75 protein-coding genes, 1 pseudogene and 1 riboswitch (1 of these 77 cut by a window edge) are annotated in these 85,900 nt (G+C 67.6%); of the genes and pseudogenes, 37 read left to right on the top strand and 39 right to left on the bottom strand.

Going from position 1 to position 85,900, the window contains the following annotated elements; all coding sequences use genetic code 11:
• Positions 1-312: 312 nt before the first annotated feature.
• Together WS96_RS25945 and WS96_RS25940 are read right to left on the bottom strand one after the other, a co-directional pair.
• Positions 313-1,122 (bottom strand): SDR family oxidoreductase, encoded by an 810-nt coding sequence (locus tag WS96_RS25945; RefSeq protein ID WP_059836460.1) that lies wholly within the window; start codon positions 1,120-1,122, stop codon positions 313-315.
• 147 nt (positions 1,123-1,269) lie between these two features.
• Positions 1,270-2,460 carry a phytanoyl-CoA dioxygenase family protein gene (locus WS96_RS25940; RefSeq protein WP_059836458.1) on the bottom strand — a complete coding sequence of 397 codons (1,191 nt, stop codon included), beginning with the start codon at positions 2,458-2,460 and terminating at the stop codon, positions 1,270-1,272.
• Positions 2,461-2,564: 104 nt separating this feature from the next.
• On the opposite strand from WS96_RS25940, the gene WS96_RS25935 reads away from it, so the two are divergent.
• A complete protein-coding gene (locus tag WS96_RS25935) occupies positions 2,565-3,605 on the top strand; it encodes a LacI family DNA-binding transcriptional regulator (RefSeq protein ID WP_059836456.1) in 1,041 nt (346 codons plus the stop codon).
• A 116-nt stretch (positions 3,606-3,721) separates the two neighbouring features.
• On the opposite strand, the gene WS96_RS25930 is transcribed toward WS96_RS25935, so the two are convergent.
• Positions 3,722-4,564, bottom strand: a complete 843-nt coding sequence (locus WS96_RS25930; protein WP_034204814.1) for a formate/nitrite transporter family protein — start codon at positions 4,562-4,564, stop codon at positions 3,722-3,724.
• A gap of 326 nt (positions 4,565-4,890) precedes the next feature.
• Positions 4,891-6,246, bottom strand: coding sequence for a nitrate regulatory protein (locus tag WS96_RS25925; RefSeq protein ID WP_059836454.1), 1,356 nt, complete (start codon positions 6,244-6,246; stop codon positions 4,891-4,893).
• Positions 6,247-6,623: 377 nt separating this feature from the next.
• Between WS96_RS25925 and WS96_RS25920 the strand changes: the two genes are divergently transcribed.
• The 5 genes from WS96_RS25920 to WS96_RS34155 all read left to right on the top strand — a co-directional run bounded on the left by WS96_RS25920 (position 6,624) and on the right by WS96_RS34155 (position 10,326).
• Positions 6,624-7,070, top strand: coding sequence for a VOC family protein (locus tag WS96_RS25920; RefSeq protein WP_034206188.1), 447 nt, complete (start codon positions 6,624-6,626; stop codon positions 7,068-7,070).
• A 169-nt stretch (positions 7,071-7,239) separates the two neighbouring features.
• Positions 7,240-7,692 (top strand): hypothetical protein, encoded by a 453-nt coding sequence (locus WS96_RS25915; protein WP_257128064.1) that lies wholly within the window; start codon positions 7,240-7,242, stop codon positions 7,690-7,692.
• Between the two features lie 219 nt (positions 7,693-7,911).
• On the top strand, positions 7,912-9,123 hold the full coding sequence (locus tag WS96_RS25910; RefSeq protein ID WP_059836450.1) for a porin: 1,212 nt from the start codon (positions 7,912-7,914) through the stop codon (positions 9,121-9,123).
• Between the two features lie 416 nt (positions 9,124-9,539).
• Positions 9,540-10,031 (top strand): peptidoglycan-associated lipoprotein Pal, encoded by a 492-nt coding sequence (pal, locus tag WS96_RS25905; RefSeq protein WP_059836517.1) that lies wholly within the window; start codon positions 9,540-9,542, stop codon positions 10,029-10,031.
• Positions 10,032-10,164: 133 nt separating this feature from the next.
• Positions 10,165-10,326 (top strand): hypothetical protein, encoded by a 162-nt coding sequence (locus WS96_RS34155; protein ID WP_179949986.1) that lies wholly within the window; start codon positions 10,165-10,167, stop codon positions 10,324-10,326.
• Between the two features lie 90 nt (positions 10,327-10,416).
• On the opposite strand, the gene WS96_RS25900 is transcribed toward WS96_RS34155, so the two are convergent.
• The 3 genes from WS96_RS25900 to WS96_RS25890 are packed head-to-tail and all read right to left on the bottom strand — an operon-like array spanning position 10,417 to position 15,244.
• Positions 10,417-11,676: a cytochrome c gene (locus WS96_RS25900; protein ID WP_059836448.1), complete on the bottom strand. Its 1,260-nt coding sequence runs from the start codon at positions 11,674-11,676 to the stop codon at positions 10,417-10,419.
• A complete protein-coding gene (locus WS96_RS25895) occupies positions 11,673-12,368 on the bottom strand; it encodes a (2Fe-2S)-binding protein (protein WP_059836446.1) in 696 nt (231 codons plus the stop codon). Before WS96_RS25895 ends, WS96_RS25900 begins: the two co-directional genes overlap by 4 nt.
• Complete coding sequence (locus WS96_RS25890; protein ID WP_059836444.1) at positions 12,365-15,244, bottom strand: xanthine dehydrogenase family protein molybdopterin-binding subunit; 2,880 nt, start codon at positions 15,242-15,244, stop codon at positions 12,365-12,367. Before WS96_RS25890 ends, WS96_RS25895 begins: the two co-directional genes overlap by 4 nt.
• 460 nt (positions 15,245-15,704) lie before the next feature.
• On the opposite strand from WS96_RS25890, the gene WS96_RS25885 reads away from it, so the two are divergent.
• The 3 genes from WS96_RS25885 (at position 15,705) to WS96_RS25870 (ending at position 19,233) form a co-directional block, all read left to right on the top strand.
• Complete coding sequence (locus WS96_RS25885) at positions 15,705-17,255, top strand: sensor domain-containing diguanylate cyclase (RefSeq protein WP_059836443.1); 1,551 nt, start codon at positions 15,705-15,707, stop codon at positions 17,253-17,255.
• 256 nt (positions 17,256-17,511) lie between these two features.
• Positions 17,512-17,787 carry a hypothetical protein gene (locus WS96_RS25880; protein WP_034204795.1) on the top strand — a complete coding sequence of 92 codons (276 nt, stop codon included), beginning with the start codon at positions 17,512-17,514 and terminating at the stop codon, positions 17,785-17,787.
• Between the two features lie 411 nt (positions 17,788-18,198).
• Positions 18,199-19,233, top strand: coding sequence for a succinylglutamate desuccinylase/aspartoacylase family protein (locus WS96_RS25870; RefSeq protein ID WP_059836439.1), 1,035 nt, complete (start codon positions 18,199-18,201; stop codon positions 19,231-19,233).
• 61 nt (positions 19,234-19,294) lie between these two features.
• Here the strand turns inward: WS96_RS25870 and WS96_RS25865 are convergent, their stop codons facing one another.
• Positions 19,295-20,368 (bottom strand): hypothetical protein, encoded by a 1,074-nt coding sequence (locus WS96_RS25865; protein ID WP_059836437.1) that lies wholly within the window; start codon positions 20,366-20,368, stop codon positions 19,295-19,297.
• Between the two features lie 571 nt (positions 20,369-20,939).
• On the opposite strand from WS96_RS25865, the gene WS96_RS25860 reads away from it, so the two are divergent.
• The 7 genes from WS96_RS25860 (at position 20,940) to WS96_RS25825 (ending at position 29,227) form a co-directional block, all read left to right on the top strand.
• On the top strand, positions 20,940-21,860 hold the full coding sequence (locus WS96_RS25860) for a recombination-associated protein RdgC (RefSeq protein WP_034204792.1): 921 nt from the start codon (positions 20,940-20,942) through the stop codon (positions 21,858-21,860).
• Between the two features lie 491 nt (positions 21,861-22,351).
• Positions 22,352-22,912, top strand: a complete 561-nt coding sequence (locus WS96_RS25855; RefSeq protein WP_059505503.1) for a GNAT family N-acetyltransferase — start codon at positions 22,352-22,354, stop codon at positions 22,910-22,912.
• A gap of 66 nt (positions 22,913-22,978) precedes the next feature.
• A complete protein-coding gene (locus WS96_RS25850; protein ID WP_059836435.1) occupies positions 22,979-23,932 on the top strand; it encodes an ABC transporter substrate-binding protein in 954 nt (317 codons plus the stop codon).
• A gap of 53 nt (positions 23,933-23,985) precedes the next feature.
• Complete coding sequence (locus WS96_RS25845) at positions 23,986-25,035, top strand: LLM class flavin-dependent oxidoreductase (RefSeq protein ID WP_059836433.1); 1,050 nt, start codon at positions 23,986-23,988, stop codon at positions 25,033-25,035.
• A gap of 10 nt (positions 25,036-25,045) precedes the next feature.
• A complete protein-coding gene (locus WS96_RS25840; RefSeq protein WP_059836432.1) occupies positions 25,046-26,398 on the top strand; it encodes an LLM class flavin-dependent oxidoreductase in 1,353 nt (450 codons plus the stop codon).
• Positions 26,399-26,460: 62 nt separating this feature from the next.
• Complete coding sequence (locus WS96_RS34825; RefSeq protein WP_082720361.1) at positions 26,461-28,260, top strand: amino acid ABC transporter permease/ATP-binding protein; 1,800 nt, start codon at positions 26,461-26,463, stop codon at positions 28,258-28,260.
• Between the two features lie 34 nt (positions 28,261-28,294).
• Positions 28,295-29,227: an ABC transporter substrate-binding protein gene (locus tag WS96_RS25825; protein WP_059836430.1), complete on the top strand. Its 933-nt coding sequence runs from the start codon at positions 28,295-28,297 to the stop codon at positions 29,225-29,227.
• Positions 29,228-29,293: 66 nt separating this feature from the next.
• Here WS96_RS25825 and WS96_RS25820 read toward each other — a convergent pair whose 3' ends face one another.
• On the bottom strand, positions 29,294-30,388 hold the full coding sequence (locus tag WS96_RS25820) for an LLM class flavin-dependent oxidoreductase (protein WP_059836428.1): 1,095 nt from the start codon (positions 30,386-30,388) through the stop codon (positions 29,294-29,296).
• A gap of 61 nt (positions 30,389-30,449) precedes the next feature.
• Positions 30,450-31,418, bottom strand: a complete 969-nt coding sequence (locus tag WS96_RS25815; protein WP_034204785.1) for an ABC transporter substrate-binding protein — start codon at positions 31,416-31,418, stop codon at positions 30,450-30,452.
• Between the two features lie 310 nt (positions 31,419-31,728).
• Between WS96_RS25815 and WS96_RS25810 the strand changes: the two genes are divergently transcribed.
• The 3 genes from WS96_RS25810 to WS96_RS25800 all read left to right on the top strand — a co-directional run bounded on the left by WS96_RS25810 (position 31,729) and on the right by WS96_RS25800 (position 34,974).
• On the top strand, positions 31,729-32,646 hold the full coding sequence (locus tag WS96_RS25810; protein ID WP_059836426.1) for an alpha/beta hydrolase family protein: 918 nt from the start codon (positions 31,729-31,731) through the stop codon (positions 32,644-32,646).
• Positions 32,643-33,074: a MarR family winged helix-turn-helix transcriptional regulator gene (locus WS96_RS25805; RefSeq protein ID WP_059505328.1), complete on the top strand. Its 432-nt coding sequence runs from the start codon at positions 32,643-32,645 to the stop codon at positions 33,072-33,074. The genes WS96_RS25810 and WS96_RS25805 overlap by 4 nt, the downstream gene beginning before the upstream one ends.
• Before the next feature lie 454 nt (positions 33,075-33,528).
• Positions 33,529-34,974 (top strand): sialidase family protein, encoded by a 1,446-nt coding sequence (locus WS96_RS25800; protein WP_059783452.1) that lies wholly within the window; start codon positions 33,529-33,531, stop codon positions 34,972-34,974.
• 61 nt (positions 34,975-35,035) lie between these two features.
• Here WS96_RS25800 and WS96_RS34625 read toward each other — a convergent pair.
• Positions 35,036-35,295: pseudogene (locus tag WS96_RS34625) on the bottom strand (hypothetical protein); the annotation flags it as partial.
• 330 nt (positions 35,296-35,625) lie between these two features.
• Here WS96_RS34625 and WS96_RS25790 point away from each other — a divergent pair.
• The 3 genes from WS96_RS25790 (at position 35,626) to otsA (ending at position 41,560) form a co-directional block, all read left to right on the top strand.
• The gene (locus WS96_RS25790; RefSeq protein WP_059836421.1) at positions 35,626-37,710 is read left to right on the top strand and encodes a TonB-dependent receptor; all 2,085 of its coding nucleotides are present in this window, start codon (positions 35,626-35,628) and stop codon (positions 37,708-37,710) included.
• Positions 37,711-38,178: 468 nt separating this feature from the next.
• Positions 38,179-39,798 (top strand): methyl-accepting chemotaxis protein, encoded by a 1,620-nt coding sequence (locus WS96_RS25785; protein WP_082720360.1) that lies wholly within the window; start codon positions 38,179-38,181, stop codon positions 39,796-39,798.
• 355 nt (positions 39,799-40,153) lie between these two features.
• Positions 40,154-41,560: an alpha,alpha-trehalose-phosphate synthase (UDP-forming) gene (gene otsA / locus WS96_RS25780; protein WP_059836417.1), complete on the top strand. Its 1,407-nt coding sequence runs from the start codon at positions 40,154-40,156 to the stop codon at positions 41,558-41,560.
• Between the two features lie 141 nt (positions 41,561-41,701).
• On the opposite strand, the gene ftsH is transcribed toward otsA, so the two are convergent.
• On the bottom strand, positions 41,702-43,678 hold the full coding sequence (ftsH, locus tag WS96_RS25775) for an ATP-dependent zinc metalloprotease FtsH (protein WP_059836513.1): 1,977 nt from the start codon (positions 43,676-43,678) through the stop codon (positions 41,702-41,704).
• Between the two features lie 464 nt (positions 43,679-44,142).
• On the opposite strand from ftsH, the gene WS96_RS25765 reads away from it, so the two are divergent.
• Complete coding sequence (locus WS96_RS25765; protein ID WP_059836415.1) at positions 44,143-45,807, top strand: acid phosphatase; 1,665 nt, start codon at positions 44,143-44,145, stop codon at positions 45,805-45,807.
• Between the two features lie 140 nt (positions 45,808-45,947).
• On the opposite strand, the gene WS96_RS25760 is transcribed toward WS96_RS25765, so the two are convergent.
• Both WS96_RS25760 and WS96_RS25755 read right to left on the bottom strand, forming a co-directional pair.
• Positions 45,948-47,813 carry a phosphoenolpyruvate carboxykinase (GTP) gene (locus WS96_RS25760; protein ID WP_059836413.1) on the bottom strand — a complete coding sequence of 622 codons (1,866 nt, stop codon included), beginning with the start codon at positions 47,811-47,813 and terminating at the stop codon, positions 45,948-45,950.
• A gap of 836 nt (positions 47,814-48,649) precedes the next feature.
• Positions 48,650-50,233 (bottom strand): isocitrate lyase, encoded by a 1,584-nt coding sequence (locus WS96_RS25755; protein WP_059836411.1) that lies wholly within the window; start codon positions 50,231-50,233, stop codon positions 48,650-48,652.
• Positions 50,234-50,638: 405 nt separating this feature from the next.
• Here WS96_RS25755 and WS96_RS25750 point away from each other — a divergent pair, with 405 nt between their 5' ends.
• From WS96_RS25750 to WS96_RS25730, 5 genes are all read left to right on the top strand, one after another.
• Complete coding sequence (locus WS96_RS25750) at positions 50,639-51,160, top strand: YbaK/prolyl-tRNA synthetase associated domain-containing protein (RefSeq protein WP_059836409.1); 522 nt, start codon at positions 50,639-50,641, stop codon at positions 51,158-51,160.
• Positions 51,157-51,795, top strand: coding sequence for a helix-turn-helix transcriptional regulator (locus WS96_RS25745; protein ID WP_059836407.1), 639 nt, complete (start codon positions 51,157-51,159; stop codon positions 51,793-51,795). The genes WS96_RS25750 and WS96_RS25745 overlap by 4 nt, the downstream gene beginning before the upstream one ends.
• A gap of 66 nt (positions 51,796-51,861) precedes the next feature.
• Entirely contained in the window at positions 51,862-52,836 is a 975-nt protein-coding gene (locus WS96_RS25740; protein WP_059836405.1) for a threo-3-hydroxy-L-aspartate ammonia-lyase, read from the top strand.
• A gap of 117 nt (positions 52,837-52,953) precedes the next feature.
• Positions 52,954-53,202, top strand: coding sequence for a hypothetical protein (locus tag WS96_RS25735; protein WP_059836403.1), 249 nt, complete (start codon positions 52,954-52,956; stop codon positions 53,200-53,202).
• A 181-nt stretch (positions 53,203-53,383) separates the two neighbouring features.
• Positions 53,384-53,576: riboswitch (cobalamin riboswitch) on the top strand.
• 215 nt (positions 53,577-53,791) lie between these two features.
• Positions 53,792-55,720, top strand: a complete 1,929-nt coding sequence (locus WS96_RS25730) for a TonB-dependent receptor domain-containing protein (protein ID WP_059836401.1) — start codon at positions 53,792-53,794, stop codon at positions 55,718-55,720.
• Between the two features lie 144 nt (positions 55,721-55,864).
• On the opposite strand, the gene WS96_RS25725 is transcribed toward WS96_RS25730, so the two are convergent.
• Positions 55,865-56,497: a LysE family translocator gene (locus tag WS96_RS25725; RefSeq protein WP_059836400.1), complete on the bottom strand. Its 633-nt coding sequence runs from the start codon at positions 56,495-56,497 to the stop codon at positions 55,865-55,867.
• A gap of 116 nt (positions 56,498-56,613) precedes the next feature.
• Here WS96_RS25725 and WS96_RS25720 point away from each other — a divergent pair, with 116 nt between their 5' ends.
• The gene (locus WS96_RS25720; protein ID WP_059836398.1) at positions 56,614-57,075 is read left to right on the top strand and encodes an Lrp/AsnC family transcriptional regulator; all 462 of its coding nucleotides are present in this window, start codon (positions 56,614-56,616) and stop codon (positions 57,073-57,075) included.
• 111 nt (positions 57,076-57,186) lie between these two features.
• Here the strand turns inward: WS96_RS25720 and WS96_RS25715 are convergent, their stop codons facing one another.
• From WS96_RS25715 to WS96_RS34620, 6 genes are all read right to left on the bottom strand, one after another.
• Entirely contained in the window at positions 57,187-58,440 is a 1,254-nt protein-coding gene (locus WS96_RS25715; protein WP_179949985.1) for a collagen-like triple helix repeat-containing protein, read from the bottom strand.
• A gap of 261 nt (positions 58,441-58,701) precedes the next feature.
• Positions 58,702-59,049, bottom strand: a complete 348-nt coding sequence (locus tag WS96_RS25705) for a copper-binding protein (protein ID WP_059836394.1) — start codon at positions 59,047-59,049, stop codon at positions 58,702-58,704.
• A 60-nt stretch (positions 59,050-59,109) separates the two neighbouring features.
• Positions 59,110-59,901, bottom strand: a complete 792-nt coding sequence (locus WS96_RS25700) for a DUF2182 domain-containing protein (RefSeq protein ID WP_059836369.1) — start codon at positions 59,899-59,901, stop codon at positions 59,110-59,112.
• The gene (locus WS96_RS25695; RefSeq protein ID WP_059822333.1) at positions 59,898-60,542 is read right to left on the bottom strand and encodes a DUF1326 domain-containing protein; all 645 of its coding nucleotides are present in this window, start codon (positions 60,540-60,542) and stop codon (positions 59,898-59,900) included. Before WS96_RS25695 ends, WS96_RS25700 begins: the two co-directional genes overlap by 4 nt.
• Positions 60,543-60,709: 167 nt before the next feature.
• Positions 60,710-61,009 carry a hypothetical protein gene (locus WS96_RS25690; RefSeq protein WP_059783422.1) on the bottom strand — a complete coding sequence of 100 codons (300 nt, stop codon included), beginning with the start codon at positions 61,007-61,009 and terminating at the stop codon, positions 60,710-60,712.
• 220 nt (positions 61,010-61,229) lie between these two features.
• Positions 61,230-61,478 (bottom strand): hypothetical protein, encoded by a 249-nt coding sequence (locus WS96_RS34620; RefSeq protein WP_034204763.1) that lies wholly within the window; start codon positions 61,476-61,478, stop codon positions 61,230-61,232.
• A gap of 136 nt (positions 61,479-61,614) precedes the next feature.
• Here WS96_RS34620 and WS96_RS25680 point away from each other — a divergent pair, with 136 nt between their 5' ends.
• Together WS96_RS25680 and WS96_RS25675 are read left to right on the top strand one after the other, a co-directional pair.
• Positions 61,615-62,022, top strand: a complete 408-nt coding sequence (locus WS96_RS25680; RefSeq protein WP_059836367.1) for a hypothetical protein — start codon at positions 61,615-61,617, stop codon at positions 62,020-62,022.
• A 381-nt stretch (positions 62,023-62,403) separates the two neighbouring features.
• Entirely contained in the window at positions 62,404-63,783 is a 1,380-nt protein-coding gene (locus WS96_RS25675; protein ID WP_059836365.1) for an MFS transporter, read from the top strand.
• 27 nt (positions 63,784-63,810) lie between these two features.
• Here WS96_RS25675 and WS96_RS25670 read toward each other — a convergent pair whose 3' ends face one another.
• From WS96_RS25670 to WS96_RS25660, 3 genes are all read right to left on the bottom strand, one after another.
• Complete coding sequence (locus WS96_RS25670; RefSeq protein ID WP_059836363.1) at positions 63,811-64,059, bottom strand: hypothetical protein; 249 nt, start codon at positions 64,057-64,059, stop codon at positions 63,811-63,813.
• Entirely contained in the window at positions 64,056-65,321 is a 1,266-nt protein-coding gene (locus WS96_RS25665; RefSeq protein ID WP_059836361.1) for an alkaline phosphatase family protein, read from the bottom strand. The genes WS96_RS25670 and WS96_RS25665 overlap by 4 nt, the downstream gene beginning before the upstream one ends.
• A gap of 167 nt (positions 65,322-65,488) precedes the next feature.
• Positions 65,489-66,388 (bottom strand): AraC family transcriptional regulator, encoded by a 900-nt coding sequence (locus tag WS96_RS25660; RefSeq protein WP_059836359.1) that lies wholly within the window; start codon positions 66,386-66,388, stop codon positions 65,489-65,491.
• A 165-nt stretch (positions 66,389-66,553) separates the two neighbouring features.
• On the opposite strand from WS96_RS25660, the gene WS96_RS25655 reads away from it, so the two are divergent.
• Positions 66,554-67,333, top strand: coding sequence for an SDR family NAD(P)-dependent oxidoreductase (locus tag WS96_RS25655; protein ID WP_059836357.1), 780 nt, complete (start codon positions 66,554-66,556; stop codon positions 67,331-67,333).
• A 502-nt stretch (positions 67,334-67,835) separates the two neighbouring features.
• Here WS96_RS25655 and infA read toward each other — a convergent pair.
• The 4 genes from infA to WS96_RS25635 form a co-directional block, all read right to left on the bottom strand.
• Positions 67,836-68,099 (bottom strand): translation initiation factor IF-1, encoded by a 264-nt coding sequence (infA, locus tag WS96_RS25650; RefSeq protein ID WP_027780754.1) that lies wholly within the window; start codon positions 68,097-68,099, stop codon positions 67,836-67,838.
• A 468-nt stretch (positions 68,100-68,567) separates the two neighbouring features.
• Complete coding sequence (locus WS96_RS25645; protein WP_006483056.1) at positions 68,568-68,771, bottom strand: cold-shock protein; 204 nt, start codon at positions 68,769-68,771, stop codon at positions 68,568-68,570.
• 473 nt (positions 68,772-69,244) lie between these two features.
• Positions 69,245-69,661, bottom strand: a complete 417-nt coding sequence (locus tag WS96_RS25640; RefSeq protein ID WP_179949984.1) for a type II toxin-antitoxin system VapC family toxin — start codon at positions 69,659-69,661, stop codon at positions 69,245-69,247.
• Positions 69,648-69,884, bottom strand: coding sequence for a FitA-like ribbon-helix-helix domain-containing protein (locus tag WS96_RS25635; protein WP_059836353.1), 237 nt, complete (start codon positions 69,882-69,884; stop codon positions 69,648-69,650). Before WS96_RS25635 ends, WS96_RS25640 begins: the two co-directional genes overlap by 14 nt.
• 485 nt (positions 69,885-70,369) lie before the next feature.
• On the opposite strand from WS96_RS25635, the gene WS96_RS25630 reads away from it, so the two are divergent.
• The gene (locus WS96_RS25630) at positions 70,370-71,596 is read left to right on the top strand and encodes an acyltransferase family protein (RefSeq protein WP_059836351.1); all 1,227 of its coding nucleotides are present in this window, start codon (positions 70,370-70,372) and stop codon (positions 71,594-71,596) included.
• An 11-nt stretch (positions 71,597-71,607) separates the two neighbouring features.
• Here WS96_RS25630 and WS96_RS25625 read toward each other — a convergent pair whose 3' ends face one another.
• Positions 71,608-72,285 (bottom strand): TonB-dependent receptor, encoded by a 678-nt coding sequence (locus tag WS96_RS25625; RefSeq protein ID WP_082720367.1) that lies wholly within the window; start codon positions 72,283-72,285, stop codon positions 71,608-71,610.
• 473 nt (positions 72,286-72,758) lie between these two features.
• Positions 72,759-73,175: a hypothetical protein gene (locus WS96_RS34145; RefSeq protein WP_179949976.1), complete on the bottom strand. Its 417-nt coding sequence runs from the start codon at positions 73,173-73,175 to the stop codon at positions 72,759-72,761.
• Between WS96_RS34145 and WS96_RS25615 the strand changes: the two genes are divergently transcribed.
• Positions 73,117-74,502 carry a DHA2 family efflux MFS transporter permease subunit gene (locus WS96_RS25615; protein WP_059836347.1) on the top strand — a complete coding sequence of 462 codons (1,386 nt, stop codon included), beginning with the start codon at positions 73,117-73,119 and terminating at the stop codon, positions 74,500-74,502. The genes WS96_RS34145 and WS96_RS25615 overlap by 59 nt on opposite strands.
• Before the next feature lie 9 nt (positions 74,503-74,511).
• Here WS96_RS25615 and WS96_RS25610 read toward each other — a convergent pair whose 3' ends face one another.
• Positions 74,512-74,892, bottom strand: coding sequence for a DUF4377 domain-containing protein (locus WS96_RS25610; RefSeq protein WP_059836345.1), 381 nt, complete (start codon positions 74,890-74,892; stop codon positions 74,512-74,514).
• Between the two features lie 295 nt (positions 74,893-75,187).
• Here WS96_RS25610 and WS96_RS25605 point away from each other — a divergent pair, with 295 nt between their 5' ends.
• Entirely contained in the window at positions 75,188-76,384 is a 1,197-nt protein-coding gene (locus WS96_RS25605; RefSeq protein WP_059836344.1) for a tyrosine-type recombinase/integrase, read from the top strand.
• Positions 76,385-76,509: 125 nt separating this feature from the next.
• Here WS96_RS25605 and WS96_RS25600 read toward each other — a convergent pair whose 3' ends face one another.
• The 7 genes from WS96_RS25600 to WS96_RS25570 form a co-directional block, all read right to left on the bottom strand.
• Positions 76,510-76,728 carry a YXWGXW repeat-containing protein gene (locus tag WS96_RS25600; RefSeq protein WP_034204751.1) on the bottom strand — a complete coding sequence of 73 codons (219 nt, stop codon included), beginning with the start codon at positions 76,726-76,728 and terminating at the stop codon, positions 76,510-76,512.
• Positions 76,729-76,786: 58 nt separating this feature from the next.
• The gene (locus WS96_RS25595; protein ID WP_059836341.1) at positions 76,787-77,944 is read right to left on the bottom strand and encodes a DUF1501 domain-containing protein; all 1,158 of its coding nucleotides are present in this window, start codon (positions 77,942-77,944) and stop codon (positions 76,787-76,789) included.
• 2 nt (positions 77,945-77,946) lie between these two features.
• Positions 77,947-79,341 carry a DUF1800 domain-containing protein gene (locus tag WS96_RS25590; RefSeq protein WP_059836339.1) on the bottom strand — a complete coding sequence of 465 codons (1,395 nt, stop codon included), beginning with the start codon at positions 79,339-79,341 and terminating at the stop codon, positions 77,947-77,949.
• A 241-nt stretch (positions 79,342-79,582) separates the two neighbouring features.
• Positions 79,583-80,086, bottom strand: coding sequence for a periplasmic heavy metal sensor (locus WS96_RS25585; RefSeq protein ID WP_059836338.1), 504 nt, complete (start codon positions 80,084-80,086; stop codon positions 79,583-79,585).
• Positions 80,083-80,502: a hypothetical protein gene (locus WS96_RS25580; RefSeq protein ID WP_059836336.1), complete on the bottom strand. Its 420-nt coding sequence runs from the start codon at positions 80,500-80,502 to the stop codon at positions 80,083-80,085. The genes WS96_RS25585 and WS96_RS25580 overlap by 4 nt, the downstream gene beginning before the upstream one ends.
• Positions 80,499-81,284, bottom strand: coding sequence for an RNA polymerase sigma factor (locus WS96_RS25575; protein WP_082720357.1), 786 nt, complete (start codon positions 81,282-81,284; stop codon positions 80,499-80,501). The genes WS96_RS25580 and WS96_RS25575 overlap by 4 nt, the downstream gene beginning before the upstream one ends.
• Positions 81,285-81,510: 226 nt before the next feature.
• Positions 81,511-81,810, bottom strand: coding sequence for a YXWGXW repeat-containing protein (locus tag WS96_RS25570; protein ID WP_059836334.1), 300 nt, complete (start codon positions 81,808-81,810; stop codon positions 81,511-81,513).
• Positions 81,811-82,133: 323 nt separating this feature from the next.
• Here WS96_RS25570 and WS96_RS25565 point away from each other — a divergent pair, with 323 nt between their 5' ends.
• Positions 82,134-83,819, top strand: a complete 1,686-nt coding sequence (locus tag WS96_RS25565) for a purple acid phosphatase family protein (protein ID WP_059836332.1) — start codon at positions 82,134-82,136, stop codon at positions 83,817-83,819.
• Positions 83,820-84,396: 577 nt separating this feature from the next.
• The gene (gene yddG, locus WS96_RS25560; protein ID WP_059836329.1) at positions 84,397-85,338 is read left to right on the top strand and encodes an aromatic amino acid DMT transporter YddG; all 942 of its coding nucleotides are present in this window, start codon (positions 84,397-84,399) and stop codon (positions 85,336-85,338) included.
• Between the two features lie 70 nt (positions 85,339-85,408).
• Here the strand turns inward: yddG and WS96_RS25555 are convergent, their stop codons facing one another.
• Positions 85,409-85,900, bottom strand: the 3' portion of a protein-coding gene (locus WS96_RS25555; RefSeq protein WP_179949035.1) for a LysE family translocator. It continues 141 nt past the right edge of the window; only the last 492 of its 633 coding nucleotides appear in the window; the start codon falls outside the window, past its right edge — the gene reads right to left on this strand; the stop codon is at positions 85,409-85,411.

Here is an 85,900-nt window from a genome sequence, read left to right as displayed (position 1 = left end):
AAAGAAACGCTGCAAAACCAACCTTGAAACCGGACATTTTTAAATGGCTGGAAGGTGGACATCTGAATCCGGGTATGACATGTGTTGTAGTGGCTAGATGGAAATGTCCGCTTTGGGGGTGCGGCGGAATTCTTGGACTGGTTTATGTCGTCAGCCCGAGGCTCTCCCGGTATTCAAGCGCGTTTGGCAGGCCACCTGGAGCCCCCACGAATACGCCTGTCGGGCTTTGCGATATCGTTTTGCCCATACATCGCTCACCACCGCGATCAACGCTGTGACAGCGCCCGACGAAGCGTTTTTCGGCGCGATTGCTCAGAGCAGCGCGGACGGCATCGGCGCTTCTTCGTACCCGCCCCACACCGATTGATCGTAGTCGACGACGGAGCCGGTCATCAGACCTGACTCGTCCGTCGCAAGAAAGGCGACAGCACGGGCCACCTCGCACGGGTCGATGAGTCGGCCGAACGGCAGGCGCGCAGCGGCCTCGTCGAGCCATCCGTCCTTCGCGTCGTGATAGGTGCGCATGATTCGGTCCTCGCCCTCGGAAGCCATCCACCCGACGTTAAGCGCGTTCACGCGAATCCGGTTCTTCAGCAGCGCGAACGCCGTATTTCGCGTGAGCGTGGCGAGCGCTCCCTTGGACGCGCAATAGGCCACAATGAACGGCTGCCCGGCCTTGCTCGACATCGAGCAGATATTGACGATCGTACCTTGCGTCCTGGTCTCGCGCATGAGCCTGATCGCGTCTTGCATCAGAAAAAACGGCGCTCGCACGTTGGTGGCAAAGATTTCGTCGAAGCGCTCGGGCGTAGTGTCGAGGATGGTGCCGCGATCCGTCATCGCCGCCGCGTTCACGAGCGTGTCGACCCGGCCAAACGTCCCGGCCGCTGCCGCGATGACGGCGCGGCAATCGTCGACACGCGAGAGATCCGCAGCGACGAATGTCACCTCCGTGCCGAATTCGCGTTCGATCGCGCGCGCCTTCGCCTCTCCTCGTTCCACCGATCTGCCGCAAATCACGATGCCGCGCGCGCCGCGTTGTGCGAACAGCGTCGCAATCGCCGCACCGAGACCCTGCGTGCCGCCCGTCACGACGGCCACCTTTCCTTCGAACTGTTTCATTCACCCCTCCCGTCGACCGGATGGACCGAACGATACGGTCTCGTCCGGGATATATGAAATTTTTCACAATGACTAAGGAATACGAATCATTGACAGCATTCGTCATTCATCGCCCATTACCGCCCCTCGACACTACCTCATGCCAGCTCACCCCGCCCCACACCGCCACGCATGTTCCGCGAGCGCTTGCGCAAAGCGCGCCGGCGCCCAATTTTCGCGCAGCGCACGCAGCATCAGCGCCTGCTGGCTTTCCGGTGCAAGCCCGGCGACGGGCGGATCGCGATCGAGGTTGGTCGGAAACGGATAGCCTTCAGCACAGGCCGCCACTGCGGCTGCAGCCTCGGCATCGCTCACTCGGCCGGCTGCGCGTCGCTCGCGCAGTATCGGATAGAGCGTATCGCACATCCGCGTGCGATCGAGCGTTTCCATCGCGCGGCCGTACGCCGACGATACCTGCAGCAGATTCGCCATTCGCTGAATGTCGGCAGTTCGATTCGCGCCAGCCGCGTGGAAGACGGCCGGATTGAAGAACACCGCGTCGCCCTTGGCGAGCGGCAACTGGACGAAGTTTGCTTCGAAATACTCGCGAAAGTCCGCGCGTCGCCATGCGAGATAGCCTTCATCGTAGCGCTGCGAGTACGGAAGAAATTTCGTCGGGCCGCTTTCCACCGGCATGTCGCCGTGCGCGACCGCGCCCTGCAGAGTCAGAAACGGCGACATGCGATGAACGTGGGCAGGATAGCGCTCGGCTTGCTCGACCGTCTGGAAGCCGAGATGGTAATCACGATGCGCCTGCTGAGCGTCGCCGCCCGGACGCACCACGTTGACCTGGGTCGTCATCTGGTAGCAGGGGCCCAGCCACGCCTCGCACACCGCCATCAGCACCGGATTCGAAAAGTACGCCGCGAATACCATAGGTGCGCTCGTGCAGAGCTTTTCGTGCGCATTCCAGATCCGGTCGTTCGCCCCCGCCTTCGCGAAATGGTCGCCGCCGGCACCGCGCGCGCGCTCCGTGTCGATGATCGACTCGAAGACGGCGGTTGCATCATCGATCGTGCGCGTATCGCCCCATGCATGCCGAAGCACCAGTACCCCGGCACCGTCGTGAAGGACGCGCGCCCATTCGGCCTGTAACGCAGCGCGCCGAGGCGCATCGAACACGGCGCCCTCGAGTTGCCGGCAGTCGTACACCGGAATGCGCTCGCGGATGTCGGCCGCAAATCGCGGATCGCTATGGTCGGGTCGCGCCAATTGCGCAGCCAATGCGCTCACGGTACATGCCCGTTCGGTATACCACGGCCGCTCGTCAGCTCGTGCTCGGTCGTCTCCGGCTTTCACGTGTCTCCTCCATTGCGTATCGATCCGGAATCGAGGATAGCGGCAGCCGATGGCGAGCAGGTATCATAAACACATCAAAAAACCATCAAACTCACGCGCCGACCATGGCCCATCGCTTTCTCGTCAAGGAAATCGCCCTTCAGGCGGGGCTCGGCACAGCAACGGTCGACCGCGTCCTCAACAGGCGCGCGCACGTTCGCGAACATACGCGAAAACGCGTCGAGCAGGCCATCCTCGAGTTGGAACGGCAGGAACTGCAACTGGCAGTCGCGGGACGCAAGCTCATCATCGACATCGTGGTGGAGGCGCCCGCACGCTTCGCCGACGAAATCCGGCATGGCCTGGAAACGGAATTGCCCGGGCTCCACCCGGCCGTCTTCCGGCCACGCTTCCTGACGCGCGAGAAGATGACGGTAGTCGAAATCGTCGACGCGCTACATGCAATCGGCCGCAGGGGGAGTCACGGCGTGTTCCTGAAAGCGCGCGACGTCCCGGAAGTTGTCGATTCAATTGCCGAATTGCAGCGGCGCGGCATTCCGGTCGTCACAATCTTTACCGACATTCCGCTGTCGGCGCGCATCGCTTACGCAGGGCCCGATAATCGCATCGCTGGCGCCACGGCCGCTTATCTGATCGGCCAGTGGCTCGGTAACAGGCCCGGCAATGTGCTGATTACCATGAGCGACGAACGTTTCCGGGGCGAGGAGGAACGCGAAATCAGCTTTCGGCGTGCGTTGCGCAGCCGACATCCGGAACTCGCGCTCGTGGATGCGAGCGGTGGCGGTGGGCTCGACTCACTTACGTGGGAACGCGTGCATCGCGTGCTCGACTCGCACGGCGACATCGCCGCCGTCTACTCGATGGGTGGCGGCAACGTCGCGATACTCCGCGCTCTCGACGCCCAGCGACAGTCGCCGCGCTGCTTCATCGGCCACGATCTGGACCGCGACAACGTGCGTCTGCTACGAGCCGGCAGGCTACAGGCAGTGCTGCATCACGATCTCCGAATGGATATGCGCTCGGCGTGCCAGCATGTGATGCGCTTTCACCGGCTACTGCCTGCTTCGGTCACCCCGTCGTCGTCGCCTGTCGTCGTCGTGACGCCGGAAAACATTCCCGAGCACGTCGAAAGCAGGCTCCGGTGAACGCCGCCAAACAAACCTGGCCGTCGGTCTGCCAAAGCTGGTGAACCAAACGTGAGCGCCCTGCCCGTTCAGGCGCCGTGCCTCGCCGGCATTCGGTTGCGGCTTGCGCAGCGCGATCAGGCCTTGCGCGCAACAACACCCACCGGCGAAGCTGGCGCGCGTTTCGGTGCGGTCTTGTAGTGCGTGCTGTACAGCGCCGCGCCGACGAACACCAGCCCGCCGACCAAGTTGCCGAGTACCGTCGGGATCTCGTTCCACAGCAGATAGTCGACGATCGTGAAGTGGGCGCCGAGCATCAGGCCGGACGGGAACAGGAACATGTTCACGACCGAGTGCTCGAAGCCCATGTAGAAGAACACGAGGATCGGCATCCACATCGCGATCACCTTGCCGGGTACGGACGTCGACATCATCGCCGCGACCACGCCGGTCGACACCATCCAGTTGCACATCACGCCGCGCACGAACAGCGTGAGCATGCCGGCGGCGCCGTGCGCCGCATAACCGAGCGTGCGTGCTTCGCCGATACCGCCGATCTTCTGTCCGATTGCGTTCGGCGCTTCCGAAAAGCCGAATGTGAAGATGATCGCCATGAACAGCGCGACCGTCAGCGCGCCCGCGAAATTGCCGAAGAACACCAGCGTCCAGTTGCGAAACACGCCTCCCCAGGTCGCGCCGGGCCGGCGATCGATCACCGCGAGCGGCGCGAGCGTGAAGACGCCCGTGAGCAGATCGAAGCCGAGCAGGTACAGCATGCAGAATCCGACCGGAAACAGCAGCGAACCGGCCAGTGCGTTGCCGGTGTTGATCGTGATGCTGACCGCGAAGGCGGCCGCGAGCGCGAGGATCGCGCCAGCCATGTACGCGCGAATCAGCGTATCGCGGGTCGACATCGACAACTTCGATTCACCGGCGTCGACCATCCTGGTGACGAATTCGTTGGGCGTGAGGTAGGCCATGGTGTGCGCTCGTAAAGTTGGACGAAAAAAAACGCGCCAGGCACTCGCTCGACATGCGAGTGCCTGGCGCGGACGCTGTTATCCACGTAATCGGCCGCCACGGTTGGACATGGCGCGATCGTCAGGCCGCCATTAGCCCGACGACCGAAATGTTCGCAATTTCCATACCAGTGACGGAGATATCTCGATGCAGGCTGGCCAAGCGCGAAATGCCCGCGGGAGCATGCCGCAGCCGAACGCAGTGAATCGCACTCGCGCGGTGCAAACTGCACTTCGTGCATGCGCTTCGGGCGCCGCCGCGGTGCGTGAAGCGCGGTGCATTCCTGTCAGGTCGTGCCGTCGTCGTGCTGTGTCCGCGACGCGCTTCGCTGCGTACGGCGTCGCGCAGAAGGCTGCGCGTGCTCGTCGATGAATCGCTCGGGCGACGTCAGCGCGTCTTCCGCGATATCGGCAAGCGGCCGATTGCCGTCCATCGACGCTTTCTGCAGCATCCGATACGCTTCGTCCTCCCGCAGGCTGAAGCGCGTCATCAGCGTATTTTTCGCGCGCTGCACCAGCTTTCGTTCGTAGAGTGCACGACGTGCCGCGTCGAGCTCGACCTCCGCGCCGGCCAATCGCGCCGATTGCGACTCCAGCAGGGATTTCAGGCTGGCGAGCGTCCACTGGTCGGAGCCGGAGAGGCGTCCCGGCAGTTCGTGAACCGCCGCGCGCGCCGACAACGGATCGCCGGCGAAGAACTGGGCGAGCGCCTGGATATGCGGGGGCGGATTGTTTCGCAAATGCGCCATCAGGCGCTCGGAGTCGCGCAGCGTTCGGTGCGCGTCGTCGATTCGCGCGTTGCACGTTTCCTGCACCTGCAGCGTCAGCGCAATCTGAAGGTGCCAGAGATCGTCGATGCGGGCGCTCGCGGCGTCGAACCATGCTTCACTCAGGGCGGTATCGAGTGCATCGCCGGCGTGCGCCGTGCACAGTACGCGGCGCAGCTTCTCGAGCGCCGCCATGTGCGGCTCCGTCATGCGGTTTTCCCACCATGCGTTTTGCGCCGCGCATGCGAAGCTCGCGAAGACTTCGAGACTGCGCTCCTGAGCGGCGATCAGATACAGCAGGCGCTGCTGCTGGTCCGCCGAAAACGTGCCCGCCGCGAACATGTGCGCGCCGACGGCGCGTTCCTGTCCCGCCTCCTCCTTGCCCTCGACGACATGGACGAGAGCAATCAGCATGCGCGACACCGACGGATCCGCCGCGCTGTCGGCAAACTGGAAAATCAGCTCCACCAGGCCGCCGATCACGGTACTGAACGCCTGGACGGAATCCGGCGCCGACAGCGCAAGATGGTCGACCTGTTCGCGCAGCACATCCAGCGATTCCAGGTCGAGCAGCACCCAGGCGATCAGCGACAGCAGGCGCGACGTCGAGCCGCGCGCGGGCGTCAGCTCCAGATCCAGGCGCGCGCGCAACTGCGCGACGAGCGGCGCCGATTCGCCGCGCGAAGCCGCGCGTTCGGCGACAAAGCGCTTGCCGCTCGACGCCAAATAGATGCTGGTGGCGCCGCGCTCGCGCTGCAGCGCATGGATCAGGCGGCCAAGCAGGTCGACCAATTCGATTTGCTCGGCCAGGTGGCGCAGGGACGCGATTTCCTGATGCTTGGCGAGCAGCGCGAATTGCAAGGCGGTGGCGGGCATGGTGGATACTGACCGTCGACAGGGACTCGGTGCAGTGTAGTGCAGACAATAATCGTTGTTTTGTGACGCCTTGCACGTCAAGATTCGTGACGAAGCGCGGTCCGCAACTGATTTCCCGGGTTCGAGGCGACAACTTACCGAGAGGGTCTTGAACTGATTCGACGGGAGCGGTAACCCACGGAGCGAATCTGTTGCGGCAGCGGATACGGCAACCCGGTCCGCGGAACGATCGAGTCCAGCGGATTCGGCCCAGGCAGGCGGTTTGCCGCGTGCATCGCGGCGTTCTCGGCCATCTGGCGGCGGTCAATTTCGTTCAAGACCGGCCGCCGAATGCGCGATAGGATCGAGCCATACCCACACCACCACCGGAGGGCACCATGGCGATTCGCGAAGTCTTTCCGTATCTGCGCGCCAAACGCGCGGAGGACGCCATCGCGTTCTATGCGAAGGCATTCGGCGCGCAGGAGAAATTCCGGCTCGTCGAGCCGTCGGGGCGCATCGGCCACGCGGAATTGCAGCTCGGGCCGTGCACGTTGATGATCTCGGACGAGTTCCCGGAATACGATCTCTTCGCCCTCGACCCGGACGGCAACGCGCCGATGGCGCTCCATCTTCATGTCGACGATGCCGATGCGACGATCGCCGCCGCCGTCGCGGCCGGCGCGCGCGTGACGCGCGCACCCCAAGACCAGTTCTACGGCGAGCGTTCGGGCAGGATCCGCGATCCGTTCGGTTACGATTGGCTGATCGGGCATACGATCGAAGCGGTCGAACCCGACGAAATGCAGCGGCGTTACACGGCGCTGATGTCCGGCGATCAGTAAGCAATCCGGACGGCATACCCGAGCGATCACCCCGACTTCCGCGATGCACTACCACCCCGACGACATCGGCCGGCTTTTCCTCGGCGTGCCGACGCTGCAGTTGAACCGGCCGGCGCCTGCCGAACGGTTTCTCGCCGCCGCCGTCGATACCGGCGTCGAACTCCGACAGGTGCTGCGCGACTACCCGCATGTCCGCTATCGGCCGCTCGACTTCCACTATCTCTGCCAGCAAAGCCTGTCCGCGCTGGACGACGCGCTGCTGGCCGACCTGACACGCGATATGCGGCATGGCTGGCGTGGCGCGCACTGGGCCGCACTGCTGATTGCGTTGTCGGGCGACGCGCGTTATCTGCCGCATCTCGACGAGGTCAGGCGCCACCGCGGCGTCGAATGGACCGCCGAGCTTGCCGAAGCGGCATCGGCCGCAAATGCGCAATCGGCGGCCTGCCGTTGCTGCCGGTCGATCGTGCAATTGCGCAATCAACTGGCCGAGTTGCCGCGCGTCGTCGTGCGGCTGAGACCCGGGATTTCGCCGGAAGCGCTCGAAGCAAGGACAAATGCCGTTCGTGCTGCCTATCGAAGCGGCGGCGCCAACGCTGCGCTGCCGATCGCCCGCCGCTAGGCGCTCGGCACACCCTCACGCGACGGCACGCCGAACCGCACGCACCGCCACGCACGCCCCCCCTTCCCGACCGCTTCCCCGCAGTCGACGCATCGCGATTCCGAGCGATTCCGCAGAGGACCTTTCCTGTGCAACGCCTTAATCGGCCGCCGAAAGATCTCCAATAATGGCCGCCCGATTCAATCGGCCGCCAGGCCGGTCCAACAACAACAAACACCCATGCATTCCTTCCACACGAACCAGTACGCCGGCGCACGCGTCGCGGGGACCGTCATCGCCGCCTGCCTGACCGGCTTCGTGCCGGATCTCGCGCTTGCCCAGAGCAGCGTGACGCTGTACGGCCTGATCGACACGTCGATCACCTTCTCGACCAACCAGCGCACGCGCGGTGCCGGCTCCCCCGGCGGCGACAGCGTCGCGATGACGAGCGGCGCACTGAACGCGTCGCGCTGGGGGCTGCGCGGCCGCGAGGATCTCGGCGGCGGAATGGCCGCGGTCTTCGCGCTCGAAAACGGCTTCTCGGGCACCACCGGCAAGCTGTCGCAGAAAGGCGTCGCCCTGTTCGGCCGCCAGGCATGGATCGGCGTGAGTTCGCGGACGGCCGGCACACTGTCGTTCGGCCGCCAGTACGACCTGATCCTCGATTTCGTGACGCCGCTCGGCGCGTCCGGCCCCGGCTGGGGCGGCAACCTCGCGGTCCACCCGTACGACAACGACGATTCGAACCGCAACCTGCGCATCAACCACGCGGTGAAGTACACGAGCCCGACGGTTCGCGGGCTGAGGTTCGGCGCGATGGTCGGGTTCTCGAACACGGCCGGCCAGTTCTCCAACAACGCGGTGTGGAGCACGGGGGTGTCGTATGCGAACGGGCCGCTGAAGCTCGGCGCCGGCTACCTGAAGATCAGCCGGGACCGCAACGCGCCGAACCCGGACGGCGCGCTCGGCACGGTCGACGGCTCGGCGACGATCACGGGCGGCAACCAGCAGATCTGGGCGATGGCCGGGCGTTATGCGTTCGGGCCGCACTCGGTCGGCGCCGCGTGGTCGCATTCGGCCACCGACGGCGTGACGGGCGTGCTCCAGGGCGGCAACATCGTGCCGCTCAAGGGCGAATCGCTGGTGTTCGACAACGTCACGATCGACGGACGCTACTTCGTTACGCCTGCGCTGAGCGTCGCCGCCGCGTACACGTACACGATGGGCCGCTTCGACACCCGCACGGGCCAGACGCGCCCGAAATGGAACCAGGTCGTCGCGCAGGCCGACTATGCGCTGTCCAAGCGCACGGACGCGTATCTCGAAGGCACATACCAGAGCGTGACCGGCGGCAACGGCCATCCGGCGTTCAACGCGACCGTCTGGACCCTGACGCCTTCCGCGAACGGCAACCAGGCCGTCGTCGCGCTGGGGCTGCGGCACAAGTTCTGACGAGGCCGCGTGCGCTGCGGCGTCACGCGGACGGTCGACGGCGTCCGGCGAGTGCTTCCCGCATCACCCGCTTCCCGTTGCCGTACCGACAAGGCCGCGCCTCGTGCGCGGCCTTTTTCGCTGTGGCATGCGACGCATGCCGCACACCGTTCGCGGCAGCAAGAATGCCTCCCGACTGTCGCGTTTGCGCAAAAAATGCGAAGAAACTGGTCACGTTGTGACATTTTTCCTAATCTGTTTGCAGCGACGCCGCGATTCGGCGTTCCGGTCGCAACATTCTTTCATCTGGCGCACCATCGGCTTACGAGCCTGCATCACGGCAACGGGGCCGGACCTTTCGCGCCATGGCGGCCGGACAGCTGCGTGCGAACGGCACGCGCCACGCTTTCAACGCAGTCAACCGCTGGAGACGAACGATGAGCAAAATGAACCGAATTGCGGTCCTGGCAACTTTCGTACTGCTGGCCGGTTGTCACAACGCGGCGAAAACGCCCGAGAACGCCGGCGCGGCGCCGACGCCCTCGAGTGAAGCCGTCGCGACGGTGACGGCCGACGATCTGAACAATCCGAACAGCCCGCTCGCCAAGCGCAGCATCTACTTCGATTTCGACCAGTACTCGGTGAAGCCCGAATTCCAGTCGCTGCTGCAGGCGCACGCCGACTACCTGCGCAGCCACCCGGCGCGGCGCGTACTGATCCAGGGCAACACCGACGAGCGCGGCACGTCCGAATACAACCTCGCGCTCGGCCAGCGCCGTTCGCAGGCCGTGCTGAGCGCGCTCGAAACGCTCGGCGTGCCGGCCACGCAACTCGAGGCCGTCAGCCTCGGCAAGGAAAAGCCGGTCGCGCTCGGCCACGACGAGGAAGCGTGGGCGCAGAACCGCCGCGCGGATCTCGTCTATCGTTGATCCACGCGTCGCCGCCGCGGCGATACGCAAAAAGCATGGAATAACGGCTCCGCCGAAACGTCTTCTCATCGCGCAGACGCGCGGTTCACGCGAACCGCCTTTCCTGTGGCCTGCGCGCTGCAAGGAGATTGCAATGAAATCGGCAACGTTGGCTGCGGCACTGATCGCGGCGCTGGTGCTCGTGCTGTCGGCGGGCTGTACGTCGTCGGGCAGCGGCGTGTCGCAAGGACCGGGCATGAGCCGGTATGGCGGCTCGGGCGGCAGCGGAGGCGGTGGCGGTAGCGGCGGCTACTGACGCGCCACCGTCAGGAAAACGGGCGGCGCATCGCGCACGCGCACCGGAAACCGGCTGCCTCGTGCGTGACGCCCCGCCTCTAGGCACGACTCAACGCATCGCCTTCACGTCGGCCGGCGTGACGCTCGCGGGCTGGCCGCCCCACGTCGCGCGCAGGTAGTTCGCGAGCTGCGCGAGCTCGTCGTCGCTCAGCGTGTGCGCGAAGCCCGGCATCGGCTGCAGGTTTTCGAAGCCGGCGAACTTCTGCTCGTCGATGCCGTCGAGCATCGCGACCAGCAGGTTGCGCGGATCGCCCTGCCGCACCGTCGAGTTGCCGTTCATCGGCACCGCCACGTGCGGCTTGCCTTCGCCGTTGAAGCCGTGACAGCCGGCACAGACCGCGAGATACACCGAGCGGCCGGCGGCCAGTTGCGCGGCATCGGCCGATACCGGCTTCACCGGTTGCGGTGCGGGCGGCGTATCGCCGAGCAGGTACGTCGACAGCGCGCGCAGGTCGTCCTTCGTCAGGTACTGCGTGCTCAGGTGCACGACCGGATACATCTCGCCGAACGCCGAGCCTTGCGGCGCGATGCCCACGCCGAAGAACGTCTGCAGGTCGGTGCTCGTCCAGCCGCGCGCGGCGAGACCGGCCGGCGTGATGTCGGGTGCGGCCACGCGGCCGAGCGCGGCCCCCGCGAACGGCTTCGCGCCGTCGAGCTGCCCCGTGAACGCGCGCGGCGTGTGACATTCCGCGCAGTGGCCGAGCGCGCCCGCGAGATAGCGGCCGCGCTGCCAGTCGGCGGATTGCCCGGCCGACGCATCCGGCAGGCTGTCCTTCAGGAACACCATGTCCCAGAACACCATGCCGAAGCGCAGGTTGTACGGGAATTTGAGTTCATGCGCGCGGTTTTCCTGCGCGACCGGCTTGACCGTCTTCAGGTACGCGTACATCGCGTCGGCGTCGGCGCGCGTGAGCTGCCGGTAGGACGTGTACGGCATCGACGGATACAGGCGCTTGCCCGGCGCCTTGCCGTCGTGCAGCGCGGCGTAGAAGTCGTCCGCGCTCCAGTTGCCGATCCCGTGATCCTTGTCGGGCGTGATGTTCGAGCCGTAGAACGTGCCGAACGGCGATTCGAGCGCCGCGCCGCCGGCGAACGGCGCGCCGTCCTTCGCGGTATGGCACGCCGCGCAGTCGGCGGCCTTGACGAGATAGCGGCCGCGCGCGATCTGGTCGGCGCCGGGGGCGCCGGACGCCGCGCTCGACGCCGGCGCGTCGCGGCCGCCGCAGGCGGCGAGCAGCAGCGCGCAGGCCGCTGCGAGCGCGGGCAGGCCTGCGGCCCGCGCGACACGATGAGCGAATGTGCGTTTCATGCGCTGTCCTTCACGAGTCCCGGCGTCGTCAAAATCACGTCCTTGACGGCTTCGTAGTAGCGGACATAGCCCGTGCAGCGACAAAGATGCGCGTCGAGCGCGTCGGTGATCGTGCGCTCCACGTCGGCCTTCGCGATCGGCTCGCGCTTCAGGCGCTCGATCAGCACGGTTGCCGCGTTGACGAAGCCCGGCGTGCAGTAGCCGCACTGGAAGCTGAAGTGCTCGAGGAACTTCTGCTGGATCGGCGACAGCTCGATCACTTCGCCGGCTTCGTTGCGCTTCGCGTGGCCTTCGATCGTGCGGATCGAACGGCCGTGGAAGAAGTGCGCGCCGGTAATGCAGGTACGCATCTCCTCGCTCGTGCCGTCCGGCTTGTCGACGATCACGACGCACGCGTGGCAGATCCCCTGCCCGCAGCCGAGCCGCGAACCGGTGAGGCCCACGTACTCGTGCAGGAACTCGATCATCATCAGCCCTTCCGGCACCTGCATCGGGCCGACGGACTTGCCGTTGATGTTCACCGACAGCGGTTTCTGCTGAAACCGGACGAGCGGACGCTCGACGGCGGCCGGTGCCGATGCCGGCGCGGCAGGCGCGGATGCCGGCGCGACGGAAGCCGCGGCCGGGGCGGCAGCGCCGGTCGCAGCCGCGCCGGCGCTCGCGGCCGAAGCCGCGGTTTGGGCAGTCGTCATGCGAGCACCTCCTGAATCTTTTGCGGGGTCACCGGCAGGTCGGTGAAACGATGGCCGATCGCGTGCGCGATGCCGTTCACGATCGCGCCGACGACGGGGATCATCACCACTTCGGCGACACCCTTGGGCGGATCGGTTTCGGACAGCGGCGGCAGCACGTCGCCCGTCTGCGTCCAGACGGCGACGTCGGACGCGCGCGGCAACCGATAACGGTTGAAGTTCCACGTGCCGTTGCCGGGGCCGTCCTCGTAGAGCGGCAGGTACTCGTGCAGCGCATGGCCGATGCCCATCGCGAGACCGCCCTGCAACTGCCCCGACACGAGCTGCGGCGAAATCTGGTTGCCGCATTCCATGATCGAGTGGTGCGTGAGCAGTTCGACCTTGCCGGTCGCTTCGTGCACGGCCAGCTCGACGAGCGTGCCGACCGCCGTGTAGTACGTGACGGCCGCGTTGTTGCGGCTCGTCGGCGGGATGAACACGCGCTTGCGATCGAGCACGCGATAGCCGTTCGCGGTCGGCGGCAGCGTGCCGCGCAGCGCGGTCGCGCCGGCCGGTACGGCGGTGCCCGGCACCGGGCCGTCGTCGGCGCCCGTCTTCGGCGCGCCGATACGCAGCGACAGCCCGTCGATCGGCAGACGCTCGAGCGCGCCGCCAATCTCGAATTCGGCATCGGTCCACTGCCAGCGGTTGAACACGTGCACGACGGCGCCGGTCGGCAGGCCGAGCGCATGCGCCTGCTTCGCGAGCTGCTCGAACGTCAACGGCTCGAGGCCGTCGGCGGTCAGCTTGCCGTCGACCCAGCGCGCATCTTCGATACGAATCGTGTACGGCGCGGCCTGGCCGCCGCCCAAACCGCGCGTCCAGATCGACATCGCGGCCGGCCACAGCCCGTAGCGGAATACGGCGCGCGCGGCCTCGCGCGTGCTGTGCGTGAAGTAGTACGCCGAATTCGTCGCGCTCGACGGCGACGCATAGCCGGGCGACCAGCGCGGGTTCGCGCTCAGGCGGTCCTGGTCGGCCTGCGACATCAGATACGGATCGCCGCTCGTCTCGACCGGCAGGTCCGGCCATTCGGTCACGGCCACGCGGACGTCGGTCGCCGGGCGGCCGAGCCATTTCGCGACCGCGACGGCCTGCGACGTCGACATCCCGGTGCCGATCTCCGCGGCCGTGTGTTGCAGCGACACCTTGCCGTGCGCGTCGAATTCGACCTTCGCGAACGATGCTTCCGCGCCCGTGCCGAAATCCTTCTGCACGCACGCGAAACCGACGCCGTAGCGCTTGCCCGGATGCGCGGCCTCGAATTCGGCCTTGCGCGCCGCGCGGCGCGTCCACAGCGGATGCTGCTTCGCACGCTCCAGTACTTCGTCGACGCGCAGCGCGCCGGCGGGAATCGCGCCCTGCGTGTTCTTCATCCCCGAACGCAGCGCGTTGCGCAGACGGAAGTCGATCGGGTCGATGTTCAGTTGCGCGGCGATCTCGTCGACCGCCATCTCGGTCGCGGCCATGCTTTGCAGCGTGCCGTAGCCGCGTGCGGAGCCGGCGTCGATCGCGCGCGACGCGATCGCGACCGCCGCGAGGTCGCTCTTCGGGAAGTAGTAGATCGATTGCGCGGCGGTGGCGCCGACCATCGCGACCGACGGCGAGAAGTTCGAGCGGCCGCCGCCGTTCGCCTCGAAGTCGCCCTTGAACGACTGCAGCAGGCCCGTGTTGCGATCGACCGCGATCCGGTAACGCATCTTGAACGCGTGACGTTTGAGCGACGTCTGGAACTGCTCGTAGCGGTCGTTCGCGAAACGCACCGGGCGGCCGTCCGCGTACAGCGCGCAGACGAGGCCGTAGAACGGCACGTTGAAGTGATCCTTCGAGCCGTAGCCGACCGTGTAGCACGGATGCACGAACAGCTTCTTCACCGGGAAGCGGCATTTCGCGACCATCGCGGCCGCGTTCTCCGACACTTCCAGCGGCGACTGGGTCGGCACGACGAGATGCAGCGATTGCGTCGCGGCGTCGTACCAGCAGTTCGCGTTGTCGGGTTCGAGCGCGGCCGTATCGACCGACTGCGTGTTGTATTCGCGGTCGAACACGAGCCAGTCGGCCGGCGGACGGTCGAGCTCGCCGGCGATCTGCCCGGCGAGGAACATGCCCTGCTCGTCGAGCTTGCCGTGTTCCTTGCCGTCCGGCCAGACCGGCAGGTGCTTGCGCATCATGCTCGGGAAGATCGGCGCGTCCTTCAGGCTCGAATAGACGTCGTCGTCATAGGCGGTCTTGCCGCCCACGCGCACGTAACGGAAGGTGCCCCACGGATCGCGCTCGAGCGGGCCCGTGACCGCGCCGTAGCGGATCACGTCGTCGCGGAACTTCAGCGCGTTCTTCGCGAAGCGAAAGCGCGCGAAGTCGTGATAGATCAGGATCGCGACCGCATGGCCGAGATACGCGGGCGTCTTGCCGGCCGGCAACAGCATGTCGTCGCCGTAGAACGCCGGGAATGCGACGCCGTCGCGCGCGAGATCGTCGGCCGTGACCACGCGGTCCGGCTTCAGCTCGTCGCCGAGCAGCGACAGGTCGAAGCCTTCGTACGTGCGGTCGGCCTGCGTGACGCGCAGGATCAGCGCGTGCGACTGCTGCTGCGGCCAGTGCGGCATGTCCGCGGCGCGCACGTCGCGGGCGAACACTTTCGAGCCCGTGACCTTCGCGATGCCGTCGATGCGAAATTGGGGGATGCCGGTGACGCTATCCCATTTGACGGGCGTGAGGAGTTTTTCTTCGAAGAGCGCCGCGAACGCGCGGCTGCCGATGGGCGCGACATACACCGCGACGCCCGCCAGCACGCTGGCTTTCAGAAAACCCCGCCGTGACAGGCCGTGGTTTTTCATTGGGGGGAACCTCCTGAGGCGGCTCGGACGGCGATCGGGTGTCGCGGCGTTCGGAGCGGCGCGCATTCTGGCATTGTTTTCGATATATCGCCTATAGTATTTCCCGCATGAAATACTTATTGAATTTCTTATAACGAAGCTCGGCCGGGCTGCGCGGGCGGTCCCGTTGGCCGCTTGCGTGCGGCTGGATGCGGTCGCGCCGGCTTCGCGGTCGCCGGTCGGCCGCCGACCATCCGTACATCGTTCCGTTCGCAACGATGCTGCCTTCGCGCCGACGCATCCGCAAGCCGCCCCCAACCATGGTCGACGACCGTCGCGCGAGGCAGCGCGTGGCGTCGCCGACCGGCCCGCGCCGCCGGTTTTTCATGGTAATGTCGTGCGCATCCGGCTCGGCCGGGCTTCCGCCACGTGCCGTGCGGGCGCCGCCAGCCATCGCGACATCGTGTCGAGGTCGACAACCATGGCAGTCAGGGCATCTCTCCTGAACTCCGTTCTCGCCACTCCCCCCTCCGGCAACCACCGCGTGACGGCCGCGCTGCGTCCGTCGATGCTCGTGACGCTGTTCGAGGACGTGCGTCCGATGGCGCTGTCCGGGCTCGCGAGCGGTTTCGTCGCGGCCGTCGCGCTGCTCCGGCTGCAGCAGCTGTGGTGCGTCGCGTGGCTCGTCGCCGACGTCGGCCTGCTCGTGGCGCGCCTGTCGATCGCACGGGCGTACACGGCACGGCGCAACGCCGGCGACGATCGCGCCGAATACTGGGCGATGCGCTATGCGCCGGTGTCGCTGGTCGCGTGCTTCGTGCTCGGCCTCGGCGCGATGGGCTGCGTGCAGGCCGCCGACGTCGAGCTCGGCACGCTGTCCGTGATGGTCGCGGGCGGCGTGTTCGGCGGGATCGCGTCGCGCAATTCCGCGCTGCCACGGCTTGCGATGACGCAGGTCGCGCTCGGCGTGCTGCCGATCGGCGTCGGTGCGCTGCTGGCCCCCCGGCCGGGCGCGTGGCTGCTCGTGCCGCCGCTCGCGATCTATCTCGCGGCGATGCGCACGGTCGTGCAACGCCACTATCGCGTGCTCGTCGCGCTGATCGCCGCGCGCCAGCGCAACGCCGAACTCGTCGCCCGCTTCGACGCCGCGCTCACCTACATGCCGCACGGACTGTGCATGATCGACGGCGACAGCCGCGTGATCGTCGCGAACCGGCGCACCGCGCAACTGTTCGGCTCGCCGCGCGAGATCATGCTCGATACGCCGCTTCCGGCCGTCGTCGCCGCGCTCGGCGCCCATGCCGCGATCGATCCCGGCGGCGCCGGCCTCGCCGCGCAGTGCGACGACTGGCTGAGCCGCCACGCGCCCGGGCCGCTCGACATCGCGCTCGCCGACGGCCGCCAGCTCGAATTGACGCGCCATCGCGTGCCGGACGGTAACGCGGTGATCATCGTCGAGGACGTCACCGCGCGCCGACAGACCGAACAGCATATCCGGCACCTCGCGCGACACGACGCGCTGACGGGTTTGCCGAATCGCCACGAACTGCATGCGGAGCTCGAGCGGATGCTCGCGCGCCGGCCGCGGCTGCCGAGCCCGGCGTTCGCGGTCATGTATCTCGACCTCGACGGTTTCAAATCGATCAACGACCGCTTCGGCCACCAGGCCGGCGACGAAGTGCTCACGCAGGTCGCCGAGCGGCTGGGCAAGACGCTGCCGCCGGGCGAGCTTGCGGCACGCATCGGCGGCGACGAATTCGTCGTCGCGATCGACGACACGACGATGCACGCCTGCTCGATCCTCGCCGCGCGGATCATCCGGCAGATTTCGGCGCCGTATGCGCTGTCGATCGGCGGGACCGTCTGCATCGGCATCAGCATCGGCATCGCGCTCGACGACGGGCACGGCTCGCCCGACGAGTTGATCCGGCAGGCCGACAGCGCGCTGTACGACGCGAAGTCGGCCGGCAAAGGCATCTACTGCTTCTATTCGAGCGGCAGCCGCCGCATGGCGCCGGCCACCGCAAGCTGAGCCGGCGCCGTGCGCGCCGCAGCGCGCATCCCTTTTGCGCACCCGCCGCGGCCTCCCGACGATTCGATGCCGAAACGCTTTGCCGGTTCGCACGCGGCGCCGCGCGTGCGCGTGTCACGTGACGTGTTCCGTAACATCGCCGTCCGGCACGCCGAAGAAGACTGCAGAAGCCTGCACGATCGAGGCCGAGCGCGGTATTTCGCGGCTGGCACCCTTATTGCTCCTTGATGGGAAAAGCACGTTTCAGGGAGCCTATATGAATACCGTCGACGTCCTCGCACGCACCGAAATCATCGACGAACAGGCCGTGATCGACGGCGCGTCGCTGATTCGCCGGCTCGTGTCCGACCGCCGGATGCCGGCCGCCTACGAAGCCGCATGCGTCGACAATCCGCCGCTCACGCTGTACGGCGCGTTTCGCCAGGGCGTCGCCGATCACGCTGCGGGGCGCGCGAATCCGTATCGCGCCGGCAGCCGTTTCTGGGCCCTGTGGGAAGAAGGACGTCTCGAAGCTGAAACATCCGGCCGGTAACCCGGTTGCACGCACCGCCCCTGTCGCGACAAGGGCGGCGCGAGATCCGACGTATGCATGCGGCCGGCTGGCGCGCCGGCATGCGTTCATCGCTGCAACATCCGCGTCGGTCCGGCGGAGCATCGTCGTCGATCAAGACGAACGCGGGCCGTCCCGATCCGGTTGGAGCACGACATCGATCGCCGGCGGATCGCGATGCGCTCGCCAACGCGCGCACGGCATGGCGATGCCCGACGCCGCAGCCGCATCGGGCGGCCGCACGCCCGGGCATTCATCGATCGGATCAAACGGGAATGGGAGCCGTATTTCGATCGACGCGTGCAGGCGTTCGGCACCGAACGCGCCCGGTGCGGCGCGCAGCGCTCGTTTCCTCTATAAGATGGCAGATTCCATGCATCGAACGACGCTGCCATGACCGCTTCCTCCTCACACCGAAATCCCATTCACTGCGAAATCGATCTCGACGCGCCGGGCAAGCATGCGGGCTACCTGCGGCTGCCGCACTCCGTGCACCGCTCCGCCTACGGCTGGCTGCCGATCCCGATCGCGTCGATCCGCAACGGCGACGGCCCGGTCGCGCTCGTGATGGCCGGCAACCACGGCGACGAGTACGAAGGCCAGATCATCGTGTCGCAACTGATGCGCGAGATCGAATCCGACATGGTCAGCGGGCAGTTGATCCTGCTGCCGATGGCGAACTTCCCGGCGGCGGATGCGGGCCTGCGCGTGTCGCCGCTCGACGAAGGTAACCTGAACCGCAGCTTTCCCGGCGACCCGACCGGCACGCCGACGCAGATGATCGCCCACTACATCGAGCACGCGCTGCTGTCGCGCGCGCAGTACCTGGTCGATCTGCACTCGGGCGGCAGCTCGCTGCTGTACCAGGGCGGCAACATGCTCGCGATCGATCCGCTCGACGCGGACGAAGCCGCGAAGCTCAACGGGCTGCTGAACGCGTTCGGCCTGCACAATGCGCTGCTGCACGCGCCGAATCCCGTGCATTCGGCGTCGGCCGCGCGCCGGCAAGGCGCGATCTCGATCGTCACCGAGCTCGGCGGCGCCGGGATGGCCGATCCGTCGCTGATCCGGCTCGGCCGGCACGGGTTGCTGCATTACCTCGGCTATATCGGGCTGCTGCACGGCGCGCTCGTGCCCGACGCGCCGCCGACCGTCACGCGCTTCATGCGCGTCGACGGCGATCGCCATTTCGTCTATGCGTACGAGCGCGGGCTGTACGAGCCGCTCGTCGAACTCGGCGACCAGGTAAAGGCCGGGCAGCCGGCCGCGTGGGTGCATTTTCCCGATACGCCGTTGCGCGAACCGGTGCTGCACCGGTTCAACGGCGACGGCGAGGTGGTGTGCAAGCGCGTGCCCGCGCAGGTGCGGCGAGGAGATTGCCTGTTTCAGCTGGCGGAGTTGTCGACGCCGCCGCGTGTCATCGAGTGACGCAACCGACTGGCGCGTTCGCGACCGTCGCAAGCCGACGCCGGTGCATACGCGCCGGTTGTCAGTCGGACGACACCGGCGACTCAGTTCCCTGTGCAACGCCGCATTGATGGCAATGCGGGAAGAAGAAGAAATTCCGGCCCCCGCATTCGCCGCATACATTGAAAAGCCTCAAGCCGCAATGTACGCAGAACGTGGAATCGTCGCCGCCGAGATTCCACTGTTTGTCGCACGACGGGCAGCGCTTTTTCTCGAGTGACCGGACGGCTTTTTCATATCCGATCGTGCGTGCGCGTTCGCCCCGATCCTGCTGCAATTCGAGCCGTTTGCGTTCGGCATAGCGCTGAAACGCCTTCATCATGTATAGACCGGCGAATACCGTGAGCACGATGCCGACGAGGACCCGGACATAGCCGCCGAAATTCGGCAAGTACGGCACCAGCTCAATGAAAAACGCACTCAGCGCAAACAGGCCGAAACCGTACACGAACGGCCAGTAGCGCGCGTTGCGGTAGCGGATGAACAGCCAGATCGCCACCAGCAGGATCGGTAACGTCAGCGCTAGCCGCAGCCCGAACACCTGCATCTCGTAGCGCCGCGTTGCTTCGTCGAAGCGCCGTTCGGCCGCTGCGTCCGCTTCGGCGATTTGCATGTCGACTTGATTTTGCTGCGACGTCAGCGCCCGTTGCTGGTCGCCGATCGCATCGATCTGATGCTGCCAGTCGACCACCACGGCCTGCAGCGTATCGAGCTTGCGCGTTCTCGCCAGAAGATCCGGATCTCTCGCACCGTCTCCCGTCACCGCGCGGGTTGCCAGCCAGTTGCGGAAACTTTCCTTCTCGGCCGCGTATTCCTTCGCGGCTCGGCCGCGCGCCACTTCCAGCGTGTCGACCTTCTCGGCAAGCGCGTCGCGCTGCGCCAGCAGATGGCGCCGCGCCGCGTCGAGCCGCGCCTTTGCCGGCGCATCGGCGAATTGCTCGACGGCCGGCGGCCCCCCGCTCGGAGCGAACGCCATGTCCCGGATCACGAGGCTGCCGAGCATGTTCAGAAAGACCGCGAAGACGATCGCGATTGCCCATGACGCGATTCGCAGGAGCCGTGCAGGGCTGGTCAGGCCGTCACCGGAAGTCAACATCGTTTTTTTCCTGTTGTTGGAATGGTTTCCATTGTTATTAATCTCGAAGCAACCGTCGATGCTCTCTTTCTCGCCGGCTACCCGCCCGACTTCGCCGCGATGCCGAATGCCGATCCCGAGCGTTCGGCCCCCATTCGTGCCAGCAGACCATCAACTCGAGATTGGCGGAGGAACGTGTGGGTTCAGCTCGATGAGTTCTCGGGCCAACCTGACAGGCATCGCAATGCCGCAGCCGGAACAAACGCTATTGTCGGTCCGTTCGCCACAACACGGACAAAACCATCGCCCAGTGTAGGAGCGGGAAGGTTGAACGGACGTTTCGCCGGTTCTCAATGCTTCGAACTGCATTCGAACGGAGTGGCTAAAAAGTGCGCCCGTCGATGCACATCGAAGCTCTCCTCCCGCGACGATGACGAGTTCAGCGGAGCAATAGGGACAATGCATGAGCGACAAGGTCGTGGAAATGACTGGAGCGGACTGGAATGCCGCCATCTTGGACGAGGCATCGACTGTCCGCAACCGACCGGCAATCGCGCCGTCAGATAGAATGATGAGCTTTGCCCGTACGCCTATGTGGTTCAAGAACCTTCAGCTTCATCGTCTTCCGGCACCTTGGGCCGTTACCCCCGACCAGATGGAAAAATGGCTGGCGCCTCACGCGTTCCAGCCGGGCAGCAGCGTCGAAATGCAGCGCGTCGGCTGGGCATCGCCGCGTGACGACGGCGCGCTCGTGTATTCGATCAACCGGCAGATGCTGCTGCTGTTCCGTTCCGAAAAGAAGCTGCTCCCGGCGTCGGTCGTCAATCAGGTGACCAAAGCGCGTGCGCTCGAAGTCGAAGAGCAGCAGGGCTTCAAGGTTGGCCGCAAACAACTGCGCGAGCTCAAGGAACAGGTCACCGACGAACTGCTGCCGCGCGCGTTCAGCATTCGCCGCGATACCCGCGTGTGGATCGACACGGCGAACGGCTGGCTCGTCATCGATGCGGCTGCCCAGGCGCTCGCCGACGACGTTCGCAGCCTGCTCGTCAAATCGATCGACGGGCTGCCGCTCGCGGGCGTGCAGGTGGCGCGTTCGCCGGTCGCCGCGATGACGGACTGGCTGTTGTCCGGCGACGCGCCGGGCGGATTCACCGTGGACCAGGACGCCGAGTTGCGCTCGAGCGGCGAAGGCGGCGCCACGGTGCGATACGTCGGCCACGCGCTGGAAGCGAACGACATGCGCCGGCACATCGAAGCCGGCAAGCAATGCATGCGGCTCGCGATGACCTGGGATGACCGGATCTCGTTCGTGCTGACCCCGTCGCTGACGATCAAGCGTGTCACGCCGCTCGACGTGATCAAGGAAGCGGCGGATCCGACCGCGCAGAACGACGATGAACGCTTCGATTCGGATGTCGCGCTGATGACGGGCGAGCTGGCGCGGATGCTGGCGAGTCTCGTCGATAGCCTGGGCGGCGAACGGCAGGACGCGACTCGTCAGGAAGCGGCCTGAACGCCGTCGTCGTCGAGGATCGTCGCCCCGCCACGGTGGGGCTTCGCGCCGACGCGACGATTGGAGGAGAACCGCCGCCACCCTGGCGGCGGCGAATCGCGGCCGGGCGCTCGCGATCCTGAACAGCCCGCCCCGCATCGGCGTGACCGGCAGGCCATCGAAACGACGACACGCCGCCGATCCGCGGCGCTCGTCCGCGTCGCCCACACGTCGAACGGGCACGGCGCCCGGCCACGGGCGTTCGCCCCACCCCACTCCGCCTGCAAGCCTTCTTCCGCGTCCCGCGAAATCCTTATCGAAATTGCTTCGTTCGCCTTTGCCGGCCGCGCCGCTAACGTGTTCGAAACATGGCGGCGCGCCGGGATGCCTCGCACGAAGCACGACAGCGGCCGCCATCACGACAACCGCGTCGCGATAACGGAACAGACCGGACGGGCCGCATGCCCGCACCCCGCCAGGAACGTCCGCATCGCGCGCCATTCGCGATGCCCATGGCCACGAACGACCGCATCATCGACACGACGCCGCTCGACGTCCGCGCGCAACCGCTGATCGACGCGCTGATCGACGAGTATTCGACCCGTTACGACGCGTACCGCCCCGACAGCCGCGCGTCGGCTCGCGACGAGCTCGCGCGCTACCCGGCCGAACTGTTCGCGCCGCCCGACGGCGCGTTCGTGCTGCTGCTGCGCGACGGCGAAACGATCGGCGGCGGCGCGTTCAAGCGTTACGACGCGCAGACCGCCGAACTGAAACGCATCTGGACGCGCACCGACCTGCGTCGCCAGGGCCTCGCACGGCTCGTCGTCGAAGCGCTCGAACTGCGCGCCGTGCAGCAGGGCTACCGCCGCCTCTACCTGACGACCGGCTTTCGCCAGCCCGAAGCGTGGGCGCTGTACGACCGCACCGGCTATACGCGGCTGTTCGACTCGTCGATCGATCCCGAAGCGTATTTCCATCTGCGCTTCGGCAAGGACCTCGTCGATCCGTCGCGCACGTCGACGCTGGCCGACCTGTGGGCACCCGTGCCCGAACCGGTGCTGCCGCGCTGAGCGCACGGCGTCCCGCCTTTCACGTTGCCCATTCCGCCTTCCACGCCTCCACGACAGGACGTTTTCATGTATCGAGCCGTACCGCTTTCATTCCGTGCCGTGCGCACGCTGGCCACCGCGCTGATCGGCCTGAGCGCCTTCGCCGCCGTCGCGGCCGCGTCCGCCGCGACGTTCGACCTGAGCCCCGAGCAGCGCGGCCGCCCGCGTGGCGCCGCCGATGCGGCGGTCGAGCGCGCGGTGCCTGCGTCGTTCAGGTTCGCCGAACCCGGCACGCTGACGATCGGCATCGCGCCGAGCCTGCCGCCGATCAGCTCGTATGCGACCGACGCACGCACGGTGATCGGCTTCGACGCCGACGTCGGCCAGCTCGTCGCCGACAGCCTCGGCCGCAAGCTGAAGATCGTCGCGCTCGCGTGGGCCGACTGGCCGCTGGCGCTCGAATCGGGGAAAGTCGACGCGGTGATCTCGAACGTGACCGTCACCGAGGAGCGCAAGCAGAAGTTCGATTTCTCGACCTATCGCAAGGATCAGGTCGGCTTCTACGTGCGCAACGACAGCAAGATCCAGGCGATCCACGAGCCGAAGGACGTTGCGGGGCTGCGCATCGTGACCGATGCCGGCACCAACCAGGAAAAGATCCTGCTCGCGTGGGACCGCGAGAACGTCGCGCACGGGCTCAAACCCGTGCAGATCCAGTACTACGACGATCAGGCGATGCGCATCGTCGCCGTGCAGTCGGGCCGGGCGGACGCGGTGTTCAGCGTGAACTCGGTGCTCGCGTATCAAAGCGCGCAGCAAGGCAAGACGCGGCTCGTCGGCACGATCAGCGGCGGCTGGCCGCGCACGGCCGACATCGCGATCGCCACGCGCCGCGGCAGCGGTCTCGCCGAACCGCTGACCGTCGCGCTGAACGGGCTGATCAAGAGCGGCCGCTACCGGCAGGTGCTCGACCGCTGGAACCTCGCGTCCGAAGCGATCGACCAGTCGCGCACGAATCCGCCCGGGCTGCCGAAGAGCTGAGCGCCGCGCGCCCGCAACCGTCCACCCACGCTCACGCAGGAACGCCGCTCACCATGTCTTATTCGCTTTCGTTGCTGGACAAGAGTCCGATCGCCGACGGCGCGAACGCCGCCGACGCGCTGCGCTTCACCACGACGCTCGCGCAACGCGCCGAACAGCTCGGCTACGCGCGCTTCTGGGTCGCCGAACATCACGGCACGCCGGGCTTCGCGAGCTCGGCGCCGGAGATCGTCGTCGCGCATCTGCTCGCGCGCACGTCGCGCATCCGCGTCGGCTCGGGCGGCGTGATGCTGCAGCACTACAGCCCGTTCAAGGTGGCGGAGACGTTCAAGCTGCTGGCCGCGCTCGCGCCGGGCCGCGTCGATCTCGGCATCGGCAAGGCGCCCGGCGGGCTGCCGCTGACCACGCGCGCGCTGCAGTGGTTCCACGACAAGGCGCGCAAGCCCGACTTCGCGGGGCAGCTCGCGGAGCTCGATGCGTTTCTCGGCTGGGGCGTGGCCGAAGATCATCCGCTCGCCGGCGCGGTTGCGATGCCGGTGCCGCCGCAGTTGCCCGAACGGATCCTGCTCGGCGGCTCGCCGGACAGCGGCGCGCTCGCCGCGCGCCACGGCTGGCGCTTCTGCTACGCGGGCCATTTCAACGGCGACGACGCGAATCTCGAACGCTCGCTCGACGCATACCGCAGCGCGGGCGGCCGGAAGCCGCTCGTCGCGCTGTACGCCGTCGCCGCCCCGACGCGCGACGAGGCCGAGCGACTGATCGGGCCGCTGAAGATCTTCCGGCTGCAGTTCGCGGGCGGCCAGAGCTTCAACCTCGCCAGCGCGCAGGCGGCCGCGGAATTCGCGCGGCAAAGCGGCGCGTCCGACTACCGGATCGACGAGCTGCGCCCGACGGTGCTGGCCGATACGCCCGAACGCGTGCACCGCGCGCTCGATGCGCTGAGCCGGCGCCTCGACGTCGATGCGTTCGTGATCGATTCGCCGGTGTCCGACTACGCGGCCCGGCTCGCGTCGGCCGAATGGCTCGGCGGCGCGCTGTCGGCCACGCCGTTGCAGGCGGCCCTCGCGGCCGACCGCTCCCTTTCCCCCGACCAGAACGCGTGACGCTCCCATCATGACGACCCGACGATCGATCCCCTTCGGCCTGATGCTGCAAGGCGCAGGCAGCCACATGAACGCGTGGCGGCATCCGAGCAACCCGCCCGACGCGAGCATCAACCTCGACTTCGCGATCGGCGTCGCGCGCAAGGCGGAGGCCGCCGGCATCGCGTTCGCGTTCGTCGCGGACGGCCTCTACATCAACGAGAAGTCGATCCCGCACTTCCTGAACCGCTTCGAGCCGCTGACCGTGCTGTCGGCGCTCGCGGTCGCGACGAAGAAGATCGGGCTCGCGGGCACGATCTCGACGTCGTACAGCGAGCCGTTCACGGTCGCGCGCCAGCTCGCGTCGCTCGACGCGATCAGCGGCGGGCGCGCGGGCTGGAACGTCGTGACGACGCCGCTCGAAGGCACCGCGAAGAATTTCGGCAAGGCGCACCCGGATCACGAGCTGCGCTACGAGATCGCCGACGAATACCTCGAGGTCGTGCAGGGCCTGTGGGACAGTTGGGACGACGATGCCTTCGTGCGCGACCGCGCGACCGGACGCTTCTTCGATCGCGACAAGCTCCATACGCTCGATCACCGCGGCCGCTTCTTCCAGGTCGCGGGCCCGCTGAACATCCAGCGCTCGCCGCAGGGGCAGCCCGTGATCTTCCAGGCCGGCTCGTCCGACACCGGGATCGGCCTCGCGGGCAAATACGCGGACGCCGTGTTCACGCATTCGCCGTCGATCGAGGAAACGGCCGCGTTCACGCAGCGCGTGAAACGGAGCGCGATCGAGCACGGGCGGCAAGCCGGCGACGTGAAGATCTTCCCCGGCGTCGGGCCGATCGTCGGCCGCACGGCCGCCGAAGCGGAGGACAAATACCAGGCGATCCGCGACCTGCTGACGATCGACGAGGCGCTCGCGTACCTCGGCCGCTATTTCGATCACCACGATTTCACGCAGTACGCGCTCGACGCACCGTTCCCGGAACTCGGCGAGCTCGGCCGCAACAGCTTCCGCTCGACCACCGACCGGATCAAGGCCGATGCGAAACAGAAAGGCCTGACGCTGCGCGAGACCGCGCTTGCGGTCGCGACGCCGCGCCCGAACTTCATCGGCACGGCCGAGCACGTCGCCGACGAGTTGATCCGCTGGCACGACGCCGGCGCCGGCGACGGCTTCATCCTCGGTTTTCCGGTACAGGCGCAGGGCATCGACGATTTCGTCGAACTCGTGATTCCGGTGCTCGAGGCGCGCGGCCGCTACAGCCGCGACCTGCCCGGCGTCACGCTGCGCGATCACCTCGGTCTGCCGCGCAAGGCGAGCCGCTACGCGACGCCCGGCACCGCACGGGAAACGGCCGCCGAAGCGCACGCCTGACGCCGCCGCGCCGCCCGCGCGCGGCGCGCCCGCCGATCGATCCATTCGAGGACTCCAACGACATGAGCGACACGACCCATCTCGGCGGCGCGCTGCCGCCGCTCTCTTCCCCCGGCGCACGCGCGCCCGGCACGCGCGTGCGGATCGTACCCGCGCGCCACCGGTCGCGCACGGCCGGCACCGTGCTCGCGCTCGTGCTGATCGCGCTCACGCTGCATTCGATCCTCGGCAACCCGCAATGGGGCTGGCCGGTGTTCGCCGAATGGTTCCTGTCGCCGCCGGTGCTGTCGGGGCTCGCGCGCACGCTGGTGCTGACGCTGCTCGGCGCGGTGTTCGGCTTCGTGCTCGGTGCGTTCGTCGCGCTGGCCCGGCTGTCGCGTTCGCGCCTGCTGTCCGCCAGCGCGTGGACCTTCGTGTGGCTGTTCCGCTCGATTCCGCTGATCGTGCTGCTGCTGATCCTGAACAACCTCGGCTACCTGTACGAGCACGTGCGGCTCGGCGTGCCGTTCACCGACATCGTATGGTTCGACACGCCGACGACCGACCTCATCAGCCCGTTCCTCGCGGCCGTGCTCGGCCTCACGCTGAACCATGCGGCGTTTTCCGCGGAAGTGATTCGCGGCGGCATTCTCGCGGTCGACCAGGGGCAGCTCGAAGCCGCCGCCGCGCTCGGGCTGCCGCGCGGCCGGCAGACCTCGCGGATCGTGCTGCCGCAGGCGATGCGCGCGATCCTGCCGACCGCGTTCAACGACCTGATCACGCTCGCCAAAGGCACGTCGATGGTGTACGTGCTCGCGATGCCGGAGTTGTTCTATACGGTGCAGGTGATCTATCGCCGCAACCTCGAAGTGATTCCGCTGCTGATGGTCGCGACCGTCTGGTACCTGATCATCCTGACCGTGCTGTCCGCGATCCAGGTGCAGGTCGAGCGGCACTATGCGCGCGGCGCGTTGCGCAATCCGCCGCCGTCGGTGGTCACGTTCGCGCTTGCGCGCATCGGCGGGCTGTGGCGACGTGCCGCGTCGCGCCGCGCGGCATCGAGCGCCCGTGCACGAAGCGATGGCGGCACGCCTGCCGATACCGCGGCCGCCGTGTCGCGCACCGGCGGCGAAGTGGCCGTGCACGGCGTGTCGAAGCAGTTCGGCATGCAGCGCGTGCTCGACAACGTGTCGTTCGTCGCGCCGCGCGGCAGCGTGACCGTGATCGTCGGGCCGTCGGGCTCCGGCAAGTCGACGTTGCTGCGCACGATCAACCATCTCGAACGCGTCGACGACGGGTTCATCGACATCGACGGCGAATTGATCGGCTATCGCCGCGACGGCGACGTGCTGCACGAGCTGAACGAACGCGACGTGCTGAAGCGGCGCACCGCCGTCGGCATGGTGTTCCAGAACTTCAACCTGTTCCCGCACCTGACGGTGCTCGAGAACCTGGTCGAAGCGCCGGTCGCCGTCGCCGGCATGACGCGCGACGCGGCCGAGCACGCCGCGCGCACGCTGCTCGCGCGGGTCGGCCTCGCCGATAAAGCCGATGCGTATCCACGCCAGTTGTCCGGCGGCCAGCAGCAACGCGTCGCGATCGCGCGGGCGCTCGCATTGCGGCCGAAGGTGCTGCTGTTCGACGAGCCGACGTCGGCGCTCGATCCCGAACTCGTCAACGAGGTGCTCGACGTGATCAAGGAGCTCGCGCGCTCGGGCACGACGCTCGTGATCGTCACGCACGAGATCGGCTTCGCACGCGAAGTCGCGGACAACGTGCTGTTCATGGAACGCGGGCGCATCGTCGAGGCCGGCCCGCCTGCTGCCGTGCTCGATGCGCCGGCCCATGCGCGCACGCGCGCGTTCCTGTCGCGGGTGCTGTGATGCGCGCCGCTTACGACTCGCGAGGTGCCGTACGATGACCGATCGACGCCAGTTCGTCACGGCCGCGCTGGTCGCGGCATCGGGCCTGCCGTGGCGTGCGGCTCGCGCAGCCGCCGCGACCGCCGACCTCGACCCGCGCCAGGCCGGCCGCCCGCGCGCCGGCCCCGACGACGCGGCCATTCGCGCGGCAAGCGGCTACCGCTGGGTGCGCGACGGCGCGTTCACGGTCGCAATTTCGCCGCACGCGCCGCCCGTATCGACCTATGCGACCGACGCGCGCACCGTGGTCGGCGCCGATCCCGACTATGCGCAGCTCGTTGCCGACGCGCTCGGCCGTACACTCGTGCTGGTGCCGATCGCATGGGCCGACTGGCCGCTCGGGCTGACGTCCGGCAAGTACGACGCGGTGATCTCGAACGTCGGCGTGACCGAGAAGCGCAAGGAGAAATACGATTTCACGACCTACAGGCTCGGGCTGCACGGCTTCTACGTGCGCATCGGCAGCCCGATCGCGAAGATCGCGGAGCCGAAGGACATCGCGGGGTTGCGGATCATCACCGGCGCCGGCACGAGCCAGGAGCGCATTCTGCTCGAATGGAGCAAGCGCAACGTCGCGCAGGGGCTCAAGCCGGCCGAGCTGCTCTATTTCGACGACGACGCCACCGCGCGCGTCGCGCTGCTGTCGGGCCGCGCGGATGCAGAGCTGAACCCGAACGCGTCGCTCGCGTACGAGGCTGCGCGCAGCGGCAAGATCCGCCGCGTCGGTGTCGTCAATGCCGGCTGGCCGGCGAATGCGGACGTCGCGATCGCGACGCGTCGCGGCAGCGGGCTCGCGCCCGCGCTGACGATCGCGACCAATGCGCTGATCGGCAACGGCCGCTACGGGCAGGCGCTCGCGCGCTGGGGTTTGCAGAGCGAGGCGATCGCGCGGGCGCAGACCAATCCGCCGGGGCTGCCGTCGTTCTGAACGCGCCATGCCATCGCCCCGGCATGCCGTGACGGCGATGCCGGGGCACGCGACTGGCAGGCTCGTCTACGCCGGCACCGCCGCCCGATATCGGTCGAGTTCCGCGACCTGCGCATGAATCGCCGGGATCAGGTCGCGCCCGTAGGCCAGCGCATCGTCGAGCGGATCGAAACCGCGAATCAGGAACGTCGATACGCCGAGCCGGTAATACGCGCCCAGCGCCCGCGCGACCTGCTCGGGCGTGCCCACCAGCGCGGTCGAGTTCCAGCGCGCGCCGGTCAGGTTCGCGACGCCCATCCACAGACGCTCGTCGAGCACGTCGCCCTGCGCGGCGGCCGCCATCAGCCGCTGCGAGCCGGCATTCTGCGGCGCATGGCCGGCGATCGGTTGGCCGTTCGCGAGCCGCGCCGCGCGCACGCGCGCTCGAATCGCCTCGGCCTTCTCCCACGCGGCCGCCTCGGTATCGGCGACGATCGGCCGGAACGACACGCTGATGCGCGGCGCCCGCCCGAACGGCGCGGCCGCGGCCCGCACGCGGGCGATCTGCTCGCGCACCGCGTCGAGCGGTTCGCCCCACGTCATGTAGACATCCGCGTGTTCGCCCGCGACCGCGAGCGCGGCCGGCGACGAGCCGCCGAAATAGATCGGCACATGCGGCCGCTGCGCGCCCTTCACGACCGGCGACGCGCCGCGCAGCCGATAAAACGCGCCGTCGTGGTCTACCGGCGCATCGGCCAGCCAGATCCGCTTCAGCACGTCGAGATATTCGCCGGTGCGGCGATAGCGCGCATCGTGCGGCACGAAATCGCCGTCGCGCTGCAGGTCCGCATCGTCGCCGCCGGACACCACGTTCAGCGCCAGCCTTCCGCCGCTGAACACGTCGAGCGTCGAGATCTGCCGCGCGGCGGCCGACGGCACGATCACGCCCGGCCGGTGCGCGAGCAGCAGGCGGATACGTTCGGTCGCGGCGGCCGCGAACGACGCGACGATGAAACCGTCCGCCGCGTTGCTGAAATGGCCGACCAGAATCTGGTCGAAGCCGGCGGCCTCGTGCGCCTGCGCGAAGCGGCGCACGTAGTCGGGCTGCACCGCGGCGCCGCCCGGTACGTCGACCTCCGCACCGGGTGTCGCGGTGATCATGCCGATGATGTCGACTGGCATGTCGGAATGTCCTCGGGTATGTCGATCGGGAATCGCGTGAATCGTGAAGCGTGCCGCACGATCACTGCGCGGCGGCCGTCTTTTGCGCAGGCACGGCGAACGCGCCCGCATACGAGCGGTCGAGCAGCTTCGACGTGTCGTACGCGGCGGGAATCACGCCGGCCTTGTGCAGGAAGTCGGCCGTGTTCTGCGCATCTTTGGCGGCCGTCTCGTCGACGGGGCCGACGCGCTGCTTCGCGTTGTTGAGCCAGCGATACGCGACGTCGGGCTCGAGCTTCGCGCGCTTCGCCCACAGGTCCGCATACTCGCGCGGATGGCTGTCGACCCACTGGCGCGCGGCCACCACGCGCCGCAGGAAATCGGTGATCTCGGCACGCTTGCCCGAGGCGGCCTGCTCGTTCGCGGCGACGAAGCTCAGCGCCGGCATCAGCCCCTGTGCGGTCGTCACGGGCCGCGCGCCCTGCCGCAACGCGAGCGTGCTGACGAACGGCTCCCACAGCGACACCGCATCGACCGAACCGTTCGCGAGCGCATTGGTCGCATCGATCGGCATCAGGTACGCGTACTTCACCGAATCGGCGCGCAGGCCCGCGTGTTCGAGCGCACGCAGCACGAGCTGCTGGCTCCAGGCGCCGCGCCATACCGCGATGGTCTTGCCCTGCAGGTCGGCCACGGTGCGCACCGGCGAATGCTTCGGCACGAGGATCGCGACGCCGTCGAGACTCTGCCGCGACACCGCGACGACCTTGACCGGCGCGCCGCGCGCGGCCAGCGTGAGCAGCGCGGAATCGCCGAGAAAGCCGATGTCGATCGCGTTGCCGTTCAGGCTTTCGGCGACCGGCGCGGCGGCCTGGAAGTGCTTCCATTCGATCGCGTAAGGCAGGTCCTTCAGCACGCCGGACGCTTCCATCGATGCCTGGATGTTGAAGTAGTTCTGTTCACCGACGCGCAGCGTGACGGTGTCCTTGGCGATGCCCGGCTGCGCGGCAAGCGCCAGCAATAGCGCCGTGACGATTCGGCTCAGCAACATGATCTCCCGAAAGGTTGGCGGACGGCCGCGCGACGGCGGCGCCCTTTGTCCGCCGCGCGCGACCGCCGGCGAAACGGATGGAACCGGTGAAGATACGTCGATCCACTTCATGACACAAACGCAATATTCTTCTATGCAAAGATGCAAATATTTTATGAATCACGTGCGCTTGCCCGGTGTGCGCCGCCGACCGCCGGCCAACGGAGTTCGAACAACGGAGTTCGAACGATTCCTCGATAAATATTTCGCGCGCGAAATAAATCACGGACTATATTTCGCATACGAAATAACTGCCCGAGCGAGGACAACCATGACCTCCCAACCGATAGAATTTTCCGCCGCCGACGGCTATGTCCTGCACGGCACGCTGTGGTCGCCGGCCGCGACGCCGCGCGCGCTGGTCCTGATCCATCCCGCCACGGCCGTGCCCGAGCGGCTGTATACGGGCTTCGCGCGCTTTCTGACCGAACGCGGTTTCGCGGCGCTGACCTACGACTATCGCGGCATCGGCGCCTCGCGGCCCGCGCGTCTGCGCACGCTGAGGGCCCGCATGCGCGACTGGATGGAGCTCGACGTGGGCGCCGCGACCGCGTGGGCCCGGCACACGCATGAAGGGCTGCCGCTGCTCGCGGTCGGCCATAGCGTCGGCGGCCACGCGATCGGGCTGTCCGGCGCGACGCCCCATCTGCGCGCCGCCGTGCTGGTCGCCGCGCATGCGGGCAGCACGCGGCTGATCGCGCAGGCGGCCGAACGCCTGAAGGTGCGGCTGATCCTGCGCGTGCTCGGCCCGCTGATGTCCGCGCTGCTCGGCTACGTGCCCGGCAAGCGGCTCGGGCTCGGCGAGGATCTGCCGGCCGGCGTGTTCCGCGAATGGAGCCGCTGGACGACGCTGCCGCACTACTTCTTCGACGACCCGACGCTCGGCGCGGCCGAGCGCTTCTCGAAGCAGCAGTTGCCGATCCTCGCGCTCGGCTTCGACGACGATCCGTGGGCGAACCCGGCCGCGATCGGCCTGCTGGTAAGCTATCTGACCCGCGCGAAGGTCGAACGCCGCCAGATCGATCCGCGCGCGGCGGGCAGCGGCCCGGTCGGGCACATGGGCTTCTTTCGGAGCCGGCCCGGCGCCGTGCTGTGGCCCGACGTCGCCGACTGGCTCGCGCAGGCGCTCGACACGCGTCGCGCCGCGGGCCGCCCCTCCCTGACCATCGCAGCCGGGAACCCAGCTTGAGCGAAGACCGACGACTGTTTTTCATGTTGAACATCGGCCAGCGGCGCGTGCAGCGCTGGATCGATCGCAAGGCCGAAACCGAGACGCGCGCGAGCGCCGCGCAGGCCGGCGTGCTGTTCTGCCTCGCGAAGCAGGACGGCGCGCTGATCGGCGAAGTCGGCGCCGCGTTGCAGCTCGCGCCGTCCGCGATGACGGGGCTCGCCGACCGGATGGCGAAAGCCGGCCTCATTACGCGTCATGCCGATTCGGACGACGGCCGCGCGACGCGGCTGTACCTGACCGACGAAGGCCACGCGGCGCTCAAGCGCGCGCGCGTGCTGCTGCGCGAACTCAACGGCAAACTGTGCGACGGGTTTTCCGACGACGAACTCGATGTCGTCGCGCGCTGGCTGCACGCGTTGCAGGAGCGGTTTCCGGCCGAGCGCTGAGCAGCGCATCGCGCGCTCGCAACGGGCTCGCGCCGGCCTCAATCGCAAGCGATTGCGATTCGCGTTTTCGATTCGATTTTCATGCCGGCGCAGCGGCAAATCTTGCGTGCCCGCGCCGGCTTCCGGCAACGCTTTCCGGCTACGCTCTGTTACAAAAAACCGCCTGTCGCGCGTCATTCGAATCGCCTACATTGCAATCCACTTCGACACATTCGTCGCATGCGCTGACCGGCTTTCCCGTCGGGTCGACATCGCAGACACACCCGACAAGCAATGAAAATGAAGAGGAGTCTTAACCGAAGCGCTGGCGGCATCCAGCGCACGCGGAGGGCGATGACCGAAGCGGCATGCTGAACGACCCGTAACGACGTGCGCGGCATGATCGGCCGCGCCCCGGCTCGCGTCGTCTCGTCGTGCCCCGCCATCGCATCCGCACCTCACCGAGGAGTCGTCCATGCGACGCATGATCGTGTCCCATCCGCTTGTCACCCGCCTGTCCGCCGCGATGGCGCTGGCCGCCGCTGCCGCGGCGCACGCCGAGCCGACCGTCGTGTCCGGCCCGAGCCCGTTCGCCGCGTGCACCATCGGCGGCCCGGGCGTCAACTACGTGAACGCTGAAGTCGAACCGTGGCTCGCGGTCAACCCCGCGAACCCGAACAACATGATCGGCGTGTGGCAGCAGGACCGCTGGTCGAACGGCGGCGCCCACGGGCTCGTCGCCGGCTACTCGTTCGATGCCGGCGCAACCTGGGCGCGCACGCCGCAGCCGTTCAGCGCCTGCGCGCCGGGCGGACTCAAGTACGAGCGCGCATCCGATCCATGGGTATCGTTCGGGCCGGACGGCACCGCATATTCGGTGTCGATCTCGTTCAATCAGTCGAACAACGGCAACGCGGTCGCCGCGTCGGTCTCGACCGACGGCGGACAGACGTGGAGCAGCCCGGCCGTGCTGATCGCAAACGACGAACCGACGACGCAATTCTTCAACGACAAGGAATCGGTGACCGCCAACCCGGTGAAGGCCGGCACCGCGTACGCGGTATGGGACCGCCTCGAACTGCCGAACGGCAACCCGTACGCGAACCTGCACACGCAGGCGTTCCGCGGGCCGACGCTGTTCTCGAAGACGACCGACGGCGGCAAGACGTGGAGCGCCGCGAAGGTCATCGTCGACGTCCCGTCGCGTCAGCAGACGATCGGCAACCAGATCGTCGTCGATCCGAAGAGCGGCACGCTCTACGATTTCTTCGATCTGATCCAGCCGCCGTTCAGCAAGGCGGCCGGCAAGGTCGCGTTCATCAAGTCCACCGACGACGGCGCGACGTGGACCAAACCGCAGGTGATCGCGGGACTGCAGACGGTCGGCGTCACGGATCCGAACACCGGCGAACCCGTGCGCACCGGCGACATCATTCCGGAGCCCGCGATCGACCCGGCCTCGGGCCAACTCTACGTCGTGTGGCAGGACAGCCGCTTCAACGGCGGCACGTACGACGAGATCGCGATATCGACGTCGAAGAATGGCGGTGCGACATGGAGCGCGCCGCTACAGGTGAACACGCCGACCGGGCGCCCCGCGTTCAATCCGTCGGTGCGCGTCGACAACACGGGCGCGGTGATGGTCACGTACTACGACTTCCGCGATCTGCAGGCCGGCAACACGACGACGCTGCCGACCGGCTTCTGGCGCAAGATCTCGCACGACGGCGGCGCCACGTTCGCCGACGAGCGGCGCGTCGGCGGCCCGTTCGACATGAAGCTCGCGCCCAACGCCGAAGGGTTCTTCATCGGCGACTACCAGGGGCTCGACGTCCTCCCGTCGTCGTCGTTCCATCCGTTCTTCGTCCAGACCAACGCGGGCAACCTGACGAACCGCACCGACGTGTTCTTCGCGCCGTGACGCGAGGATGACCGTTCCGGCGCCGCACGACGCCATGCGTCGCGCGGCGCCGTGCGCATGTTCAGGGCATCGATGCAGGCGGTCGGCACGATGCGTTCGTCGACCGCCCTTCCCTCGGCTTCGCCAATACGTCGTCGCTGTTGGCGAGCCGGTCGCGCCGGATACGGGCGCGCACCGGCCCGTCCGCCGCGCAATCGGGCGACGCCCGCAGATCGCGCCGCGTGCCGGCGGTCGACCCGCGCACGGCGTTGCCGTTCGGCACGGGCGAGAAGATCGGCAACGGGACATCGACGGCGGCAGGCCGTCGAGCGCCACCGCACCGCGCATCGATCGACGCGGCTTCGCGGCGTCGCAGCGCTCGCCGGCGTTCGATGCGAACGCACGATCCCGCGGTCGCACGTCGCCCTCCTGCTGTCGCCGCCCTCGCCGATCCGACAGAAACCCGACGGGATGCTGCCGTTCGGCTTGGAATTTGACATGATATAACATATCATCTCGCGTGCTCGTCCGCCTGACGCCGTTCCAACCCAGGTGGCCGCGCATCGCCGAGCCATGTTCCAACGGGTCATTGCGCGTCATTGGCGCAACAATATATCGTATCCAGCGATCGCCCGCATGGCTCGTTATCCGATCCCAACCGATTCACCGACCATGCGCGACCTCCCTCGCTTACCGCTTCGCCCGCTCTCGTCCTTGTCGCTGATCCTGTTCGCCGTCGTCGCCCACGCGCAGACCGACGCGCCCGCCGCGTCCGGCACGCCGTCCGCCGAACCCGCGCCGCTCGCGCCGATCTTCGTGACCGCGAACCCGCTCGGCGACACCGAACTGATCGCGCCGACCGTCCAGCTTTCCGGCGATGCGCTGACGCGCCGCCAGGCCGATTCGCTCGGCGAAACGCTCAACGGGCTGCCCGGCGTGTCGACCACCACCTACGGGCCGATGGTCGGCCGTCCGATCATCCGCGGGATGGACGGCGACCGGATCCGGCTGCTGCAGAACGGCGTCGCGGCGTATGACGCGTCGTCGCTGTCGTACGACCATGCGGTGCCGCAGGATCCGCTGTCGATCGAGCGCGTCGAAATCGTGCGCGGGCCGGCCGCGCTGCTGTACGGCGGCAACGCGGTGGGCGGCGTGGTCAACACGATCGACAACCGGATTCCGCGCGAAGCGATCCAGGGCGTGACCGGCGCGCTCGACGCGCGCTACGGCGGCGCGAATTCCGTGCGCGCCGGCGCCGCGCAGGTCGAAGGCGGCAACGGCCGCTTCGCGTTCCACGTCGACGCATTCGATCGCGAAACGAGCAAGCTGCGGATTCCCGGCTACGCGCGCAGCAGCCAGCAACGCGCGATCGACGGCCCCGACACGCCGCAACCGGAAGGCAACGTGCCGAACAGCGACGGCCGCGTGCACGGCGGTGCGGTCGGTGCGTCGTACACGTGGGCGGACGGTTTCGCGGGCCTGTCGTACAGCGGCTACGAATCGAACTACGGCTCCGTCGCGGAAAGCGACGTACGGCTGCGGATGCGCCAGGAACGCCTTGCGCTCGCGTCCGAGGTGCGCAACCTGAGCGGGCCGTTCACGACGCTGAAATTCGACTTCGCGTACACCGACTACCGCCACAAGGAAGTCAACAACGGCGAGACGGCGACCACCTTCCGTAACCGCGGCTACGAGGCGCGCATCGAGGCGCGCCATCGCAAGATCGGCCCGTTCGAAGGCGCGATCGGCGTGCAGTTCGGCCAGAACACTTTTTCCGCGCTCGGCGACGAATTGCTCGTGCCGTCCACGCGCACCAACAGCGTCGCGCTGTTCGGTCTGGAGGAATGGCAGGTCGTCCCGGCGCTGAAGCTGAGCCTCGGCGGCCGCATCGAGCACGTGAAGGTCGATCCCGATCCGGCCGGCGTCGAGAAATTCGCGCTCGCGCAGCCGCGCGACTTCAACGCCGGCAGCCTGTCGGCCGGCGCGCTGTTCTCGCTGACGCCGGTATGGTCGGTCGCCGCGAACGTCGCCTACACCGAACGCGCGCCGACCTTCTACGAGCTGTATTCGAACGGCCCGCACGATGCGACCGGCCAGTTCCTGATCGGCAACCCGAACGCGTCGAAGGAAAAAGCCGTGTCGACCGACCTGTCGCTGCGCTATGCGAGCGGGCCGAACCGCGGCAGCGTCGGCGTGTTCTACAACCGCTTCTCGAACTACCTGACCGAGTACAACACCGGCCGCGTGGTGGACGGCGACGACCAGCCCGTCGCGCCCGGCACCGACGGCTCGCTCAACGAGGCGATCTATCGCGGCGTGCGCGCCGAGTTCTACGGCATCGAGCTGGACGGCAAGTGGCGTGCATTCGCGCGGCGCGGCCATACGGTCGATCTCGAACTGACGGCCGACTACACGCACGCGCGCAACGTCGACACGGGCCAGCCGCTGCCGCGTATCGCGCCGCTGCGTGCGACGCTGGCGGCCGACTACGGTTACGGCCCGTTCGGGGCGCGTGCGCAGGTCACGCACGCGTGGTCGCAGCATCGTGTGCCCGACAACGACTTCTCCACGGACGGCTACACGTCGCTCGGCGTGATGCTGACCTACAAGTTCCGCGTCGGCGCGACGCACTGGCTCGCGTACCTGCGCGGCGACAACCTGACGAACCAGGAGATCCGCTACGCGACGTCGGTCGTGCGCGGCTTCGCACCGGAAGGCGGCCGCAGCGTGATGGCCGGATTGCGCACCACGTTCTGACCCTCCTACGGCTCGCGGCGCCCGCCGCGGGCCTCGCGGGCCTTTTACCGGCGCGAACCCGAACCGCCCGCGCCGCTCCGCTCCGCTTATTCGTCATTCCCTCGCGCCGATTACGCCGCTCGCATCGAACCCGCGCATCGCAACGAAATTCCCTCATTCACCGGCAAATCAGAAAGAAATCATCAGACAAATATTATAAAAAAGATGTTTTTTGTTTCGCCAGTAAAACCACATTCAAATCCCGTACATAACGAATCGAATAAATCGCCATCCCGCAAACCATTTGATGAAGATCAAGAACGCCCGCTTGACAAGGCCAACGGCGTTTGAAAAACGAATGTAAGGGTTTTCGAAGGGTAAAGAATCATTCCAAATTCCCGTTAAAGCCGGCACCAACCTGTATCTGGTCGAGCGATAAATTCCATTTACAACCACACGCACGAGGGCCGAAACGTGAAAATCGTCAGAATGAGCATCAAAACGAAACTCCTCGGCGGCTTCGGCCTGCTGGCCGCGGTCGTCGTGACCGTATCGGGCATGGCGCTCAAGGCATTGTCCGATACGAACACCGAGTTTTCACGCTACATGAACGGCATCAACGCGCGGGCCAGCCTGGCCGCACACATCCGCACCGCGGTCGACCGGCGCGCGATCGCCGCGCGCAATCTCGTGCTGGCCACCCGGCCGGCCGACATCGAGGCCGAACTCGCCGAGGTGAACCACGCGCACAAGGACGTGCAGGACCATCTCGCGAAGCTCGACGACCTCATGGCGAAGGCGACCGACACGTCCGATCGCGCACGCGAGCTGGTCGCCGAGATCGTGCGCATCGAAACCCGCTACGGGCCCGTTGCACTGCGCATCGTCGGACTCGCGCAGGCCGGCAGGAAGGACGACGCGATCGCCGACATCGACGACAATTGCCGCCCACTGCTCGCGCAACTGGTGCGTGCGACCGACGCCTACGCGACCTATACGCATGAACGCGAAATCGGGATCGCGCAGGCATTCGCGGATCGCTACACGGTGGAGCGCAACCTGCTGGCCGGCATCTGCCTGATCGCCGTCGCGATCGCGGCCGGCGGCGGCCTGTGGCTCACGCGCAAGATCACGGCGCCGATCGGCTCGGCCGTGGACGTTGCGCGCACGGTGGCGAACGGCGATCTCGGCAGCCGCATCGAGGTGCGCGGCAACGACGAAACGCGCGACCTGCTCGATGCGCTGCGGACGATGAACGAGCGGCTGATCGGCATCGTCGGCCGCGTGCGCGACTCGTCGAACAGCATCGCGCACGCGGTGAGCGAGATCGCATCGGGCAACCTCGATCTGAGTCAGCGCACCGAGGAACAGGCCGCATCGCTGCAGGAAACCGCGGCGACGATGGAGGAATTCACGTCCACGGTGCGCCTGAACGCGGAAAACGCGCAGCAGGCGAGCACGCTCGCCGCGAATGCATCGGACGTCGCGCAACGCGGCAGCTCGGTGGTCGGCCGCGTGGTCGACACGATGACGGAGATCGGCCACAGCTCGTCGAAGATCGCCGACATCACCGGCATCATCGAAGGCATCGCGTTCCAGACCAACATCCTCGCGCTCAACGCGGCGGTCGAAGCCGCCCGCGCGGGTGAACAGGGTCGCGGCTTCGCGGTCGTCGCGAGCGAGGTGCGCAGTCTCGCGCAGCGCGCGTCGACGGCGGCGAAGGAAATCAACGCGCTGATCTCCGCGTCGGTGCAGACGATCCGCGACGGCTCCGCGCTCGCGGGCGAAGCCGGCAAGACGATGTCCGACGTCACGCAGGCCGTGGCGCGCGTGACGGACATCATGGGCGAGATCGCAGCCGCGTCGGCCGAGCAGAGCCGCGGCATCGACCAGGTGAACCTGACGATCACGCAGATGGACCAGACGACGCAACAGAACGCGGCGCTCGTCGAGCAGGCGGCGGCCGCATCGAAGTCGCTCGAGGCGCAGGGCCGCGAGTTGTCCGAAACGGTCGCCGCGTTCCGGATGCCGGCCGGCGCGCATGCGGTATCACCCGGCACGCATGCACAGGAAGCCGACACGCGCCGCTGGCAACCGGCTGCCGCGTAACGGCATGCGCATCGTCATCGGCACCATGACGCCCCACTCGTCGCATGGCCTTGCACACACTGCGTCGCAGCGCGGCGCAAGTTTCGGTCCCGCTCGGGCAGCGCCGGTTGCAGGACAGGCGCCATCGCGACCGCGCGACCTGTTCGCCCGAGCCGTTCGTCGACACGGACTTTTAAAACGCACGAATGACGAGTATCCTAAAAAAGCACTTTTCGACCGGACGGCGAATCGCGTGCCCTGACTCCCGTCCGATCGCCATGCGGCCCCGTCGTATCGCGCACCGCGCGCCGACGGCGGCGTCTGCCTCTCGCGCCCTGGCCGCACGAACCTTCCCCAACAATCGTCAGGAGAGCTGGTGAGCCGACTCGTCGTCGTATCCAATCGCATCGCAGATCCCCGTAAAGCCGCGGCCGGCGGCCTCGCCGTAGCCGTGAAGGACAGCCTGCAGGAAACCGGCGGCGTCTGGTTCGGCTGGAGCGGCAGACTACGCGGCGGCGACGAGCAGACCGCGCGCGGCGACGACGTGCAGGTCCAGAACGTCGGCGGCATCCAGCTCGCGACGGTCGATCTCGATCCGCAGGATTACGACGCTTACTATCTCGGTTACTCGAACAACGTGCTGTGGCCGGTGTTTCACTACCGGCTCGATCTCGCGCAGTTCGACCGGCGCTTCGCCGACGGCTACCGACGCGTGAACCAGCTGTTCGCGCGCAAGCTGCGCACGCTGCTGCGGCCCGACGACACCATCTGGGTCCACGACTATCAGCTGATTCCGCTCGCGGCCGAGCTGCGCGCGATGGGCTGCACGAATCCGATCGGCTTCTTCCTGCACATCCCGATGCCGCCGCCGCCGATCATGGCCGCGATTCCCGAACACGAATGGCTGATGCGCGCGCTGTTCGCGTACGACCTCGTCGGCTTCCAGACCGAATCGGATCTGCTCCACTTCGAGCACTACGTCGAAGCGGAAGCGGGTGCGGCGCGGCTGCCGGACGGCCGACTGCGCGCGTTCGGCCGCACGCTGTCGGCCGGCGCGTTTCCGATCGGCATCAACGTCGACGAATTCGAGTCGCTCGCGCGCGATCGCGACGGCCTCGCCATGTTCGAACGCATGCGCGACGAATATTCGCGCCGTCAGTTGCTGGTCGGGGTCGACCGGCTCGATTACACGAAAGGGCTGCCGCAGCGCGTGCATGCGTTCCGCGAGTTGCTCGAACAGTATCCGGAGAACCGCGACCGTGCGACGCTGATCCAGATCGCCGCGCCGAGCCGCGAGGATCTCGGCGCCTACGACGACCTGCGGCGCGAGATGGACAGCCTGTGCGGCGCGATCAACGGCGACTACGGCGAGCTCGAATGGATGCCGATGCGCTACATTCACCGCACCGTCGCGCGCAAGCGCCTGCCGGGCCTCTATCGCGCGAGCCGGGTCGCGCTCGTCACGCCGCTGCGCGACGGGATGAACCTCGTCGCGAAAGAGTTCCTCGCCGCGCAGGACGCGGCCGACCCGGGCGTGCTCGTGCTGTCGCGTTTCGCGGGCGCGGCCGAGCAACTGAAATCGGCGCTGCTCGTCAATCCGTACGACACGCAAGGCACCGCGCAGGCGATCCAGCGCGCGCTCACGATGCCGCTCGAAGAGCGCCGCCAGCGTCATGCGGCGCTGATGGCGATCGTGCGCAAGACCGACGTGCACTGGTGGCGCACGCGCTTTCTCGACGCGCTCGCCGAAGCGGCCGAAGTCGCGGCCGCGACCGAATCCTGACGCGCCGACGCGCGCTCACGCCCTGCCCGCTTCGTCGTGCATGCGAGCACGACGCCGTTCGATCGATACGGGCGCGCCGCGCGTGGCGATTCCGTGGCGAAAAGGAAGGAATGTCGACGCGCGCCAGCCCGCGCAACGGCTTCAGCGATCGGATTCGTGCGGCCGTCCGTACGCGACGAAATCGCGCTCGACGGTGGAGGCGTGCTCCGTGTCGATCGCGCCGCCGCGCGCATTCGTTTCGTCGCCGGCTAACACCGAAGTCGCCGACGACGGTTCGATACGTCCGTCGATCAGCGCCTGCAGCGCGTCGCGTTCGAGCACCTCGCATTGCAGCAGCCGTCGCGCGATGCGTTCGAGTGCGTCGCGTCGTTCGCCGAGCGTCGTCGCGACGCGCGCGTGCGCATCGGTCAGCAGCGTGCGCACTTCTTCGTCGATCATGCGCGCGGTGTGCTCGCTGCAGCGGCCGCCGTCCGCATGCCAGATGCCGGGCAAGCCCGAGCGCGTGTCGCCGTCGTCGAACGTCGCGAGCCCGATCTTCTCGCTCATCCCGTACTGCATGACCATGTGGCGCGCCATCGCGGTCGCGCGTTCGAGGTCGTTCTGCGCACCGGTCGAGACATCGCCGAACACGAGCTCTTCCGCCACGCGTCCGCCGAGCAGCGCATCGATCCGGTCGAGCAGCTCGCTGCGGCGCAGGACGTAGCGATCCTCGATCGGCACCTGCTGCGTGTAGCCGAGTGCGGCGACGCCGCGCGGAATGATCGACACCTTCTTCACCGGGTCGCAATGCGCACGGCTTTCCGCGACGAGCGCATGGCCGGCTTCGTGATACGCGATCGTCAGTTTCTCCTGCTCGTTCATCACGCGGCTCTTGCGCTCGAGGCCCGTCAGCGCGCGGTCGATCGCCTCGTCGAAGTCGGCCATGCCGATCGCCGGTTTGCCGAGTTCGGCCGCATGCAACGCGGCCTCGTTGACGACGTTCGCGAGATCGGCGCCGACGAAGCCCGGCGTGCGCGACGCAAGCTCGCCGAGATCGACGTCGGCCGCGAGCTTCACGCGCTTCACGTGCACGCCGAGGATCTGGCGGCGGCCGTTCACGTCAGGCCGGTCGATCGCGATGTGCCGGTCGAAACGGCCCGGCCGCAGCAGCGCGGGATCGAGGATCTCGGGCCGGTTCGTCGCGGCCATGATTATCACGCCGGAGCCTGCCTGGAAGCCGTCCATCTCGACCAGCAACTGGTTGAGCGTCTGTTCGCGCTCGTCGTTGCCCGACATCGGACCAACGCCGCGCACCTTGCCGAGCGCATCGAGCTCGTCGACGAACACGATGCACGGCGCCTTCTGCTGCGCCTGCTCGAACAGGTCGCGCACGCGCGCGGCGCCCACGCCGACGAACATCTCGACGAACGCCGAGCCGCTGATCGAGAAGAACGGCACGGCCGCCTCGCCGGCCACCGCGCGTGCGAGCAGCGTCTTGCCCGTGCCCGGCGCGCCGACGACGAGCACGCCTTTCGGAATCTTGCCGCCGAGCCGCTGATAGCGATCGGGATTGCGCAGAAACGCGACGAGCTGTTGCAGTTCGGCCTTCGCTTCGTCGATGCCCGCGATGTCGTCGAACGTGATGCCGGTTTCCTGCTGCACGTACACGCGTGCACGGCTCTTGCCCATTCCGGTAAAGTCCTGCAGCCCGCCGCGCTTGTGCAGCATCATGTTCCACACGAACACGAGCAGCATGAGCGGCAGCAGCCACGACGCGAGCGACGCGATCCAGCCGGTGTCGGGCGTGCCGCGATAGCGGATGCCGGCCGCGGTCAGCGTGTCGATCAGGTGCTCGTCGGTCACGCGGCTGGTCGTGAAGCGCCACGGCGCGCCGGCCTGCTGCACGACCGTCGCGTCGGACGCCGGCAGCATCGTGCCGGCCTGCGGCATCTTCAGCGCGCCCGAGATCGACGCGGGGCCGACCTCGAGATCGTCGACGAGTCGCGCGGCAACGAGCCGGTGGAAATCGCTGTACGCGATCGGCGTCGACGTCGGGCGCAGCATCAGCAACTGCGCGGCGAACAGCACGAAGAAGCCCGCCGCGATCAGCAATCCCGGGTAGTCGAATTTCTTGTCCATGGCATCGGGCCGGCCGTATCGGCTGCGCGGCGTGCGCTCACGCCGGCACGCGCGCGGAACCGGTACGCGGCCGCCATGCGAAAACGGCAAGCATCCGTGCCATCGTCGCCTCGCTGTCTCGCATCGTTCGCTGCATCGATGCCGCCTCGGCAACACCGTCGGCCGGCGTCGCGGGGCGATCCTCGCCCGGGCGGCACGCCGCGACGCGCCGCCCCTGATTCCAGTCTAGTTCGCGCGCGGGCGTCGCGCACCGCTCGCCGCGCGCGCGTCGAATCGTCCGACGAACGGCTTTCATCTGCCCCCTTGGCGCGCTATAGTCGCGTTCATGACATTTATGTGACAGTCGCGTCGCACCACCGCGTGCGATGCCGGCCATGGCATTCCGCGCTGCGTCGCGGCAGCCCGCGCAACGCAGGCGCGCATCGAACGACACCCGCCCACCGCCCATCCGAGGAGCCCACGACGTGAACGACACCCCCGATCGCCCCGACGACCTGCCCGCCGATCCCGACCGCCGCCGTGTGCTCGGCGGCCTCGCCGCGCTCGGTGCCGGTGTCGCCGTCGCCGGCTGCGAAACCACCGCGGACAACGCACCGCGTTCGGCCGCCGACCTGCGCATCGACGAAGCGTTGCGCCAGCGCGTGCGCCACATCGTCGTGATCTATGCGGAAAACCGCAGCTTCGCGAACCTGTACGGCGATTTCCCGGGCGTGCGCTATCCGCTCGGCGACCTGCGGCCCGAACAGGCGCGACAGCTCGATCGCGACGGCAAGACGCCGCTGCCGGTGCTGCCGAAGATCTGGGGCGGGCTCGTGCCGCAGGCGCAGGAAGTGGACGGCAAGCGCTACGCGATCGCCGAGCGCGACATCGACAAGCTGCCGAACGCGCCGTTCCGGATTACCGACGCGCAGGGCAAGCCGCTGCCGAACGGCGTGATCACGCGCGACCTGTGGCATCGCTTCTACCAGAACCAGATGCAGATCGCGGGCGGCCGCAACGACCAGTTCGCCGCATGGGCCGATTCGGGCGGCCTCGTGATGGGCCACTACCGCAATTCGGCCGACACGCTGCGCCTGTGGAATCTCGCCCGGCAATACACGCTGTGCGACAACTTCTTCATGGCGGCCTTCGGCGGTTCGTGGATGAACCACATGTTCCTGATCTCCGCGCAGCCGCCGCTGTATCCGGACGCGCACAAGCATCCGCATGCGGCGAAACTGCTGTCGCAGGTCGAAGGCGACGACCCGACCGGCACGCGCCTGAAGCTCGCCGACGATTCGCCCGCGTCCGCGCTCGACGGCCCGCCGAAGTTCGCGGCCGACGGCCCGCTGACGCCGGACGGCTACGGCGTGAACACGATGGCGCCGCCGTACCAGCCGAGCTACGTGCCGCCGCCCGATCCGGGCAACGCCGCGTATGCGGATCCGTCCGACCATCGCGTGATGCCGCCGCAGGGCTACGCGACGATCGGCGACCGCCTGTCGGAAAAGAACATCGACTGGGCGTGGTACAGCGGCGCATGGCAGTACGCGCTCGAGCATCGCGACACCGGCACCGTGCCCGACTTTCAGTACCACCACCAGCCGTTCAACTACTTCGCGAACTACGCGCCCGGCACCGAAGCGCGCCGCAAGCACCTGCGCGACGCGGGGCTCGGCGACGCGCCGTCGACCAACCACTTCATCGCCGACATCGACGCGGGCCGCCTGCCGGCCGTCGCGTTCTACAAGCCGCAGGGCAACCTGAACATGCATGCGGGCTATGCGGACATCGAATCGGGCGACCGTCACATCGCGACCGTGATCGACCATATCCGGCGCGGGCCGCAATGGGAAAACACCGTGATCGTGATGACGCACGACGAGAACGGCGGCTGGTGGGATCACGTCGCGCCGCCGGTCGGCGATCGCTGGGGCCCCGGCTCGCGGATCCCGGCGCTCGTGATCTCGCCGTTCGCGAAAAAGGGCTTCGTCGATCACACGCTGTACGACACGAACTCGATCCTGCGCTTCATCAGCCGCGTGCACGGCCTCGCGCCGCTCGACGGCGTGGTCCGGCGCAACAACGCGTTCGCCGCACGCGGCGCAACGCCGCCGGGCGATTTGACGAACGCGCTCGATCTCGGCTGATCGCCCGTCGATCACCGGAAACGCCGACGCCCCGGGCCACGCGATGAATGGCCCGGGGCGTCGTTCGTTTCCGGCCCGGCGACGCCATGCGGCGCCGGGCAATGCGTCGCGCGCAACGTGCGCGACGCCGATCCCGCGCGTCAGCCGCCGAGACGCTGCTCGATCTTCTTCATCGTGTCGGTCATTTCAGCCGGCAAGCGCAGCTTCAACGTATCGAACAGCGCTGCGTGCAGCTTCAGTTCCTCACGCCATTCGTCCGCGTTCATCGACGTCACCGCCTCGAACTGATCGCGCGTGAAATCGAGGCCGTCCCAGTGCAGGTCTTCATACGCGGGCGACACGCCGAACGCATGCTCGCCGCCACCGCCGGTGCCTTCCAGACGATCGAGCATCCACTTCAGCACGCGCATGTTCTCGCCGAAGCCGGGCCACACGAACTTGCCGTTCGCATCCTTGCGGAACCAGTTCACGCAATAGATCTTCGGCGGCTTCGCGCCGGCGGCTTCGAGCTGCTTGCCGAGCTCGAGCCAGTGCGCGAAATAATCGCTGACGTTGTAGCCGCAGAACGGCAGCATCGCGAACGGATCGCGACGCACGATGCCCTGCTTGCCGACGGCGGCCGCCGTCGTCTCGGAACCCATCGTCGCGGCCATGTACACGCCTTCGACCCAGTCGCGCGCCTCGGTCACGAGCGGCACCGTCGTCGAGCGGCGGCCACCGAAGATGAACGCGTCGATCGGCACGCCGGCTGGGTTTTCCCAGTCGTCGTCGATCGACGGGCACTGCGCGGCCGGCGCGGTGAAGCGCGAGTTCGGATGCGCGGCCTTGCGTCCGGTTTCCTTGGCCGTGTCGGGCGTCCACGGATTGCCCTGCCAGTCGGTCAGCTTCGCGGGCGGCGTGTCGGTCAGCCCTTCCCACCACACGTCGCCGTCTTCCGTCAGCGCGACGTTCGTGAAGATCACGTTTTCCTTGAGCGTGGCGATCGCGTTCGGGTTGGTCTTCACGCCCGTGCCCGGCGCCACGCCGAAGAAACCGGCTTCCGGATTGATCGCGTACAGGCGGCCGTCGCGGCCGGGCTTCAACCACGCGATGTCGTCGCCGATCGTCGTGACCTTCCAGCCGTCGAAGCCCTGCGGCGGAATCAGCATCGCGAAGTTGGTCTTGCCGCACGCGGACGGGAACGCGGCCGCGATGTGATACTTCTTGCCGGCCGGCGACGTCACGCCGAGGATCAGCATGTGTTCGGCGAGCCAGCCCTGATCGCGGCCCATCGTCGACGCGATGCGCAGTGCGAAACACTTCTTGCCGAGCAGCGCGTTGCCGCCGTAGCCCGAGCCGAAGCTCCAGATCTCGCGCGTTTCCGGGAAGTGCACGATGTACTTGACCGGATTGCACGGCCACGGCACGTCCTGCTGGCCGGCCTCGAGCGGATGGCCCACGCTGTGCACGCAGGGCACGAATTCGCCGTCCTCGCCGAGCACGTCGTACACGTCGCGCCCCATGCGCGTCATGATCCGCATGTTCACCGCGACGTACGGGCTGTCGGACAGCTCGACGCCGACGTGCGCGATCGGCGAGCCGAGCGGGCCCATCGAGAACGGCACGACGTACAGCGTGCGACCGCGCATCGAACCGCGGAACAGCCCGTTGAGCGTCTCGCGCATTTCGGCCGGATCGATCCAGTTGTTGGTCGGGCCGACGTCGTCGCGCGACGCCGCGCAGATGAACGTGCGATCTTCGACGCGCGCGACGTCCGACGGATCGGATTGCGCGAGATACGAGTTCGGGCGCTTCGCCGGGTTCAGGCGCGTGAGTGTGCCCTGGTCGACCATCGCCTGGCACAGCGCATCGTATTCTTCCTGCGAACCGTCACACCATACGATGCGCTCGGGCTCCGTGAGCGCCGCAATGCGCGCTACCCAGTCGATCAGCTTGCGATGTTTGACGAAAGCCGGCGGAGCGATCAGCGGGCCGTGGGTCGCTTCGGCCAAAGTGTTTTGCGACATGGGGGTGTCTCCAGATTATTGGGCGGGGATGGGGGATGCGGGCGAGCCCGCGAGATGGGGAATGCGTGCGGAGCGCAGGAAGATGCGGCACGCAGAACGCGACGCGCGAGCGGAGCGCGCGTCGAAGCCGCGATGCGTGCGAGAGAAGGTGAAGTCTCGTTAGAGGGTGCGAACGCGAGTTTCGCCATGCAAGCAACCTGCCATACAACTCCATGCCGGCCAGCATACCATCGCCGTTATTGGGCGGGCGTTGCGTTGCAACAAGAAACAACTGTGACGGCGCACCGGCACGCGCATTGCAGGTGGGTGCTTTTTTACGGCGTCGTCGCAGGCGACTCGGGGACGAAACGCCCGCGACAGCCGCCCGGCAAGGGTTTCGCGCGAGCGGTAATTTCAACCTGCGTATCGTCCATGCCGGCGATGCGCACACACACGGCGCCCATTCGCGTTTTCGCTACTCAGGCAAACCCTGAATTAGGTTGCGCACACAAACATCCCGATCGAATGCCCCGATGCGGCCACTGCTCATAACGGCGCGCGTGGCAATCCGGGGTAATACGTGCCCGGCTACGACGCGAATCGTCGAGGAGTACTGCCGGTCGCCGCGATGACGGCCCGCCTGCATGCTTCGACGCGGTCGGCGACGACGCAAAATTCCGGCACGACGCGGCCGAGACGATCGATAGTGGCGGACGCTTCGTCGATCTCGACGCGATCGACGGGGTGCCGACGAACCGGTACGTCGCGAAGACCGTGCGCGGGTCACGCACCTGCTCGGGCAGACAAAAAAACGCCAGCCCCAAGGGGCTGGCGTCGTGCTTCGGGTCGGACGACGATCAGAACTGGTTCATCGTGTTGTCCTTGCCCGCTGCCTTCAGCGCCGCTTCGCCGCTGAAGTATTCCTTGTGATCGTCACCGATGTCCGAACCGGACATGTTCTGGTGCTTCACGCAGGCGATGCCCTGACGGATTTCCTTGCGCTGCACGCCCGCCACGTAGCCGAGCATGCCCTGATCGCCGAAGTATTCCTTGGCGAGGTTGTCGGTCGACAGCGCAGCCGTGTGGTACGTCGGCAGCGTGATCAGGTGGTGGAAGATGCCTGCTTCACGCGATGCATCGGCCTGGAACGTCCGGATCTTCTCGTCGGCCAGCTTGGCCAGTTCGGTGTCGTCGTATTCGACGCTCATCAGCTGCGCACGGTCGTAAGCCGACACGTCCTTGCCTTCGGCCTTCATCGCGTCGTAGGCCTGCTGACGGAAATTCAGCGTCCAGTTGAACGACGGGCTGTTGTTGTACACCAGCTTCGCGTTCGGGATTACCTTGCGGATCTCGCTGACCATGCCGCCGATCTGCGCGATATGCGGCTTTTCGGTTTCGATCCACAGCAGGTCGGCGCCGTTCTGCAGCGACGTGATGCAGTCGAGCACGCAACGCGCTTCGCCCGTGCCGGCGCGGAACTGGAACAGGTTGCTCGGCAGGCGCTTCGGACGCAGCAGCTTGCCGTCGCGCTTGATGACGACGTCACCGTTGCCCAGTTGGTCGGCCGACAGCTCTTCGCAATCGAGGAACGCGTTGTACTGGTCGCCCAGGTCGCCCGGCGCGTGGGTCACGGCGATCTGCTTGGTCAGGCCGGCGCCCAGCGAATCGGTACGCGCGACGATGATGCCGTCGTCCACGCCCAGTTCCAGGAACGCGTAGCGGATCGCGCGGATCTTCGCGAGGAAGTCCTCGTGCGGCACCGTGACCTTGCCGTCCTGGTGGCCGCACTGCTTCTCGTCCGACACCTGGTTTTCGATCTGGATGCAGCATGCGCCCGCTTCGATGAACTGCTTGGCCAGCAGGTAGGTCGCTTCCGCATTGCCGAAGCCGGCGTCGATGTCGGCGATGATCGGCACGACGTGCGTGACGTGGTTGTCGATCTTTTGCTGGATCGCGGCCTTGGCGGTCGCGTCCTTCGCCGCATCCAGCTCGCGGAACAGGCCGCCCAGCTCACGGGCGTCGGCCTGGCGCAGGAACGTGTACAGCTCGCGGATCAGCGCGCTGACCGAGGTCTTTTCGTGCATCGACTGGTCCGGCAGCGGGCCGAACTCCGAGCGCAGCGCGGCGACCATCCAGCCCGACAGGTACAGGTAGCGGCGTTCGGTGCTGTTGAAGTGCTTCTTGATGGAGATCATCTTCTGCTGGCCGATGAAGCCGTGCCAGCAGCCCAGCGACTGCGTGTACTTGGACGGATCGGCATCGTACGCGGCCATGTCGGCGCGCATGATCTTCGCGGTGTACTTCGCGATGTCCAGGCCGGTCTTGAACTTGTTCTGGGCACGCATGCGGGCGGCATATTCGGGGTTGATGGCATTCCACGCGCTGCCGTGGTTTTCCTTCAAACCTGCCACTGCCTTGATGTCGTCTTGATATTGGGACATGTCTATCTCCTGGGAACGAAGCGCATTTGAGTAAAGGATTCAGCGTGCCCGCCGCGTGTGACGAAGCGAACTGCATGGACTCAATAGTAATCCTGCCCGGCGCGATTTCGACCAAGTCTTATATAAGACATAAGATATAAATTTTCGTTGTTTTTCAATGAGATAGCCGAGCGTTTTTGCGATGCAAAACACGGTTTCAAGCGGCGGTAAAACGCGGCGGCAGGAATCCGGCGCGCTTCCCGCGATATGAAATGCCCTTTCGGTTGCTGAAGAACCGGCACGCTCCGACCAAGCCGGAACAGCGACGACCGTCAGGCTTTGTCACAGCCATGACAAAACGTCTATACTTGGACGATTATTTGATGCGCGCGTGCGTCAGCGCGTCGGCCTGCGTCCCGGAGCGACATGAACGACTCTCCCGTTTTCGATACCCTTTGCGAACTGCTGAATACGTCCGGCGCGCGTTTCTGCGTGCTCGAGCATCCGGCGGAAGGCAAATCCGATGCGATCGCCGCGCTGCGCGGCACACGCCCCGAACAGGGCGCGAAGGCGATGCTCTGCACGTTCAAGGATGGCGGCGGCACCGCCGCGCTCGCGGTGATTCCCGGCCACCTGAAGATCGACTTCCGCAAGGTCGCCGATGCGCTGGGCCGGCGCAAGGCGACGCTCGCGTCGCCCGACGTCGCGGCCGCCGTCACGCGCTGCGTGATGGGCGCCGTGCCGCCATTCGCGTTCGATCCGAACGTGACGCTCGTCGTCGATCCGGCGCTGGTCGAGCGCAACGCCGAGATCGCGTTCAACGCGGGCCGCCTCGACCGCTCGGTGGTGCTCGACGCGGCCGACTACGTCCGGATCGCGCGCCCGCTGCTGGCCGACATCACGCGGCCGGAAACGACGGACGCATCCGCCTCCGAGGACCACGCATGAGCACGAACCGCAAGCCGCTGTCGTCGGAGCAGGCATCGCTGATCGAGCAGGTGCAGCGCATTGCCGAAGGGCTCGGCGAGATGTTCGCGCCGTTCACCGAGGTCGTCGTGCACGACCTGCGCACGCCCGAGCATGCGATCCTCGCGATCCACAACAACCTGTCCGGACGCGCGGTCGGCGATCCCGCGACCGAACTCGGCCTCGCCCGCATCGCCGACGACGACTTCCCGCAGGTGCTCGCGAATTACCCGAACCGCTTCGCCGACGGCCGCACCGCGAAAAGCACGTCGATCGGCATCAAGGATTCGACCGGGCGCTACGTGGCCGCGCTGTGCCTGAATGCCGACGTCACGCTGTTCCGCGGCTTCCAGGGCATGCTCAACCAGTTCTGCCGCACGGACGGCGAAGCCGTCGTCGAAACGCTCGACCCGGCCAGCGCCGACGCGATCCGGCAGCGCATCGACGCATTCGCGACGCGCCTCGCGACGACGCCGCGCGAGTTGAAGACCGACCAGCGCCGCGTGCTGATGCAGACGCTGAAGGCCGACGGCTTCCTCGAGGTGCGCCGCGCGATGGAGATCGTGTCGCAGCATCTCGGCGTGTCGCGCGCCACCGTCTACAACGACGCGAAGTGACGCGCCGCGTCCGGCTTTCCCATTTCGAGTTTCCCGTTGACTGATCTTTTCGACCCTCGAGCGACCATGAACTCTCCGATTCTTCCCACGTACGACGACGTCGCCGCCGCCGCGGCCCGGCTCGAAGGCCACGCACACCGCACGCCGGTGATGACGTCGCGCACGGTCGACGACGCGCTCGGCGCGCAGGTGTTCTTCAAGTGCGAGAACCTGCAGCGCATGGGCGCGTTCAAGTTCCGCGGCGCGTTCAACGCGCTGTCGCGCTTCGACGCGGAACAGCGGCGCCACGGCGTCGTCGCGTTCTCGTCGGGCAACCATGCGCAGGCGATCGCGCTGTCCGCGCGCATCCTCGGCATTCCCGCGACGATCGTGATGCCGCAGGACGCACCGGCCGCGAAAATGGCCGCGACGCGCGGCTACGGCGGCAACGTCGTGACCTACGACCGCTACACCGAGGATCGCGAGCAGATCGGGCGCACGCTCGCGGAGAGGCACGGGCTCACGCTGGTGCCGCCCTACGATCACCCGGACGTGATCGCCGGCCAGGGCACCGCGGCCAAGGAACTGTTCGACGAAGTCGGCCCGCTCGACGCGGTGTTCACGCCGCTCGGCGGCGGCGGACTGCTGTCGGGCACCGCGCTCGCCACGCGTGCGCTGTCGCCGCATGCGAAGCTGTACGGCGTCGAGCCCGAAGCCGGCAACGACGCCCAGCAATCGTTCCGGTCCGGCGCGATCGTGCACATCGACACGCCGCGTACGATCGCCGACGGCGCGCAGACGCAGCATCTCGGCAACCTGACGTTCCCGATCCTGCGCCGCGACGTCGACGACATCCTGACCGCGACGGACGCGGAACTCGTCGACTGCATGCGCTTCTTCGCCACCCGTATGAAGATCGTCGTCGAGCCGACCGGCTGCCTGTCGTTCGCCGCCGTGCGGCGGATGAAGGACGCGCTGCAAGGCAAGCGCGTCGGCGTGGTGATCAGCGGCGGCAACGTCGATCTCGAGAACTTCTGCGCGCTGGTGTCGGCACCGGCCTGACCGTCTGCGCGCGCATGACGATCTTGTCATGCGCGCGCGGCCCGGCCTTCACGTCGCGTTAAGTTTCGCTCCCTAGACTGATTACGTCGTCCCGAAGTCAGTCATGCAGGAGTGTTCATGAATACGCACGCGTTCGTCGCCGCCGCCCTGGCGGCCGCTTCCCTGTCGGCGTTCGCTCAACCGGGCGTGACGTCATCCGGTTTTTCCGCCGCCTCGCCTCACCCCGCAGTCGGGCACGCGATGCACCGTTCGCCCGCCGCATTGCCGCCCGCCGGCTTCGTGCTCGCGAAGATCGATCAGAACAATACGCCGCCCGACCGTGGCGGCGATCCGGGCGGCCGCGCGCACGCCGGCACGCATATGTAACGACACGCGCCCGGCCGCCGGCATTCGGCGCGACGACATGCGGTCGAACCCGGCCGTTTCTTCAGACCTGAAACGCGGTCCGGGCACGTCGAACGAAAGGATCCGGAAAGCCGACGCCGATCGATGACGTTTTTTCGCATCCGCGCGCAGACGAACGATTGACGTGCCTGCATGCACGCCATTACCCTTGCGCGCTGATGGTTCCCAGGGATGGGATCAAAAGGGAACGCAGGCGAGGCAACGCCTCGAATCTGCGGCTGCCCCCGCAACTGTGAGCGGCGAATCCGTGCCACCGCGTGCCACTGGGAAACCGGGAAGGCCTGCACGGATGGCGACCCGCGAGCCAGGAGACCTGCCATCGACCCGAGGTCCAGCAGCCGCACCGGGCGGGGTGTCCCGATGTGCAAGCACCGCCGTTGGCGGCCGCCCGTTGCATGGACGACCCGACCTCAGGATCCGTCAGATGTCCATCGTTCCCGAATCCGCTTCCCGGCCGGAAGCGTCGCACCGACACGCCGTCGGCATGCGCCCCCTGTCCGCGCTCTGCTCGCGATCGCCGTACCCGCTTCACGCTTTGCCCCGCCGCCTCATGAACATTCGTCACCTGCTCGCCACGTCCGTCGCCACCGCGCTGTTGTCCCCGCTCGCCCATGCGGCGGGCGACACGGCGGCTGCACGGCCCGCCGCGCCCGCCGACGGCACGGACCTGCCGACGATCAGCGTGACCGATACGCGGCACCTGCCCGAATCGTTCGACCGGCGCTATGCGTCGACGCAGGTGCTCACGCGCGAGGATCTCGACCGGCTGTCGCCGAGCGACCCGAGCATCACGCAGGCGCTCGCGACGCTGCCTGGCGTGACCGTCGCGCAGAACGGCGGGCCCGGCTCGTCCGCGTCGGTCAGCATTCGCGGCGCGTCGGCGAGCCAGGTCGCCGTGTTCATCGATGGCATCCGGATCGGCTCGCCGACCACCGGCATCGCGCCGTGGGCCGACCTGCCGACCGAAGCGTTCGAGCGCGTCGAAGTGATCTCCGGCCCGGCCGCCGCATCGTTCGGCAACAACGCGATGGGCGGCGTCGTGCAGTTGTTCACGCGCCGCGCCGCCAACCAGCCGAATCAGACCACCGTGTCGTTCGGCGGCGGCTCGAACAAGACGTTCGACACGCAGTTCCGCACGTCGGGCACGGTGCCGTCGACGGGGCCGCTCGCCGCGCTCGGCGGGCTCACCTATTCGCTCGGGCTGCACGACTACAACACGGCCGGCATCGACGCGACGCGGCCGTTCTTCTACGGCCACGAAAACGGCCGCAATCCGTATCACGCGCAGGATCTCGATGCGCGGCTCGGCTATGCGCGCGACAACTGGTCGATCTCGACGTTCGCGCTGTATCACCGCTCCGATCTGTCCTACGACAACAGCGGCTACGCGAATCGCGAGCTGGACCATCAGTTGACGACCGGCGTTGCGTTCCATCTCGACATCACGCCCGATACGCAGTTCGACCAGTCGTTCGGTTATGCGAACGATCGCCAGTTCATCCATGCGGACAACCCGGCTCTCGCGACGGACCAGATCAACTCGCAGCGGATCAGCACGTCGACGTCGCTGACCCATCAGGAGCACGGGTTTCACCTGTTCGGCCTGCCGCTGTCGGGCGAATCGAAGCTCGCCTACGACTTCACGCGCGAACAGGCGTTCCTGCCGGTCGACATTCCCGGCGGCGTGCCGACGCGCAACGACTCCGCGTTTTCGCTGCACCAGTCGGCGACGCTCGGCAGCGTGACGATGTTCGTCGCCGGCCGTCACGAGATCATCGCCGGGCAAGCCGTGAACACCGGCAACGCCGCGCTGTCGTGGGCGATCACGCCGGTCTATACGGCGCGCGTATCGTACGGCAATGCGTTCCGTCTGCCGACGTTCAACGACCTGTACTACCCCGGCTACGGCAACCCGGCCCTCAGCCCGGAGCGCAGCACGTCGGTCGAAGCCGCGCTCGACGCGAACACCGCGTACGGCACCTTCACCGCGGCGATCTACGACACGCGCGTCAACAACCTGATCGCGTACAACCCGGCGACGTTCTCGCCGATGAACATCGGCCGCTCGCACATTCGCGGCATCGACCTGTCGTACAAGGGGACGCTCGGCCGCTCGACGCCGGTGAGCGTGGCCGTCGGCATCCTGAATCCGCAGGACGAGACCAACCGGACCTGGCTCAGCCGCCGGCCGCGCCAGACGGTCAGCCTGAACGTCGATCACACGTGGGACGAACTGAAGCTGCACGCGTTGAGCACGGGCGCGTCGCTGCTGTATGGCGGCTCGACGTTCGACGATCCGGCCAACCGGCAGTATCTGGCGTCGTACCTGACGGTGAGCCTGCGCGCGTCGTACCGGATCGATTCGCACCTGACGGTGTCGGCGTCGCTGTCGAACCTGTTCGACCGGCAGTACATGACCGCATACGGCTACAACACGCTCGGGCGCACCGCGTTCGGGAAGGTCAGCTACACGTTCTGACGCTCGGCGCATCGGCGCAACGCGCCGCACCGGCACGCGCGGAAAATTGACATCGCGGCAAAAGCGCATGAGGACGACATCGGCATCGGCCCGGATCGCGGGATCGGATCCGGCGATCCGGTCGGCCCGCGCAGCCTCGCGCGGCTAGATCAGCCCGCGCACGCCGGCGGCCAGCTGGATCGCGCCGAATACCGCGACGACGGCCGCCGACACGCACGACAGCCCGTGCATGAATGCGAACGACAGCTTCGCGCGCAGCGCGGCGGTCGCGCTGCTCAGGCACAGCCACCACATGGCCGAGCCGACGAACACGCCGGCGACCATCCGCGCGACGGTCGCCCCCATCGCGCCTTCCCGCGCACCCGGCAGCGGGCCGAGCGCCGCGAAGATCCCGACGAACGACACGATCGTCATCGGGTTCGACAGCGTGAGACCGAACGTCGTCAGGAAATCGCGCAGGACGGTCGTGCGCGGCAACTCGCGTTGCCCCGCCTGCGCGGCCGGCGCCTGGCGCGCGATGGTCCACGCGAGCCACACGAGAAACGCGCCGCCGCCGATTTTCAGGCCGACGGTCAACATCGGGAACGCTGTGACGATGCCTGCGACGCCCAGCGCGCCGAGCAGGCCGTAAATCGCATCGGCGCACGCGGCGCCGATGCCCGTCGCGAAGCCCGCCCGAAAGCCACGGCTCAGGCTGCGCTGAATGCACAGCATGCCGATCGGGCCGACCGGCACCGCGATCGACAGCCCCATCACGACGGATTTGATGAACAGCATCGCCTGCCCCTTGCAACATCGCGTGGATCGAACAGGCATCGTAGGGAAAGTCCGCGCCCCGCTGAATGCATTTTTTAAGGAAAAATGGCGGCTCTACCTTAAAAATTCCCGCTGCGATGGACGATCTCGACTGGAAGATACTGGCGCTGTTGCAGGACAACGGGCGCATCAGCTATACGGAGCTCGCGCGCCAGGTTCACCTGTCGGTGCCGGCGGCGACGGAGCGTGTGAAGCGTCTTGAAGCGGCCGGTGTGGTCGAGGGCTACACCGCGCGGATCAATCCGTCCGCGGCCGGCTATCCGGTGAGCGCGCTGATCGGCATCACGGTGCCGCAACCGGCGAAAGCGAAGTTTCTCAAGCTGCTGGAGACGATTCCCGAAGTCGTCGAATGCCATCACGTGACGGGCGCGGATTCGTACGTGATGCGGTTCGTCGCCGTCAGCATGGCCCATCTCGAACGACTGATCGAACGCATCAACCTGTACGGCGAAACGCGCACGTCGATCGTGATGTCGACGCCGCTGCCGGCGCGCGGGATGGCGCGCCCGGCTGCGAAGCCCGGCGACGACCGCAGGTAGCGAGTCGCGGTTTCGCGATCGTCGGACGGTTCCGGCCGGGACCGGCGACGATCGATGGCGGCCGTCCCCGCTCGTGCGGCCGGTTCCCGCATGACGATCGGTACGCGCCGGCTATTTGCCGACCGCGCCGCCGAGCAAGCCGCCCACCAGCGACGTCACCGGCGCGAGCGGATTGGCGAGGCCGCCCAGCGGCGAGCTGCTCCCCGTACCGGTCGCGACGCCGTCGTGCACGGTGGCCGGGATGCCGCCGACCACGCTCGTCACCAGCCCGGAGATCGGCACCGCGCCATTCGCACCGGCCGGGTTCACGAGGCCGCCCACATTGGTTACCGTGTTGCCGACCGCACGGACGAGGTCGCCGACGCCACCGACGATCGGCTGCGGCGACGCGGCGGTCACCTTCCATCCGGTCGACGTGATCGCCCCGCCGACCTGGCCGAGCAGGCCCGCGACCGGCTGCCCGAGGCCGGTTGCGGTGCCGACCTGCTGCGTGAGGTGGCCCGCCGTCGTCACGAGCGGCGTGATCGCGGTGCTGATCGCCTGCGTCGCCTGCTGGACCGGGGCCGACGACAGCGACGCGCCGAGCGCCGCGCCGCCCGTGCGCAAACCGCTCGCCACCGTGTCGAGCAGCCCGCTGACCGGCGTCGTGATCGGCGTCAGCGGCGACAGCGGGCCGGAGCCGAGCGCCTTGACGGTTTCGCTGATGCCGCTGACCGGGTTGCCGGTCGCGGCGACGACCGTGCCGAGGCCGCCGACCGTCGTGCCGACGGGGTTCGGTACGATGCCGATCTGGCCGAGACCGCCGCTCACGGCGTTCGACGTATCGCGGATGATCGTGCCGACGCCGGTGACCGTATCGGCCGGCCCGACGGTGACGCCCTTGCTGAGACCGGGCACGCTCGCGCTACCGAGCGTCGCGCCCGCGTCCATCACGATCCCGCCGATGGAACTGACGATGCCGTTCGTACCCGGCGCGCCGCTCGTGCCCCAGCCGCTTGTACCGCTGCTGCTTGTACCGCTGCTGCTTGTGCCACTGCTGCTTGCGCCACTGCTGCTTGTGCCACTGCTGCTTGTGCCACTGCTGCTTGTGCCACTGCTGCTTGTACCGCTGCTGCTTGTACCGCTGCTGCTCGTGCCGCTGCTGCTCGTGCCACTGCTGCTCGTGCCACTACTGCTCGTGCCACTGCTGCTCGTGCCACTGCTGCCGCTTGAGCCACTACTACCGCTCGTCCCGCTCGTGCTCGTCCCGATGTTGTTGCCAGCCAGCGTCGGTGCCGTAATGTCACTTCCGCCGCACGCCGCGAGCGTACACGCCGCAGCCATAGCGGCGAGCGCAACGTTCGCCGTGATGAAATGATTTCGCATGGAAGCCCCCGTCCACTATTCAGCGCAAACATTTCATCAAGCATCTACCGTGCCATTTCCATCGGCCTCCTTCACAATTTCACAATCGCCTTTCACCGGCCGTCCAGGCCGCGCTACGGGGCAGCGCGCATCGGGTGCGAATCGTGCCGCCCGGCTCGGCCCATGCAGTCAGTCCGATGATGCTGACGTAACACCGCCCCTGCGTTACGTAGCACGAGAAGAGAAAATCCGACGGCGCCCGGTACACGCGTCGCATCGTCGTCACGGCCGCTTCACCAGCTTCACGATCGTCAGTGTGCCTTTGACGTTTTCCACCCGAACCCGGACCTTGTCGCCCACATGCAGAGACGGGATCATCGCCGCGTCGCCGGCCTTGAACGCCATCGTCATCGGCGGCATTCCGATGTTGTCGAGTGCGCCGTGCTTCAGCGTCACGAGTCTGCGCCCGGCATCGATTTCCCTGACTTCGGCATCCGTCAGCTTCGCATCCTGCGCCGACATGCTCGCGTCGCCTGAATTCATGCCCGACATGTCGCCGCCTGCGAGTGCCGGCATTGCAACGACCGCCATCGCGCACAACATCGCGACAGCATGAAAGCAGGTTTTCATCGAGCGTCTCCCGTCGAGCCTCGGCGCGTTTCCGTTTCTGCTCCCAGCCGGTGCGACACGTCACACGATCAACGTCACACCGGCCCAGACGATCAGCACGACGCCGAGCACGCGGCCGATACGATCGCCGCCGGGCAGGACCTTTTCCACGAACACGAACAGCGACAACGCGACGATCCACACGACGTTCATCACGCCGCCGACGAACAGTAGCGCCATCAACAACCAGCAGCAGCCCACGCAAACCATGCCGTGCCGAGCGCCCAGTAGAAAGCTGCCGGCGACGCCGGGACGCCAGTGCGCAATCAGGAACGCCGCCGGCGCGCGGCATTGCCGCAGACACGCGCGTTTCAGCGGCGAGAATTGATAAAGCCCGGCCAGCGCCAGCACGATGGCGGAAAGGCGCGCGCTCTTCGACCACAGCATCATCGCGGAGATCAGCCCGGCCGGCTGCAGCAGCGCCTGAAGCAACGCCGCACCGATCGAGAACGCGAGCCATGTCGTCAGATAGCCGGCCAGCAGCGCCACCGACGTGAACGCCGATCCCGCCGCCCCGTTGCCGTGCTGCAGCAGCACGCGCCGGTACAGCAGCACGAGCGGCGCGGCGCCTGGCGTCATCATCGCGATCATCATCACCCACCACATCGCGATTGCCGTCGGCAGAGACGGATCCATGCTGCCCATGCCGTCCGCCAGCCGATGCGGAAACAGCGCGACGGTCGTCATCTCCCGCGCCGACATGCCGGTTCCCGCGCCCGTCCACAGGTAGAACCAGCACAGGCCGACGAGCGCGGCCATGCCGAGCAGCATGACGGCGCGCTCGCGCGCGAGCCAGGCGTCGAACGGAGTCATGCCGCGGCGCGATGCCGGATCAGCCCGTGGTTGTTCAGATGCAGTCGCGCGAATTGCGCATACGTTCCGTCGAGATTCAGCGCGATGTTGCCCTGCGAGCGCCCCATGCCCGAACCGACCTCGGCCAGCTCGTATTCGAAACCGTGCGGCAGGTCGATCCGCACGCGATGCTCGGCACCGGTCACCGGATTGCGGATGGGTTCGCCGGAGACGTCGAACACACCGTCCACGTGAATCCGGCCGCGCCGTGCATCGACATCGACGTCGAAATCGATCTTCGTGAAGATCGGATCGAACGCGTGCTCGAGCGTCGACGCATACACCGAGAACATCGTCGCGAATGGATCGGTATCCTGACCGGTCATGATTTTCAACACGGCGTCGCGCTGCGCCGGACTCGCGCGCTCGTCGACGATCGGCTGGCACTTGCCCTTGCCTTCGTGAACGGCGCCCGGCCACTGGAATACCACCGCGATCCTGACGCCGTCGAGCACCACGTCGCCGTAGTGGCCGCTGTCGATCGAAATCGCCCCCATCGCTTCGCAGTTGCCGTTGGTCGGCAGCGCATTGAACTGGCAAGGGCAACCGTATGAGCAATTGCAACTGATCATTTCGGTGCCCTGAATCTCCCACGGCGTCATGGCTCCACCTCGCGCTCTGAAACGGACGAACGCTTCGAATCTAGTGCACGCCATCGGGGAAAGCAAAGCGGTAACGGCAGCGTGAAAAACGTGGGTGCCGGCCTCACGTAAGACGTTTCGGGATGGATTCGCGCGGTTGTTCCGCTAACCGTCCCGTCACCCCGCTCTCACACGAACAGCGACACGACGATCGCACACCACACCGCGCCCGCGCCGCACAGAAACACGCGGCGCGCGACGAACATTCGCGACTCGTCGTCGGGCGTTTTCATCGGCGACGTCGCGAGAAACGGCACGCTGGCGAGGCATGCGAAACCGGCTAGCGCGAGCACGATCACGACGTAGTCGCCGAACCGCCACGGCGATGCTTCGTGCAATCCCCAGTAGCCGAGAAACAGCATGCCGATCGAGAACATCGTCGCCGCGGCCGAGCTGAGCGCGACCACCGATCCTGTTGGAAATTGCACGGGAACCTCCTCTCGCGCGGCGCGCGATGCGACGCCTGTCTACGGAGATCGGCATGATCTCGTCCGCCGGCGACGAAATCAGGCGTTCGTTTCGGACTTGAATGCTGCGAGCGCACCGTCTCCATGCTTCGGCGAATACGCGTTGTCACCGATTGACGGGTTCGACCCGGGCGAGTTGTATTTCGTGCCTGTTCAATCGGGCAGCACGACCATGACGTTGCTAGCCCGGTTTCTTCGTGCCCTGCGCAACGGAAATCCACCCGACCACCGCCGCGGCAACCCAGCAACAGGTGATCATCAGGTCCAGATCCATCAGGCCCTGGAAATTCGTACTGTTTTCGAAACTGCAGCGCTGATGGCCCCTGACCCACATGCATCCGCTGATCAACTGCTGGATATGCATGTAGATGCTGTACACGGCAACGGCCGACGCGATGACGGCGACCCGCAGGCGTATGCTCTTTTTCATTGGCGCTGAAGGCTTGGGATGATCTCCCGACCGATCTTAAGTCAATGGCGATGCGCGACGCAATCGCCCTGGTATCGACCCGATTGACCGGCATGCAGAAATGCCTATCGAACGCGCGCCAGCAATGCGAACCACCATGACCACACAGAACACGATTGCACTGATCGTCGATCCCGACAGCGGCGAGCGAATTCACGACATCGCCGCGCACGCGCGGCATACGTGGGTCGTGACGAGCGACACGAACGATCCCGTGATCAGGCAGATCTGGAATACGCGCCGGGCGGAGTCGGACCGGGCCGCCGAAAGCGGCGTGACCCTGTTCCTGCGTCATGGCGACGACCGCGACAGCTGGTGCGCCGGAATACTGGATGCGGTGGACGACCATCACGGCGACGCGATGCATCTCGACGGCCATGCGATTCTGGTCGTTTACGGCACGCCGCTTTCCGCGCGCCTGCGACACGCGTTGTCCGCGTTCGGATTTTCTGGCTTCGTGTCGACGGCGGAAGGATTTCGAGCGATCAAGCGCGGCACCGCATGAATCGTGGGCAGCTCAAAGCGCTCCTCGCCCAACCGGCGATCGACCGGATGGCCTTCAGGTAATCCGCCGCCGGTTGCCAATGAATCCGCGTGCCGTTCGCCTCCGCGTCGCTCCGTTGCCTCACGACCGTGCCGACATGCTCGCAAGCAGCACGTCGTAGCCGGCCTTCGCGAATCCCGCGGGGCGCGACGATCGTCGTTGCGCCCGATCGTCGCGCCGTCCATCACCCATGCCGATGCCGACGAAAACCGGGCGCACACCACTTCGTCATGTGACGCACGGGCATGCCGCTTGCGCGCTGGATGTTTCTCGGCTGCTGACACCACGCTGTCAGCGGGGAACGTCTAAGCTCGATCGACCGACACCCGAGGAGCACCGCCCTTGGCCCCTACCGAAGGACCGGCCGCACTGGCCGAACGCACCGTCAAACGCCGCGGCGTGACCCTGCTCACGCTGTGCATCGCCGTACTGGTCGCCCAGGTCGACACGGCCGTCGTCAACCTCGCCACGCGCGCGATCGGCGCCTATTTCCATGCCGGTGTCGGCGCCTTGCAATGGGTCGTCGACAGCTACAACCTCGCGTACGCGGTACTGCTGCTGACCGGCGGGCTGCTCGCCGACCTCTACGGTCGCCGCCGCGTCTTCATGGCCGGCACGGCCGTCTTCACCATCGCGTCGCTGCTGTGCGCGCTTGCGCCGTCGGTGTCGGTGCTGATCGCCGCCCGCGCGCTGGCCGGCGTCGGCGCGGCGTTGTTGCTGCCGGCGTCGCTGGCGATCGTGCGGGTCGTGTGGCGCGACCCGGTCGAACGCGGCCGCGCGCTCGGTATCTGGGCCGCGTGCAACGGCGTGGCGATGGCGATCGGGCCGACGCTCGGCGGCGTGCTGATCCGGCACTTCGGCTGGCGCAGCATCTTTTTCGTCGTCGTGCCGCTGAGCATCGCCGCGATGCTGCTCGCGATCCCGGCCGTGCCCGAGTCGTCCGATCCGCACGGCCGGCATTTCGACGGCGCGGCGCAGGTCATGGGCGCACTCGCACTCGGCGCGCTCGCGTATGCGGCGATCGTGTTCCGCGAGGCGCCGGTCGCATGTGCGATCGCGGGCTGCATCGCGGTGGCGTCGTTCGTCGCGTTCGTGGCGATCGAGCGCCGCCACGGCGAATCCGCGCTGGTGCCGCTCGACATTTTCCGGATCCCTGCGTTTCGCGGCGCGATCGCCGCCACCACCGGCATGACGTTCGGGATGTACGGCGTGCTGTTCCTGCTGCCGCTGACGTGGCAGAGCACCGGCCGCCTCGATTCGACCGGCGCGGGCCTCGCATTGCTGCCGATGGCACTGGTGTTCGTCGCCGTATCGCCGTGCTCGGGGAGATTGTCGGAGCACATCGGCACGCGGGCGACGACAGCCGGCGGCGTCGCGGTGATCGCGAGCGGACTCGCTGTGATCGGCGCGTCGGCCGGTTCGCCGAGCCTGCTCGGCGCCGAGATCGGGCTCGCATTGACGGGGCTCGGGATGGGCGTCGCGACGGGCCCGCTGATGACCGTCGCGGTGGGCGCGGTCGACGCCGCGCGCTCGGGCACCGCGAGCGCGCTCGTCAACGTCGCACGGATGACCGGCGCGACACTCGGGATCGCGGTGCTCGGCACGGCGTTCGCCGCCGTGCACGGCGGCGCGGCCGGCCTGCGCGTGGCGATGTTCGCCGGCGCGGTGGTTCAACTGACGGGCGCGGCGGTATCGGCCGTCAGCGTGCAACGGGCGGCATGACGCGCCACCGGCGTGCTCGCCCGGCGCTCAACGATGCTTCCCGCCACGCTTGCGCGCCCGATGCTCGGCGCGCTTTTGCAGCAGCGCCGGCATCAGTTCCTCCATGTATTGCCGCGCCTGCCCGCGCGTGACGATCTCGCTGAAACGCTGGTGAGCCTTGTCCTGACCGACCAGTGCCGCATGCGCTTTCCTCAGGATATGCAGATAGGCGATCAGGCTCGTGCCGTCGCGCACGGGCAGCGCGTCGCGCGCGTCCGGCGTCGGGGCGGGACTCATGCTCCGATCCTTTGCGGACAATCCGTCCGGCACGTCGTCGTCACGAGCCCGAGCAGGTCGTTGGCGAGACGATCGCGATCGGTCAGCGGCGCGAGGCCGAACAGCCGCTCGAGCGTCGCGGCCACCGACGCGTGGTCGTACGGCGTGTGATCGACGTGTCCGGCCGCGACCCACGGCGAAATCACGATCGCCGGCACGCGCACGCCGTACACGTCGAAGCCGAAGCCGCTCGCGTTCAGCGTCGCGGGCGCGCCATCGTTCGGCGGCGGCGCAGCGCCTGGCTTGACCGAATCGTAGAAGCCGCCGTGCTCGTCGTAGACGATCACGAACAGGCTGCTGTTCCACACTGGCGCGTTGCGAATCGCGTTGTACACGCGCGCGGCGAGCTGGTCGCCGCCGGCCAGCCCGTCCATCGGGTGCTGCGAGCTGCCGTTCCGGTAGGTGCCGTGCACGATGTCCCCGTAGCCGGGTTCGATGAACGTGTAGCGCGCGGTGTAGCCGGCCGCGAGATCGGCTTCGAAATGCGCGAGATCGTCGACGTCGAAGAAGCTGATGCCCTTCAGCGACGCGACCTGCGGCACGTGACCGAGCGGATCGCCCGTCTGGTCCTGGTAGATGCGCCAGTTGTCGTCGCCGAGCGCGCCGAAGATCGAACCGTTCGGATAGTGGAAGCCGTCGAACGTATTCCATCCGGCCATTTCTTCCTTGGTCGGCGAATGGTCGAGCCCGGCCGACGATGCGCCATGCAGGAAGAAGCGGTTCGGCCAGGTCGGCCCCGGCATCGATGCATGCCACGCGTCGCACAGCACGAACGCATTCGCGAGTGCGTACAACGACGGCGCCTGCGTCGCGGCATCGACGCCCAGCATGATCTTGCCCGCATCGGCCAGTTGCGGCGGCGCGCCCTCGGCATGCGACGTCGCATAGTTCGACACGAACCCCGAATTGCCGACCGGCGGATACGGCTGCCCTTTCACGAACGGCACGCCCGCGCCGCAGAGCTGTTCGAGCACGTCGGTGAATTCGTGGCACGGATCGGTCGGCATCCGGTCGGGCGCGCCGCCGCCGAACGGATAGACGGTGCCGCCGTACGCATTGCTGTTGCCCGGCGACGCGGCGACGATGTCGGCGATGCCCGACAGCGCGAACAGATGATCGAAGGAACGGTTCTCGAGCATCAGCACGAACACGTGCCGGACGCGATCCTGAACCGACGGGACGGCGGGAGCGGAAGAAGATTCGGGGGCTGCGTCTGCACTCATGGCGCCTCCTGGCGTCGCGCGACGAAGGTCCGGCCGGCACGGCCGTTGGCCCGCCGAAAGCACTGAAGGGATTGAAAGCCACGCGCGGGCCGCGCATTGCCGACGAGTGTACGACCGCGCCGGCCCGCGCGTAAAGCCGCATGCGAACGGCGTCGCCGCGCGTGCGTTCAGTCGTCGGCCGGGGCGGTTTTCAACGTCACGACGTCGCGCCGCGGCGGCGCGCCGAACATCCGTGCATATTCGCGGCTGAATTGCGACGCGCTTTCGTAGCCGACGCGATACGCGGCCGTTTCCGCGTTCGCCGCGCCCGTCACCATCAGGTGTCGCGCTTCGAGCAGACGCAACTGCTTCTGGTACTGCAGCGGCGTCATCGACGTCAGCGCCTTGAATTGCCGGTGAAACGCGGACGGACTCATTTGCGCGACGGCGGCGAGTTCGTCGACGCGGATCGTCTCGGCGAACTGGCCGCGCAGCGCATGGATCGCCGCGACGACGCGCTGGGCGTGACTATTCGCGAACACGACGCGCGACACTTCACCACCGTGCGGCCCGGCGAGCAGCCAGTAGCAGATCTCGCGCTTCACGAGCGGCGCGACGATCGGAATCGCCTCCGGCGTATCGAGCAGCCGCACCAGCCGCAGCACGCAATCGGCGAGCGGCCCGCCGAAATCGGTCACGCAGACGCCGTGTCCGACCGGGCCGGCCGCCTGCAGCGGCGGTGTATCGAGCCGTTCGAGCACGTCGCGCATCATCGCCAGATCGAATTCGAGCACGAGGCCGAGAAACGGTTCGGCATCGCTGGCCTTCACGATGCGGCTCGTCGCCGGCATCTCGACGCTGACGACCAGCGCACGGCCGGGCCCGTAGTCGTAGCGCCGCCCGCCGAACGTCGTCCACTTCGCCCCCTGCACGACGACGCACAGCGCCGGTTTCATGATTCGCGGCGCGGACAGCCGCTCGCGGTTCGAACGCAGCAGGATCAGCCCGTCGATCGCCGTCGCGACCGGGCTTTCGTCGCGTTGGCCGCCGGTCAGGTGTGCGACGCGCTCGAGCAGTTCATCCGACATGATGCAATCCTCCGTACCCCGATCTCCCGATGGTACCCGCGACACCGGGCGCGCCGGCGCGCGGGGCAGGATCGGGCAAGAACGCGGCCGGTTCCGGCATTCAGCGGATGCGCCGGCCGCCGTACGCTTGCCGCTGTTCGTCACCTACTTGGCCAGGAGCACAGCATGACAACAGCACACCCGGCAGCGTCCGTCCCGAAGATCGCCGTCGTCACCGGCGGCAGCCGCGGGCTCGGGCGCAACACCGTGCTTCATCTCGCGCGGCGCGGCGTGCGTTCGATCTTCACGTATCGCTCGAATCGCGCGGAAGCCGATCGCGTCGCCGCGCTGACCGCGCAAGCCGGACAACCGGCGCTCGCGCTGCCGCTCGATACGGGCGACATCGCCACGTTCGACCGCTTCGCCGAACAGCTTCGCGACGCCCTTTCAGGCTGGGGCGCCGAGCGCTTCGATTTCCTCGTCAACAATGCGGGCACATCGCATCACGCGCCGATCGCCGAGACGACCGAGGCCGACCTCGACGCGCTCTATCGTGTGCACTTCAAGGGCGTGTTCTTTCTCACGCAGACGCTGCTGCCGCTGATCCGCGACGGCGGCCGCATCGTGAACGTGTCGTCCGGCCTCACGCGCGTCTCGGTGCCCGGCAGCGCAGCGTACGGATCGATGAAGGGCGCGGTCGAGGTGCTGACGCGCTATCTGGCCAAGGAGCTGGGCCCGCGCCGCATCGCGGTGAACGTCGTCGCGCCGGGCGCGGTGGCGACCGATTTCAGCGGCGGGATGGTGCGCGACAATCCCGACGTGAATCGACAGATCGCGGAATGGACGGCGCTCGGCCGCGTGGGCGAGCCGGACGACATCGGGCCGATGATCGCGTCGCTGCTGTCGGACGACAACCGCTGGGTCAATGCGCAGCGCATCGAGGTGTCGGGCGGGATAGCGCTCTGAGCAGTGACTTTCGTCGATCGGCCCGATGCGATCGGCGCACGTTCAATCAAGACGCCCTGCCGGTCCGCCGGGAGGGCGTTCCGTTTTGGTTCCACGACCGAAACGACTTCATCGATGACGTGCGCGGGCTCGACACACGCTAACTGGTGATCGTCGGCGACAAGGACCCGAGGTTCGACGCAGCGGCGATGCAGGCGGCGTTTTTTGCATGACATGCGGACGCGCGGCTCGGGACGATGCCGAATTGCGGGCATTACCCGATGCACGAATGTCCGCCGTATTTCGCGATGGTGATCGAGGATTTCCTGCGGGACGCGGCCGCCTGAGCGTGGAACACGCGCGGCGCCGATAAAGGCGGGAGACGTAGAAGAAGCCAACGCGGCGCAACGGCGCCGCCGGCAATCGGCGAACGGCACGCCGTGCGCCGTTCATCCGGTTCGTCCGGCCATGCGGCCGAACAGGTGTCGGCCGGTGCGCGCGGATGCGCACCGGTCGTGGCCGCTCAGCGGCGCGGCTGGCCGCTTCGCGGCGGACGCGGCGAGTTCGCGTCCTTGTGCCGGAAGTTGATGCGGCCCTTGGTGAGGTCGTACATCGACAGTTCCAGCGTCACGCGATCGCCCGCGAGAATGCGGATGTGGTTCTTGCGCATGCGGCCCGACGCGTACGCGCCGACCACGACGCCGTTTTCCAGCGTGACACGGTATTTGCTGTCCGGCAGCACTTCGTCGACGATTCCGTCCAGTTCCAGCAGTTCTTCTTTTGCCAAACCAATTCCTCCAGACAAGGTGATTGACCGCGGCCGCGGCGACTGCCCGGCGCCGGCTCCCGCAAACGGGACGGCGGCCGGCAGGCAGCCGGGATCGGTTCGTTCAGACGGGCCACTGGCCTGTCTTGCGATCGGAGCCCGGCGCGTTGCGGCGTTCGGGCGGTCGGTGGCGGCGGCGCAATGCGCGCCGCGCAAGTCGGGACCGCGCCGGCTACGGGGCATGGCGGCGGCCTGCTCGGGTTGATGCGTTGAAGCGGTGATGCGCTGGCGAAGCGCCAGGCGCTTCGCGAGGGCGTTGCGTCGCACGCGGGTCACGCATGCGATGAGGGAGGCGTCACGACCGATGCATCGTGAATGTCGCGATGCATCGGTCGTGCGCATCGGAACGCACAGGCCGCCGTCATGCGGCGCCCCGCGCGATACTCCATCCGGCAGCGGCCGCCGCTTGGCGACCGCTGCCGATGCGGCTTACTGCGGCGTGATGTTCGACGCTTGCAGACCCTTCGGGCCGCGCTTCACTTCGAAGCTGACCTTCTGGCCTTCGGCCAGGGTCTTGAAACCCGTGCCGCGAATTTCCGAGAAATGGGCGAACAGATCGTCGCCGCCGTTGTCCGGGGAAATGAAACCAAAGCCCTTGGTTTCGTTGAACCACTTGACGGTACCGGTATCCACAAATACTTCCTTAATACAAATAATTGAACATGCGCCCGCGACGGGCACAGAAAGAATCAAAGAGGGAGAGACCAACGACTGCCGCACGGTGTGCGGCCAATGATGAGCAATCGGACTTCTTGACGACTTCGGTCTCGGACACTACGCGGTAACGGCCGCCTCGTCAAGTTATTTTGATGCGGCGCACAAGCGCGGACCTTCAGGCGCCGTCAACGAGGCCGACCGGTCGAGCGTGTGACATCGAGTGACATCGAGTGACATCGCGTGACATCGCGTGACATCGTCTGTCGGGACGGGAGCCCGGACGCCAAAAGGCCGAGTTGCGCCGCGAAAGCGCGCCGGCGGAGGATTCGGTGCCCGGCGTGCGATATGTGGCGGCGGTGTCGAGCCGGCCACGGGAGCGAGGCGTCCTGCGCTAGCCTGGTAGCCGGCAGCCGCCCGACTTCGCACGACGGCGGGCGGCCGCCGCGACGCTAGTCGAACGGATTCAGCAACCGGACGCCGGTGCGGGCGAAATCGTCGACGTTGCGCGTGACGACCGTCAGATCGTTGATCAGCGCGGTGGCTGCGATCAGCTTGTCGAGTTCGTGCGCGGGATCGGGCACGCGCAAATGTCCCCACATCTGACTGATCTCGATATCGACCGGCAGGATGTTCGGCGCATAGCCGGACAGGATCATCGCGATCCAGGCCTCGAGCGCCGACGCCTGGCTGTGATCGCCGCGATGACGGATCAGATCGACGCCGCGCCGCAACTCGGCCACCGTCACGACCGACAGGTAAAGCGGGCTCGCGTCGGCTTCGGCCTGCCTGAAGAATGCCCGCACGCCGCGGTTGGTGCGCTTGCCCTTCCTGATTTCGCTGATGACGTTCGTATCAATCAAAAACACGCCGGACCTCGCCTGAATCCTGAACACGTTGAAAATCCGCGTCTTCGCCGACCGCCGGCATGCTCATCAGCACTTGGGCGAAAGTCCGCCGCTTCGGCCGGCCGAGCGCGTCGGCCAGAATGGCTCGATGTTCGGCCTCGGCGCTCCTGCCATTGGCCGCGGCCTGCTCGCGCAGGCTTTGAACGATAGTGTCATCCACGTTACGCACCAGAAGATTTGCCATGAGTCCCTCCGTCCAGAATTGCTATCAATGATAGCGCCATGACGGTAAATTGCAAGCATTGCTATCACCCTCATGGCCGGACGGCCCCGAGTCGGCGCGGACCCGCGGCAGCCGACGACAAGCATTTCGTCCATCTCCACCGCCGGTCCGACGCATCGAACTGCTGTCGCTCAAGGTAAGCCCGCGCGGGACGATGCGGAAGCCGGCCGGATGGCCAGTCGCGCGCCATCGATCGCGACGCCTGGCCGGCGAGGAACGGGATTTGCGATGCCGGCACCGTCGGCGACATGCGTCACGAATCCGGGCGTCGCCTCGATTCGCGCTGAAACATCGTGTTGCACAACCGGCCGCGACCGTCGCCATCGTTTGGTACCATCGGATCACAAGACCGGCGATCGAACGCCGTGCGAAGCGCGCAGAAGACCTTGCATCGACGCGGACCATCCGTGCCTGAAATCCCGATCCAAGACACGAGACGCTCTTCAGTGGACTTCGTTACGCCCTCTCTGGAAACCCTGTTCTCCCCGACACCCGACAAACTCTACTTCCCGGCATGCGTGGCGGCCGTGGCGATCATCGCGTGGCTGGTTGCTCGACACGTGCCGTTCTACCGATCGGCCGTCGACAAGTCGCTGTCGATGCGCTATCGCAATCTCGACGGGTTTCGCGGCCTGCTGGCCACGTCCGTGGTCTTCCATCATTTCGCGTGCAACCAGGCATTGCTGTCGACCGGCGTCTGGGGTGCCGGCACCGACTTCCTGCGCAATCTCGGGACGATTCCCGTCGCGATGTTCTTCATGGTCACCGGGCTGCTGTTCTGGGAACGCGCATGCAGAGGCACGCTCGACGTGCGGACCTTCTTCGTCGGACGCGTGCGACGCCTCGCGCCGCTCTATCTGTTTTACGCGGCCGTCATCGTCGTCTGCACGCTTTACTGGTTTCCCCGCCATGCCGTCGGCGCACCTGCGCAGTTGCTGGCGGACCTGCTCAAGACCGTTTCGCTCGGCTGGTTCGGCGCGTTCCCGATCAACGGGGCGCAGCGCACCCCGTATCTGAGCGGCGTCTGGTGGACCCTCGCCTACGAATGGCGGTTCTACGTGGCCGTTCCGTTTCTGGCGTGGTTCGTCGCCACGCGTGCGTGGCGCAAGCTGCTTGCGCTCGCGATCGTCACGGCCTGCGCGGCGCTGTTCGGGCCGCCCGGCGGCATGGCGCTGCTGTTCGCGTTCGGCGCGGTGGCCTACGAGGTGTCGCGGCACCCCGCGGTTCGTGCGCGGCTCGCCACGAAACCGGCGGCGACGGTCGCGCTGCTGATTCTCGCGATGTCTCCGTCTCCCGCCGAACGGTATTCGATCGAGGGCGCACTGCCGCTGCTTCCGGTGTTTCTCTGCATCGCCAGCGGAAACACGTTCTACGGCGTGCTCAAGACCCGGCCGCTCGCGCTGCTCGGCACCGCCAGTTTCAGCATCTACATGATCCACATGGTGATCGTGTACATGATCGTTCACGCGTTCAACAACTTCGTTTTCCCGATCAATTCGGTCGACGATTCGGGCATCTGGGCGCTCGCGCTGGCGTGCGCGCTGGTTGCCGTCTTCTGTGCGCTGCTGACTTACCGCTACGTCGAGCATCCGTTCATCGCCAAGCGCCCCGACGCCCGTCCGGCACGCCGCGCGGCGGAGCCCGCTCGCGAGCGTCAACCGGTCACGCCGTGACCCGTGCGCGCTCAGAAACGGTACGAGATGCCGATCTGCAGGACCGGATACCACCGATAGCGCGACATCATCTGCCGCAGCGAGTCGAGCCCGCTCGCGATCAGCACCTGGCTCTTCGCTGGTCCGGCCGCCGCGGCCAGTGCCGGCGACAGCGTGTACGAACATTTCGGTATCCCGTACGCGACGCCGACATCGGCAACGAACCCGAGCCCTTTCGACGCCGGCCGATGCCCGTAGCCGATTCCGACATACGGCATCACGGTCGGATAACGCGCTTGCGCGACCGCGTACATGCCCGGAAGCGCCGGATAACGCTTGCCGCCGAATACGTAGGTTCCGTTGGTCGGTACGGACGTGCCGTGAAGCTCGTCGTCGTTGAAGCGCAACCCGAGCGTCGCGCGAAAGCCGCTGCCTCGCCACGGAAAGATATCGGCATACAGGCCGCCCTGGCGCAGCTTCAGGTCGTCCTGATAGCGGTTGCCAGCCACCGTGAAGTCATGCGTCAGATTGATCGCGTTGAAATCCGCGTGCGCGCCCAGCATCGAATTGAAGCTCACGGCCGCGCCGATGCCGACGCCCTGCGTGCCGCCCTGCAGGTAGATTTCCTGCGCGTGCGCGCTCGCGACGAACATCGCCGCGACCGCTGCCCATTGATTCACCGTCGTTTTCACGGGCGCCTCCCCCGACATGTGCCGGGCGCGACGCGACCCACACGCGACCTTCGTCGCGATGCGCGATGCGAACCCCGGCACGACACCTTGCAAGCACGCTTGCTGTTCGACGGATCGGGGACGCGTTGCGCGGTGCGCGTGACCGATACGACACGCGCCGCGCAGGCGCCGTGGCACACGACGCGCGCGACCCGATCCGGTTCCCCGTTTGTTTCGATGTCGTTACATGCCGCCGATGCGCGGATCGTTCTGGCGAAATTCGTCTGCGTCGGCGGCATCGGGTGAACCGCAAAGGCCGTGCCATGCGGCGCCGACCGAAGCGGGAAAAGCGCCATCCGTCGGAACGGGTCGTGGCGCGAGTCGCAATCGAGAGGAAATGTTTCATGAACGTATCCGTATTCGGCGAGCGACGCCGAAACACGCGATGCGCGGCCTTGCGCGTCGACCGCGCATCGGCGACGCGATGCTCGCGGAGCGAAGCCGGACGGCCGTCAGCGCACGCGCGTCGTCGTTGCGAGCGATCGCGTACGGAACGACGCATTGAAAATGCGTTGCAAAAATGCAGCTTCGTGCCGGGCGCAAGCGTCGCCGGTACACGATCCTGCGTGACGAGGCAGGGTGAATACCGATGCGTGCGCACGCATCTTGTCCGGCCATGCGCGACGTGACGCGCGCGCCGCTCGGTTCATGTCGTTCGACGTCGTCGAACGGATGCCGAAGCGGAAAGCCGGATCGTGTCCCTGATGCGATTCGCGAGATTGCTTCCCGACGACCGGCGGAATCGGTACCATCGAGCGGGCGCCGCACGACCCTGCACCGGCGCCCGCCCCTCGTACCACCGATTTCGCCATGTCCCGGGAACCCACACATTCCGTGTTGCTCTGGATCGTCGCCGCTGCCTTCTTCATGCAGTCGCTCGATACGACGATCGTCAACACCGCCCTGCCCTCGATCGCACAAAGCCTGCACGCGTCGCCGCTCGCGATGCAGCCCGTCGTGGTCGTCTACACGCTGACGATGGCGATGCTCACGCCGGCCTCAGGCTGGCTCGCCGACCGGTTCGGCACGCGCCGCGTGTTCTCGGTCGCGATCCTCGTGTTCGTGCTCGCGTCGATCGGCTGCGCGGCGTCGCACACGCTCGGCCAGCTCGTCGTCGCGCGCGCCGTGCAGGGCATCGGCGGCTCGATGCTGCTGCCGATCGGGCGGCTCGCCGTGCTGCGCCGCGTGCCGGGCGAACAGTACGTCGCGGCGATCGCGTTCGTGTCGATCGCCGGCCAGCTCGGCCCGATCGTCGGGCCGACGCTCGGCGGCTGGCTCACGCAGGCGATTTCGTGGCACTGGGTGTTCATCGTCAACGTGCCGGTCGGCGTGATCGGCTTCGTCGCGGTTCAGCGCTACCTGCCGCACGACCAGGCGACGCAGCCGCCGCCGTTCGACTTCGTCGGCTGTGCGCTGCTGTCGGCCGCGATGATCGCGCTGTCGCTCGCGATCGACCCGCCGATGTCCACGCACCGCGCCGCGTGGTCGGCCGCGCTCGCCGGGCTCGGCCTGGCGAGCGCGCTGGCGTACCTGCCCCACGCGCGGCGACGCGCGCAGCCGCTGTTCAGGCTCGGGTTGTTCCGCGAGCCGAACTTCGGGTCGGGGCTGCTCGGCAACCTGCTGTGCCGGATCGGCACGAGTTCGGTACCGTTCATGCTGCCGCTGCTGATGCAGGTGCAGCTCGGCTATACGCCGCTGCAATCCGGGCTGATGATGCTGCCGGCCGCGATCGCGGGCGTCATCGCGAAGCGGTGGATCGCGCCGCTCGTGAAGCGCTTCGGCTATGCGGCGTTTCTGGTCGTGAATACGGGGATCGTCGGCTGCGCGATCGCGGGGTTCGCGCTGGTGTCGGCGCGGCCCGCGCCGGTGCTGGAAGGCGTACTGCTGATCGTGTTCGGCGCGGCGAATTCGATGCAGTTCGCGGCAATGAACGGCGTGACGCTCAAGGGGCTGTCGCACGCCGACGCCGGCAGCGGCAACAGCCTGTTTACGATGATGCAGATGCTCGCGATGGGGCTGGGCGTGTCGATCGGCGGCGGGCTCGTCAATCTGTTCGCCGCCTATCGGGGCTCGACCGCGCACGGGTTCATGCTGTCGTTCGCGTGCATGGGCGCGGTGACCCTGCTGTCGTCCGTCGTGTTCCGGCGGATCGATACGGCCGCGCCGGCCCGTGCGGCGGCGCGCCCTTCCGCGTGATCGCGGCCGTCAGTTCACCGGGCGGCGCTCGACGACGCGCTTGAGCACCCAGCGGATCGACGAGCCGTCGGCCGGCGGCCGCGCGACGCGGTATTCGTCGACTTCGAGCGTGTACAGGTAGCCGGGCTGGTACGCAAACCCTTCGATCCCCGCGTACCACAGGCTCCACGGCTCGCTCGGGCTGCTGCGCACCTGCAGGCACTCCATCGGCGCGACGCCCGTGCAGCGCGCGGACTGCGGCGCGACGTAGACGGTCTTGGCCACGGGCTCGCCGTCGGCCGGGCGGGCGGCGTTCGACGCGGTGGCCGCCGCATCGGTCTGGCATCCTGCGAGGAGCGTGCTGCCGGCAAGGACGGCCGCGCCAAGCAGCGTGGGGATCTTGCGAATCATCGGATATGCCTCCGGGAGCGTTGAAGGGCCAATTAGACGAGCCGCCCGGCGAGAAGGTTCACGAACACCTTACGGAACGCGTTCGAGCACGCTCATTCATCGGATGTCGCGCGCGAGCCGATACGTTACGGTGTCCGGCTCCGCCGCGCGCTTCATCGCCGGCCACGCGATCGCCGTCGACGGCGGCTTCACCGTGCGGCGATCGTGTACCATCGACGCTTTCCGATACGCCTTGGCGCGCCGGGTTCGTCCACCAGGCCAAGCCCGCGCGGTTCGCACGGCGCGTTCCCTTCGCATGACCTCATCCGTTCCGTCCGACACCGTGCTGCGCCCGCTGCCGATCGATACATTGGCCGTGCCGGCCGCGCTCGACGGCCGCACGGGCACCAACCGCTCGGGCAGCGCGCATCCGCAGATCGCCGCGACCAACGACCTCGACGCCGTGCGCGCATGGCTCGCCCGCTTCGTCGATACGCCGACCACGTTCCAGAACTACCGCAAGGAAGCCGAACGCCTGCTGCTGTGGGCCGTGATCGCGTGCGGCAAGCCGCTGTCGTCGCTCACGCACGAGGATCTCGCGGTCTACCGGCAATTCCTGCTCGCGCCCGCGCCGACCGATCTGTGGTGCGCGAACGGCGGCCGCAAGCATCCGCGCGACGATCCGCGCTGGCGGCCGTTTTACGGGCCGCTGTCGGCAGCCAGCCAGCGGCAGGCGCTGGTGATCCTGAACGTGATGTTCTCGTGGCTCGTGCAGGCCGGCTATCTGGCCGGCAATCCGCTCGCGTTGTCGCGACAGCGGCAGCGCCGGCCCTCGCCGCGCGTCACGCGTCATCTCGGGCAGCCGCTGTGGCAATCGGTGAAGGACGCGATCGCCGCGATGCCGCGCGACGATGCCCGCGCATGCTTCCATGCGGATCGCGCACGCTGGCTGTTCACGCTGCTGTATCTCGGCGGGCTGCGCATCACCGAAGCGGCCGATACGACGATGGGGCAATTCTTCTGCCGGCGCGATGCGAACGGGCACGCGCGCTGGTGGCTCGACGTGACGGGCAAAGGCGGCCGGCAGCGGCTCGTGCCGGCCACCGACGAGATGATGGCCGAGCTGACGCGCTACCGGCATGCGCACGGCCTGCCCGCGCTGCCGCTCGACGGCGAACCGACGCCGCTCGTGCTGCCGGTCGGCCGCACGCGCAAGCCGCTCACGCGCGCGGCGCTGCACCGGATCGTGAAGCAGGTGTTCCGGCACGCGGCCGACCGGCTGCGTGCGCGAGGGGATGCCGGCGAACAACAGGCGCGCGTGCTCGAACAGGCGTCCGCGCACTGGCTGCGCCACAGCGCGGGCTCGCACATGGCCGACGGCCGCGTCGACCTGCGGCTCGTGCGCGACAACCTCGGCCATGTGTCGCTCACGACGACGAGCCAGTATCTTCACGCGGACGACGACTGGCGCCATCGCGAGACGGAAGAGAAGCACCGGATCGGGTGGGACTAGACTGCGTTCCCCGCTCGACGGACGAGGTCGACCCCGCCGGATCCGCCGTTGCTGCGGCACTTCGCACGGTCGCTCGTCTCCGGCACGTCGATCTCGCCGCACGACACGTCGACACGCTTGCCGTGTCAGTACACCGCCACCCAGTGCCCGGGCACCCACGCCCAGTGATTGCCGGCCCACCGGTAATGCCCCTTCGCCCAGCGATAGCCGGGCGCGGGCGGCGGCGGCGCCACCTCGACGACGGGCGCCGGCTGCGGCGGCCGCACCGGTTCGACCACGCACGCGGTCATCAGCACGGCACTCGCGCTCGCCAGCACGGCGAGCGAAACGGATCGGATCTTCATTGTCGATGCTCCCTGTCGTGTAATCGGTCGACGGCGCCGATCGCGGATACGTGCCGCGTCACGCGGCCCCGCGAATCAGGCCGCTCATCGGCCGCGTCGCGCCGCTTTCCGCAAACAGTGCTGCCGCGGTGCGGCGCGGGTCGAGCCGCAGGCTGTCGGCGGCGGCGCCCGCGATCAGCGCGTCGAGCGACGCAGTCGGCTTCAGGTCGCGCCCCTCGTATAGATCGCCGGGCCGCAGCCCCGGCCAGTCGGCGATCACGCGGCCGCCTGCCACCGCGCCGCCCGCGAGCATCGCGACCGACGCCTGCCCGTGATCGGTGCCGCCGGTGCCGTTCGCCGCGGCCGTGCGCCCGAACTCGGTCGCGACCAGCACCGTGGTCTGCCGCCACGCAGGCCCGAGGCCGTCGCGCAGCGCGGCGAGCATCGTGTCGAGCGCCTTCAATTGATTCGCGAGCCGCGCGTTCTGCGCGCTGTGTGTATCCCAGCCGCCCGTCTCGATCATCGCGATCCGCGGGCCGTCGTCGCGCGCGAGAAACGTCGCGGCGAGCTTGCCGACGCCGGCCGGGTCCTGCCGTGCATGCGCATCGCCGGCGAGACCGCGCGCCTCCATCGCCGCTTGCCACAACGGGCCGAACTGCGCGTCGGCTTCGTAGAGCGCCGACACGCGCGTGAGCAGATCGTCCGGCGCGGCCGGCAAGCCGGACGGCGCATACGACGCGGCCTGCACCGCGCCGCGCAGCGCGAGCGGCACGGTCGGCGCGAATGCGATCGCGTTGTCGCGCGTCGCCGGCAGCAGCGCGGCGAGCCGGTTCAGCCAGCCGTCCTTCACCTGGTACGGCGCACGGCCGCCCGTTTCGAGCACGTTCTGGCCGTCGAAATGCGAGCGGTCGCGATACGGCGATGCAATCGCATGGACGAACAACGCCTGACCGTCGCGATACAACTGCGCGGTCTGCGCGAGCGACGGATGCAGCGCGAACGTACCGTCGAGCTTCGTCGCGGCCGCCGTGTCGATCGCGAGCGGGCCGCGCAGCGACGCATACGCGGGCTCCGCGTACGGGACGACGATGTTCAGGCCGTCGGCCGCGCCGCGCTGGATCACGAACACGAAGCGCCGGTCGGTGTCGACATTCGCGAACACGATCTGCGGCGCGACGAGGATCGCGCCCGCGCCGGCGGCGGCCACGCTGAGGAATTGTCGGCGGGACAGTGCCATGGTCATCTCCGTTGGAAATCGGGCGACACGAGCAGCAGCGCGAGCGACGTCGTCGCGCTTTCGGCGCGCGCGAGCGCGGTCGCGGTCGGCCCGCTCATCGAACCGGCGAGCAGCGTGTTGCCGAGCGTGCGCGGGTCGAGCCGGTCGCCCGTGCGCGCGGCCAGACGCTGCGCGATCTCGACGCGGCGCACGAGCGCGTCGGGCGCGGCCCAGCTCGCGGCCACGTCGTCGTAGCCGGCCGGCGAGCCCGGCCGCCACACCGGCTGGCCGAGTTGAGCCAGCAGCGGCGCGGCCTTCAGATCGCCGGTGTCGCGCCAGCCGAGCCCGCGCAGCGACGATACGGCCCACTCCCACGGCGTCTTGAACTTGCGGTCGACCGGCGACCACGCATCGGGGGCGTCGACGAGCGCGCGATAGACGGTCGGCAGGTCGCCGCCGCTCGCATCGAACGCACGCGCGAGCCGTTCGGTCAGCGCGGGCGGCGGCGTATCGGCGACGAAATGACGGGCGAGCTTGAATGCGATGTGCCGGCCGGTCGCCTCCGATCGCGCGAGATCGTGCAGGATCGCACGCGCCTGCGCTTCGCCCGGCTGATCGTAGGTGCTCCCCATCACCGTGCGCGTGCCCGGTTCGTGCAGATTCGGGCGGAACACGAATGCGCCGGGCGCCGCATCGCCCGGTTGCGGCCCGCGGCCGCCGGCGATGCTCCAGCCGGTCAACGCGCGGGCGAATTCCGTCACGTCGGCCTGCGTGTAACCGGTACGCACGCCGAGCGTATGCAGCTCCATGATTTCGCGTGCGAGGTTCTCGTTGAGCCCGCGCTTCGCCGACGGATGGCGTGCTTGCGCGCGCAGCGCGGCCGGGCTGTCGGGGCCGACCGAGCGCGCCTGATCGAGGAACGTCTGCATCGCCGGATGCTGCTCGACGGCGACGAGCATGTCCTCGAAACGGCCGAGCACGTGCGGGCGGATCGCGTCGCGTTCGAATGCGCCCGCGTAGGCGGCCACCGGCCCCTTGTCGACCGATACCGCAAAATGGTTCGCCCAGAAATGCACGAGACGCTCGACGAACGGCGCGGGCGTGCTCAGCGCGTTGTTCATGCGCGCGGCGACTGCGCTGCGATACGCGTCGTAGCCGTCGCGGCGGATCGACTGCGCGGTTGTGCGCCTGGCGGCCGCGTCGTCGCTCGTCATCGCGTTGCGGGTATTCGCGAAGCGCGTCGCGAGCGTGACCGCGTCCGGCTCGCCGGCCCATGCGGCGGGCCGTGCGTCGTAGCGGTCGAACTGGGCGAGCAACGCGGTCTTCGGGTCGGCGGGCGGTGCTTCGTCGGCCCGCGCGCCGAGACCGAAACGGTTCAGCGCGATCGCGGCCGGCGTGGAGTCGTTCGGGTGGTCCATGACGGGCTCTCTTGCGGTGCGTACTCACGTTCAACGCAAGGGCACCGGGAAATCCGTCGCGGGAGGGGAAATATTTTTGGCGATCGGGGAAACGGCAAGCGGAAGTTTCGCAGCACGGCGTTCGCAGCACGGCGGCGTGCATCGTCAACGGACGACGACCGTGCGACTCGCCGGAACCGGCACACGGGACGCGCGAATCACACCCGGATCGGATCGCGGGCCGCCCGCGCACGGTCTCCTTTTACTCGCTCGCCGATGCGTCCGGCTTCTTCTGCAGCCTTGGCGGCAAACGCCAGTTGCCGCTGCGCTGCAACCCGTCGACGAACTTCGCGCGTTCGTCGGGCGTCAGCGTCGCCGCGAAATCGACGACGCTGCGCTCGACCTGGGCCCGCAGCGCGGTGTCGGCTGCGCGCGTGCGTTCGAGCGCGGCGTCGATCGCCGCGCGATCGAGTTGCGGCGCGGCAAGCAGGTCCAGCACGGTGATCCGGCCGTCGCGCCCTTCCCGCGCCAAAGCGCGGCCGTCCTTGCGCGCCGCCTTCAGCGCGGCGGCGAACTCGCGCCGGCGCGCATCGGGCAATTCATCCGCCGCGAAACGCAACGCGGTGCGCGAGGCGGACGTGCCGGGCGCGTGTTGGTCGCGATGGGTCGAGAACCATTGATATGCGCCGCCGCCGATCGCGCCGAGCATGAACACGTTCAGCACGACCGAGCCCACGAGGATGAATTTCCAGCCGCGCTCGGTCATTCGTCGCCCCCATCCACGCTCGGACCGCCGAACGTCGTCGTCAGATAGCCCGGCTCGTGCTGTGCCGACGGCGCGCTGCCCAACATCAGCATCGACACGACCACCGCTCCCGCGAGCGCGCCGGCCAGGCCGACGCCGGCGAACGCCGCGCCCGACCACCATACGGCGCCGCGCCGGCGTGCGCGCTGCGGCGCGGGCGCCGTTGCGACGATGCGCTCGACGAGCGCCGGCGCGGGCGGCGCGACCGTGTCGCAGGCGAGCCACGCATCGAGGTCGGCCGCCTCGTCGAGCGCCAGCAGCGCTTCCCGCGGGTTCGCATGCGCCCAGGCCTCGGCGGCCGCGCGCTCGCCGGTCGGCCAGCGCCGCGCGTCGGCGCCGTACGCGGCGACGATGGTACGAAATCGTTCGGGTGTCATCGCTTGTCCTCGCTAGGTGGGTCGCCGGCCAGTTGCGCGCGCAGGTTGCGCCGCGCACGGGCGAGCAGGCTTTCCAGCGCATCGACGGTGATGCCCATCAGGTTGGCCGCGTCCACGTTCGACATTTCCTGATAGTACTGGAGCACCAGCGCTTCCCGCTGCCTCGGCGGCAACGCGGCCAGCGCTTGCCGCACGCGCGCGTCGCGCGAACGCAGCTCCGCATGCGCGGCCGGCTCCGGTTGCGGGTCGGCCACGTCGGGCAGCGTGTCGACGGGCTCCTCGCGCCGGCCTCGCAACCGGTCGTAGCACAGGTTCAGCACGACGCGATGCAGCCACGTGTCGAAGCGGGCTTCGCCTTCTCGCCAGCGCGGCGCCTGCTTCCAGATTCGCAGGAACGTCTCCTGCGCGACATCCTCGGCTTCGTTCCGGTCGCCGAGCATGCGCGTCGCCAGGGCGAGCAACCGCGGCAGCTTGCGCGCGACGAGCACGCGTACCGCCGACGCATCGCGCGCGCCGACACGCGCGACGAGTTCCGCGTCCGGATCGCGGTCGCCGCGATCGTTCAACGTCGCCTGCTCCGTCGCGCGCCGCGCGGGCGCCGCGCTGTCGCGGCAGGGATACCCGCCGCCCGGCTGAAGCTCATCGTCGTGCTCTCCTTGCATGCGTCGGGCCATCGCCGGACGGCGCCATGCCGACGCTTCGTCGACGCCGCGCGCGTCGCGCCCGGCATCGCACACGGCGTCGGCCGTGCCGGTTTCATCGACATCCGGTTCGCGCCGCATGTCGATCCTGTCGGCCGGCCGCGCGACCGTCGGCCGGCGCGTTCAATATACGACGACCGGCGCGGGCCGGTAATACACCGGACGGGCCGGCACCACGACGCAGCCGGCCAGCACGATGGCTGCGAGCGCCAGTATCACGATGGTTCGAAAAGGCATCGCCACGACTCATGATGTTGCGTGAAAAATCCGCCGTGCCGGCACCGCGTGCCGCGCGCCGGCGTGCACGTCAGGCCCAGTGGCCCGGCACCCAGCGCCAGGCCGGGCCGCGCGCGACCCAGTGTCCGGGCACCCAGTGGTAACCGACCCGCACGACCTGCCAGTGGCCCGGAATCCATACGTAGCGGCCCTGCCGCCAGTGCCAGTGCCCCTGATCCCAGACGTAACCCGCACGGGGCGCCGGCATCACTTCGACGCGCGGCGGCGGCGGCGCGTAAGGCGCGACGATCACGGCCTGCGCGAATACGGCCGATGTCGCGAGTGCAGCCAGGCACCCGGCGGCCAATCGCAATGGAACGGAAAGTTTCATGAAAGACTCCGAAATAACGGGCATCGACCGGAAGCGGTCGTTCATGCGTTAAACGGAGCAAGCGGGAGAAATCCGTCGCGGTATCGGCAAATAAATTTGCGGCGGCCCCACCCCGCTTCGGAGCAGGCCGACGGCGCGCGACGCGCGATGGCGCGGATCGGCAGCCGCACACACGGGGTTGCGGTACTGTCACAACGCGGCAAAACTGCCCTTCGACAATGCATGCGACCGGGATCCCGCTCGTTTCCGGCCCACGCCCCGGCCGTGCTCGCGCATGGCCGCGCGGTTCCACGTCTCGCGTCCCCTCAACGAAAACACCGACCATGTCGAACCAGGACACTCTCCCTGACCAGCCGAACGAGCCGGCCGCCTCCGTGTCGCGTCGCGGCTTCCTGAAACTCGCCGGCGTCTCCGGCCTCGCCACCGCCGCCGGCGGGCTCGCGGCGGCCCGCGCCGCCGCGTCGAATCCGGACGGCACGCCCGAGCAGGTTCACCTGACGTGGGGCAACGACCCGACGTCCGAAGTCGTGATCTCGTGGGCGTCGCTCGCCCCGGCCGTCAATCCGCGTGCGCGCATCGTCGCCGACGGCGAGCCGGCGCGCACCGTGCACGGCGTCCAGCGCCTGTACACCGACGGCCTGAACGGCGAAACCGTGTTCGCCTACCACGCGCGCGTGCACGGGCTGAAGCCGGATACGCGCTACCGCTACGAGATCACCGCCGACAACGACGGCAATGCCGCGCAGCCGTTCTCCGCGAATTTCTCGACCGCGCCGCGCGGCCGGGCGCCGTTTCGTTTCACGAGCTACGGCGATCTCGCGACGCCGAACGGCGCGTGGGTACTGTCGTCGCCGCAGAGCCGCTTCGCGGTGCAGGCCGTCGAGCAGTTCCAGCCGCTGTTCCACCTGCTGAACGGCGACCTCTGCTACGCGAACCTGAACCCGGCGCACCAGCCCGACGTGTGGCGCGATTTCGGCAACAACAACCAGACGTCGGCCGCGAATCGTCCGTGGATGCCATGCCCCGGCAATCACGAGATCGAATTCAACAACGGTCCGCAGGGGCTCGACTCGTACCTTGCACGCTATACGCTGCCGGAGAACGGCACGCATTTCCCGGGCCGCTGGTACAGCTTCCGCGTGAGCTCCGTGCTGTTCGTGTCGCTCGACGCCGACGATGTCGTGTACCAGGACGCCGCCGCGTTCGTCGGCGGCCCTGCGCCGCTCGTCCCGGCCGCGAGCACCGGCCGCCCGCCGATCGAGCCCGGCACGTCGTTCTACGTGCGCGGCTACAGCAACGGCGAGCAGACGCGCTGGCTCGAGCGCACGCTGCGTCATGCCGCGCATGACGACGACATCGACTGGATCGTCGTGCAGATGCATCAGGACGCGCTCAGTTCGTCGAAGACGGGCAACGGCTCCGACAAGGGCATTCGCGAAGCGTGGCTGCCGCTGTTCGATCGTTACGGCGTCGATCTCGTGCTGTGCGGCCACGATCACGACTACGAGCGCAGCTACCCGGTGCGCGGCTGCAATCACCGCGCGGGCATCGATGCGAAAACCGGCGAAGTGGTCGAGACGCTGCAGCCGCGCCCGGTCGGCTCGAACGACCCGAACCGCACGACGTTCGACACGAGCCACGGCACGATCCACCTGATCCTCGGCGGCGGCGGCACCAGCGCACCGCTCGACGTGTACGGCGAAAACCCGTCGACCGGCTTCGCGCAGGCGAAGGTGTTCACGAAGCCGAACCGGCCGGTGCCCGGCACCGCGCCGAACACGTTCGTGCGCCAGCCGGCCGATGCGCTCGAGGACGCGATCTGGTCCGCGCGCCGCGATACGGGCACCGGCTACGGGATCGCGGTGTTCGACCACGATCCGGGCAAGCCGGGCGGCCACACGACGATCACGATGCGCTACTACCATGCGCCGGGCGCCGATCAGCATCCGACTGCGCAGTACGAGCTGTTCGAGACGATCGAGCTGAGCAAGAAGCGGCGCGAACGGTGATCGACGCATCGGGCGCTCGCCGCGGCGGGCGCCCGATGCATTACCGTCGGCGGACGGCAGGCGCGGCGCGAGTTACTGCCGCCTCGCACACAGGTCCATGCGGATGCGTTTCGAATACCGCATTCACACGCGTCCACCCCCTCCTTCGGCCGGCGTATTCCATGCCGTCGCAAATGTGCTGCGGCAAGCACATCGCGACATCGGCGTCGGTCCATACGAACGACGGCTCGAAATTCGCGATGCGACCGGCGGCCGACCGCCGATCGATCCGTCGGCCGAGGAACCCGGCTTCCTCCTTGTCATCACGCTCGGCCCGACGCGGAATGCAATGCTCGACGCGATCGGACCCGCGCTGTCGGGATCGGCGCCGCGTGGCGTATCGACGACGCGTGATCGGCTCGCGCGACCGAATCGATCGTACGCGCCGATCCACCTGCGTCGCTGCAACCGCCGCCCCACCGTAAAATGCGCGTTTCCCGCGAAATCTTCCCGTTGTCTCGCCGTTCGTGATGACGGCACGCGCAGGCGGACTCACATCATCCGAAATCGAATGGGCATGTTGAAACAGGCAGCAAGCATGAAACGCAAGAACAAGGCAACGCTCATCGGGCTCGGCGCGGTGCTGTTATGGGCGTCGGTGGTCGCGCTCGTCCGCGGGGTCAGCGAAAGCCTCGGCGCGACCGGCGGCGCGGCGATGATCTACACGGTGGCGTCCGTGCTTCTGCTGTTTTCGATCGGCTTCCCCGACCTGAGCCGATTCCCGAAAAACTATCTGGTGTGGGGCGGGCTGCTGTTCGTGTCGTACGAGCTGTGCCTGGCGTTGTCGATCGGCTACGCGAGCAACGGTCGGCAAGCGATCGAAGTCGCGATGGTCAACTATCTGTGGCCGAGCCTCACGCTCGTCGCCGCCATCGTGTTCAACAAGCAACGCGCGAACCTGCTGGTCGTGCCCGGCGTCCTGCTGTCGATGCTCGGCATCTGCCGGGTGCTCGGCGGCGACCGGGGGCTCGATCCGGCCGGCATGCTGCGCAACGTCGCGGACAATCCGCTCAGCTATGGCCTGGCGTTCTTCGGCGCGCTGATCTGGGCCGGCTATTGCACGGTGACCGCACGCATCGCCGACGGCAAGAACGGCGTCACGCCGTTCTTCATGCTGGTCGCCGCGGTGCTCTGGATCAAGTTCGCGATCGAAGGCGGCGGCGGCATGACGTTCAGTTTTCATGCGATCGTGTACCTCGTGCTCGCGGCGTCGGCGCTCGGCTTCGGCTATGCGGCCTGGAACACCGGCATCATGCACGGCAACGTGACGATCATCGTCGGCGCATCGTACTTCACGCCGGTGCTCGCCGCCGCCTTCGCCGCCGCGCTGCTGGATGCGCCGCTGTCGGCCGAATTCTGGCAAGGCGCGGCGATGGTGTGCGGCGGCTCGATTCTGTGCTGGCTCGCGACGCGCAGGCGGCGCGACGAAGCCGAGCCCGTGCGGATCGCCAACGAAGCCGAGGGCAATTGCCACGGGTGACGATGGCCGGTACCTTCAACGGAAGGCCGGATCGCGGCCGGCCATGCGTCGACGCGTCGACCGCCGCGCACTAACGCTGCGATTCCAGCGCAATCCGCACGGCCAGCCCCGCCAGCACCGTCCCCATCAACCAGCGCTGAACCGCCGCCCACAGCGGCCGCCCGGCGAGAAAACCCGCGATCGACCCGGCCGCGCAGGCAATCAGCGCGTTGACGCTGACGCTCACCGCGATCTGCACGCAGCCGAGCGCCAGCGATTGCGCGAGCACGCTGCCGTGCCCCGGCACGATGAACTGCGGCAGCAGCGACAGATACATCACCGCGATCTTCGGGTTCGCGAGATTCGTGACGAAGCCCATCGCGAACAACCTCGCGCGGCTGTCGTGCGGCAACTGCCGGACCTGGAACGCGGAGCGCCCGCCCGGCTTCAGCGCCTGCCACGCCAGGTACGCGAGATACAGCGCGCCGGCCAGGCGCAGCGCATCGTACGCATACGGCACGGTCATCACCAGCGCGGTGATACCCACTGCCGCGCACACCATGTAGAACACGAATCCCAGCGC

Origin of the sequence: Burkholderia sp. MSMB1835 (genome assembly GCF_001526365.1) — a bacterium.
GTDB lineage: Bacteria > Pseudomonadota > Gammaproteobacteria > Burkholderiales > Burkholderiaceae > Burkholderia.
This window is presented reverse-complemented; position numbering and strand designations above follow the sequence as displayed.

Bases quoted from the DNA above. Each gene is read 5' to 3' on its own strand.
- WS96_RS25595 (WP_059836341.1), bottom strand. From the start codon at position 77,944: ATGGCACTGTCCCGCCGACAATTCCTCAGCGTGGCCGCCGCCGGCGCG.
- WS96_RS25695 (WP_059822333.1), bottom strand. From the start codon at position 60,542: ATGACGCCGTGGGAGATTCAGGGCACCGAAATGATCAGTTGCAATTGC.
- WS96_RS25725 (WP_059836400.1), bottom strand. From the start codon at position 56,497: ATGCTGTTCATCAAATCCGTCGTGATGGGGCTGTCGATCGCGGTGCCG.
- WS96_RS25860 (WP_034204792.1), top strand. From the start codon at position 20,940: ATGTGGTTCAAGAACCTTCAGCTTCATCGTCTTCCGGCACCTTGGGCC.
- WS96_RS25820 (WP_059836428.1), bottom strand. From the start codon at position 30,388: ATGCCAGTCGACATCATCGGCATGATCACCGCGACACCCGGTGCGGAG.
- WS96_RS25590 (WP_059836339.1), bottom strand. From the start codon at position 79,341: ATGGACCACCCGAACGACTCCACGCCGGCCGCGATCGCGCTGAACCGT.
- WS96_RS25735 (WP_059836403.1), top strand. From the start codon at position 52,954: ATGAATACGCACGCGTTCGTCGCCGCCGCCCTGGCGGCCGCTTCCCTG.
- WS96_RS25655 (WP_059836357.1), top strand. From the start codon at position 66,554: ATGACAACAGCACACCCGGCAGCGTCCGTCCCGAAGATCGCCGTCGTC.
- WS96_RS25760 (WP_059836413.1), bottom strand. From the start codon at position 47,813: ATGTCGCAAAACACTTTGGCCGAAGCGACCCACGGCCCGCTGATCGCT.
- WS96_RS25815 (WP_034204785.1), bottom strand. From the start codon at position 31,418: ATGTTGCTGAGCCGAATCGTCACGGCGCTATTGCTGGCGCTTGCCGCG.
- WS96_RS25855 (WP_059505503.1), top strand. From the start codon at position 22,352: ATGGCCACGAACGACCGCATCATCGACACGACGCCGCTCGACGTCCGC.
- WS96_RS25845 (WP_059836433.1), top strand. From the start codon at position 23,986: ATGTCTTATTCGCTTTCGTTGCTGGACAAGAGTCCGATCGCCGACGGC.
- WS96_RS25580 (WP_059836336.1), bottom strand. From the start codon at position 80,502: ATGACACCCGAACGATTTCGTACCATCGTCGCCGCGTACGGCGCCGAC.
- WS96_RS25605 (WP_059836344.1), top strand. From the start codon at position 75,188: ATGACCTCATCCGTTCCGTCCGACACCGTGCTGCGCCCGCTGCCGATC.
- WS96_RS25705 (WP_059836394.1), bottom strand. From the start codon at position 59,049: ATGAAAACCTGCTTTCATGCTGTCGCGATGTTGTGCGCGATGGCGGTC.
- WS96_RS25785 (WP_082720360.1), top strand. From the start codon at position 38,179: ATGAGCATCAAAACGAAACTCCTCGGCGGCTTCGGCCTGCTGGCCGCG.
- WS96_RS25755 (WP_059836411.1), bottom strand. From the start codon at position 50,233: ATGTCCCAATATCAAGACGACATCAAGGCAGTGGCAGGTTTGAAGGAA.
- WS96_RS25615 (WP_059836347.1), top strand. From the start codon at position 73,117: ATGTCCCGGGAACCCACACATTCCGTGTTGCTCTGGATCGTCGCCGCT.
- WS96_RS25800 (WP_059783452.1), top strand. From the start codon at position 33,529: ATGCGACGCATGATCGTGTCCCATCCGCTTGTCACCCGCCTGTCCGCC.
- WS96_RS34620 (WP_034204763.1), bottom strand. From the start codon at position 61,478: ATGAAAAAGAGCATACGCCTGCGGGTCGCCGTCATCGCGTCGGCCGTT.
- WS96_RS34145 (WP_179949976.1), bottom strand. From the start codon at position 73,175: ATGAAGAAGGCAGCGGCGACGATCCAGAGCAACACGGAATGTGTGGGT.
- WS96_RS25570 (WP_059836334.1), bottom strand. From the start codon at position 81,810: ATGAAACTTTCCGTTCCATTGCGATTGGCCGCCGGGTGCCTGGCTGCA.
- WS96_RS25720 (WP_059836398.1), top strand. From the start codon at position 56,614: ATGGACGATCTCGACTGGAAGATACTGGCGCTGTTGCAGGACAACGGG.
- WS96_RS25935 (WP_059836456.1), top strand. From the start codon at position 2,565: ATGGCCCATCGCTTTCTCGTCAAGGAAATCGCCCTTCAGGCGGGGCTC.
- WS96_RS25565 (WP_059836332.1), top strand. From the start codon at position 82,134: ATGTCGAACCAGGACACTCTCCCTGACCAGCCGAACGAGCCGGCCGCC.
- WS96_RS34155 (WP_179949986.1), top strand. From the start codon at position 10,165: ATGAAATCGGCAACGTTGGCTGCGGCACTGATCGCGGCGCTGGTGCTC.
- WS96_RS25575 (WP_082720357.1), bottom strand. From the start codon at position 81,284: ATGCGGCGCGAACCGGATGTCGATGAAACCGGCACGGCCGACGCCGTG.
- WS96_RS25885 (WP_059836443.1), top strand. From the start codon at position 15,705: ATGGCAGTCAGGGCATCTCTCCTGAACTCCGTTCTCGCCACTCCCCCC.
- WS96_RS25865 (WP_059836437.1), bottom strand. From the start codon at position 20,368: ATGTTGACTTCCGGTGACGGCCTGACCAGCCCTGCACGGCTCCTGCGA.
- yddG (WP_059836329.1), top strand. From the start codon at position 84,397: ATGAAACGCAAGAACAAGGCAACGCTCATCGGGCTCGGCGCGGTGCTG.
- WS96_RS25680 (WP_059836367.1), top strand. From the start codon at position 61,615: ATGACCACACAGAACACGATTGCACTGATCGTCGATCCCGACAGCGGC.
- WS96_RS25810 (WP_059836426.1), top strand. From the start codon at position 31,729: ATGACCTCCCAACCGATAGAATTTTCCGCCGCCGACGGCTATGTCCTG.
- WS96_RS25890 (WP_059836444.1), bottom strand. From the start codon at position 15,244: ATGAAAAACCACGGCCTGTCACGGCGGGGTTTTCTGAAAGCCAGCGTG.
- WS96_RS25920 (WP_034206188.1), top strand. From the start codon at position 6,624: ATGGCGATTCGCGAAGTCTTTCCGTATCTGCGCGCCAAACGCGCGGAG.
- WS96_RS25600 (WP_034204751.1), bottom strand. From the start codon at position 76,728: ATGAAGATCCGATCCGTTTCGCTCGCCGTGCTGGCGAGCGCGAGTGCC.
- WS96_RS25930 (WP_034204814.1), bottom strand. From the start codon at position 4,564: ATGGCCTACCTCACGCCCAACGAATTCGTCACCAGGATGGTCGACGCC.
- WS96_RS25880 (WP_034204795.1), top strand. From the start codon at position 17,512: ATGAATACCGTCGACGTCCTCGCACGCACCGAAATCATCGACGAACAG.
- pal (WP_059836517.1), top strand. From the start codon at position 9,540: ATGAGCAAAATGAACCGAATTGCGGTCCTGGCAACTTTCGTACTGCTG.
- WS96_RS25945 (WP_059836460.1), bottom strand. From the start codon at position 1,122: ATGAAACAGTTCGAAGGAAAGGTGGCCGTCGTGACGGGCGGCACGCAG.
- WS96_RS34825 (WP_082720361.1), top strand. From the start codon at position 26,461: ATGAGCGACACGACCCATCTCGGCGGCGCGCTGCCGCCGCTCTCTTCC.
- WS96_RS25585 (WP_059836338.1), bottom strand. From the start codon at position 80,086: ATGACCGAGCGCGGCTGGAAATTCATCCTCGTGGGCTCGGTCGTGCTG.
- WS96_RS25750 (WP_059836409.1), top strand. From the start codon at position 50,639: ATGAACGACTCTCCCGTTTTCGATACCCTTTGCGAACTGCTGAATACG.
- WS96_RS25870 (WP_059836439.1), top strand. From the start codon at position 18,199: ATGACCGCTTCCTCCTCACACCGAAATCCCATTCACTGCGAAATCGAT.
- WS96_RS25790 (WP_059836421.1), top strand. From the start codon at position 35,626: ATGCGCGACCTCCCTCGCTTACCGCTTCGCCCGCTCTCGTCCTTGTCG.
- WS96_RS25850 (WP_059836435.1), top strand. From the start codon at position 22,979: ATGTATCGAGCCGTACCGCTTTCATTCCGTGCCGTGCGCACGCTGGCC.
- WS96_RS25895 (WP_059836446.1), bottom strand. From the start codon at position 12,368: ATGACGACTGCCCAAACCGCGGCTTCGGCCGCGAGCGCCGGCGCGGCT.
- WS96_RS25740 (WP_059836405.1), top strand. From the start codon at position 51,862: ATGAACTCTCCGATTCTTCCCACGTACGACGACGTCGCCGCCGCCGCG.
- WS96_RS25625 (WP_082720367.1), bottom strand. From the start codon at position 72,285: ATGTCGGGGGAGGCGCCCGTGAAAACGACGGTGAATCAATGGGCAGCG.
- WS96_RS25665 (WP_059836361.1), bottom strand. From the start codon at position 65,321: ATGAGTGCAGACGCAGCCCCCGAATCTTCTTCCGCTCCCGCCGTCCCG.
- WS96_RS25700 (WP_059836369.1), bottom strand. From the start codon at position 59,901: ATGACTCCGTTCGACGCCTGGCTCGCGCGCGAGCGCGCCGTCATGCTG.
- WS96_RS25840 (WP_059836432.1), top strand. From the start codon at position 25,046: ATGACGACCCGACGATCGATCCCCTTCGGCCTGATGCTGCAAGGCGCA.
- WS96_RS25900 (WP_059836448.1), bottom strand. From the start codon at position 11,676: ATGAAACGCACATTCGCTCATCGTGTCGCGCGGGCCGCAGGCCTGCCC.
- WS96_RS25925 (WP_059836454.1), bottom strand. From the start codon at position 6,246: ATGCCCGCCACCGCCTTGCAATTCGCGCTGCTCGCCAAGCATCAGGAA.
- WS96_RS25660 (WP_059836359.1), bottom strand. From the start codon at position 66,388: ATGTCGGATGAACTGCTCGAGCGCGTCGCACACCTGACCGGCGGCCAA.
- ftsH (WP_059836513.1), bottom strand. From the start codon at position 43,678: ATGGACAAGAAATTCGACTACCCGGGATTGCTGATCGCGGCGGGCTTC.
- WS96_RS25745 (WP_059836407.1), top strand. From the start codon at position 51,157: ATGAGCACGAACCGCAAGCCGCTGTCGTCGGAGCAGGCATCGCTGATC.
- WS96_RS25910 (WP_059836450.1), top strand. From the start codon at position 7,912: ATGCATTCCTTCCACACGAACCAGTACGCCGGCGCACGCGTCGCGGGG.
- WS96_RS25635 (WP_059836353.1), bottom strand. From the start codon at position 69,884: ATGGCAAATCTTCTGGTGCGTAACGTGGATGACACTATCGTTCAAAGC.
- WS96_RS25670 (WP_059836363.1), bottom strand. From the start codon at position 64,059: ATGAGTCCCGCCCCGACGCCGGACGCGCGCGACGCGCTGCCCGTGCGC.
- WS96_RS25825 (WP_059836430.1), top strand. From the start codon at position 28,295: ATGACCGATCGACGCCAGTTCGTCACGGCCGCGCTGGTCGCGGCATCG.
- WS96_RS25730 (WP_059836401.1), top strand. From the start codon at position 53,792: ATGAACATTCGTCACCTGCTCGCCACGTCCGTCGCCACCGCGCTGTTG.
- WS96_RS25715 (WP_179949985.1), bottom strand. From the start codon at position 58,440: ATGCGAAATCATTTCATCACGGCGAACGTTGCGCTCGCCGCTATGGCT.
- WS96_RS25610 (WP_059836345.1), bottom strand. From the start codon at position 74,892: ATGATTCGCAAGATCCCCACGCTGCTTGGCGCGGCCGTCCTTGCCGGC.